The organism is Micromonospora sp. NBRC 110038 (assembly GCF_020884815.1).
In the GTDB taxonomy this organism is placed as follows: Bacteria; Actinomycetota; Actinomycetes; order Mycobacteriales; family Micromonosporaceae; genus Micromonospora; species Micromonospora haikouensis.
The window spans coordinates 1-114087 of record NZ_BBOL01000002.1 but is presented as its reverse complement, the minus strand read 5'-3'; the positions used below and the strand labels follow the sequence as shown (position 1 = coordinate 114087).

Genomic DNA, 114087 nt, shown 5'->3' with positions numbered 1-114087 from the left:
GTGCGCCGCGCCGACGACGTAGTCGAGCACGTCGCGGCCGAGCGCGGCGTCGTCGCCGGCCAGCAGGGTCGCGCCGAGCGCCGCCGCCACCTCGGCCACCGTCGGCGCCGACACGGCCGGCACCTCCGGGATCGCGTACGCGGGGACGGGCAGCTCGGGCAGCGTCATCGGCCCCGGCACCCGGTTGGCGATCACCGCCAGCACCGTCGCGCCGAGGTCCACCAGATCGTGGTACGCCCCGCGCGCCGCCGCCGCGATCGCCTCCGGTTGCTGCCCGAAGCCGTCGACGACGGGCACCACGACGCTGCCGAACTCGGTGGCCAGCCGTGCGTTGAACGCCAGCTCGCGGGGGCCCGCGCCGTCGCCGCCGTCGGCGAAGTCGCTGCCCACCACGACCACCGCGGGGCAGCGCCGTTCGACGTCGCGGTACCGCTCGACGATCCGGGAGATCAGCTCCTCCCGGCGGCCGTCGGCGACCAGCGCGCCCGCCTCGGCGTAGCTGCAGCCGTGCAGCTCGTCGACCGGAATCTCGATGCGGTAGCGCTCGCTGAGCAGGGCGAGGATCTGGTCGGGCCCCCGCCCGGGGACCAGCGGCCGGAACGCGCCGATCCGTTCGACCTGCCGGGAGAGCAGCTCGGCGAGGCCGAGCGCGATGGTCGACTTGCCCCCGCCGGAACCGACGCTGGTCAGATACACGCTCCGGGCCACGCCCCCACGCTACAAGATCGCGCCCAAGGCCGCCCGGGTCCTTGGACCCGGGCCGGCGGGGGCTGGCCGCGCGTCGCCGAGGTCAGTCGTCGTCGGGGTCGTCCAACCGGGCCAGCCAGGTGGCGAAGCGCTCGATCGGCGTCTCGAACTCGGGGTTCAGGTCCACGAAGTCGCGCAGGCGCTCGCCCAGCCACTCCACGCTCACCTGCTCCTCGCCCCGCCGCTCGACCAGTTCCTCGATGCCACGGTCGGTGAAGTACATCGTGCGTCCTCATCGGTTGTGCCGGCCCGGGGCCGGTTCGTGCGGTCAGGGATGCGAGCGGGGCAGCGCCCGTCGTGGTGACGGTCGCTGCCCCGGCGCACGGCGGTGCGGTCAGGTCACGGGCGGGGCAGGGCCGCCTCGATCAGCGCGTTCTGCTCGACCTCGTGCATCTTCGCCGAGCCGACGGCCGGCGCGGCGGCGGCGGGGCGGGAGATGCGGCGCAGCCGGACCTCGCTGAGGTGCTCCAGCAGGTTGAGCGCGACGAAGCTCCACGCGCCCTGGTTGGCCGGCTCCTCCTGCACCCAGGCGAAGTCCTCGGCGTTCGGGTACTGCGCCAGGGCGGCCCGGATCTCCTCGACGGGCAGCGGGTAGAGCTGCTCCATCCGGACGATCGCGGTGTCGGTGACGCCGCGCTCCGCCCGAGCCTGGAACAGGTCGTAGTAGACCTTGCCCGAGCAGAGCAGCACCCGCTTCACCTGCTCGGCGGGCGGGGCGGCGGTGTCGGCCAGCACCGGGGCGAAGGTGCCCGTGGTGAAGTCCTCCACGCCCGACACGCAGAGCTTGTGCCGCAGCAGCGACTTCGGCGTGAACACCACCAGCGGCTTGCGCTTCGGCGACAGGGCCTGGCGGCGCAGCAGGTGGAAGTAGTTCGCCGGGGTGGTCGGCATGGCCACCCGCATGTTGTCCTCGGCGCAGAGCTGGAGGAACCGCTCCGGGCGGCCGGACGTGTGGTCCGGGCCCTGGCCCTCGTGGCCGTGCGGCAGCAGCAGGGTGACGGCGGAGCGCTGGCCCCACTTCACCTCGCCGGAGGAGATGAACTCGTCGATCACCGACTGCGCGCCGTTGACGAAGTCGCCGAACTGGGCCTCCCAGCAGACCAGCGCGTTGACGTTCTCCACCGAGTAGCCGTACTCGAAGCCCATCGCCGCGTACTCCGACAGCAGGGAGTCGTGCACGAAGAACCGGGACCGCTCGCCGTCGGCGGTGAGCGACTTCAGTGGCAGGTAGTCGTCGCCGGTGCGGGCGTCCACCACCGAGGCGTGCCGCTGCACGAACGTGCCCCGGCGGGAGTCCTGCCCGGCGAGCCGGACGGTGACCCCGTCGTGCAGCAGCGCGCCGAACGCGATGATCTCGCCGTACCCCCAGTCGATGTTGCCCTCGACGGACATCTTCGCCCGCCGGTCGAGCAGCTGCTGGATCCGCTTGTGCGGGGTGAAGCCTTCCGGCAGGTTGGTGTGCGCCTCGCCGACGGCCTTGACGACCTCGGCCGTGGTGGCGGTCGCGACCTGCGGCTCCGGCTCCTCCTCGCGGCGCGGCCTGGCCGCCTGCTTCGGCGCGGAGGCGGCGTCGCGGGTGGCCTTGAAGACCCGCTCCAGCTGCGCCTGGTAGTCGCGCAGCAGCTCCTCCGCGTCCTCCACGGTGATGTCGCCCCGGCCGATCAGCTCCTCGGTGTAGAGCTTGCGGACCGACCGCTTCGAGTCGATGATCTTGTACATCTGCGGGTTGGACATCGACGGGTCGTCGCCCTCGTTGTGCCCGCGCCGGCGGTAGCAGACCATGTCGATCACGACGTCCTTGTTGAACGCCTGCCGGTACTCGAACGCCAGCCGGGCGACCCGGACCACGGCCTCGGGGTCGTCGCCGTTGACGTGCAGGATCGGGGCCTCGATCATCCGGGCCACGTCGGTGCTGTAGAGGCTGGACCGGGAGTGCTCGGGGGCGGTGGTGAAGCCCACCTGGTTGTTGACCACCACGTGCACCGTGCCGCCGGTGCGGTAGCCGCGCAGCTGCGACAGGTTGAGCGTCTCGGCGACCACGCCCTGGCCGGCGAAGGCGGCGTCACCGTGCACCGCCAGCGGCAGCACCGTGTAGCCCTCCAGCTTGAGGTCGATCCGGTCCTGCTTGGCCCGGACGATGCCCTCCAGCACCGGGTCGACGGCCTCCAGGTGCGACGGGTTGGCCACCACCGACACCTTGACGGAGTGCTCGCCGTCGGGGGTGGTGAACTTGCCGTTTTGGCCGAGGTGGTATTTCACGTCGCCCGAGCCCTGCGTCGAGCGCGGGTCGAGGTGCCCCTCGAACTCCGAGAAGATCTTCTCGTACGGCTTGCCGACGATGTTGGCCAGCACGTTGAGCCGGCCCCGGTGGGCCATGCCGATGACGACCTCGTCGAGCCCCGCCTCGGCGGAGGACTCCAGCACCTCGCCGAGCAGCGGGATCAGCGACTCGCCGCCCTCCAGCGAGAAGCGCTTCTGGCCCACGTACTTCGTCTGCAGGAAGGTCTCGAACGCCTCGGCGGCGTTGAGCCGGTTGAGCACGTGCTTCTGCTCGTCGGAGGTGGGCTTCTCGTACTTGCGCTCGATCCGCTCCTGGATCCAGCGCCGCTCCTCCGGGTCCTGGATGTGCATGTACTCCACGCCGACCCGGCGGCAGTAGGAGTCGCGCAGGACGCCGAGAATGTCGCGCAGCTTCATCCGCTGCTTGCCGGCGAAGCCGTTGACCGGGAAGACGCGGTCCAGGTCCCACAGGGTCAGCCCGTGCTGGAGGACGTCCAGGTCCGGGTGCTTGCGGATCTTGAACTCCAGCGGGTCGGTGTCGGCCATCAGGTGGCCGCGCACCCGGTACGCGTGGATCAGCTCGTGCACCCGCGCGGTCTTGTTGATCTGGCCCTCGGAGTTGACGGCCACGTCCTGCATCCAGCGCACCGGCTCGTACGGGATGCGCAGCGAGGTGAAGATCTGGTCGTAGAAGCCGTGCTCGCCGAGCAGCAGCTCGTGCATGACCTTGAGGAACTCGCCGGACTGCGCGCCCTGGATGATCCGGTGGTCGTACGTGCTGGTCAGCGTGATGATCTTGCTGACGGCCAGCTCGGCGAGGGTGGCCTCGCTCATCCCCTGGTAGGGCGCCGGGTACTCCATCGCGCCGACGCCGATGATGGCGCTCTGCCCCGTCATCAGGCGCGGGATCGAGTGCACCGTGCCGATGCCGCCCGGGTTGGTCAGCGAGATCGTGGTGCCCGAGTAGTCCTCCATGGTCAGCTCGTTGCGGCGGGCGCGCCGGACCACGTCCTCGTACGCCTGCCAGAACTGCCGGAAGTCCATCGTCTCGCAGCCCTTGATGGACGGCACCACCAGGTTGCGGCTGCCGTCGGGCTTGGCCAGGTCGATCGCGATGCCCAGGTTGACGTGCTCGGGGCGGACCATCGCCGGCTTGCCGTCGACCTCGGCGAAGGAGTTGTTCATCTCCGGGTGCTCGACGAGCGCCCGGACCATCGCGTACCCGATCAGGTGGGTGAAGCTGACCTTGCCGCCGCGCCCCCGGGCGAGGTGGTTGTTGATCACGATGCGGTTGTCCACCAGCAGCTTGGCCGGGACGGCGCGCACGCTCGTCGCGGTCGGCACGCTCAGCGAGGCGTCCATGTTCTGGACGATCTTCGCGGCGACGCCGCGCAGCGGGGTGGTCTGCGGGCCGGACACCGTCGGCTTCGCCGCCGCCTTCGCGGCCGGCTCGGCCTTCGCGGCCTTGGCGGGCGCCGGCTTCGTGGCGGGCTTCGCCGCCGGCTGCGCCGCGGACGCGGCCGCCTTCGGCGCGGGGGCCTTCGCGGCGGCCGGCTCGGCCGGCGTCGCCGGCTGGGCGACGGTGGCGGCGGCCTCCTGCTGCCCGGCCGGCTCCGGCGCGGCCTTGGCGGCCTTGGCCGCCTGGCCGTCCGGGCGCGCTGTGGCGGCGCCCGGCGCGGGGCGGTAGTCGGCGAAGAAGTCGTGCCAGGCCGAATCGACGCTGCTCGGGTCGGCGAGGTAACGCTGGTACATCTCCTCGACGAGCCACTCGTTAGGGCCGAAACCCGCCAGTGGGTTCTCCTGCGAAGTCTGCTGGGTCGACACGGCCGGTAATCGCCTCTTTCACGCGGGTTTGTGTGTCACGCGGTGTCCTCCGACGCCCCGATTGCGAGGGGCGGACGGGGGACGGCTCCCAGGCTACGCCGTACGAATACGCTAGGCATTTCCGGCTCGGGCGCGTGGTCGGTTTCACAGAAGATGACACAAGTTCGGTCAGCGCCGCGTGTCCCGTTGACTCCGGCCCGGAACCGCGCCGGCCCCGGGCGCGATCCGTGATCACGCTCCGGGGCCGGTCGTCGACTGCGCACGGGTCAGGAGATGTCCCGCCGCCGCATGGTGAGGGTGCCGATCACGCCGGTCACCACGGCGTACCCGATCAGCACCGCCGCGCCCGCCCAGCGCGGCGGGTTGCCCGGGATCTGGGTGCCGCTGACCATCAACGACGAGGCCAGCGAGGGCACCAGCACCTGGAGGTTGTTGATCCACTCGCCCCAACGGGCGGCCAGGATGCTGATCGCGATGGCCGCGCCGATCGAGCCGCCCAGGTAGAGCAGGATGCCGGTGACCGTCGCGCCGATCTGGCTGCGGATCAGCACGCCGATGCCGACGCCCAGCACCGACCAGAGCAGGTACGCCAGCGCGTTGAGCGCCGTCGCCGTCCAGACCGCGCCGTTGCCGAGCTGGGAGCCGAGGTCGACGCTGTTGAGCACCAGCACGCCGAGCACCAGGTTGAGCCCGGTGGTGACCAGCCAGAACAGCATCGCCAGCACGGCCGCCGCCACCAGCTTGGCCGTCATCACCGCCGTGCGGTGCGGCACGGTGAGGAACGTGGTGGTCACCGTCTGGTGGAAGAACTCGCTGGTCACCACGATGATGCCGAGCAGCATCACGATGAGCAGCCCGAAGAACTGCCCGTTGGTGTAGATGTTGGCCGCGAGGCTGTCCACGGACTGCGCGGCCGTCACCTGGTCGGCCTGGTCGGCCGGCACGTCGCCGAAGTTGCCGCTGGCCAGCGCGTCGGTCTGCAGCCAGTTGATCAGCGCGGTGAGGGCCCACAGCGGCAGCGAGATGAGGCCGAAGACCCACCACGTGTTGGTGGTGCGGATCTTGAGCAGCTCGGATCGGACGAGGTTCATCGGATGCCCGCCTTTCCGGCCGTCAGCTCCAGGAAGACCCGTTCCAGGTCGGGTCGCTCCGGGGTCAGTTCGTGCAGCTCCACACCGGCGGCCAGCGCGGCCTTGCCGATGGCCGGGGCGTCCGCCCCGGTGACCAGCAGCACGCCGTGCTCGCCGGTCTCCACCGTCGCCGACTGCGCGCGCAGCGCCGCGACCAGCTCGTCGGCCTGCGGGGTGCGCACCCGCACCCGGCCGCCGCCCTGCGCCATCGAGCCGAGCACCTGCTCGACCGGCCCCTGCCGGACCAGCTTGCCGGCCGCGATGATCACCACGTCGTCGGCGAGGAGCTGCATCTCCGACAGCAGGTGGCTGGAGACCAGCACCGTGCGGCCCTCGTGGGCCAGCCCCTTGAGGAAGCCGCGCATCCACCGGATGCCCTCGGGGTCCAGCCCGTTCGCCGGCTCGTCGAGGATCAGCACCCGGGGGTCGCCGAGCATCGCGGCGGCGATGCCGAGGCGCTGCTTCATGCCCAGCGAGTAGCCCTTGAACTTGCGCTTCGCCGCCGGGGTGAGCCCGACCAGGGCGAGCGCCTCGTCGGCGCGCGACTTCGGCAGCCCGGCCGCCGCGCAGATCACCCGCAGGTGGTTGATCCCGGTGCGGCCCTTGTGCGCGCTGGACGCCTCCAGCACCGCGCCGACGTGGCGCAGCGGGTCGGTCAGGTCCGCGTACCGCTGGCCGCCGATGGTCGCCGTGCCGCCCGTCGGGGTGACCAGGTTCAGCAGCATGCGCAGCGTGGTGGTCTTGCCGGCGCCGTTCGGGCCGAGGAAGCCGGTGACCCGCCCCGGTTCGACCGTGAACGACAGATTGTCGACCGCCCGGACGTTCTTGTACTGCTTCGTCAGGCCGGACACCACGATCTGACCGCTGCCGGTTGTGGGGCTTCGCTGCCCGTCAGACATCTTTCTCCTCCCGTGCACGGCGCGCGGAGCGCGCCGAGGTGTGCGGCGCCGTTGCGGACGCGCCGTGGCACAGCCTGGCAAGGCCGCGCAACCAGGTCAATCAGGCGCGACACCTACCTCCGCCTCCACCTCAGGCAGGAGCCGGTCCTCCCCAGGGACGAGATCGTCCCGCCCGGGCACCGCTTCCCGGCCCGCCCGGTCACGCCTCCGACAGGGCGATCCAGGCGGCCAGGGCCCGGCCCAGCAGCCGGCCGTCTGGGGCGTAGAGGCTGGTCCGGACCACCGCCTTGCGCCCCCACACGCCGTCGGCCGCGCCCGTCACCACGCACTCGTCGCCCGGCGTCGGCAGCCCGTCCAGCACGGCGGTCATCCGGCCCAGCACGTACGGCCGGCCCGGGCCGATCACCGCCCAGCCGCCAGGGCAGTCCAGCGCCGCCCATACCGTAGCCGCGCCCACCTCGGCCGGGGCGGTGAACGGCGCGGCGGTCCGCCCGTCGGGCAGGCGACCGGGGAAGATCCGCAGCCCGTCGGCCCGGCCGGGCCCGCAGACGAAGCAGCCGGGGAACGGGTGGTCCACCAGACCCGGGTACGCCGCCGAGGCGGCCCGCGCCGTGTCGAGGTCCACCGGGGGCACCGCCTCCGGCGCCTCGTCGACGCCGCGCACCTGGGCGATCAGCCGGCCGTCCGGGTCGTGCACCTCGCCGCCGTCGAGGGTCAGCGGGGTCTCCAGCGGCGGCGGCTGCCGCAGCGTCACCTCGACGGCGCCGCCGAGCCCGGACGCGCCGGCGAAGACGCCGGCGCACCAGCCGCCGTTGCCCGACCCGGGCGGCCCGTTGTATCTCGCGGGGATGATCACGCGTACCTCCTCCGCGCAGCCTCGCACGCCGCCCGCTGCGCAAGGAAGGACCCCTTGTTGACGCCTGCGGTATGGCAGGGTCCCCTTCTCACCCCGCCGGGCCGGCGGCCCGGCGCGGTGCGCGGGGCGGGCGATCCGGGGGGTGAGGAAGTCCGCCCGGTGGCGTTCACCGGATCGACACCGGTCGTCCCCGCTTGCGGCATCCGGGGCACCTACACAGAGCTCATGGCTGTTCTGCCCGTCGCTGGCGTTCCCCTGACGACCAGCGGATACACCGTGTCGATCGCCGACGACCCCCGCCAGGTCGCGGCCGCGCAGCGCCTGCGCCACGAGGTCTTCGCCACCGAGCTCGGGGCCACCCTGCGCCCCGGGCCGGTCGGCCTGGACGCCGACGACCTCGACCCCTACTGCGACCATCTGATCGTCCGCGAGGAGCGCACCGGCGCGGTGGTCGGGACGTACCGGCTGCTGCCGCCCGGACGGACCCCGCGCCGGTACGCGGAGGCCGAGTTCGACCTCGCCCCGCTCGATCCGCTGCGGGACGTCCTGGTCGAGGCCGGCCGGTCCTGCGTCCACCCGGAGCACCGCTCCGGCGCGGTGATCAACCTGATGTGGACCGGCATCACCCGCTACCTGCACCTGCGCGGGTCGCGCTGGCTGGGCGGCTGCGCCTCCGTCGGCGTCGACGACGGCGGGCTGCTCGCCGCCGGCGTCTGGGAGCACGTCCGGGCCCGGCACCTGGCCCCGCCGCCGCTGCGGGTCCGGCCGCTGCGCCCCTGGCTGGCCGAGCCGCGAGCCGCCGACCAGCGGGCCACCGCCCCGCACGCCACCGCCCCCGGCGACCCGCGCGCGGCCGGGCGGGTCGCGCTGCCGCCGCTGCTGCGTGGGTACCTGCGCCTGGGCGCCTGGGTGGCCGGCGAGCCGGCGTACGACCCGGACTTCCGGGTCGCCGACTTCTACGTGATCTTCTCGCTGGACCGGATGAGCCCCCGCTACCTGCGGCACTTCCTCGGCGACGGGGGCGAGCGGTGACCGCCCGCCGCGACCTCTGGCGACCGGTCTCCGGCTGCGACGCGGGCTGCCTGCCCGGCCCGGGGGAGACCCCCGCCGTCCCGGTCGTCCGCCGGCTCGGGCGGCTGGCCGCCGTACTCCTGATGCTGGCGGCCGGCGCGCTGCTGGCCGGGCTGCTGCCGGTGCTGCCGGCCCGGGAGCGGCGGGCCGCGCTGCGCGGCTGGGCCCGGGGCACGACCCGGGCGTTCGGCGTGCGGCTGGTGGCCCGGGGCCGGCTGCCCCGGCGGCCGTCGCTCGTGGTGGCCAACCACGCCTCGTGGCTGGACGTGCTCGCGCTGCTGGCCGTGGCGCCGGCCCGGGTCCTGGCCAAGCGCGAGGTGCGCCGCTGGCCGCTGGTCGGGCCGCTGGCCGTGGCGGGGGGCACCCTCTTCGTGGACCGGGCGCGCCCCCGGGCGCTGCCCGCCACCGTGCGCCGGGTCGCCGCCGCGCTGCGGGCCGGTCACCCGGTCGTGGTCTTTCCCGAGGGTACGACGTGGTGCGGCGCGGCCCTGGACTGCCGGCCGGGCGGCGGGTTCCGTCCTGCCGTGTTCCAGGCGGCGGTCGACGCGGGCGCGCCGGTCGTCCCGGTCCGGATCGGCTACCACCTCGCCGCCGCTCCCGCCCCCGGCCTTCCCTCCGCTCGTGCCGGCGGGCCGACGACCGTCGGCGCCTTCCTCGGCGCGGAGAGCCTCGGGCGGTCGGTCTGGCGGGTCCTCGGGGCCCGAGGGCTCACGGTGACGGTCACGGCCACCGCCGCGCTGCACCCGGGGCGGGACGCGGACCGGCGGCGGCTCGCCCGGGCGGCCGAGTCGGCGGTCCACCTCGTGCCGCCCCGGGCCGCCGCTCCGGCCGTCCCGCCCCGGGCCGCCGTCCCGGTGCTGCCGCTCGCGCCCGTGTCGCCTCGGGCCGCCGCCCCGGAGGTCGGCCTGGCTGCCTGACGTCCCTCCGACACGCGACAGTCTTGTTCAGTCGCGATGTATCGCGTTAGTCTTCCCCCGGAAGGAGCGCGCCGCCGGGGCGCGCCTGCCGGCGGGAGGATGCATGCCCAGGTGGACCGTCGACCGCCCGCAGCGGCTCAGCCTCGACGAGCCGGTCACCGCCCTGCACGTCCGGCTGGTGACCGGGCGGCTCAACGTCGTCGCCGCGGACGGCCCGGCCCGGGTGGACGTCACCCGGGTCAGCAGCCGACCCGTGATCGTCGAGCAGCGCGATGGGGTGCTGACCGTCCGGCACGAATGCCACCCGAGGACGCCCGGGCTGCGCTGGTGGCTCGGCCGGCTCGGTCGCCGCTTCCGGGCCGACGTCTCGATCGCCGTACCCGCCGACGTGCTGGCCGACCTCCGGCTGGTTGACGGCCCGCTGGTCGCCTCGGGCCTGCGCCGGGAGACGCGCGCCGACGTCACGTCGGGCCGGATCACCCTGATGGGCGTGCGGGGACGCACCACCGCGAAGATCGTCTCCGGGCCGGTGGAGGCCCTGGGGGTGGCCGGGGACCTGAGCCTGGAGACCGTCTCCGGGGAGGTGGTCCTCGCCGACAGCACCGCCGGCACGGTGCGCGCGCACACCGTCTCCGGCGAGATCACCTGTGACCTGGACAACCTGCGCGGCGGCGAGATCCAGCTGAGCACGATCTCCGGCGCGATCACCGTCCGGGTCCGCGAGGACAGCGACCTCGCCGTCCGCCTGCACACCACCGCAGGCCGGATCACCAGCGGGTTTCCCCAGGTGCGCGGCGGGGGTGGCCTCGGCGGCGTACGGGACAGCGCGGGGGTCCTCGGCACCGGCGCGGGTAGGCTCTGGGCGTCCGCGACCTCCGGCAGCATCGCGCTGCTCGCCCGCCCGGTCGACGACGACGCCGAGGAGCTGCCGTGACCACCGTGTTCAGCCACGGGCGGCTCCGGCTCTACCTGCTCAAGCTCCTCGACGACGGCCCCAAGCACGGCTACGAGCTGATCCGGCTGCTGGAGGACCGCTTCCTCGGCCTGTACGCGCCGAGCGCCGGCACGATCTACCCCCGGCTCCAGCGGCTGGAGGCCGAGGGGCGGGTGACCCACACCGCCGCCGGTGGCCGCAAGGTCTACGACATCACCGAGGCGGGTCGGGCCGAGCTGCGCCAGCGGGCCGGCGAGCTGGCCACCCTGGAGTCCGACATCAGCTCCTCGGTGGCGGACCTGTCCGCCCTGGCCGGCGAGATCCGTTCCGAGGTACGCGGGTCGGTGCGCGACCTCAAGCGGGAGCTGCGCGAGGCGACCCGGCGGACGCGGCAGTTCCGGCGTACCCCGTGGGAGGCCGCGCCGCCCCCGGGCCCGGCGCGGTCCGCCGCCCCCACCGGCTCCTCGCCGCTGCTGGCCGAGCTGGACGACCGGTTGGCCGCGTTCACCGTCGAGGTCGACGCGTTGACGCGGGCCGGTCGGCTCGACGACGTCCAGCTCCGCGCGGCGATCCGGGTCCTCGACGGCGCCCTGGACGGGCTGCGCCGGCTGCTCCGCTAGGCAGGTGACCGGCCGCTCCGAGTTCTCAGGGAGTTTCCAGCAACCGCCCAGCGCCGACGCAGCGAGGTCACGGATGATGGTCGGCATGGCCGCTACCCAGACCGAGGCGCGACTGCTCGTCGTCGAGGACGATCCCAACATCCTCGAACTGCTCTCCGCGAGCCTCCGCTTCGCCGGCTTCGACGTGGCCACCGCGACCAGCGGGAGCGCCGCGCTGCACGCCGCGAAGGACCACCGCCCCGACCTGGTGGTCCTCGACGTGATGCTCCCCGACCTCGACGGCTTCGAGGTCATCCGGATGCTCCGCGAGGGCGGCACCCGCACCCCGGTGGTCTTCCTGACGGCCCGGGACGCGACCGACGACAAGATCCGCGGGCTGACCCTGGGCGGCGACGACTACGTCACCAAGCCGTTCAGCCTGGAGGAGCTTACGGCCCGCATCCGCGCCGTGCTGCGCCGCACGGCCAGCGGCGACCAGACGCCGTCCCGCCTCACCTTCGCCGACCTGGAGCTGGACGAGGAGACCCACGAGGTGCACCGGGCCGGGCAGCGCGTGCAGCTCTCGCCCACCGAGTTCAAGCTGCTGCGCTATCTGATGCTCAACGCCAACCGGGTGCTGTCCAAGGCGCAGATCCTCGACCACGTCTGGAACTACGACTTCCGGGGCGACGACAACATCGTCGAGTCCTACATCTCCTACCTGCGGCGCAAGGTCGACAACACCCAGCCCCGGCTGATCCACACCCTGCGCGGAGTGGGATACGTGCTGCGCAAGCCGGCGGCGTGAACGCCGTCGCGCTGGCGAAGGGGCGGCTGCGGAGCGTACCGCTGCGGGTGAAGCTGGTGGCGGCGGTGCTGACGCTGGTCGCCGCGGCCCTGCTGGTGATCAGCTCGCTGACCACCTATTTCCTGCGCAACTACCTGGTCGCCCAGGTCGACGTCGAGCTGAACGCCTCGGTGGACAACATCGAGACCACCCTGATCACGGCCCAGCCCACGCGGTCGGTCGTGCCCACCGACTACCTGGTGGTGGCCACTGACCGGCGTTCCGGGGCGGTGTCGGTCACCGAGTACGACCGGGGCCGGTTCCGCATCGAGGACCTGCCGTCCTGGCCGAGCGACGCGGCCGGCTTCGCGGCCAAGGTCGGCAAGCCGCGGACGGTTCCGGCCCGTGACAGCGGGGTGCGCTGGCGGATCATCTACGCCGAGCTGCCGAACGGGCAGATGGTGGCCATCGCGCAGAACCTCACCGACGTCGACCTGGCGGTCAAGCGGCTGGTCTGGATAGACCTGCTGGTCGGCGGGGCGGTGCTGATCCTGCTCGCGTCGATCGGCGCGGCGATCGTGCGGACCAGCCTCAAGCCGCTGGTGGAGATCGAGCGCACCGCCGCCGCCATCGCCGGCGGCGACCTGACCCGGCGGGTGCCCGACCCGGAGGAGGGCGAGCCCTGCCCGACCTCGGAGCTGGGACGGCTGTCCCGGGCGCTGAACACGATGCTGGCCCAGATCGAGGCCGCCTTCACCGCCCGCGCGGCCTCGGAGATCGCCGCCCGGTCGGCCGAGGCCGGCGCGCGGGACGCGGCCGCCGCCGCGCAGGCGTCCGAGGCGCGGGCCCGCCGCTCGGAGGAGCGGATGCGGCAGTTCGTCGCGGACGCCTCGCACGAGCTGCGCACCCCGCTGACCACCATCCGGGGTTTCGCCGAGCTGTACCGGCAGGGCGCGGCGCGGGCCCCGGAGGAGACCGCCGGCCTGCTGCGCCGCATCGAGGACGAGGCCGCCCGGATGGGGCTGCTGGTGGAGGACCTGCTGCTGCTCGCCCGGCTGGACCGGGAACGGCCCCTCGCGCTCGGCCCGGTGGAGCTGCCGTTGCTGGCCGGCGACGCCGTGCAGGCCGCCCGGGTGGTGGCCCCGGACCGGCGCATCGAGCTGGAGATCGAGCCGGGCTCCGGGCCGCTGGTGGTGCTCGGCGACGACGCCCGGCTGCGGCAGGTGATCGGCAACCTGATGACGAACGCGCTCACCCACACCCCACCGGACGCCTCGGTGACCCTGCGGCTGCGTACCGAGTCGGGGAACCTGGCGGTGGTGGAGGTGGCCGACACCGGCCCGGGGCTCTCCCCGGAGCAGGCGGAGCGGGTGTTCGAGCGGTTCTACCGGGCCGACGCCGCCCGCACCCGGCGGGCCGGCGGGATGACCAGCACCGGCCTGGGGCTGGCCATCGTGGCGGCGCTGGTCGCCGCGCACCACGGCACCGTCGAGGTCGGCGAGACGCCGGGCGGGGGAGCGACCTTCCGGGTCCGGGTGCCCCTGCTTCCCGACAGCGGGGACGACCCGGGCGAGTGACTTTCAGGGAACTTCCAGGCGGGTTCCAGGCTGGTCGCAGTGGCATGGGAGAAGGTGGATACATGACCGAGTACGAGACCGACCCGCAGCGGCGACCGGCGCCCTCCGACGCCGAGCCGTCGCACCCCACCGCCGAGCTGTCCCGCATCGAGACCGGGCAGTCCGACTCCCCGGCCGTCGAGCCCGCCGCTCCGGCCGCGCCCGCCGCCCACCCCACCTACCCCGGCCCCGCCGCGCCGGCCGCCGGGCAGCACACCCCCGCCGCCCCCGTCTCCGGGCCCGTCGCCCCGGGTTCCGGCCCGCAGCCGTACGCCGGCCCGGCCACCCCGTCCGCGTCGCCGTACCCGGTGTCGGGGCAGCCGCAGCCGGCCGGGCCGTACCCGAACAGCCCCTGGCAGCCCCAGCACGCCGGGCAGCACTCCGCCGGGCAGCACTCCGGCTGGGCCGCGGGGGGCCAGCACGGTCCGGCGGCCCCCGGGTACGCCCCGCACGCCGGTGGTCCCGCGTACCCGGGCGGCCCGGTGCCGCCCCAGCACCCCGGCCAGCCGGTGCCGGCGTGGGCACAGGCCCCGAAGCCGAGCCGCGTGGCCAAGCTGGCCGGTGCCGGGGTGGCGGTGTTCGCGCTGATGCTCGGCTCCGGCGTGGCCGGCGGCGCGCTCGCGCTCGCCATCGACGGCAACTCGGGCGGGATCACCCGCACCTACTCGGCCGCGCCGGTGCTCAACAGCGCCGACCTGCCGAAGATCGCCGCGTCCGTGCAGGACAGCGTGGTCTCGATCAGCACCGGTAGCGGCGAGGGCTCCGGGGTCATCCTCTCCGAGGACGGCTACGTGCTGACCAACAACCACGTGGTCGCCTCCGCCTCGGGCAAGACCGTCAAGGTGGTCTTCGCCGACGGCAAGTCCGCCGACGCCGAGATCGTCGGCACCGACCCGAAGACCGACCTGGCCGTGGTGAAGGCCGGCGGTGTCAGCGGGCTGAAGGCCGCCACGTTCGGCGACAGCGACGCGATGCAGGTCGGCGACCAGGTGCTCGCCCTGGGCAGCCCGCTGGGCCTGCAGGGTTCGGTCACCTCGGGCATCATCAGCGCCCGGGACCGCACCATCCAGGCCGGCGAGGGCCAGCAGCAGGACCCGCGCCAGGGGGTCAGCTCGATCGCCGGGCTGCTCCAGACCGACGCCCCGATCAACCCGGGCAACTCCGGCGGCGCGCTGGTCAACACGCGGGGCGAGGTGATCGGCATCAACACCGCCATCGCCACCTCCGGGCAGAGCACCGGCAACATCGGCGTCGGCTTCGCCATCCCGAGCAACAAGGCCAAGGACGTGGCCGGCAAGCTCCAGCGCGGCGAGAAGGTCAGCCACCCCTCGCTCGGGGTGAGCGTGAGCCCGGCCGAGAACGGCGGCGCGGTGGTCGCGTCCGTCACCCCCGGCAGCGCCGCCGAGAAGTCCGGCCTCCAGCGGGGCGACGTGATCACCAAGTTCGGCGACACCGTGATCAACGACTCCGACGACCTGGTGGGCGCCGTCCAGGCCCGCAAGGTCGGCGACCGGGTCGAGGTGCAGTACCAGCGAAACGGATCGGCGGCGACGGCAACCGTGACGCTCGCCGAGACGTCGTAACGACAACAGACCTGCCTCCTCGCGAAGGGCGGTGGGTGGCGGAGCCAAGGGGGTTGGCTTCGTCACCCGCCGCCCTTCCCCCTTCCCGGCCCCCGGAGCCGTCGCGAGCGCATGCCGTTCACCCGGACCGGGTGAGCCGCGCTCACCCCCCGGGCGTCCGGCCCCGCCGGTGCCGGGCCCGTGCCGTTTGGCCCGACCGGGGCCGGGAAAGCGCCGCAGATCACGCGCACTGGGACCACCGGGGAGGACTCGTGGCCGTGAACCACCTGCCGCTCGACCGCTCGGAGGAACGGCCGCTGCGGATCGCCATGGTGGTCCCGCCGTGGCTGACCGTGCCGCCACCCGGCTACGGCGGCCTGGAACAGGTCGTCGCCGGCCTGGTGGACGCGCTGGTCGACCGGGGGCACGCGGTGACCGTCTTCGGGGCGGGCCGGCGGCACGGCACCCGGGCCGGCTACGTCGCCACCTGCGACGACCTCCAGTACGACCGGCTCGGCGAGTCCCTGCCCGAACTGGCCCACCTGGCGCACGTCGGCCACCTCGTCTCCCCGGCCGACTTCGACGTCGTGCACGACCACACCACGATCGGTCCGCTGGTCGCCGGCCGCCGGGCGGTGCCCACGGTGGCCACCGTGCACGGCAACCCGGTCGGCGAGTACGGCACCGTGCTCAGCGACACCGACCGGGGGGTCGGCCTGGTCGCCATCTCGCACACCCAGCGGCGGCTGAACCCGGGGCTGCCGTGGGTCGGCACCGTGCACAACGCGCTCGACGTCGCCGACGTGCCGCACAAGACCGCGCCGGGGAGTGGACCGGTGCTCTGGCTGGCCCGGTTCAGCCCCGACAAGGGCCCGGACGTGGCGATCGGGGCCTGCCGGGCGGCGGGCCTGCCGCTGGTCCTCGCCGGCAAGTGCAACGAGCCCGCCGAGCGTCGCTACTACGAGCAGGTGGTGGAGCCGATGCTCGACGACGACGTGACCGTGGTGTTCAACGCCGACCGGGAGGCCGCGCTGCGGATGCTCGTCGACGCCCGCTGCCTGATCATGCCGATCCAGTGGGAGGAGCCGTTCGGGATGGTCATCCTGGAGGCGATGGCGACGGGCACGCCGGTGGTGGCGCTGCGCCGGGGGGCCGTGCCGGAGCTGGTCCGCCCCGGCATCACCGGGCTGGTCTGCGACCGCCCCGACGACCTGCCCGGTGCGCTGCGGGAGGCCGACCGGCTGGACCCGGCCGACTGCGTGGCGCACGTCGCGGAGAACTTCTCCACGACCCGCATGGCGCAGGGCTACGAGGCGGTCTACCGCGACTTCCTGCACGGGCTCGCGCCCGCCCCGCCGGGCCGGCCGATTCCTGTGCCGGCCCGCTGACCCCCGCCCCGGCGGGGGCCGGTCACAGCCGGGCCGCCCCGAGCCGCTGGAACGCGGTGTCGAGCTGGCGGGCGTACGCGGGGGTGATGCTGCCCTCGCGCTGCCGTTCGGCGACCTTGTCGCGGGCCCGCTGCACCGCGGCGGCCAGGTCGCCCGCGCTGTTGGCCTCGACGGCGTGGCCGAGCAGGTTGCGGATGTCGGTGCCGACGTCGACCCGGATCCCGCCGTCGGCCACTCCCGTGTCGATGAGCTGCCGGATCTCGGTGGCCATCTCGGTCACGCTGCCGCCGGACGGGGCGGGCGGCGTGGTCGTCGCCGCGGCCGAGGGGGTGGCCCGGGGCCGGGCGGGCGGCCGGGTCGTGGTCGGCGGCGCGCTCGGCGACCGGGTCGGCGCCGCTCCCAACGACTCCCCAGCCGGCGACTCGGTCGGCAGGGCGCGGGGCGGCGGGTCGGGCTGCTCGTCGAGCCTGGGCCACAGCAGCACCCCCGCGGCCGCCACCGCGGCCCCCGCCGCCACCACGGGCACCGCCCAGCGGCGGCGGGACCGGCCCGGCGACCCGGCGGGCTGCGGGGGCGTCGCGGGGCCGGGCGTGTCCCCGGGCGGCGGGGCCGGGGCCGCGCCGGGCGCGCCCCCCGGCGGGGGAGGCGGTGCCGGGGCGGGCGGACCGGCCGGGACCGGCGGGGCGACGATCGACGGCAGGGTCATCGTCGGGGCGAGCATGGTGGCGGCCTGCGGGTCGGCCGGCAGGAGTTGGTCGCGCAGCGCGAGGGCCACCTGGTGCGCGGTGGGGCGGTCCCGTGGCTGCCGGGACAGGCAGCGCAGGCAGATCCGGACCACCTCGGAGGGCAGGCCCGGCACCTCCAGCGGCGGGGGTTCGTCGCCGCCCTCCAGCGCCGCGCCCAGCTGCTCCCAGGTGTCCGCCGGGTAGGGCACCTGCCCGGTCAGGGTCTCGTAGAGCAGCACGCCGAGCGAGTAGATGTCGGTGGCCGGCTGCGCCGGGGCCCCGTCCAGCCGCTCCGGCGCGACGTACGCGGGCGTGCCGAAGGTGCCGCCGTCCTCGTCCTCGTCCGGGGCGCCGACGTGGGTGGCGATGCCGAAGTCGAGGACCTTCGCGCCGACCGGGGTCATCATCACGTTGGCCGGTGTGATGTCCCGGTGCACGATGCCGAGCCGGTGCGCGGCGGCGAGCGCCTCCGCCACCTGGGCGCCGATCTCCACCGCCTCCGGCCAGGGCAGCGGGCCCTCGGTCAGCCGGTATTCCAGCTCCTCCCCGGCGAGCAGCTCCATCACCACGAACGAGGTGATGCTGCCGTCCGGGGCGAGCGTCTCGCCGTAGTCGTGCACCGCCGTCACGTGCGGGTGGACGAGCTGCGCGGCGGAGCGGGCCTCCTCGCGGACCATGTCGCGGAACCGGGCGTCCGCCGCGAGCGAGGGGGCGAGCACCTTCAGGGCGACCGTACGGTCGAGAACCTCGTCGCGGGCCCGCCAGATGACCGACATGCCACCTGCGCCGATCTGGTCGATGAGTCGGTACCTGCGGGCCAGCAGCCTGCCGGCGTGCAGTGTTGCCATGACGGATCGCACCTGCCTGAGGTCGGGGCGGTATCAGGTTGCGCGAATGTGTCCGGCATGTCAACGCCCGTCCGGTCTCACCCGACCGACGCCTGGACGGCCGCGCCCGGGCACCGGACGGCGGGCGTGACCACGCGTGCCAGGATGAACGGCATGGTCAGCGGTCCGGTGGCGTTCGTGCTCGGCGGCGGGGGAGTCCTCGGCGCGGTCGAGGTGGGCATGCTGCGCGCCCTGTTCCGCGCCAACGTCCGCCCCGACCTGGTGCTCGGCACCTCGATCGGCGCGGTCAACGGCGCGCTCGTCGCGGCCGACCCGACCGAGGCGGTCACCGACCGGCTGGTCCGGCTCTGGGCGTCCCCCGAGGCCAGCGAGGTGTACGGCGACTCCGTCGCCCGGCAGCTGCGCCGCTTCGCCGCCCGCACCCACCTGCACTCGCCCCGGCCGCTGCGCCGGCTGCTGGAGGCCGAGCTGGGTGAGGAGACCACCTTCGCCGACCTGCGGGTGCCGTTCCGCTGCTGCGCGGCGCACATCGAGCGGGCCGCCGAGCACTGGTTCGACGCCGGCCCGCTGGTGCCGGCGGTGCTCGCCTCCGCCTCGGTGCCGGGGCTGCTGCCGCCGACCGAGATCGACGGGCAGCACTTCATCGACGGCGGGATCGTCAACTCCATCCCGATCGGCGCGGCGGTCGAGGCCGGGGCGCGGGAGATCTTCGTACTCCAGGTGGGCCGCATCGAGCGGGAGCTGACGCCGCCCCGACGGCCCTGGGAGATCGCCCAGGTCGCGTTCGAGATCGCCCGCCGGCACCGGTTCTCCCGGGAGATGGCGGCGCTGCCCGACGGGGTGCGGGTGCACGTGCTGCCCACCGGGGGGCCGGGCCCGCGCGAGGACAGCCCGTGGGCCTACCGGGACATGGCGGCGGTGGGGCGGCGGATCAGCCGCGCGTACACGGCCTCCCGCCGCTACCTGGCGACCCACCTGGACCGCTGATGCCGCTGCCGCCCCGATGGGTCCGCCGGCTGCTGCTGGCGCCCGGTGTGGTGCTGCTCGCCGTGGCCGTGGTGACCACGCTGCCGGTCTGGGCGTTCGCCGCCCTGGCGCTGTCCCCGCTGGTCCCCGGCCGGCTGCGACCGCTGCGCCTGCTCTGGATCGGCTGCCTCTACCTGGTCTGGGACGCGGCGGCGCTGCTGGCCCTGTTCGCGCTCTGGCTGGCCTCCGGCTTCGGGGTGTGGAAGCGGACGCCGCCGTTCCAGCGGGCCCACTACGTGCTCGCCGGCCACTTTCTCCAGGTGTTCTTCTGGCAGGCCCGGTGGACGCTGCGGCTGCGCATCGACGTGGTCGGCACCGACCCCGACACGGCGCTGCCCGGCCGCCCGGAGCTGGTGCTCTGCCGGCACGCCGGGCCGGGCGACTCGTTCATCCTGATCCACGCGCTGGTCAACTGGTTCCACCGGGAGCCCCGGATCGTGCTCAAGGAGAGCCTCCAGTGGGACCCGGCGATCGACGTGCTGCTCAACCGGCTGCCCAACCGGTTCCTCGCCCCGGCGGCCGACCGTCGGGGGTCGGTGACCGAGCAGATCGGCCACCTGGCGACCGGCCTGGACGACGACGACGCCTTCGTGATCTTCCCCGAGGGGGGCAACTTCACCCCGCGTCGCCGGCTGCGCGCCATCGCCCGGCTGCGGTCGCGCGGCCTGGAGCGGATGGCGCTGCGGGCGGAACGCATGCGGCACGTGCTCGCCCCGCAGCCGGGCGGGCTGCTCGCCGCGCTGGACGCCGCCCCCGACGCCGGGGTGATCTTCGTGGCGCACACCGGCCTCGACCGGATGCTCACCGTCGCCGACGTGTGGCGGGAACTGCCGATGGACAAGCGGATCATCATGCGGTTCTGGTCGGTGCCCCCGGAGGAGATCCCCGCCGGCCGGCAGGAGCGCATCGACTGGCTGTTCGACTGGTGGTCACGCATCGACGAATGGATCGCGGCGCACCACGACGGGGGCGTCGACGGCGCGTAGGGTGCGCTGGTGGAGCAGATCAGCGTGGTGACGACCGTGGTGGACAGCCGCTCGGTCGCGGACGTGCTCGCGGCGGCCGCGGTCGCCGGTCGGCTGGCCGCCTGCGCGCAGGTGGGCGGCCAGGTGGACAGCACCTACTGGTGGCGGTCCGCGGTGGAGACGACCACCGAGTGGTCGGTGCTGTTCAAGACCGCCCCGGACCGGGTTCCGGCGCTGGTCGACCACATCCGCCTCAGCCATCCGTACGAAGTTCCGGAGGTGCTGGTGACCCGGGTCGACAGCGGCAACCCCGACTACACGGCCTGGGTGCACGAGCAGACCCGGCCCTGAGTACGCGCACTCTGGGTGGGGCTTGACCAGGGCACCATGATGGCCGGGTGGACACGAGTGGCTACCCCTGCCCGGCGTGCGGTGCCCCGGCCGACCTGAGCGTCGGCTGCCGGCGCTGCGGGCGGGCCCCCGACCCGACCGCGGCCGAGGTGATCCGGCTCGACCGGGAGATCGTCGTGCTCTCCGGGCGGGCGGAGCAGGCCCGGCGGGCGTACCTCGAACTGGTCGAGGCGGTGCGGTCGGCGCAGGTCCGCCGGGCGGACCTGGCGGCCCGGGTCCGGGCGGCGACCCCGGTCGGTGCCCCGCGCCCGGCCGGGCCGGTTCCCGCCCCGCCGCCCCTCGTCGCGCCGGCTCCCGTGCCGGCGGCCGGGCAGCAGGTGCGGCCGTCCGGCCCGGCGCTGCCGGTGCCCGGCCAACAGACGCAGCCGCCGGGTCCGGCCGTGCGGCTGCCCGGCCCGGCGCTGCCCGCGCCGGTCGGGGCGGTGCCGTCCGCGCCGTTCGGGGCGGTGCCGGCGCAGGTCGGCGGGGCGGAGACCTCCACCCGCACGGTGCAGGGGCTGCTCTTCGTGCTCGGCGGCCTGCTGCTGGGCACGGCGGCGGTGGTCTTCACGGCGGTCGCCTGGGCCACGGTGGGCGTCGCCGGCCGGGCGCTGATCCTGCTCGCGTTCACCGCGCTCGCCCTGGCCGTCCCGCCGGTCGCGGCGCGGCGCGGGCTGCGCGGCACGGCGGAGACGTTCGCCGCCGTGGGGCTGCTGCTGGTGGTGCTCGACGGGTACGCCGCCTGGTCGGTGGACCTGTTCGGGGTGGCCGGCTGGCCCGGTGCCCGCTACGCCGCGCTGGTCGGGGGGGTCAGCGCGGCGCTGGCGGCGGGCTACGGCCGGCTGACCCGGCTGACGGTGCCGTGGTTCGCGGCGTTGTTCACCGTGCAGCCGGTGCTGCCGCTGCTGGCCGGCCCGGCCCACCCGTCGGCCGCCGGCTGGACGGTGGTGTTCGTCGGCGTCGCGGCGCTGAACCTCGTCGTGGTCGCCGCCCTGCGCGACCGGGGCCCGGCCCTGGCCCCGGTCCCGCCGGGGTCGCCGGCCCCGCCGGCAGCGGCGTCGGCGTCAGCGCCGGTAGGGGGAGCGCCGCTCGGGGGAGCGCCGGCCGGGGAAGCGCCGGCCGGGGGAGCGCCGGCCGGGGGAGCGCCGGTCGGGGCGGGGGCCGCCGGGGGGTCGGCCCCCGCCGCCGGCCGGGTGCTGGCCTGGCTCGGCTACGGCGGCGCGCTCCTCGTCGCGGCCGGCTGCGCGCTGGTGCCGCTCGCCGTGGGCCGGGCCGCCGGGTCGCCGCTGCTGGCCGGCGGGCCCCTGCTCCTGGTCAGCCTGGCCCTGCTCGGCGCGGCGCTGGTCGCCGGCGGCCGGTTGTTCCGCGCCGCCGCGGCCGGGGCGCTGGTCCCGGTGCTCGGCCTCGCGCTGCTGCGCCCGGTGGCGGAGCTGCGCTCCGGACTGCTGACGCTGGCCACGGCGCTCGTCGCGCTGGCGCTGGCCGGGGCGGTCCGGGCGCTGCCCCGCCGGGTCGGCACCGGGCCGAGGGCCGGTGCCCTGGTGGTCGCCGCCGGGGCGGCGCAGGTCGGCGCGCTGCTCGCCGTGCTGCTCGGCGCGGTCGCGGTGGGTCGGGTGCTGCCGCCCTGGTCGGGTGTCGGCCCGGGTCCGCACCTGCCCTGGGGGTGGCAGGTGCCGGTGGCCGTGGCGCTGGCGGCGGTCGCCCTGGCGGCGCTGCTGCCCCGGGTGGCCTGGCCGGTGATCGGGGTGGTCGCGGTCGCGTTCGCCACCCTCGGGGTGTCGGGCGTCGGGCCGCTGCCGTGGCCGGCGGTGCCGGCCGCCGGCCTGGTCGTCGGCGCGGGGCTGCTGCTGTTCGCCGTCACCCGGGCCCGGCCCTGGTGGGGCGTGCTGGCGGCGGCGGTCGCCGGTGCGGCGCTGGTCGGGCACGCGCTCCTGGTCGGGCTGGCCTACCCGGCCGGGGAGGCGGCGCTGCTCGGCGCGGTCGTCCCGCTCGGGCTGGCCGTCGCCGCCCTGGGCCGGCGGGCCGCCGGCGTCCGGCGGGGCGTCGCGGGGGCCGCCCTGGCCGCCGCGCTGCTGGCGGTGCCGGCGACGGTCACCGTCGCGCTCTTCGCCGCCGCGGTGCCGCCCTGGTGGCAGGCACGGGCCGCCCTCGCCGCCGTCGGGCTGCCGCTGGTCGCGCTGGTCGCCGTCCGCCGCCGGTGGCCCGAGCTGACCGGGTACGCCTCCGTCGCCTTCGCCGCCGGGTCCGCGCTGGTGGCGCTGGCTCCCCTGGCCGTACGGGTCGACGAGCCGGTGGCGCTCTACGCCGCGGTGGTGGTCCTGCTGACCGTGCTCGCCGGGCCGGGCACCCGGCCGACGGGAGCGCCGCTGGTCAGCGGCCTCGGCCTGCTCGCGGTGGCGCTGTTCGCCGCCGCCGGGGTGCTCGCGCGGGTGCTCGTCGCCCCGTACGGGGAGGTGGCCGCGCCGTGGTCCGGCGCGCCCACCGGCGGCCCGGTCCCGGGGGCCACCCCGGCCGGCGTGGCCCTGCTCGTGCTGACCCTGGCCGCCGCGCTGGCGGGCCGCACGCCCGGCCCGGGGCGTTCTGCGACTCCGGTCGGCGGGGAGGACGGCTTCCCGCCCGGGGCGGGGCTGCCCACGTCGTCCGGCGGGCAGCCGCCCCGGGCGGCGGGGTGGGCCGACGCGGCGCTGTCCGCGCTGCCGTTCGCCGCGGCGGCGCTGCCGGTGCTGCTCGCCGCCGCCGGCACGCCGTGGCCGGTGGTGCCGGCGGTGCTGCTGACGACCGGGGTGGCCGCCCTGCTGGCCGCCGCCCTGGCCCGGCCCCGGCCGCTGCTCGTCGCGGTCACCGTGCCGGTGGGGCTGGTGGCCACCGTGACCGGGCTGGGCGGGCTGCTCGCCACCCGGGCCGGCACCCTCGCCGGCCTCGGGGCGCTGGTGGTGGCTGGCGTGGTGGCCGCCGTCGCGGGCCGGACGGGCGCGGCCCGGCTGGCCGCCGCCCTGACGGCGGTCGGGTCGGCGACCGGGTTCGCGGTCACCGCCGCGCTGGCGGCGAGCCTGCCGCTGCGTACGGCCTCCTTCGCCGTGCTGGCGGTGGCGGTGCTGGCCCTGGCCGCCGCCGCCCTCCCGTCCGGCGTCGACCCGATCCGGGGCCGGGTGCTCGACGTGGCCGCCCAGGCGGTGGCCCTGCTGGCGGTGCTGCTGGCCGCCGGGTCACCCCGGTACGCCGCCGCGGTCTGCGTGCTCTGGGGGGCCGCCGTGGGGCTGCGGCTGCTGCGCCGGGGCGAGCCGGTCGGGTGGCGTTGGGCGTTCGCGGGCGTCGCCGGGGGCAGCGAGCTGCTCGGCGCGTGGCTGCTGCTGATCGCGGGCGGGGTGGTGCTGCTGGAGGCGTACACCCTGCCGGCGGCGGGCCTGGCCCTGGCCGCGGGCGCGGTGGCCCTGCGCACCCGGCCGGGCCTGAACAGCTGGCTCGCGCTCGGGCCGGGGCTGGTCGCCGCGCTGCTGCCCAGCGGGGTGTCGGTGCTCTTCGCGCCCGACCCGCAGCCCTGGCGGCGGCTGCTGCTCGGGGCCGGCGCGCTGGCCGTGGTGCTGGCCGGCGCGGCCCGCCGCTGGCAGGCCCCGGTGCTGCTCGGCGGGGCCACCCTCGTCCTGCTCGCGCTGCACGAGCTGGCCCGCGGCTGGGACCTGCTGCCCCGGTGGATCTTCCTCGCGGTCGGCGGGCTGGCCCTGATCGGCCTGGCCGCGACGTACGAGCGACGCCGGCGCGACCTGGCCCGGTTCCGCGCGGCGGTGGGACGGATGAGCTGACGGTGGGGTCGGCGGGAACGAGTGAAAGGGTGGGGTCGTGGGGCTGACGGGCCGACCGGGCGGGGCTGGTGGGGCCGTTGGGTCCGCCCGGTCGGCCCGCGTCCGGGGTAGGGCAAACCCCACCTGGGAAGCTGGTGCTGCCCGGGTTACCCAGAGCTACTGTTGCCGCGAGACTCGACATCAGGGCACGCCGTCCGGCGTGGCCCGGGTGCCGAGATGCGGGGAGCTCAGATGGTGCTTGCAGCGACAGCGGACCCGCCAGCCCGACGGGGCAGCGATTTCGCACAACTTTCCCGCAGGATCAGCGGGGCGGGCCTGCTCGACCGCCGGCCCGCCGGGTACGCCGTCCGGATCGCCCTGACCCTGGCGGCCTTCGTGGCCGGCTGGGTGGCGGTGCCGCTGGTCGGCGACTCCTGGTGGCAACTGCTGGTGGCGGCCGGCCTGGCCGTGGCCACCACCCAGGTGGCGTTCCTCGGGCACGACGCCGGCCACCGGCAGATGTTCCGCCGACGCGCGGCGAGCGAGGCGGCCGGGCTGCTCGCCGGCAACCTGGCCGTCGGGCTCAGCTACGGCTGGTGGGTCGACAAGCACAACCGCCACCACGCCAACCCCAACCACCACGACGAGGACCCGGACGTCGGGGCCGGGGCGCTGGTCTGGTCGTACGAGCAGGCCGCCGCGACCCGGGGGATCGGGCGGCGGCTGGCCCGGCGGCAGGCGTGGCTGTTCTTCCCGATGCTGCTGCTGGAGGGGCTGGCCCTGCACGTGGCGAGCGTGCGGGCGCTGCTCGGGCGCACCCCCGACGGCCGGTACGCCACCCCGATGCGGCACCGGGCCGTCGAGGGGCTGCTGCTCGTACTGCACGCGGCCGGCTACCTCGGCCTGCTGTTCGCGGTGCTGTCGCCGGGGAAGGCGCTGGCCTTCATCGCCGTGCACCAGGGGCTGTGGGGGCTCTACATGGGGTGCGCGTTCGCCCCGAACCACAAGGGCATGCCGATGCCGACGGCCGACGAGGACCTCGACTTCCTGCGCAAGCAGGTGCTCACCTCACGCAACGTGCGGGGCGGCTGGTTCGTCGACGTCGCGCTGGGCGGGCTCAACTACCAGATCGAGCACCACCTGTTCCCCAACATGCCCCGGGGCAACCTGCGTCGGGCTCGGCCGATCGTGCGGGCGTACTGCGCCGAGCACGGGGTGCCGTACGTCGAGACCGGGCTGGTCGAGTCGTACCGGCAGGCGCTGGCCCACCTGCACGAGGTGGGCCGCCCGCTGCGGGGCTGAGCGGGACGCGGGCCGGGGCCGGGCCGGGACAGCACGCCCGTCCCGGCCCGGTGGGCAGGCGTCGGTCAGGTGCCGGCCCCGGTCAGCCCCGTCGGCGCCTCGACGACCTGGCTGGCCGGTGGCCGGGACACGGACACGGGCGTGCCCCAGTCGGAGTAGATGACGCTCATCGGTCCGAGCAGCGGGCTGACCACCGTGGTGTCGACCCCGAGCTTCTTCAACCGGCCCTGCTCGTCCACGGTGGCGGTGAACGGCACGGCCTTGGCCTTGTCGCTCAGGTCCGCCAGGGTCTTGCTGTTGGCCATGCTCTTCGAGTAGTCGAGGGTGCCCACGAAGGTGCCCGGACCGATGCGCCGCACCTCGACCACGGCGTCGAGCATCTTCCTGACGCCCACCGGGTCGTCGGCGGGCATCAGCCCGAGCTGCCCGCCCGAGCCGAGGTTGCGGGTGTCCAGGTGCAGCCACTTCCCGGACCCGCCGGTCGCGGCGCCGAGCTGGCCGCCCATCTTGACGTACGCGTCCCGGCCGATCATCAGGACGCGGGTCTCGCCGGCCGTGCCCAGCTCCATCGTCATGTCCATGGCCGGCACCTTCGGGTCGGACAGCCCGGTCCCGCGCAACCCCGTCGAGCTGACGTAGATCCGCATGCTCTCCTCGTTGAGCCTGCGCACGGCGGCCCGCAGCTCGTCGGCCGGATCCGCGGTGGTCGCGCCCGCCGGGGCCGCGCTCGCGGCGTCGCCGTTCGCAGCCGGGGCGTCGGTCGTGGCCGGGTTGCCGCAACCGGCCACCGCGAGGCCGAGGACGGCGACGTACGCGACCCCCGTGGTCGCCAGCCGTCGGAGTTTCGTCAACACGCGCTCCTCGCCAGGTTGAGGTGGGCCGGCCGGGCGTCACTGCCTCCCGCCGGCCCGAGTCGGCGCTCAGCCTAGCGGCCGGCACCGACCGGCGGGCGTCGATGCCGGCGCACGTCGGACCGGCCCGTCGGTCCCCTGGCGGTAGGGTCTGGCCATGGCAGACGTGCTCACCGCCGAGGCGGTGCGAGACGGGCTGGGCGGCCTGGCCGGCTGGACGGGTGATCCCACCGGGATCAGCCGCACCGCCGAGCTGGGGAGCTTCCCGGCGGCCGTCGCGGTGGTCGACCGGGTCGCCGAGGTGGCCGAGGAGCTCGACCATCACCCCGACATCGACATCCGGTGGCGGACCCTCACCTTCCGCTGCGTCACCCACTCGGCCGGCGGGGTCACCCACCGGGACCTGGAGCTGGCGCGGCGCATCGACGACATTCTCCGGAGTGCCCGATGAGATTCGAGATCAGCAAGGTGCTCGACGCCATCGAGGGGCGGGTCTGCACCGACCCGTCGCTGGCGCGGGCCGTCCTCGACCTGGCCGAGGTGATCCGCTACCAGGACCTCGACGGCGGCCGGCCGGCGAACCTGCTCCGGCTCGGCATGGTGATCGACGCGCTCGCCCGCGACCTGGAGGAGGACAGCGTCCCGGTGTACGCGATCGTGCACCGGGCCCTGCTCTCCGACGCCGACCTCACCTCCAACGAGCGGATGGTGGTGCGCCGCTGGGCCGACGACGGCCTGGTGGAGGTGCTCGACCACCCGGGCGACCGGATGCTGGAGGTCGCCGACCTGCTGGGGCTGCCGGTGCTCAGCCGGGCCCGCTTCGACGGCCTGCGCGGCCGGTTCCCCTGGACCGTCGAGCAGCCCGGCCGGGTGCTCGCCCCGGTGCCCGGCGCGGGCGGGCCGGTGTTCATCGCCCACGTCGGCGGCGGCAACGTGCCGGTCGCCGGCACCCGCTCGGCGACGGGGGAGAAGCTGCTCGCCCGGCAGTGGCGCTGCCCCGAGCCGGGCTGCGCGCTGTTCGGCGGCGGCGGGGGTGGCGGCGCGTTCGCCGACCTGGCCCGGGTCGAGCGGGCCCCGGCCGGGCAGCCGCCGCCCTCCCTGCGCGGCGGCGTGCCGACCTGCCCCCGGCACGGCGCGCGGCTCGGCGACGCCGGGCCCCGGCCCCGCACGGAGGTGCTGGCCGTACGCATCGGCGGGCTGATCCGCCGCCGGTTCGTGCTCACCGAGGAGCAGCCGGTGCTGGTCGGGCGCGCGCCGGAGCAGCAGGGCGGGATCGTGCTCGGCCAGTGGCTCAACGACGAGGCGCGCCGCTGGATCAGCCGCGGCCACGTCCGCTTCGAGCTTCGCGTCGGCGAGGTGATCGTCACCGACGTGAGCACCAACGGGTCGGGGATCCGCCCCGGCGGCTCGATGACGGAGGCGGACCGGATCGCGCTCAAGCCGCAGCAGTCGCGGGTGTTGTCCGCCGGGGACATGGTCGAGCTGTATCCGGGGGTGCAGGTCGGCCGCGCCGACGAGCTGCCCTCGGGCGCGCCGTTCACCCCGACCTCGGTGATGGCCGAGGCCCCGACGATGGCGATGCGCCTGCCCCGGCCCTGAGCCGGGTGCGTCGGCGGGCGCCGGGCCGTGGCCCGACGCCCGCCGACGTCGTACGGTCAGTCGGCCAGCACGGCGGCGAGCTGGGCGACCGCGTGGTCGATCTCCTCGGCGGTGATGACCAGCGGCGGGGCGAGCCGGATCGTGGAGCCGTGGGTGTCCTTGGCCAGCACGCCACGGGCCATCAGCCGCTCGCACGCCTGCCGGCCGGTCATCAGCGCCGGGTCGATGTCGAGGCCGGCCCAGAGCCCCCGGCCCCGCACGGCGACGAGGCCCCGGCCGACGAGGCCGCGCAGCCCGGCGTGCAGCCGCTCGCCCAGCTCCGCCGACTGGCGCTGGAACTCGCCGGTGGCCAGCAGCCGGACGACCTCGGTGGCCACCGCGCAGGCCAGCGGGTTGCCGCCGAACGTCGAGCCGTGCTGGCCGGGCTGGAGCACCCCGAGCACGTCGGCGTTCGCGGCGACCGCGGAGACGGGCACGATGCCGCCGCCCAGCGCCTTGCCCAGCAGGTACATGTCGGGCACGACGTCCTCGTGGTCGCAGGCGAACGTCGCCCCGGTGCGACCCAGGCCGGACTGGATCTCGTCGGCGACGAACAGCACGTTGCGCTCGGTGCAGACCCGCCGTACGCCCGGCAGGTAGCCGGCTGGCGGCACCACGACGCCCTGCTCGCCCTGGATCGGCTCCAGCAGCACAGCCACGGTGTCGTCGTCGATCGCCGCCTCCAGCGCCGCCAGGTCGCCGTAGGGGACCACGGTGAAGCCCGGCGTGTACGGCCCGAAGTCGGCGCGCGCGTCCTCATCCGTGGAGAAGCTCACGATGGTGGTGGTACGCCCGTGGAAGTTGCCCTCGGCCACCACGATGTTCGCCTGCCCGGCCGGGACGCCCTTGACCCGGTAGCCCCACTTGCGGGCCACCTTGATCCCGGTCTCGACGGCCTCCGCGCCGGTGTTCATCGGCAGGACCATGTCCTTGCCGCACAGCTCGGCCAGCTCCCGGCAGAAGTCGGCGAACTGGTCGTGGATGAACGCCCGGCTGGTGAGGGTCAGCCGGTCGAGCTGCGCGTGCGCGGCGGCGATCAGCCGGGGGTGCCGGTGACCGAAGTTGAGCGCCGAGTATCCGGCGAGGCAGTCCAGGTAGCGCCGCCCGTCGACGTCGGTGAGCCAGGCGCCCTCGGCGGAGCTGACCACCACCGGCAGCGGGTGGTAGTTGTGCGCGGTGTGGCGCTCGGCGTCCCGGACCGCCCCCGGCGTCCGCAGCATGTCTTCCACGATCACTTGCTCGCCTTTCCCTGACGGAGTCGCAACGTGCAGCACTTCGGTCCGCCGCCGGCCTTGCGCAGCTCGGACAGGTCCACCCCGATGGTCTCGTAGCCCCGGTCGCGCAGTTGCGCGGCCAGGCCGGTGGCCTGCTCGGGCAGCACCACGTGCCGGCCGTCGCTGACGGCGTTGAGGCCGAGCACCTCGGCGTCGGCGGCGGTGGCGTGGACGGCGTCGGGGAAGAGGCGGCGCAGCGCGGCCCGGCTGCCGGGCGAGAACGCCTCCGGCAGGTACGCCACGGTGCGCTCGTCGAGCACGGTGAGCGCGGTGTCCAGGTGGTAGAAGCGGGGGTCGACCAGCTGGAGGGTGATCACCGGGTAGCCGAAGACCTCCTGGAGCTGGGCGTGCGAGGCGTGCGCCGTGCGGAACCCGGTGCCGGCGAGCAGCACGTCCCCGGCGAGCAGGACGTCGCCCTCGCCCTCGTTGACGTGCTTCGGGTCGTGCAGCTCGAAGCCGGCGGCGGCGAACCAGGCCCGGTAGGCGGGGGCCTCGTCGGCGCGCTGCGGGTCGCGGAACTGCACGGACATCGCGTGGCCGTCGATCACGGTGCCGCCGTTGGCGGCGAAGACCATGTCGGGCAGGCCGGGGACGGGCACGATCTCCTCGACGGTGTGGCCCAGCTCGCGGTAGACCTGCCGGAGCCGCTCCCACTGCCGCACGGCCAGCCCGGCGTCGACGGGGGCGGTGGGGTCCATCCAGGGGTTGATCGCGTAGTCGACGGCGAAGTACGTCGGCCGGCACATCAGAAAGCGCTGGCTGGTGGCGTCCATCGTCACTGTCCTGCTCCCATGGGTCGGGCGCGCCCGGCCACCTTCGGCCCACGGGCTGGCGCCGTTGCCCAACGGTATGCGGGCGCAGCGACGACATCCACCGCCGGAAGTTGCGTCGCCCGACGATTCGTTGCGTCTCGGACGCCGACAGCGGCGATCCGTTGCGCCTACGCTGGTCCCGCCCTGTCGCCACCCGCCACCCCGCCACCCGCCCCGCCCCGCCCGCCGCCGCTCCGCCGCTCCGCCTCGCCTGGGCGGGGCGAGCCGCCCGAACGTGGACACTTCGCGTTCGCTCCCGACAACAGCTGTCCAAGATCGCCGCAGGGCGAGCGGGAGCGGAGCGAGCGGGGTCTAGGGGGTGGGTGGGGTCGTGCCTGCTACGCCCAGGTGCACGTGGTGGTGGCGGGGCGCGTCGATCTCGTCGAGCAGGGCGAGGGCGAGGTCCGGGTAGGTGATGCGGCTGCCGGCGTCCGCCGTGGCGAACCGGTAGCCCCCGGCGGGCTGGCCGGTGTGGTCGAAGTCCCCGGCCGGGCTGAGCACCAGCCAGTCCGGAGCGCCCTCCGCCCGGCGCAGCGCCTCGTTGCCGGCACCGTGCCCCAGGCAGAACGCCCGGTACTCCTGCGGGTAGCCGGGGGTGTCCAGCAGCAGGGCCCCGGCCTCGGTGGGCAGGACGGCGGCCAGCCCCACGACCACCAGCCGGCCCACCCCGGCCCGCCCCAGCCCGGACGCGAGCGCGCGGGCGGCGGCCGGGAAGAACACGTCGGCCGGTACGCCCAGGTCGGCGGCGGTGTGCACCGCCGCGTCGTGTCCGGCCGCCAGTTCGGCGACCCGCCCCGCGTCGGTGACGTCACCGGAGGCGACCCGGACGCCCCGCTCGGCCGCCAGGGCGGGGTGGCGGGCCGGGTCCCGCACGACGGCGGTCACCTCGTGACCACGCGCCCGTGCCTCGGCCACCACGGCCCGGCCGGCCCGGCCACCGGCCCCGAAGACGACGATCCCACTCATCGACGTACCCCCTCGCTCCGGTCGCCCCGCCGGCGACCTCGCAGCGACGCTAGCCGGGGGGCCGGTTACCGCCCGGATACCGATTACGGTGAGTGTCATGGCGACGCCACTGGACCCGGAGATGTTCGACCCGCTCTGCCCGTCGGACCTGTCGCCGTTCCGGTTCGGCGACAAGTGGGGCGGCATGGTGATCCGCTGCCTGGAGGGCGGCCCCCGACGCTTCTCCGAGCTGCGGGTGCCCCTGCGCGGGGTCAGCGCCAAGGCCCTCACCGCCTCGCTGCGCCGGCTGGAGGCCAGCGGCCTGGTGCGCCGCTCGGAGCAGCCCGGCCCGCCGCGCCGGGTCGAGTACGCCCTCACCGCGCTCGGCCGCAGCATGCTCGGCCCGATCGAGGCCGTCTGCGCGTGGAACCGCGAGCACTGGGACGAGCTTCTCGACGCCCGGGAGGGCGTCGCCCACCCGGACTGAGGCGGCGACCGGGGGCGGGGCCCGCCCTGGGGGTGCCACCCGGAACATGCTCGCCGGACATGCTTCGGGGGCGGCGAATCGCCGCCCCCGAAAAGGGTGTGCCCGGCCGGTGAACCACCGGAGAAGTCGGGCTGCCGGCGAGTCGCCGGGTCGCACAGTCCCGGTGCACCACCGGGTCCCACAGTCCCGGCGCACCGCCGGGGTCGAGCATCCCCGGTGCACCACCGGGTCGATCAGGGCCGGCGCATCGCCGGGTCGAACTGTGCCGGCGCACCGCCGGCGGGGTCCAATGTGCCCGTCAGAGGCGATCGACAAACTGTGAGTCGAGCCACTCGCGCAGCCGCTGCACCCAGTCGCCGTCCGTGGTGGGCCAGACGAACTGCCCGGTCATCGCCAGCACCCCGAGCACCACGGCGGCCACGCCGAAGGCCATGCCCAGCAGCGCGTCCGTCTTGCCCGCGATGTGCCGGCGGCGGGTGGCGAGCAGGCCGAACACCGACAGCACCGCCCCCAGCGCGCCGACCGCGATGCCGTACCCGGCGAGGGTGCCGGTCAGCACGGCGGCCAGCCCGGCGACGCCGACGACCAGGCCGAGGGTGGCGAGCAGGCTGGCCCTCGGCTTCGGCCCGGCCACCACCGGCACCGGCTCCCGCCGGGTCTCGGCGTCGGCGTCGACCCGGTCGGCCGGCAGCGGCCGTTCGGTGGTGCGGTCCGTCGCCGGTGCGGCCGTGGGAGCCGCCGGCAGGGTCCGGGTGACGCCGCGTTCCCGGTCGGCGGTCCGCTCCGGGTCCGGGGAGTCCACCGTGGGCGCGGCGGTGGTCGGGCGGCGCAGCTCGCCGTCCGGGGTGCGGGCGGTGGCCGCGCGGGCGGTGGCGGCCCGGGCCAGGGCCCCCCGCTCGGCGGCCCGTCGCTCCACGTCGGAGGCCCGCTCGCCGTCGGTGGCGGTCGCGCTGCTGCGGTACGTCGTCTGCTCCCCGCCCCGGTCGGTGACCACCGGCTGCCCGTCGGGGCGGCCGTCGGTGCCGGACGCGACAACTCCGTCGCGCTCGTCGACCCGGCCGTCGCCGTTGCTGTCGTACGTCGTCGCCGGCTCGTTCCGGCGGGACAACAGCGAAGGAATCTTCACCTCATCACCTCCTGATGAACGCGTGGAGACCTCGGAAGCGCCGGTGGCAGCCACGCGGTAACGCCACCGAGGTACCCAGCCGCCGATCCGGCGACACCCGGTTCACCCGATCGGGGCGCGCGGCCCCCGCCGAGTCCGCCGTGGCGCCAAGATCTTGGTGAGAAATGGCCCCTCTGGGGGCCGAAACTTACCAAGATCTGCTTCGGCTGCGTGTGCGTGGGTGCAGGTGGTCAGCGGCGGCCTGCCGCGCGTCCGACCGGCATGTCGGCAAGGCGGTGACCTTGGCCCGGCCTCGGGGCGGCAGCCGGCCGTATCGGCCTGCGCGGGGTTGGTGCAGGGCACTGCGGCCTCAGCCCGGCCGGCTGGACGAAGATCGACCGACGAGCGCCCCCTGTACGTGCAGCTCGCCGACCTGATCGCCAAGCGCATCGAGTCGGGGGAGTTGCAGCCGCTCAAGCCGCTGCCGAGCGAGCTCCGGCTTCAGCAGGAGTACGGCGTGGCACGAGGCACGGTCCGTGCCGCGATCGCTCTGCTGCGCGAGCGCGGGCTGGTCATGACCATGCCGCAGCGCGGGACGTACGTCACCGAGGGCCGCTGACCCCACTGCTGACTATGCTGGCGGCCGTGCCAGAGGGACATACCATCCACCGCCTCGCCGCCCGGCACGCCGAGTTGTTCGCCGGGGCCGAGGTGCGGGCCACCAGCCCGCAGGGCCGCTTCGCCGACGGCGCGGCCCTGCTCTCCGGCACCGTCCTGGAGGGCACCGAGGCGTACGGCAAGCACCTGCTGCACCACCACGCGAACGGGCTGACCCTGCACGTGCACCTCGGCCTGTACGGCAAGTTCGCCGACGGGTCGGGCGAGCCCCCGCCGCCCGTCGGTCAGGTGCGGCTGCGGCTGACCGGCGACGGTTCGCGTACGCGCTCCGGGCCGGCGGCGTCGGACGGCGGGCACTGGCTGGACCTGCGCGGCCCGAACGCCTGCGAGCTGCTCACCCCGCCCGAGGTGGCGGCGCTGCGCGACCGCCTCGGCCCCGACCCGCTGCGCGCCGACGCCGACCCGGCCCGCGCGTACGCCCGGATCTCCCGCAGCGCGACCCCGCTCGCGGCGCTGCTGCTCGACCAGTCGGTGGTGGCCGGCACCGGCCTGATCTTCGTCACGGAGGCGTTGTTCCGGGCGGGCCTGTCGCCGCTGCTGCCCGGCCGGGAGCTGACCCCGGCCCGGTGGCGGGAGCTGTGGGCGGACCTGGTGCACCTGATGACCCGGGCCGTCGAGGCGGGCCGGATCGACACCGTGCGGGACGCCCACCTGCCGGAGGCCACCGGTCGCGCGCCCCGGGTGGACCGGCACGGCGGCGAGGTCTACGTCTACCGCCGTCCCGGCCAGCCGTGTCACGTCTGCGGCGACGAGGTGCGCCGGGGCGAGCTGGCGGGCCGCAACCTCTACTGGTGCCCCACCTGCCAGCCCGGCCGGCCCTGACCCGCCGCCGCTCAGGCGAGGTCGAGCAGCCAGCGGACGATCTCGGCGTGCTCGGTGAACACGACGTCATCGGTCATGCTCCAGGCCAGCGTGTGCCCGATCGCCCAGCCCAGCACCCGCTCGCGGTCCAGGCCCAGGTCGCCGGTCAGTTTGTCCAGCCGCCGCCGCACCGCCGCCGGGGAGTGGCCCAGCTCCTGGCCCCGGACGATCGCCACCACGCCGAACTCGCGCTCCCCGGCCAGCGGCTTCGGGTCGATCACCAGCCACGGCTCGCGGGTGGCCCGCAGGATGTTGCCGGCGTGCAGGTCCTGGTTGACCAGCACCTGCTCGCCCTGCGTGTCGACCAGCTCGGCGAGCCGGCCGAGCGCGGCGTCGAGCAGCCGGCGCTCGAACGGCCGGCCGAGCCGCTCCCAGCGCACCGGCAGCTGCTCCGACCAGCCCGCCGCCTCCTCGGCCAGCGGCGTGAACGGCGCGCCGACGGGTCGCCACAGCCGGGGCAGCAGCCCGGCGACGACGTCCAGCGCCTCGTCGAGCGTCACCTGCGGCGCTCCGTCCCGACCGACGGCGTGCAGCTGCGTGCCCGGGTCGCAGCGCTCCACCAGCAGCGCCCGCCGACCCGGGTCGTGGGCCAGCAGCCGGGCCGCCCCGTCACCCGCCCAGCATGCCAGGGCCGTGGCCTCGTGCACGCTGTCGGCGTCGGGAAGCTGGAGCTTGAGCACCGCCCGGGTGCCGTCGGGCAGCTCGACCGGCCGCGCCAGGGAGGCGAACGCGTACGGAAACGGCGGGCCGGTGAGCCGCAGCCCCCACTGCTCGACGCAGTCGGCGAGCCGGCCCGGCAGCGCCGCCAGCCAGGCCCGGCCGAAAGGCGTCCGCCGCAACCAGCTCAGCCGCTCGGGGATCTCCAGCTCCGTCTCCATCGGACCATCCTGCCCCACCGCCGCTGCGCGCCGGGGACCGCTCAGCGCAGCCGGTGGATGTCGCCGTACGCCCGGTAGAAGCCGCCCCGGCCCGCCTCGCGGACCTCGGTGACCAGGTAGCGCGCGCCCGGCTCGCGGATGCCCTTGGGAAACTGCACCGACCAGTCCCGTCGGTAGCCGTCGGAGAGCACGTGGACGCGCAGCCGGCCGCCGTCGTCGACGCACTGCACCACCACGCCGCCCCGGTCGTCGGTGACCACCTCCACGGTGGTCCACGCCGCCGGCTCGGGCTGCCGGGCGGGGGCCTTGACGTCCACCACCTCCGGCACGGTGCCCGCCTCGGCGGCCCGGATCGCCGGCTCGCTGGCGTCGACGCAGGCCAGATAGCCGCTGGTGGTGACCACGTAGAGCCGGTCATCGTGGAATTGCATCGAGTAGGCCGAGCCGCAGCCGGTGCCGAGCTTCCACAGCCGGTTGCCGGCCGCGTCGAAGCAGTAGATCGACGACTGGTTGTCGCCGGCGAAGACGTACCGGCCGTCCTCGGCGGTGGCGCACGAGAAGACCGGGGCGTCGCAGCGGTACGTCTGCTCGGCCCGCCCGTCCTTGCGCAGCCGCACCACCTCGCGGGTGCCGGTGCCGGCGAACACGGCGTCGCGCTCCTGCCAGCCGAACAGCACCGACCCGGTGCGGGTGTGCCACAGCTCCCGGCCGGTGCGCCAGTCGTAGCCGGTGACCCCCTGCGAGTGGCCGTGGTAGAGCGCGTCGGCGTCGCAGCGCACCATCCACGCCGCCCGGCCGCGCCCCGGTCGCCGCCACAGGAACTCGTCCTCGTGGTCGATCGCGGCGATGCCGCCGTCGGCGTCGGCGACGCCCAGCACCCCGTCGTGGATGTCCAGCCAGTAGATGTCGATGTCGGGGGCGATCGCGTACGCCACCCGGGGCACCTTGCCCGACAGGTCGTAGACGTTGCCGTCGTCGCAGCCCGCGTAGAGCCAGGCGTCGTCGGCGACGATGCACTTCACCCCGTCGGGCAGGCGGACCTGGTCGAGCACCCGGGCGTCGTGGTCGAGGGTGGTGATCACCCCGTGCTCGTTGCCGACCATGCAGTGCTGCCCGTCGACGAAGATGCCGAACGCGGGCGCGCCCGAGGCGTACCGCCACAGCACGGGGGCGGTGCGGGCCGTCGAGCGGGTGCTGACGATCTGCCGCCGCGACACGGGCCGCTTCTGGCGGACGCCGGGCACCGCCGGGGCGTACCCCTTGCGGACCTTCTCGCCGATCTTCTTCGCGGCGGCGGCGCGGGCGCGCGCGTTGTCCGGGTAGGTCGTGGTCTTCACCTGACCCTGGTCGCCGATCCGGCCGTAGCGCAGCGTCAGCGCGGTGTCGTCCACCACCACCTCGTAGAACTTGTGCGCCGCACCGTCCGCTTCGGACAGTTCGAGGTAGGTCGTCTCCTGCGACATGGTGATGCCTTTCGAGGGGGTGGGGCGCCGGACCCGGCACCACGGCTGCGCCAACACGCTAACCGCGCCCCCCGACACTTACACCTGGTGCAGGGCGTCGACCGCCTTGCGGGCCGCGATCAGCACCGGGTCCCACACCGGCGCGTACGGCGGGGCGTAGCCGAGGTCGAGGGCGGTCATCTCGTCCACCGTCATCTCGTTCCACAGCGCCACGGCCAGCGTGTCGATCCGCTTCGCCGCCTCGGACCAGCCGACGATCTGCGCCCCGAGCAGCCGCCCGCTGGACCGCTCGGCGATCAGCTTCACCGTCATCGTCCGCGCCCCCGGGTAGTAGCCGGCCCGGTTCGTCGACTCGGCCCGCACCGACACGAACTCGAACCCGCTGGCCGCGGCGTCCCGCTCGCGCAGGCCGGTGCGCCCCACCTCCAGCTCGCAGACCTTCGTCACGGCCGTGCCGATGACGCCGGGGAAGGTGGCGTACCCGCCGCCGAGGTTGATCCCCGCGACCCGGCCCTGCTTGTTGGCGTGGGTGCCCAGCGGCACGTGCACGGGCAGCCCGCTGACCCGGTGCAGGGTCTCGACGCAGTCGCCCGCCGCCCACACCCCCGGCACCCCGGGCACCCGCATCCGCCGGTCCACCCGGATCCCCCCGGAGAGGCCGATGGGCAGGCCGGCGGCCTCGGCGAGGGCGGTGTCGGGGCGTACCCCCAGGCCCAGGACCACGACGTCGGCCGGCAGCGGCCCGTCCGCGGTGACCACCGCGGACACCCGCCCGTCACGCTCGTCGAGCCCGGTCACCTCGACTCCGGTACGGATGTCGATGCCGATGCCGCGCATCGCGTCGGCGACCAGCGCCGCCATGTCGGGGTCGACGGTCGCCATCGGCTGGTCGGCCTGCTCGACGAGGGTGACCGACAGCCCGCGCTGGATCAGCGCCTCGGCCATCTCCACCCCGATGTAGCCGCCGCCCACCACCACCGCGCGGCGCGGCGCGGGCTCGGCGTCCAGCCACGCGCGCAGCGCCGAGGCGTCGTCGAGGGTCTGCACGCCGAAGACGCCCCGCACGCCCGCGTCGGCCCAGTCGGGCCGCTTCGGCACCGCCCCGGTGGCGTACACCAGCTCGTCGAAGGGCTCGCGGACCTCGCCGCCGCCGTCGAGGTCGCGGGCGACGACCTCCCGGCGGGCCAGGTCGATCGCGGTGACCTCGTGCCGCAGCCGGACGTCGATGTCGAAGTCGGCGCGGAAGGTCGCCGGGTCGCGGGCGATGAGCTGGTCCCGCTCCGGGACCACCCCGCTGATCCAGTACGGGATGCCGCACGCCGAGTACGACGTGAAGTGCCCCCGCTCGAACGCCACGATCTCCAGGTCGGACCGGTCGCGGCGGCGGCGCGCCTGGGAGGCCGCCGCCATGCCGGCGGCGTCCCCGCCGACGACGATCAGCCGTTGCGCCACGACGACCATCCTGTCACGCCGCGCCCCGCCCCGGGCCGGTCCCGGCGGCGCGGGCGTTCGTCCCGGCCCGGTGCGGGAGCCCGGCCGCCACGCTCAGCCACGGGTCTGCCGGGCCACGTCCCGCACCACGTCGACCAGGCTCCCGGTGCGCGCGAAGACGGCCCGCTGCCGCGCCGCCCCGGTGCCGTGCCGGCGCAGCCCGCCCAGCAGGTCGGTCACCTCGGCCAGGTCGCCGTGCCGGTCCAGCGCGGGGGCGAGCCGCTCGACGAGGGAGTCCAGCAGCTCCCACGCGGGGCGCAGCTCGCCGTCGGTCAGGTCGACGCCCCGGCCCTCCAGGCCGTCGTGGGCGGCCCGCCAGTGCGCGGCCACCAGCAGGTGGTGGTCGGTGCGGATGGGCGGTCGGCCCTCGGCGATGTCGGTCATCGCGGTCGCCACCAGGGCCCGGACCAGGGCGGCGACCAGCACCGCGTCGTCCACCGAGGGGCAGACGTCGCCGATGCGCAGCTCCACCGTCGGATACTTCGCCGACAGCCGGGCATACCAGTAGAGCATCCCCTCGTCGAGCATCACCCCGCTGGCGATGAGCTGCCGGATCAGCCGCTCGTAGTGCTCGTGCGACTCCAGGTACGGCGTCGGCGCCACCGACGGCCAGCGTTCCCACTCCACCGAACGCCAGCTCGCGTAGCCGGTGTCCACCCCGCCGGAGAACGGCGAGTTCGCGGTGGCCGCGTGCAGGATCGGCAGCCAGGGCCGGACGTGGTTGAGCACCTGCACCCCGGTCTCCGCGTCCGGCACCCCGACGTGCACGTGCATGCCGTTGTTGCCGGGCCCCGGCACCAGCAGCCGGAACCGCTCGATCATCCGGTCGAAGCGGGGCTTGTCGACCACCGGCGGGACGGGACCCTCGACCGGGCCCGTGCCGATCGCCAGCACCCGTACGCCGGCGCGCTCGGCGGCGTCGGCCAGCGCCCGGCGCAGCACCCCGAGGGAGTGCCGGATCGACGACAGCTCCAGCCCCGGCGGGCTGCCGATCTCGATCTGGCTGGTCTGGAACTCCCGCTCCACCTGCCCGCGCAGCTCCGCCGGCACCTGCTCCATGACCAGGTCGACGGCCGGCACGGCGGTGCCGGTGTGCGGGTCGACGAGCAGGAACTCCTCCTCCACGCCGACGGTGAGCAGGTCGGTCCCGCCCTGGGCGGCGTCCCGTTCCCGCTCGGCCACTGACCCGCTCATCGCACTCACCGTCCGTTCCGTGCCGGTCGCGGTACCGCGCCGCGACGTCGACGGCGCATTACCCACCGTGTCGGCGCGGGGAAACGCCCCACCCGCGTGTCGGGTCGGGCGTTTCCTTCGCCGGGGGACGGTGGACGGCGTCTCCTACCCTGGCCGGCGTGACGGGGCTGCTGCTGGCGGTGACGGGGACGTGGGCGTACGCGCTCACCCACCTGACCCTGCTCGCGGACCGCCCCGCCGAGCTGCTCGCCGGGGCGGCCGTCGCCGCCGTCGTGCTGCTCACCGTGCTGCTCGCCGGGCGGCCCTCCGCGGCGGCCGGCCCGCCGGGGCGGGGCGTCGGCCGGGGCGTGGGCCTGCGCGAACGCGCCCGCCGCCGGGGCGTGCCCCGGCAGGTCGACCCGGACGCCGCCGGTCGTCCCCGCCCCCGCGCACCAAGCCCGGCCCTCTCGGCCGGGTAGCGCCCCCGGACGGCGTCTGCCCCCGCCCCGCCCGCCGGCTGGGCCACCGGGCGGCAGCCCGTCGTCGCCGTGCGCCACCCGGCCGGTTCCGTCGTCGTCCGTCCCGCCGCGCCCGTTCCCGGGCCGGCCGGACACCACCGGAAACCGGACCGAGGGGTCACCCCATGCTCGCCTTCGCACCACTGCACGCCGCCGTCGGCGTCGCCGCCGACACCGTCACCTGGCTCGCCGGCACGCTGCACCCGCTGACCGGCGGGGCCGCCACGGCCGCCGCCATCGTCCTGTTCACGATCGCCGTCCGCCTGCTGGTCTCACCGCTCACCCTGGCCCAGGTCCGTGGGGAGCGGCGCCGCGCGGCCCTCGCCCCGCAGGTCCGCGACCTGCAACGCCGGTACGCCGACGACCCCGCCCGCCTGCAGAGCGAGCTGTTCGGGTTGTACCGGTCGGCCGGGGCGAGCCCCGTCGCGGGCTGCCTGCCGGCGTTGCTCCAGGCCCCGTTCTTTTTGGTGATGTACCGGCTGTTCAGCACCGGCGAGGGCAGCACGGGCGGCGGGACCGGCGACGCCGGTGGCGGGCTGTTGGCCGAGCGGCTGGCCGGGGTGCCGCTGGGCTGGCACCTCTCCGACGGGCTGGCCGGTGCGGCGGGCCCGCTGTTCGGGGCGCTGCTGGCGGCGCTGGTGGCGCTGGCCTGGTGGTCGTCGCGGCGGGCCCGGCGCGCGGCGGCGGCCGGCACCACCATGACCGGGGGCACGGGCACGGCCGGCGGCGGCACCCCGGCCGACGGGGCGGTGCCGGCCGTGCTCGGCCGGGTGCTGCCGCTGCTGCCGTACCTGACCGTGGTGGCGGCGCTGGTGGTGCCGCTGGCGGCGGTGCTCTACCTGGTCACCACGACGGCGTGGACGGCCCTCGAACAGGCGGTGCTGCGTCGCCCGCAGGTTTCCGCCGGCCAGCCCCTGGACAGAAACAGTTAACAGTCCTAATAATAAGCGCCAACGTTGACGGATATGAATTCCGTCCGGGCGTGGAGGGCTGCATGAGGCGTACCCGAACACTGATTCTGACCCTGGTTACCGCGTGCGCGGCGACCGTCGGGGCGGCCTGGGTGGCCCTGCCGGCGTTCGCCGCCGGGGCCACCGCGACCTTCGTCAAGACCGCCGACTGGGGCACCGGCTGGGAGGGCAAGTACACGATCACCAACGGCGGGGCCAGCACCCTCTCCGGCTGGGCGGTCACCTTCGACCTGCCGGCGGGCACCACCCTCGGCAGCTACTGGGACGCCCTGCTGACCTCCTCCGGCCAGCGGCACACCTTCACCAACCGGTCCTGGAACGGCACCCTCGCCCCCGGGGCGAGCACCTCGTTCGGCTTCCTCGCCACCGGTTCCGGCAGCCCGGCCAACTGCCAGCTCGACGGCGCCCCCTGCGGCGGCGGCCCCACCCCGACCCCGACCGGCACCACCCCGCCGGCCACCACCGCGCCCCCGACGACCCCGCCGGCCACCACCCCGCCGGCCACGACACCCCCGCCCACCACCGCCCCGCCCACCACCGCCCCGCCCACCGGTGACCTGCCGAAGCACCTGCTCACCGGCTACTGGCACAACTTCGACAACCCGGCCGTCGAGCTGCGGCTGCGCGACGTACCCGCCGAGTACGACCTCGTCGCGGTCGCCTTCGCCGAGGCCACCGCCACCCCCGGGGCGGTCACCTTCGCCGTCGACCCCGGCCTGTCCGCCGCCCTCGGCGGCTACTCCGACGCCGAGTTCACCGCCGACGTGCAGGCGCTGCGCTCGCGCGGCAGGAAGGTGATCCTCTCCGTCGGCGGCGAGACCGGTCGGGTCGCCGTGAACGACGCCGCCTCGGCCACCGCGTTCGCCGACAGCACGTACGCGCTGCTGCGGCGGTACGGCTTCGACGGCGTCGACATCGACCTGGAGAACGGGCTCAACCCGACGTACATGGGCCAGGCGCTGCGCGCCCTGCGGGCCAAGGCCGGCCCGTCCCTGATCATCGCCATGGCGCCGCAGACCATCGACATGCAGTCGCCGGCCGCCGGCTACTTCAAGCTGGCCCTCGACATCCGGGACATCCTCACCGTCGTCAACACCCAGTTCTACAACTCGGGGGCGATGCTCGGCTGCGACCAGAACGCCGCCTACCCCCAGGGCAGCGTGAACTTCATCGTCGCGCTCGCCTGCATCCAGCTGGAGGCCGGGCTGCGCCCCGACCAGGTCGGCCTCGGCCTGCCCGCCGGGCCCGGCGCGGCCGGCGGCGGCATCGTCGCCCCGAGCGTCGTCAACGCCGCCCTCGACTGCCTGGCCAGGGGCACCAACTGCGGCAGCTTCCGCCCGCCGCGCACCTACCCGGGCATCCGGGGCGCGATGACCTGGTCGATCAACTGGGACGTCAGCAACGGCAACGGCTTCGCCCGCACCGTCAAGCCGCACCTGTCCACCCTGCCCTGACCTGCTGCCCCACCCCCACCCCACCCCCGGTCCCTGGAGGCCACCGTGAAACTGCGCGCCCCGACACTGCGTACCCCCCGCGCGGCGACGTTCGCCGCCGCGCTCGCCGCCGCCGTCGTCGCGGCCACCCTCGCGGCCCCGCCGGCCGCGTCGGCGGCCACCGCCGCGTTCGTCCGCACCGCGAGCTGGAGCAGCGGGTACGAGGCGAAGTTCACCGTCACCAACGACACCTCGGCGAGCATCGGCTCCTGGAACGTCCAGTTCGACCTGCCCGCCGGCACCACCCTCGGCTCCTTCTGGGACGCCACGATGACCACCTCCGGCCAGCACGTCACCGCCGTCAACGCGTCCTGGAACGGCACCCTCGCCCCGGGGGCGAGCACCTCGTTCGGCTTCGTCGTCGCCGGCACCGGCGACCCGACCAACTGCACCGTCAACGGCGGCTCCTGCACCGGTGGCGGCACCCCGTCCGGCCCGGCCACCCCGGGCGGGCTGCGGGTCACCGGCACCACCGCCTCGTCGGTGTCGCTGGCCTGGAACGCCGTCTCCGGCGTGACCGGCTACCGGGTGTACGAGGGCAGCGCCGTGCGGGCCACCGTCACCGGTACCTCGGCGACGGTCTCCGGGCTGGCCACCTGCTCCGCGCACAGCTACACCGTCGCGGCGTACAACTCCTCGGGCGAGTCGGCGAAGTCGGCGGCCGCGTCCGCCACCACCTCCGGCTGCACGGGCGGGAACGGGCCGATGGCCGCCGCGCCGTACCTCTACCCGGGCTGGGGCGACCCGCCCGCACCGGCGACGGTCATGGGCGCGACCGGCGTCAAGTGGTTCACCATCGCGTTCGTCCTCTCCGGCGGCGGCTGCACCCCGGCGTGGGACGGCACGGGCCCGCTGACCGGCGGCGCGCACGCCGCCACCATCGCCGCGATCCGGGCGGCCGGCGGCGACGTCATCCCGTCCTTCGGCGGCTGGAGCGGCAACAAGCTGGGCCCGAACTGCTCCTCGGCCAGCGCGCTCGCCGGGGCGTACCAGCAGGTCATTAACGCGTACGGGCTCAAGGCCATCGACATCGACATCGAGAACAGCGACGAGTTCGAGAACGAGGCGGTGCAGGACCGCATCCTCGGCGCGCTGAAGATCGTCAAGCAGAACAACCCGGGGATCAAGACGATCGTCACGTTCGGCACCTCGACCACCGGCCCGTCGTACTACGGCACCCGGCTGATCAACCAGGCCGCCGCGCTCGGGGCGAACATCGACACGTTCACGATCATGCCGTTCGACTTCGGCGGCGGCGCGAACATGTACCAGAACACCGTCAACGCGTCCGAGGGGCTGAAGACCGCGCTGAAGAACGCGTTCGGCTGGTCCGACGCGACCGCGTATGCGCACATGGGCATCTCCGGCATGAACGGACTGTCCGACCAGCAGGAGCTGACCTCCCCGGCCACCTGGACGCAGATCCGCGACTGGGCGAAGGCCCGCGGCCTGTCCCGCTTCACCTTCTGGTCGGTCAACCGCGACCGGCCGTGCCCCGGCGGGGGAGTGGTCGCCAACTGCTCCGGCATCGCCCAGGACACCTGGGAGTTCACGAACATCACGGCCCGGTACTGAGCCGGGACGGCAACCGCGGACCCGCGCGCGGTCAGCGGCCGGCGGTCACCGACTGCCGGTCGCGCCGCGCGCGGCGGCGGCGCACCTTCTTCGCCGCCCAGCTCACGACCATCACCCCGAAGACGGCGAAGATCGCGTAGTTGAACCAGCTGCTGTAGCGGTCCACCTCTTCCCAGCGGGACCCGAGCGCGAAGCCGGCCCCCACGATCAGCGCGTTCCACACCCCGCTGCCCAGCGTGGTCAGCAGCACGAACTCGCCCAGCGGCATCCGGTTGGCCCCGGCCGGGACCGACACCAGGCTGCGGACCACCGGGACCACCCGCCCGATCAGCACCGCCCACCGGCCGTGCCGTTCGAACCAACGGTCGGCCTTCTCCAGGTCGTCGCGGTCGACCAGCGGGATGTGGTCCAGCCACCGCTTCAACCGCTCCTCGCCCAGGGCCGCGCCGAGCCAGTAGAGCACCAGCGCCCCGAGCAGCGAGCCGACCGTCGCGGCGACGACGATCAGCACCACGTTGAACTGCCCCTGCGAGGCGAGGTAGCCGGCCATGGCCAGCACGATCTCGCTCGGGATCGGCGGGATGATGCTCTCCAGGGCCACCAGCAGGGCCACCCCGACCGCGCCGAGCGCCCCGATGACGTCGGCCACCCACCCGGTCAGCCCGGTGAACTGCGACGGTTCGACGTCCTGGGCGAGGGCCATGGGTGTCCTTCCGTGGAGCCGCGGGGAGCGGACCTGGGTGGGCCGCCGGGGGGATCGGGAGGTGTTACCCAGTCTGCGGGCGATCACACCCCCCGGTGACCGGGCCCACCCGAGGGGCTCAGTGCAGGGCGGCGTCCGCCGGGCCCCGCCGCCAGCCGGTGAACGTCACGGCCAGTCCGCCCCGCGTCGGCGAGCAGCAGAACGGCCCGGCGGACGCCTCGGCGTCCGGCGCGAGCGGGGCCACCCGGACCAGCCGCCACGGCTCGTCGCCCGCGCGGGCCCGCACGGTCAGCGCGTCGCCGGCCCGGCTCACCCGCACGCTCACCGTCCGTCCCGACCACTGCGGCACCGGGGCCACCGACCAGTCGGAGACCTCCCGGGTGACCACCGCGCCGACCTGCTCCTCGCCGTCGCTGACCTCCACCCCGGCCTTGACCCAGGTGCGCTCGTCCACCCGGACCAGCACGCCCGCCTGGTCGAACTGCTCGGTGAAGTCGAGCCGGAAGTCGACCTCCACGGCGCTGCCGGCGGGCAGCGGGGCGAGCAGGGCCGGGCCGTCGTCGTGCACGAAGCCGTAGCTGGTGTGCCGCCAGAAGTCGCTGCCCGCGCCCGGCTCGACGACCAGCCCGCCGTCGGGCGTCGGCTCGGCCCGCACCGGCCGGTGCAGCCACTCGCCCTGCGCCCAGTCGACGTCGCGCAACCCCGTACCCGATCCGCTGCTCATGCCGGAAACGCTACCGCCCCTCCGACGCGGGCGGCGTTCGCGTTTGCCGGCGGGCCGAATCGGAGAAGGTACGCCGGCATGGGTGACAGGTGGTACTCCGAGGCCGTCGTCTACTGCCTCGACATCGACACGTACGCGGACTCCGACGGCGACGGGGTCGGCGACATCCGGGGCCTCATCGGCCGGCTGGACTACCTGGCCCGGCTCGGGGTGACCTGCCTGTGGCTGCACCCGATCCACCCGTCGCCCAACCGGGACGACGGCTACGACGTCACCGACTTCTACAACGTGGACCCGCGCTTCGGCACCCTCGGCGACTTCGCGGAGCTGCTGCACCAGGCGCAGAACCGGGGCATCCGCGTCATCATCGACCTGGTGGTCAACCACACCTCCGACCAGCACCCGTGGTTTCAGTCCGCCCGGTCCTCGCCCGACTCGCCCTACCGCGACTGGTACGTCTGGGCCGACCACGAGCCCGCCGACCGGCACCAGGGCATGGTCTTCCCGGGCGAGCAGAACGAGACATGGACGTACGACCGGACGGCGAAGGCGTGGTACTACCACCGGTTCTACAAGTACCAACCGGACCTCAACTTCGCGAACCTGCAGGTGCGCGCCGAGGTCAAGAAGATCGTCTCGTTCTGGCTCCAGCTCGGCGTCTCCGGCTTCCGGATGGACGCCGTCCCGTTCATCATCGAGCTGACCGAGCCGGGCAACCCCGACTCCCCGAAGGATTTCGAGTTCCTCACCGAGCTGCGCCAGCACGTCCAGTGGCGGCGCGGCGACGCCGTCCTGCTCGCCGAGGCCAACGTGGAGCCCGACGAGCTGCCCACGTTCTTCGGCGACGGCAGCGGCTCCGGCAACCGGATCCACATGCTGTTCGACTTCATGCTCAACGGCCGGCTCATGCTCGCCCTGGCCCGGCGGGACCCGGAGCCGGTCATCGAGGCGCTGCGCGACACCCCGACGCTGCCCACCGGCGGTCAGTGGGCCACCTTCCTGCGCAACCACGACGAGATCGACCTGTCGCGGCTCACCGCCGCGCAGCGCGACCAGGTGTACGCCGAGTTCGGCCCCGAGGAGCACATGCGCATCTACGACCGGGGCATCCGCCGCCGGCTCGCCCCGATGCTCGGCAACGACCGCCGCCGCGTCGAGCTGGCGTACGCGCTCCAGTTCTCGCTGCGCGGCACGCCGGTGCTGCGCTACGGCGAGGAGATCGGCATGGGCGAGGACCTGTCGCTGCCGGGGCGGGAGGCGATCCGTACCCCGATGCAGTGGTCGTTCAAGCCGAACGCCGGCTTCTCCACGGCGGATCCGGAGAAGCTGGTCCGCCCCGTGATCGACTCGGGCGACTACTCGTACGAGAAGGTCAACGTGACCGCCCAGCGCGGTGACCCGCGCTCGCTGCTGTCGTGGTTCGAGCGGATGATCCGGACGCTGCGCGAGGCCCCGGAGATCGGCTCCGGGTCGACCACCCACATCGACGTGCCGATGCCGGCCGGGGTGCTGGCGCACCGGGCCGACGGTCCGACCGGGACGATGGTCTTCCTGCACAACCTCGGCACCGACGACGTGGAGGTCGACCTGGGCATGCTCGCCGCCGAGGCGGACCTGCCGCTGGACGTGCTCACCGACCGCAACTACGGCGAGGTGGGCAAGCTCGACTCGCTGAAGCTCGCCGGCTACGGCTACCGCTGGATCCGGCTCTGCCGCGGCGACACGTTCTGACCTCCGGCCGGTGGGTTACGCTCCCCGGGTCGCCATAGGTTACCGGGAGGTAGGCATGTCGGAGGAGCAGCGGGTCGCCATCGTGACCGGGGCCGCGCGGGGGATCGGGGCGGCCACCGCCCGCCGGCTGGCCGCCGACGGCCTGGCCGTCGCCGTGGTCGACATCGACGAGGCGGCCACCGCCGACACCGTCGACGCGATCGTGGCGGCCGGCGGCCGGGCGATCGGCGTCGGCGCGGACGTCGCCGACCGGCCGCAGGTCACCGCCGCCGTCGAGCGGGTCGCCGCCGAGCTGGGCGCACCCACCGTGCTGGTCAACAACGCCGGCGTGCTCCGCGACAACCTGCTGTTCAAGATGACCGACGCCGACTGGGACACCGTCATGGGCGTGCACCTGCGCGGCGCGTTCCTGTTCAGTCAGGCCGCCCAGCAGCACATGGTCGAGCGGCGCTGGGGCCGGATCGTCAACCTCTCCAGCACCTCCGCGCTGGGCAACCGGGGCCAGGCCAACTACGCGGCGGCGAAGGCTGGCCTGCAGGGCTTCACGAAGACCCTCGCCATCGAGCTGGGCCCGTTCGGGGTGACCGTCAACGCGGTCGCGCCCGGGTTCATCGTCACCGACATGACCGCCGCCACCGCCGCCCGGATGAAGGTGGACTTCGAGGCGCTCCAGAAGCACGCCGAGTCGGAGATCCCGGTGCGCCGCGTCGGCCGCCCGGAGGACGTGGCGCACACCATCTCGTTCCTGGTCAGCGAGGGCGCGTCCTTCGTCTCCGGCCAGGTCGTCTACGTAGCCGGCGGCCCGAAGGACTGAGGGCGGGGCGTCAGCGGGTGCGGGTGCGCCAGAGCCAGAGCAGGCCGAGCACCGGCAGCACCAGCGGCACGTAGCCGTACCCGCTGCCGAACCCGGACCAGACCGTCTCGTCGGGGAACAGCTCCGGGTCGGCGAGGCTGAGCAGGCCCACGCCGACCACCCCGACCAGCTCCACCGAGCAGCAGGCCAGCGCGACCCGTCGGCCCGCGTGCCCGGCGCGGGCCAGCCCCACGGCGGCGACGATGTAGACCAGCGCGGCCAGTGCCGACAGCAGGTACGCCACCGGCGCCTCGGCGAACCGCGTGGCGATCTGCAGGCCCGCCCGGGAGGTCGCGGCGATGGCGAACAGCAGGTACACGGCGATCAGCAGCCGGCCCGGCCCGGTGTTGGTGGCGGGCCTGGGTGCCTCGGTCTCAACCACCGACGACCTCCCAGGTCTGCTGGAGCCGGACCACCACGACCGGCGTGACCACGCAGATCGCGCAGACGATCGCCGAGCCCCACCGGGTCGGCTCCATCCGGGCCAGCACCCAGGCCAGCGGCGGCAGGCAGACCAGCGTCACCAGGTAGCCGAAGAACGCGCCCGGCTCGCCCGGCCGCTCGCCGCCGCCGAGGGCGACCAGCGCCACCACGGCCAGCGCGAGCAGCGCCAGCTCCAGCACGGCCAGGCCGGCGAGCTGCACCCGGTCCGGCGGCCGGTTGCGCACCGCCGCCACCAGCGCCCACCCGGCGAGTACGAGCGACAGCACGATCGTCGCCGTCGCCAGCACCCCGTCCACCGGCGAGCCGGCCGCCGCGCTGGTCATCGACGCCAACGGCGTCGCAGTCTCGGTCACCGGGACAGCCTACTAACCGGCGTAGTACACGCCCCCGGCCCGGTCCGCCCGCAGCCCCGCCCCACGCCTGTCCGCCTCCCGGGCCGGGGTCCGCGTTCCCGTGCCCGACGCGTCGGCTGCGCCAAGGCGGGGCGGGCGGCTAGCGTGGATCACGGCTCCGGGCTCGCCGGCGCCGACGACGGACACCGGGGGTGGACCGTGCTGCGGTTCGGCTTGTTCGGCACCGGCCACTGGGCGGCCGAGACGCACGCGGCGGGCATCGGCGCGCACCCCCGCGCAGAGTTGGCCGGCGTCTGGGGCCGCAACCCCGACCGCGCCGCCGAGCTGGCCGCCCGGCACGGGGTGCCCGCGTTCACCGAGGTCGACGCGCTGCTCGACGCCTGCGACGCGGTCGCCGTGGCGCTGCCGCCGGACGTCCAGGCCGACGTCGCCGTCCGGGCCGCCACGGCCGGCCGGCACCTGCTGCTGGACAAGCCGCTGGCGCTGACCGTCGCCGACGCCGACCGGGTGGTCGCTGCCGCCGCGCAGTCCGGCGTCGCTTCCGTGGTCTTCTTCACCAGCCGCTTCCAGCCGAACATCGCCGGGTTCCTCGCCTCCACCGCCGCCGCGGGCGGCTGGCACACCGCCAGGGCGGTCCGGTTCGCCTCGATCTTCCAGCCCGGCAGCCCGTACGGCGGCTCGCAGTGGCGTCGCGACCGGGGCGCGCTGTGGGACATCGGCCCGCACGCCCTGTCGATCATCCTGCCGGTGCTCGGCCCGGTGACCCGGGTCGCCGCGATGGACGGCCCGCGCGGCCTGGTCCACCTGCTGCTCACCCACTCCGGCGGCGCGACGAGCACGGTTTCGCTGACTCTCGACGCCCCGCCCGAGGCCGTCGCGGCCGAGTTCGCCTTCTACGGCGACAGCGGCGTCGAGCCGGTCCCGCCCGGCGACGGCAGCTCGCTGACCGCGTTCGGGGTGGCGATCGACCAGCTTTTGGAGGAGATCGACGCCGGCACCCGGGACCACCGGTGCGACGTGCGGTTCGGCCGCGACGTGGTGGCCGTCCTCGCCGCCGCCGAGGCCGCCCGCGCCGAGGGCCGCACCGTCACCGTGCCCGACTGAGACCGCACCGCCGGGTGTGCGACAGCCCGGTGCGTCACAGGACGTCGTAGACGTCGCTCCGGTGGCCGAGGTGGACCACGAGCACGATCAGCTCATCGTCGCGGACGGTGTAGACGATCCGGTAACTACCCGAGCGGATGCGCAGCAGGCCGGGGTGTCCGGTCAACGCCTTGACCCCGGCGGGCCGGGGCTGGATGGCGAGTCCGGCGATGGCGGCAAGAAGACGGGCCTGCACCGGGCGGTCGAGTTTGCGCAGCAGCTTGGCGGCTACCCGGTCGACCTGGACGGTGTAGACCTGCGGCGGGGTCGGTGCGCTCACAGCCCGAGTTCGCTCCGCAGCTCGGCCAGCGCGATCGGCGTGTCGCCGGCGTCGATGCGGTCCAGCGCCTCGCGCGCGGCTGCCACGTCGGCGGCGTCCTCGGCCCGCTCGATCGCCTCGGCCAACTCGACCGGCACGATCGCCGCCAGTCGTTGGCCACGTCGCGTGATGTAGGTGATGCGCCCGGCGTAATGGGCGCGGGACACCACATCCGCGAGGCTTTCGCGGGCTTCGGAGATCGGCAGCTCCGCTGCGGATTCGCTCATGCCCCCAGCGTACGACTTGTACAACTCGTACGACAGAGTTGTGCCTGGGTGGCCGGCAAATCGGTCGCGTGAGCGGGGTCGCCCGGCCTACTCTGCCCGCATGTTCACGCACGCCCTGATCGACGTGGCCGCTTCGCCGGCCGCGTGGGCCCCGCTGCTGGTGGCCCGCCCGCGAGTCCGGCGTCCGGCCCCGGCCGGCCGGGACGCCACCCGCGCCTGATCGCCGCCGGGCGGTGAACGCCGCCCGCGTCCCCCGCGCCGAGGGCCGTCCGAGTCCCCATCCGACCGGACAGGCCCACCCGCCGGCTGCCCGCCGGCCGCCTGTCCGTGCCCGTCGCCGCCGGCGACAGACAGGACGACGACCCATGGCGCCCCGCCGTACCCGTGCCACCGAACGCGACCGGTCCCGTCGCGTACTGTCCCAGAACTTCCTCGCCGACCCGGCCGCCGTCGCGCGGATCGTCGCGGCGGCCCGCCCCGGCCCCGGCGACCTGCTGCTGGAGGTGGGTGCCGGCCGGGGCCGGCTGACCCGCGCGCTGGCCGCCCGGTGCGGGCGGCTCGTCGCGTACGAGATTGACCCGGTCGCCGCCGCGGACCTTGCCGTGACCTGCGCCGACCTGCCCGGCGTGACCCTGCGCCGGGCCGACTTCCTGGCGGCGGACCCGCCCGCCGAGCCGTTCGCGGTCGTCGGCAACATCCCCTGGTCGCTCACGGCGGCCGTGGTCCGCTGGTGCCTGGCCGCCGACCGGCTGCGCTCGGCGACCCTGCTCACCCAACTGGAGTACGCCCGCAAGCGCACCGGTCACGCCGGCCGGTGGAGCCGGCTGACGGTGCTGACCTGGCCCGGGTACGCGTGGCGGCTCGCCGGCACCGTGCCCCGCACCGCGTTCCGCCCGGTGCCCCGCGTCGACGCCGGCATCCTGCGCCTCGACCGGCGGGCCGAGCCGCTGCTGCCGCCCGGCGAGTGGCCCGCGTACCGCCGGTTGGTGGAGGTCGGGTTCGGCGGGGTCGGCGGCGGCGTCGCGGCCTCGCTGAGCCGGCACCGCCCCCGCGCCCGGGTCGACGCGGCGCTGCGCGCGGTGCGCCTCGACCGGGACGCCCTGCCCGGCGAGGTCTGGCCGGAGCAGTGGCTCGCCCTGCACCGCCTGCTCCGCTGAGGTCACACCCCCGCCGGGTACGTCTCCATCTCGCCGAACGAGGTGAGCGCCGGCAGCGGGCGCACGCCGCGGGTCTCGTCGCACCAGACGAACGCGTCGTAGCGCTCGCCCAGCCGGGTCGGCACGTAGTTGCCCCACGACTCGAAGCTCGGGTCGTACACGACGCCGACCGCCCGGTGGTCGTGCTCCTCGGTGACCCAGCCGGGCTGGTCGGGGCCGCCGAAGACCAGCACCGCCCGCTCCGGCAGCAGCTCGTGCAGCCGCCGCTCGACCGAGCCGGGGCGGGCGGGCGGCACCACCATCTCCTCGGCCGGCGAGCCCCAGCGCGGCGCGGCGACGACCGTGCCCCGGTAGCTGCCGAAGCCGACGAGCACCACGGCGTCCGCGCCGTGCCGTTCGCGGGCGAGCTGGCCGATGTTGACCATCCCGTCGGCGGCCATGTCGGTGGCCCGGGCGTCGCCGACGTGGGTGTTGTGCGCCCACACGATCCCCCGCGAGCCGGGGCCGTGGAAGTCCAGCAGCCGGTCCAGGGTGTCCGCCATGTGGATGTCCCGGACGTTCCACGAGTGCGGCCCGCCGCCCATCATCGCCCGGTAGTAGCGCTCCGCACCGGCCACCACCTCCGCGTTCTGCCAGGCCGAGAAGCGGTCCGGGCCGTCCGCGGCGGCCTGTTCCCGGGTACGCGCCAACAGCCGCACCACCTCCTCCTCGCAGCGGGCCGAGACGAACCGGCTGGCCGCGCCGTACTCCTCGATCCGCCGTCCGTACGGCTCGAAGCACCGGTACGCCTCCTGCGCGGCCTCCAGCGAGGCGGGCTCCTCCTCGCCCAGGTAGTCGAAGATCGCCTGCATGGACTCCCAGAGGCTGTAGACGTCCAGCCCGTGGAAGCCGGCGCGCTGCTGCGGGGGGCGCTCCTGGTTCCAGGCGCGCAGCCAGCGGCAGAAGCGCGCCACCTCGGCGTTGGACCACATCCAGGTCGGCCAGCGGGTGAAGCGCTCCAGCGCGGCCTGCGGGTCGGCGAGCCCGCCGGGGGCGGCGGTGACCGACCGGTGTACGCGCTCGCAGTCCGGCCAGTCCCCCTCGACGGCGACGAAGCGGAAGCCCTGCTCGGCGATGAGCCGCCGGGTGAGCTGCTCGCGGAGGCGGTAGTAGTCGTGGGTGCCGTGCGTCGCCTCGCCGATCATGACGATCCGGGCGCCCCGGATCCGGTCCAGCAGGGGATCGAAGTCGCTCGGCGCGCCGAGCCGCTGTACCAGCATGTCCGCGGCTACCCGGCCCCCGCCGGGACAAACCGCCCGCCGCTCGCGCCCGGCCGGGGGCGCGCGGGGGCATGGAGACGGGCCGAACGGGTAGCCGGCCGGCATGACCGTCAGTGGAGTGGAGTTGCAGGAGTACCTGGCCGGGCTCGACTACCCGGTCTCCCGGGAGGACCTGGTCCGCTGGGGGCAGGAGAACGGGGCCAGCACCGAGGTGTTGCAGATGCTGCACGCGCTGCCGGCGGAGGAGTTCTCCTCCCCGGCGGAGCTGACCGAGGCGCTCACCACGCTCGCCTGAGCGCGTGCGCGGGCGGCGGCACGCAGGTGTCTGCAGGGGCCCCCTGTACGACAGAATGCGTCAACAGGGGACCCCTCCTTGCACCGCTCAGACCCCGGCCGGTTCCTTGTCGGCCAGGTGGGCGCGCAGGCCCTCGCCCTCGACGTCCACGTTGGGCAGGATCCTGTCCAGCCAGCGCGGGATCCACCACGCCGCCGTGTTGAGCAGCGACATCACCGCCGGCACGATGGTCATCCGCACCACGAAGGCGTCGATCGCGACCCCAGCGGCGAGCGCGAAGCCCATCGACTTGATCACCGGGTCGTCGAGGAACACGAACCCGCCGAAGACCGAGATCATGATCAGCGCGGCGGCGGTGACGACGCGCGCGCCGTGGCCCATGCCGTTGATCGTGGCTTGGCGTGCGGTGTCGCCGTGCACGTAGTCCTCCCGCATCCGGGAGACCAGGAAGACCTCGTAGTCCATGGCCAGGCCGAACAGGATGCCGATGAGCAGGATCGGCAGGAAGCTGACCAGCGGCCCGGGGGTGTCGAGGCCGACGAGCCCGGCCAGCGTCCCCTCCTGGAACACCGCCACCGTGATGCCGAACGTCGCGGCGACCGTGAGCAGGAAGCCCAGCGCCGCCTTGACCGGCACCAGGATCGACCGGAACACCAGCATCAGCAGCAGGATCGACAGGCCGACGACCAGCAGCAGGTAGACCGGCAGCGCGTCCGAGAGCTTCTCCGACACGTCGATGCCGATCGCGGTCGCGCCGGTCAGCAGCACGTCCGCCCCGTCGACGCCGGCGACCTGGCGGCGGATGTCGTGCACCAGCTCCTCGGTGGCCTCGTCGGTCGGGCCGCTGCGGGGGATCACCCCGAGCAGCGCGGTCCGCCCGGTCGGGTCGGTCTGCGGCGGGGCCACCGCGAGCACCCCGTCCGTGGCCTGGACCAGCTTGGCGACCTGCGGGGCCGCGGCGGCGGTGGCCTGCGGGGAGTCGGACGTGACGACCACCGCGAGGCGGCCGGTGAAGCCGGGGCCGAAGCCCTCCCGGACCAGGTCGTTGTTCAGCCGGGCCGGCGAGCCCGCGGCGGCGGTGCTGGCGTCCGGCAGGGCCAGCCGCATGTCGGGGGCGGGCACCGCGAGCAGGCCCAGGCCGAGCAGGGCCACCAGGATCACCGGTACGCGCAGCCGGGTGACCAGGTGCGCCCAGCGGAAGCCGAAGCCGGACCGGTCCTCGGCGGTTCCCGAACCTGTCTGCTCCTCGGCCGGTGCCGTCCCGTTCGCCGGCGCGGTGCCTGCGCTGTTGCCGGCCCGGCGCAGCCGGCGGGGGAGGACCCGGTGACCGGCGAAGCCGAGCAGCGCGGGGGCGAGGGTGATGGCGACCAGCACGGCGACGGTCACCGTGCCGGCGGCGGCCAGGCCCATGACGGTGAGGAACGGGATGTCCACCACGGCGAGACCGGCCAGCGCGATGACCACGGTGGCCCCGGCGAACACCACGGCGGAGCCGGCGGTGCCGACGGCGCGGCCGACCGCCTCCTCCGGGGAGAGCCCCTCGATCAGGTGCTGGCGGTGGCGGGAGGTGATGAACAGCGAGTAGTCGATGCCGACCGCGAGGCCGAGCATCAGCGCCAGGATCGGCGCGGTGCTGGTCAGCTCGATGGTGCCGGAGAGCGCGTACAGGCCGGCCATGCCGACGCCGACGCCGATCAGCGCGTTGAGCATGGTCATCCCGGCCGCGACCAGCGACCCGAACGTGATGACCAGGACGATCGCCGCCACGAGGACGCCCAGCGCCTCGGTGGAGCCGACCTCCGGCTCGCCGCCGAGCACCTCGCCGCCCGGGGCGATCTGCCAGCCCTGCGCCTCGGCCTGCTCGCCCACCTTCTCGTACGCGTCGCGCTGGGCGTCGGTGACGTCGTCGGCGCGGCCGGCGAACTGCACCTGGATCAGCGCGTACCGGCCGTTGGGGGAGATCGCCTGGGACTGGTACGGGTCCACCGCGCCGACCACCCCGGGCAGGGTGGCCGCCTCCTGGGTCACCTGCTTGACCAGGGCCTGCCCCTCGGGCGTGGCGAGCTGGCCGTCCGCCGGTGCCTTGACGGCGATGGTGCCGGTGGCCCCGCTGGCCGCCGGGAACCGCTCGGCGAGCAGGTCGATCGCGCGCTGGGACTCGGTGCCGGGCATGGTGAAGTTGCTCGCCGTCGGGCCGCGCAGCGTCGCCGCGGCGATGCCGAGGCCGACGAGCACGACGAGCCAGACGACGGCGACGAGCCGCCGGTGGCGTAGTGAGGCCCGGCCGAGCCGGTACAACAGGGTCGCCATCAGATCCTTGTCCTCGATCGTGGGTGGAGTCGTCGTGGGGTCAAACCGTGGTGGTGGAGCCGTCGTGGGTGGAGCCGCCGGGCGGCGGGCCGGGCCGGCCGGGCGGCGGCGGGTCGGCCGGGGGCACCAGCGCGCGCCGGACGAGGCCGAGCAGCGCGTCGCGCAGCTCGTCGTCGTCGAGGTCGTCGAACTCGCCGCAGGTCTCGGCGATCCCCGCGAGCACGACCAGGGCCGCGACCCGGGCGGCCGGGCGCGGCGAGTGGCCGGCGAACGCCGCGACCAGCCGTTCGGAGATCTGCTGCACGTGCGCGAAGGCCGGCTGCTGGAGCAGCACGGGGAACTCGCCGCGCAGCAGCGCGATCTGCCGGCGGAAGCGCACCGCGAGGTCGACGAAGCCCTCGGCGGCCACCCGCTGGGCCCGGTCGCCGCCGAGCCCCGCTATCCGCTCGTCGAGCTCGACCACCGCCGCCAGCTCCGGGGCCATCAGCTCGCTGAGCAGGGCCTCCTTGTTGGCGAAGTGGTAGAGCACGGTGGCCTTCGAGACGCCGACCTCGCGGGCGATGTCCTGCAGCGAGGTGCCCTTGTAGCCGGTGACGGCGAACCGCCGCCCCGCCGCCGCGAGGATCTCCGCGTGTGTCTCCGGTACCGCCCGTGCCATGCCGGCCACCTCCCGCCCACCAGCATGCCTGACCGATCGGTCAGACCCTGACCGATCGGTCAGAGGAATCGGGTGGCGTTGGCCACAGCGCTGCCCGCCTTCGCGACAGGACCAGGAGCCGGCCGGGGCCGGACCAGGAACCGACCGGGAGCGACGCCGGACACGGCCCGCTCGAAGAACCGGTACCGCCCCCCGGGTGCCATGATGCGGGGATGACCGAGAACCCATCGACCTCCGTCGAGCACGCGGACGCGCTGCGCGCCCTGCACAAGTCCGGCGACCCGCTGGTGCTGCCCAACGCCTGGGACGCCGGCTCCGCCCGGGCGGTCGTCGCGGCCGGCTTCGCGGCCGTCGCCACCAGCAGCGCCGCCGTCGCCGAGTCCCTCGGGTACGCCGACGGCGAGGACACCCCGGTCGAGGAGATGTTCGCCGCCGTCGCCCGGATGGTGCGCGCGGTGCCCGTCCCGGTCACCGCCGACCTGGAGCGGGGGTACGGCCTGAGCCCCGCCGAGCTGGTCGAGCGGATGCTCGCCGCCGGGGTCGTCGGGTGCAACCTGGAGGACTCCGACCCGCGCACCGGCGCGCTGTACGACGCCGAGGAGCAGGCCGAACTGCTGGCCGCCGTGCGGGCGGCGGCCGACGCGGCCGGGGTGCCGCTGGTGCTCAACGCCCGCATCGACCTCTACCTGCGCGGGGCCGGCGACCCGGACGGCCGCACCGCCGAGGCGATCCGCCGGGGGCGGCTCTACCGGGCTGCGGGGGCGGACTGCGTCTACCCGATCTTCCTCGCCGAGCCGGAGCGGATCGCGGAACTCGTGTCAGCCGTGGACGCCCCGGTGAACGTCGGCTTCAAGCCGGGCGGGCCGAGCCTGGCCGAGCTGGCCGGGCTGGGCGTGGCCCGGGTCAGCTTCGGCCCCGGCCCGTACCGGGTCAGTCAGGCGCGGATCGCCGGCCTGCTCGACGCCGTCCGCTCCGGCGCCAACCCGTACGCGTGAGGAAGGGCCCCTGGTTAAGGCTTCCGGTACAGGAAGGGCCCCTTCCTAACCAGCCGGCCCAGCCAGCCGACCCGGTGGGCCCGTTCCGGTTGCCCGCCGGCGGGCGGGGCGCGAGGGTGGGGTGATGAGCAGCGCGGAGCAGACCCGCGACGGGGTGTCGCTGACCAACCTCGACCAGCCCCTCGCCCCCGACGCCGGGGCGAGCAAGCGGGACCTGGTCAACTACCTCGACGCCGTCCACGGACGGCTGCTGCCCTGGCTGCGGGGTCGGCCGCTGTCGGTGGTCCGGGTGCTGCGCGGGCAGGCGCCGTTCATGCAGAAGAACCTGCCGAAGTACACCCCCGACTGGGTACGCCGAACGTCGGTCTGGGCCGAAGCGTCCCACCGCGACGTGTCGTACGCCCTCTGCGACGACCGGCGGACGCTGCTGTGGTTCGCCAACCAGCGCGCGGTGGAATACCACCCGACCCTGTCCACGGTCGACCGCCCGGGGCACCCGACCGACCTGGTGCTCGACCTGGATCCGCCGGAGGGGGCGGACTTCGGGGTGGCCGTGGCCGCCGCCCGGCTGGTGCGGCAGGCGCTCGCCGACGTCGGGCTCGCCGGGGCGGTCAAGACCAGCGGGGCCAAGGGGCTGCACGTCCTCGTCCCGGTCGACGGGGCGACGAGCGCCGAGGAGGCCGCCGCTGCCACCCGCGCCCTCGCCGTACGGGCCGAGCGGCTCGACCCGGCGCTGGCCACCACCGCCTTCATCCGCGAGGACCGGGGCGGGCGGGTGTTCGTCGACTCGACCCGGGCGGGCGGGGCGAGCCTGGTGGCCGCCTTCAGCCCCCGGCTGCGCCCGGGGCTGCCCGTGTCGTACCCCGTGGGGTGGGACGACCTCGACGCGGTCGTCCCCGCCGACTTCACCGTGCGGACCGTCCCCGCGCTGGTCGCCGACCGCGACCCGTGGGCGGGGCTGCTGCCGCCGCCGCAGCCTCTCCCCGCCGACCTGGTCGAGCAGGGGCGGGGCATCCCGGTCGCCCGCGTGCAGGCGATGCACGAGGGCCGCCGGCGGGCGCGGGCCCGCCGCGCCGCGCAGTCGCCGTAGCGGCCGGGCGACCGCTTCGCCGCGTACACCGATCGCCGCCGGAGCCCCGGCGTGCGCGGAGCAGCCGTCAGCGGGCCTCGGCGTACGCGGCGAAGCGGTCGACGAGGCCGTGCGGTGCGTCGTCGCGGAAGCAGATCTCCAGGTTCGCGGCGGCCTCCCGGGCGGCTGTCTCGGCGCGCGGGAACAGCGCCCGCTCGTACGCGGCCAGCGCGGTCTCGACGTCGTCGGGGTGGGCGGCGAGGGCCCGGCCGAGTTCGGCTCCGTCGAGCATGGCGAGGTTGGCGCCCTCCCCGGCGAAGGGCGACATGAGGTGGGCGGCGTCGCCGAGCAGGGTGACGCCGGGCACCCGGTCCCAGCGGTGCCCGACCGGCAGCGCGTGGATGGCGCGCGGGACCAGGGGGCCGTCGGCGTCGGCGATCAGTGCCCGCAGCTCGGGCGCCCAGCCGGCGAACTGGTCGAGCAGGAAGGACCGGGCGGGGTCGTCGCCCGGCCGCTCGTGCCCCGGGACCGCGCAGGCTGGGTCGACGCCGGCGAGCCGGTCCTCGGGCAGCCGCAGGGCGACGTAGACGTGCAGGCTGCCGTCGGTCTCCCGGTGGGCCAGGAAGCCCTTGCCGGGGCCGAGGGCGAACAGCATGCCGGACCCGACGAGCGCGGCCTGCGCGGGGTGCCGGCGGTCGGCGTCGAGCAGGGTGGCCTCGACGAACGACAACCCGCAGTAGGCGGGCGCGGCGGCGGAGACCAGCGGTCGGATCCGGGACCAGGCGCCGTCGGCGCCCACGAGCAGGTCGGTGGTGGCGGTGCCGCCGCCGGCGAGGGTCAGCTCGTGCCGCCCGTCGCCGAGGGCGCGGGCGGCCGTGATCCCGCCGCCCCAGCGGACGGTGCCCTCGGGCAGGGAGTCCAACAGCAGCCGGCGCAGGTGGCCCCGGTTGACCTCGGGGCGGTCGCCGTCGCCCTCGTCGGCCTCGTCCAGGTGCGCGGTGCCGTGCCGGTCGAGCACCCGCACGGCCTGCCCGCCGGGGTGGACGAGGCGCAGGAACTGCTCGTGCAGGCCGGCGGCCCGCAGGGCGACCTGGCCGTTGTGCTGGTGGATGTCGAGCATGCCGCCCTGGGTGCGGGCGTCCGGTGCGGCGTCCCGCTCGTAGACGGTGGCGGGGATGCCGTGGACGTGCAGGACGCGGGCGAGCGTGAGGCCGCCCAGTCCGCCGCCGACGATGCCGATCGCTGGTGTGCGCACAGGTCTCCTTCGGGTGTGGGTGTTGCTGGTTCCGGGTGACGAACAGGTTCTTGACGAACGCGTTCGACGCGGCATGGAAAGCCGCCGTGCGGCCGGGGAGGGTCAGTCGCCGCCCCGGCCGGCGGCGAGGCCGTCGAGCAGGGTGCTGAACGCCCATCGCGCCCGCTGTTCGCCGGTGCCGGAGAACAGCTCGTCGCGGGCGCGGTGCAGGTGGGGGTGGTCGCCCGGATCGGCGTCGCGCACGGCCGACACCTGCTGGCGTACCTCGCCGTCGGCGTCGGCCGACCCGTCCCGGGTGCCCTGTTCGGCGGCCGTGGCCGTGGCGTGCTGCAGCAGCAGGTCGACGCCCCACGCCGCCTGCCGCACGGGGATGCCGCCCGCGTGCAGCAGGCCCAGCACCGCATCGACCAGCCGCAGGTAGTGCGGCCCGGAGGGGCGCAGCACCAGCGCCGACCGGGCCAGGCCCGGATGACCCATCAAGATCCGGGTGTACGCGTCGAGCAGGCCGATCACGTCCTCGCGCCAGCATCCGGCGTCGTCGCCGGACGGCAGCGGAAGGTCCGCGATCAGCGCGTCGAGCAGGGCGGCGTGCATCTCGGCCAAGTTGTCGACGTAGACGTACAGGGACGCCGGGCCGGTGTCGAGCTCCGCCGCCAGCCGGCGCATGGTGACCCGCTCCAGGCCCTCCTCGCGCATGACACGCAGGGCGACGCTCATCACGCCGTCCCTGCTCAGCGGCGGCTTGGCGGGGCGGTCGCGGCGACTCACGGGAACGCGCCGAGGGCTCATGAACGCGATCGTAACGAACATGTTCGTCAACTGGCAAGGGCCCCCGCGACGGGTTGTCCATGCCGGTCCGCGACGGCGCGGGCGTGCGGGCCGGGAGCCTTGCTTTCATTGATGGGCTTTGGCATCCTCCATGTGGAAAGCGCTTTCCAAGCTGGTGTCTCCGGGCGACGCCGGCACCGGCCACGCCTGCGCCCCGGCCGCGCGCTGTCGATCGACGGCGCGCCGGCCGTGCGCCCGGCCGGCCGATTACGGGCATCCCGTCCCGCGACCAGTTCGATCCCCTGGAGACCCCCATGCGCGTCAGCTCCATGATCGCCGCGACCGGCCTGCTGGCCGGCGCGCTCGTCGTGCTACCCCAGGCGGCGCAGGCCGCCCCCGTCCGGTACGAGGCCGAGACCTCCCCGGCGGTGTGCACCGGCACCGTCGACGCGGACTGGGCCGGCTACTCCGGCAGCGGCTTCTGCAACGCCACCAACGCCGTCGGCGCGTACGCCCAGTTCACGGTGACCGCCGCCGCTGCCGGCGCGGCGACGGTGCAGATCCGGTTCGCCAACGGCGCCACGACGGTCCGGTCGGCGGACCTGGTCGTCAACGGCTCGACCGTGCAGAACCTCGCGTTCGAGGGCACCGGCGCCTGGAGCACGTGGGTGACCAGGACGGTGTCGGTGAACCTGACCGCCGGCAGCAACACCGTCCGGCTCACCCCGACCGTCTCGGTAGGCCTGCCCAACGTGGACTACCTCGACGTCGACGCGGGCACCACCACGCCGCCCCCGGCGACGAACGCGCTCTACGTGGCCACCAACGGCGACGACGGCAACCCGGGCACCCTGGCCGCCCCGCTGCGCAGCATCCAGCGCGCGGTCGACCTCGCCCAACCCGGCCACACCATCTACCTGCGCGGCGGCACGTACGCCCCGAGCACCAACCTCCAGCTGCTCAAGAACGGCACGTCGAGCCAGCCGATCACCATGCGCAACTACGGCACCGAGCGGGTGGTCATCGACGGCGAGAACATGCCGCACACCCCCGCGCCGGTGGGCGGCAGCATCCCCCGCGCCGAGCGGGGCGCGATCCACATCGAGGGCGACTGGTGGCGCCTCGTCGGGCTGGAGATCGTCCACGGCCCGTACGCGGTGTTCGCGCTCGACGTCAACAACACCATCTTCGACCGTTTGGTGACCCGGGACAACTACGAGTCGGGCATCCAGATCCAGGGCGCGTCGAGCAACAACCAGGTCGTCAACCTCGACTCGTACGGCAACCGCGACCCCCGCAAGAACGGGGAGAGCGCCGACGGCCTGGCCATCAAGGAGGGCTCCGGCACCGGCAACGTGGTGCGGGGCGCCCGGCTGTGGAACAACTCCGACGACGGGCTGGACTTCTGGATGTTCGAGTCGCCCATCCTGCTGGAGAACAGCCTGGCCTGGGGCAACGGCTTCAACCGCTGGAACCTGCCGGACTACACCGGCGACGGCAACGGCTTCAAGCTGGGCGGCAACGGCGTGGCGGCCAACCACACCGTGCGCAACAGCATGGCGTGGGGCAACGCGGTCGGCGGCTTCATCGACAACAACAACCCCGGCCGGCACACCATCGACCACTGCACCGCGTGGGACAACCCGGGGACCGGCTTCAAGTTCGACCGGTCCACCAGCACGCTGACGAAGAACCTCGCCGTGGCCAACGGCACCGCCGCGTCGCTGGGCTCGACCTCCACCGGCAGCGGCAACTCGTGGAACATCGGCGGCACCTGGTCGCTGGCCAGCACCGATCCGGGCACGATCACCGGGCCGCGCACTGCCGACGGCTCGATCCCGTCGTCGACCTTCCTGCGCCCGTCCAACGGCGCCGACGTGGGCGCCCGCTTCTAGCCGATAGGCCGGAGACACGACGAAGGCCGCTGACCTGATCGATCCTGGTCAGCGGCCTTTCGTGTTGCTCATCCGAGGTGCCCCCGGCAGGATTCGAACCTGCGCCCCCGCCTCCGGAGGGCGGTGCTCTATCCCCTGAGCTACGGGGGCTCAGCGACGGGAGAAGACTAGCAAACGTCCCCACCGAACGCCGAATCGGTATCCGGCCCGGCGGGTCAGGCCGCGATCGCCCGTCCGCAGCTCGGCAGCGGGTGCAGGACGATCCGCCGGGGCAGCCGGCGCGGCCACTCGTTCTTCGGCCAGGAGCCGTCGACGATGACGTGCACCGGGTTCTCCTCGGCCCCGCTGAGCCGCAGCACGAAGTCGCGGGGCAGCGGCGGGTCGACCGACGGGGTGGTGATCATGAAGCGGACCCGGCCCCGGGACGACACGGCGGAGACCACGTCGGCCGCCGGCATCGTGCCGCGCAGCCGCACCCGGCCGAGCCAGTAGACCTCGGCGAGGTGCTCCTGGGCGGCCCGGGTGATCGCCGGGTACTCCAGGCGTACCCAGCGCTCGACCGCGCCGACGCAGAGCCCGCAGGCGCGCTCGCGCGGCTCGCGCGGACCCAACCCCCAGGCCCGCAGGTACGCCCCGACGGCGCCCGCGTCGGCCCGGGGATCGAAGCGGCGCTGGACGAGCGTGGTGAGGCTCTGCCGCGTCCACAGTTCCTCGTCCAGGCCGAACTCGTCGGGGTGGACGCCGCGCAGGACGTCGATCAGCTCCAGTTCCTGTTCGCGGCTGAGGGCTCCCGGCTCGCCCTGCCGCTGTCCGCGACGGACGGCTGCCACCGTCCCGTCACCACCGATGGTGTGGCGTCGGCACCAGCTGGTGACCGACCGCCGTGCGTCTCTGAGTGCAACCCCCACGTCCTGCGCAACGAGCCCGAATCGCAACTGGTCACGATATGTGGGTAGAAAACTCTCTCAAGCTGGCCAAAGGGTCGGATAGCTTCTAAACGGACATGGCCCGCCGGCGGAACGGGAGCGGACACGGAAAAGGCCCGCGCCGTCGCCGGGGTCGGCGGGGCGCGGGCCTTTTCGTGCTGAGGCCCGGCGGGTCAGCCCTTCGCGAGCCGGTCGCGCGCGGCCGTGAGGTTGGTGAGGTCGGTCTGCTGCGTGTTCTTCATCGTCTGGGCCACCCGCACGACCTCGGGGTCGTCGCTGGCGTCCAGGATGCCGTCGATCATGTGGACGCCGCCCAGGTGGTGCTGGATCATCATCTCCAGGAAGAGGACGTCCTTCTCCCGGCCCCGGGGGGTGTCCCGCAGCTTCGCCATCTGCTCCGGGGTGGCCATTCCCGGCATCAGGCCGTTCTTCATCGACGCCGCGCCGTCGGGCATCCACGCCATCCGCGGCTGCGACCCGGTCGGGTCGAGGCCCCAGGAGCGCAGCCACGTCTGCATGGTGCCGATCTCGCCCTGCTGGCCGGTGGCGATGTCGCCGCCGATGCTGACCACCTCGGCGTCGGTGCCCTGCTGGAACGCGATCAGCCCCATCTCCACCGCCTGGGCGTGGTGGGTGGTCATGTCCCGGGCGAAGCCCGCCTCGGCCGAGGCGTCACCTGGGCGGGTGAGCTTCGGCGTGAGCAGGCCGCCCGCGTACCCCAGGAGGAGGCCGACCACGACGGCGGCGACCACCGCCAGCGTGCCGAAACGGCGCGCGCCCGTCGCCCCACCGTCGTCGCCGGTCTCCGGGGCCTCGACCGTGCCGGGCTCCGTCGTCGTGGGTGCGGTCATCGGCGTCCTCGTCCTCGGTGGTCTCGGTCCCGGGTCACTGGGTGGGCATCGCGGCGCCGTCACGCGGCGTGGTGCCGGTGGCGGTGATGCCCGGCTCGCCGCAGTTGGCGGTGGGGCCCTCGATCGAGGCGTTCACCCGCAGCGTCTTGATGAACTCGTCGATCCGGCTGTCGTCGGCGTTGTCGACCTTGAGCTGGTAGCCCCAGGCCTGGAGGGAGATCGGCTTGTCCTGCCCCTCGAACGGGCTGAGCATCAGCTTCTCCTGGCCCTCGACCTTGCTCTTGAGCTTGGCCACCTGGTCGGCCGGCAGATCCGGGCGGTAGGTGATCCACACCGCGCCGTGCTCCAGGCTGTGCACCGCGTGCTCGTTGGCGATCGGGGCGTCGTAGACGTTGCCCATGCAGTTCTGCCAGGTCGCGTTGTGCGGACCGGCCACCGGCGGGGACTGCGCGTACTTGATCGAGCCCTGCTGGTGGTTGCTGCCCTTGACCAGCTCCGGGTCCGACTTGCGGAAGTTGACGATGCCGCTGATGTCGGCGGCCCGGTCCTCCCACGGCTTGGAGCCCTGGAACGTCGCCCAGGCGCCGAAGCCGATGATGCCGACGGCGAGCACACCGACTGCGGTGAACAGCGCGATCGGGCCCCACGAGCGGCCCTGGCTCACCTTCACCGGTGCGATCGGCTTGCGGGGGCCCTTGCCCTTGCCGCCCGCCGAGGGGCGTGGGGCGTCGCCCGTCGACTTGCCGGCCCCGGCCTTGGCGCCGGCCGCCGGCCGGCCCGCCGCCGGCTTCTTGCCGGTGGTGACCACGGTCGGACGGCGCTCCGGGCCGCCCGGGGTGCTGATGCTCATCGTGCCTCGTCAGGTCGGTCGGTCAGAGTGGGTGGCGGACGGTGTTCACGCGCAGGGTGGCCGCCGAGTGACCGAGTCTACCCCCGATAACATGGTTCGGTGACTCCCGCAGAACTGGCCGAGGTCGTCCTCTCCGCAGCCCACGCAGTCTTCGCCGACCGGGGCCTGGACAGCTCCGCGCTCCCGGGGCGCACCGCCGTCGAGCGACCGCGCAACCCGGAGCACGGCGACTACGCCTCGACGCTCGCCCTCCAGCTGAGCAAGAAGGTGGGCGTGCCGCCGCGCGAGCTGGCCACGGCGCTGGCCGAGCAGCTCGGCCGGGCCCCCGGGGTCAAGTCGGTGGAGATCGCGGGGCCGGGCTTCCTCAACATCCGGCTCGACGCCGCCGCCGCCGGCCAGCTCGCCCGGTCGATCGTCGAGGCCGGCCCGGCGTACGGCACCGGCACGGCCCTCGCCGGCCAGAAGATCAACCTGGAGTTCGTCTCGGCCAACCCGACCGGCCCGGTGCACATCGGCGGGGTCCGCTGGGCCGCCGTCGGCGACGCGCTGAGCCGGCTGCTGCGCGCGACCGGCGCCGACGTGGGCACGGAATACTACTTCAACGACGCCGGCTCCCAGATCGACCGGTTCGCCCGGTCCCTGCTGGCCGCCGCGAAGGGCGAGCCCGCCCCGGAGGACGGCTACGGCGGCGCGTACATCGCGGAGATCGCCACCGAGGTCCGCAGCCGCCGGCCCGACGTGCTGGAGCTGGGCGACGCCGCCGCCCAGGAGGTGTTCCGGGTCGAGGGCGTCGAGCTGATGTTCGAGGAGATCAGGTCCTCGCTGCGCGACTTCGGGGTGGAGTTCGACACCTACTTCAACGAGAAGGACCTGCACGACCGGGGCGAGCTGGACCACGCCCTGGCCCGGCTGCGCGAGCAGGGCCACCTCTACGAGGCCGACGGGGCCACCTGGCTGCGCACCACCGACTTCGGCGACGACAAGGACCGGGTGCTGCGCAAGTCCAACGGCGAGTGGACGTACTTCGCCGCCGACTGCGCGTACTACCTCGACAAGCGCGAGCGCGGCTTCGACCGCGTGGTGATCATGCTGGGCGCCGACCACCACGGCTACATCGGCCGGATGAAGGCGATGTCCGCCTGCTTCGGTGACGACCCCGCCGTCAACCTGGAGATCCTGATCGGCCAGCTCGTCAACCTGGTCCGTGACGGGCAGCCGGTGCGGATGAGCAAGCGGGCCGGCACCGTGGTCACCCTGGAGGACCTGGTCGACGCGATCGGCGTGGACGCCTCCCGGTACGCGCTGGCCCGCTACTCCAGCGACTCCCCGATCGACATCGACGTGGAGCTGTGGACCCGGGCCACCCGCGACAACCCGGTCTACTACGTGCAGTACGTGGCGGCGCGCACCGCCAGCGTGGGCCGCAACGCGGCCGAGGTGGGGCTGACCCGGGGCGACGGCGAGGCGTTCCGCCCCGAGCTGCTCTCCCACGACAAGGAGAACGACCTGCTCAAGGCGCTCGCCGAGTTCCCGGCCGTGGTCGCCACCGCCGCCGAGCTGCGGGAGCCGCACCGGGTGGCCCGCTACCTGGAGGAGCTGGCCGGGGCGTACCACCGGTTCTACGACAACTGCCGGATCCTGCCGCGCGGCGAGGAGGAGGTCACCGACCTGCACCGGGCCCGGCTCTGGCTCAACGACGCCACCCGCACGGTGATCGCCAACGGGCTGCGCCTGCTCGGCGTGTCCGCCCCGGAGAGGATGTGATCGCGTGCGAGCGCGAGGAGTGAGCCTGCGAGCCCCGCAGTCGCGAAGCGGAGACCGCTGATGCGGGCTCACGAGGCCGGCGCGCTGCACGGCGACATCGGCAGCCGGGGGCCGGCGTGGCTGCGTACCCCGGTCGACGTCAACGCCTTGGTGCCGCCGCTCTGGCCGCGCACGGTGACCCGGGCCGCCGACGGCGCGCTCGCCGTCGGCGGGCTCGGCGTGCGCGAGATCGCGGCCGAGTTCGGCACCCCGGTGTACGTGCTCGACGAGGACGACCTGCGCTCGCGCTGCCGCGACTTCCGGGCGGCCTTCCCCGACGCCGACGTCTACTACGCGGGCAAGGCGTTCCTGTGCCGGGCCGTGGTGCGGATGATCGCCGAGGAGGGGCTCTTCCTCGACGTGTGCACCGGCGGCGAGCTGGCCACCGCGCTGTCGGCCGGGATGCCGGCGGAGCGGATCGGCTTCCACGGCAACAACAAGTCGGTGGCGGAGCTGACCCGGGCGCTGGACGCGGGGGTGGGGCGGATCGTCCTCGACTCGTTCACCGAGATCGACCGGCTCACCGCGCTGGCCCGCGAGCGCGGGGTCCGCCCCGGCGTGCTGATCCGGGTCACCGTCGGCGTGGAGGCGCACACCCACGAGTTCATCGCCACCGCGCACGAGGACCAGAAGTTCGGCTTCTCGCTGGCCGGCGGGGCGGCTGCCGCCGCCGCGTTCAAGGTCATCGACGAGGGCGTGCTGGACCTGCGCGGCCTGCACTCGCACATCGGCTCGCAGATCTTCGACGCCAGCGGGTTCGAGGTCTCCGCCCGCCGGGTGCTCGCCCTGCAGGCGCAGATCCGCGACGCCCGGGGCGTCGAGCTGCCCGAGCTGGACCTGGGTGGCGGCTTCGGCATCGCGTACACGACCCAGGACGACCCGGCGACCCCGCAGGAGCTGGCCAAGCGGCTGCGCAAGATCGTCGACGGGGAGTGCGCCGCCGAGCGGCTGGCCGTGCCGCGCCTGTCCATCGAACCCGGCCGGGCCATCGTCGGCCCGGCGGTGTTCACGCTCTACGAGGTCGGCACGGTCAAGAACGTCGACGGCATCCGCACCTACGTGAGCGTGGACGGGGGGATGAGCGACAACATCCGCACCGCCCTCTACGACGCGTCGTACTCGGCGACGCTGGCCTCCCGGGCCTCGACCGCCGAGCCGCTGCTCGCCCGCGTGGTGGGAAAGCACTGTGAGTCCGGGGACATCGTGGTGAAGGATGAATTCCTGCCCGCTGACGTGCAGGCCGGAGATCTTGTCGCGGTGCCCGGGACGGGTGCCTACTGCCGGAGCATGGCCAGCAACTACAACCACGTGCCCCGCCCCGCGGTGGTGGCGGTGCGCGCCGGCCGGGCGCGACTGATCGTCCGGCGGGAGACGGAAGAGGACCTGCTCGCATTGGATGTCGGATGACCTCACCTGTGCGCTTGGCGCTGCTCGGCTGCGGAACGGTCGGCAGCGAGGTGGTGCGGCTGCTGCACGAGCAGTCGGCCGACCTCGCGGCCCGCATCGGCGCGCCCCTGGAGATCGCCGGCATCGCCGTGCGCCGGCTCGGCCGGGACCGGGGCGACCTGCCGGTCGACGAGGCGCTGTTCACCACCGACCCGCTCGGCCTGATCAAGCGGGACGACGTCGACGTGGTGATCGAGGTCGTCGGCGGCATCGAGCCGGCCCGGGGCTGGCTCGTCGAGGCGCTGCGGGCGGGCAAGAGCGTGGTCACCGCCAACAAGGCGCTGCTCGCCGAGGACGGCCCGGCCCTGCACGACGCGGCGGCCGAGGGCGGTGCCGACCTCTACTACGAGGCGTCGGTCGCCGGGGCCATCCCGCTGCTGCGCCCGCTGCGCGACTCGCTGCACGGCGACCGGGTCAACCGGGTCACCGGCATCGTCAACGGCACCACCAACTTCATCCTCTCCGCGATGGACGCCACCGGCGCAGGCTTCGCCGAGGCCCTGGAGGAGGCCACCGAGCTGGGCTACGCGGAGGCCGACCCGACCGCCGACGTGGAGGGCTTCGACGCGGCGGCCAAGGCGGCGATCCTCGCCTCGCTGGCGTTCCACACCCGGGTCACCGCCGCCGACGTGCACCGCGAGGGGATCACCGAGGTCACCGCCGCCGACGTGGCCAGCGCCAAGGCGATGGGCTGCACGATCAAGCTGCTCTGCATCGCCGCCCGGGGCCGCGACGCCGCCGGCCGGGAGACGGTCAGCGTGCGGGTGCACCCGGCGATGATCCCCCTGACCCACCCGCTGGCCAGCGTCGGCGATGCGTTCAACGCGGTCTTCGTCGAGGCCGAGGCGGCCGGGCAGCTCATGTTCTACGGCCGGGGCGCGGGCGGTGCGCCGACCGCCAGCGCCGTGCTCGGCGACGTGGTGGCGGTGGCCCGCAACCGCCTCGCCGGGGTGCGCGCGCCCAGCGAGTCGGCGTACGCGGATCTCGCGGTGCGGCCGATGGGGGAGGCCCTGACGCGCTACCACATCAGCCTCGACGTGGCCGACCGTCCGGGCGTGCTCGCGGCGGTGGCCGGGGTGTTCGCCCGGCACGACGTGTCCATCGCCACGGTCCGGCAGGGCTCGGCGGACGGCCCGGCCGGCTCCGGCGACGCGGAGCTGGTCATCGTCACCCACGTCGCGCCGGACGCCGCGCTCGCCGCCACCGTGGAGGAGCTGCGCGGGCTGGACATCGTGCGGTCGGTGGCGAGCGTGCTGCGGGTCGAGGGCGGGGCCTGACGCGGCTGGTCCGCCGGCCCCCGTCGGCCCCCGCCGCGGCGGCGCACCCGCCACGGCGCGCGCGTCCGCGTCTCGCCTGGTGGTTACGCTCAGGTGCGGCGTGCGCCGGTCGGCGAGGCTGGTCCACGCTGGGTGTGCCCGGCCTGTCGGCGGGGCGGTAGAGGTGAGGAGAGCGACATGTGGCGGGGTCTGATCGAGACGTACCGGGACCGGCTGCCCGTCACCGACGCCACCCCGGTCGTCACCCTGCACGAGGGGAACACCCCGCTGCTGCCCGCGCCGGTGCTCTCCGCCCGGCTCGGCTGTGACGTCTACCTCAAGGTCGAGGGGGCCAACCCGACCGGCTCGTTCAAGGACCGGGGCATGACGCTCGCGGTCTCCAAGGCCGTCGAGCACGGCGACAAGGCGATCATCTGCGCCTCGACCGGCAACACGAGCGCCTCCGCCGCCGCGTACGCGGCCCGCGCCGGGATCACCTGCGCGGTGCTGGTGCCGCAGGGCAAGATCGCGCTGGGCAAGCTGGCCCAGGCGCTGGTGCACGGCGCGCGGCTGCTCCAGGTCACCGGCAACTTCGACGACTGCCTGGCGCTGGCCGCCAAGCTCGCCCAGGACTACCCGGTCGCGTTGGTCAACTCGGTCAACCCCGACCGCCTGCACGGGCAGAAGACGGCCGCGTTCGAGATCGTCGAGGCGCTCGGCGACGCGCCCGACATCCACTGCCTGCCGGTCGGCAACGCAGGCAACATCTCCGCCTACTGGATGGGCTACTCGGAGGACCTGCGCGACGGCAACGCCACGAAGGCCCCGAAGATGTACGGCTTCCAGGCCGCCGGCGCCGCCCCGATCGTCACCGGCCAGGTGGTGCACGAGCCGTCGACCATCGCCACCGCGATCCGGATCGGCAACCCGGCGAGCTGGACGAAGGCCGTCGACGCCCGGGACGCCTCCGGCGGCCTGATCGCCGCCGTCAGCGACCGGGAGATCCTGGCCGCCTACCGGCTGCTGGCCCGCGAGGTCGGCGCGTTCGTCGAGCTGGGCAGCGCGGCCAGCGTCGCCGGGCTGCTCCAGCAGGCCGCCGCCGGCAAGGTGCCGGCCGGCTCGACGGTCGTCTGCACGGTCACCGGGCATGGCCTGAAGGACCCGGAGTGGGCCATCTCCACGGCTCCCGCCCCGATCACCATCGGCAACGACGCCCTCGCCGCCGCCCGCTCCCTCGACCTGGCCTGAGCCCGCGCCGGGCGCGGCCCGCGCACGTGCGGCGACGGGCGTGACACGCCGCCGGGGCGGGGCGGCGCGACCCCGGCCCGGCCGGGATGATTGCGTCGGGCACACTCTTTGTTACCGAGCTGTCCCGCCCTTCTCTTCCCAGGAGTGAGCCACGCCGATGTCGCTGCTCGCCAGATTCAGCCTCGCCAACCGAGGGCTGGTCGCCCTCATCGCCGTGGTCACGACGCTGTTCGGTCTGTTCGCCGTGCCGTCGTTGAAGCAGCAACTCCTGCCGTCGCTGGAGTTCCCGGGCGCGTTCGTCGTGGCGGTCTACCCCGGCGCCGCGCCCGAGATCGTCGAGTCGCAGGTCACCGAGCCGATCGAGAACAGCATCCAGGGCATCCCCGGGCTGGAGAAGGTCACCTCCACCTCCCGCGAGGGCTCGGCCACCGTCCAGGTGGAGTTCACGTTCGGCACCGACCTGGACAACGTGGTCAACAAGATGGAGACCGCGCTGAACCGGATCGACAGCCAGCTCCCCGAGGGCGTCGACCCGCAGGTCCTCACCGGCACCACCGACGACCTCCCGGCCGTGGTGATCGCCGCGTCCGGCGGCGGCGACGAGCGGGCGCTGGCCGACCGGCTGCGCGACAACGTGGTGCCGGAGCTGGAGGGGATCGACGGGGTCCGCACCGTCGCCGTGACCGGCACCCGGGAGCAGGTCGTCACCGTCACCCCGGACCCGGCGAAGCTGGCCGCCGCGAAGCTCGCGCCGACCGCGATCGGCACGGCCCTGAAGACCAACGGCGTCGCCGTGCCGGCCGGCGCGGTCAGCGACGGGTCGCGGGCCCTCACCGTCCAGGTGGGTACGCCGATCCGCTCCGTCGACGACCTCAAGGGCATCGTGCTCACCTCGACCGCGCCGAAGGCGGCCCCGGTGAAGCTCGGCGACGTGGCGGCCGTGGAGCAGCAGCTCGCCCCGGCCACCTCGTTCACCCGCACCAACGGCCGGGACAGCCTCGGCATCGCCGTCACGGCCGCACCGGACGGCAACGCCGTCGAGATCTCCCACGAGATCCGCGACCGCCTCGCCGACCTGCGTTCGGCCTCCGGCGCGGACCTGACCGTCGTGTTCGACCAGGCCCCGTTCGTGGAGAAGTCCATCGAGAGCCTCACCACCGAGGGCCTGCTGGGCCTGGTCATGGCGGTCGTGGTGATCCTGGTCTTCCTGCTGTCGGTGCGCTCCACCGTGGTCACCGCCGTCTCGATCCCGCTGTCGGTGCTGGTGGCGCTCATCGCGCTCTGGATCGGCGACTACTCGCTCAACCTGCTCACCCTCGGCGCGTTGACCATCGCGGTCGGCCGGGTGGTCGACGACTCGATCGTCGTGCTGGAGAACATCAAACGCCACCTGGAATACGGCGAGCCGAAGCGGCAGGCGATCCTCACGGCGGTCCGCGAGGTGGCCGGCGCGGTGACCGCGTCGACGCTGACCACGGTGGCCGTGTTCGCCCCGATCGCGCTGGTCGGCGGCTTCGTCGGGCAGCTCTTCGCGCCGTTCGCGATCACCGTGACGGTGGCCCTGCTCGCCTCGCTGCTGGTCTCGCTCACGGTGATCCCGGTGCTGGCCTACTGGTTCCTCAAGCCCGGGCGGGTCGCCGACGAGGCCGCCCGCCGGGCCGCCGAGGAGAAGGAGCTGCGCAGCCCGCTCCAGCGGGGCTACCTGCCGGTGATCGGGTTCGCCACCCGCAGCCGGGGAACCCGCTGGATCACCGTCGGGCTGGGGCTGGTGGTGCTGCTCGGCACCTTCGTCCTGTCCGGCGCGCTCAAGACCAACTTCCTGGACGACTCCGGCCAGGACACCCTGACCATCACCCAGCAGCTCCCGGCGGGCAGCGGGCTGGCCGCCACCGACCAGGCGGCCCGCCAGGTCGAGTCGGTGCTCGACCGGGCCGAAGGCGTCGAGACGTACCAGGTGAGCGCCGGGGGCAGCGACCAGCCGTGGGCGGGCGGCGGCGGCAACAACGCCGCCACCTTCTCCGTGACGCTCGACGGCGAGACCGACGTGGCCGAGGTGAAGCGGGCGCTGCGCCGCGAGTTCGACTCCCTCGGCGCCTCCGTCGGCGAGCTGAGCTTCGGCGGCGCCGAGGCCGGCGGGTCGACCAACCAGCTCGAGGTCGTCGTGCAGGCGGCCGACACCGAGGTGCTGGCCCGGGCGGCCGAGCAGGCGCGGGCCGCCATGGCCGGCACGGCCGACGTCGAGGACGTCTCGACCAGCCTGGCCGAGCGGGTGCCGCGGGTGGACGTGACCGTGGACCGGCTGGCCGCGGCGCGGGCGGGGCTCACCGAGGCCGCCGTCGGGCAGCTCGTCGCCCAGGTCTACCGGGGCACCCCGCTGGGGCAGGTCACCTTCGACGGCGGCCAGCAGGACGTGGTGCTGCGCTCCGGCGGGCAGCCGCCGCTGACGGTGGAGGAGCTGCGGGCACTGCGGGTCGGCCCGGTCAAGCTGGACGACATCGCCGACATCACCCAGGCCGAGGGGCCGCAGCAGGTGACCCGCATCGACGGGGAGCGCAGCGTCACGGTCACCGGCACGGCGACCGGCGCCAACCTCGGCGCGACCACCGAGGAGCTCCAGCAGAAGCTGGACGACATCGACGTACCCGGCGCGACCATCAGCATCGGCGGCGTCAGCGCCGACCAGGCGGACGCGTTCGCCGACCTGGGGCTGGCCGTGCTCGCGGCCATCGCGATCGTGTTCCTGATCATGGTGGCGACGTTCCGCAGCCTGACCCAGGCGCTGATCCTGCTGATCTCCGTGCCGTTCGCGGCGACCGGCGCGATCGGCCTGCTGCTGGTCACCGGCACCCCGCTGGGCGTGCCGGCGCTGATCGGCGTGCTCATGCTGGTCGGCATCGTGGTGACCAACGCCATCGTGCTGCTGGATCTGATCAACCAGTACCGGGCGCAGGGCATGGGCGTCGGCGAGGCGGTGGTCGAGGGCGGCCGGCGTCGGTTGCGCCCGATCCTGATGACCGCCGTTGCGACGATCTTCGCACTGCTGCCGATGGCGTTCGGCCTGACCGGGGAGGGCGGCTTCATCTCCAAGCCGCTGGCGATCGTGGTGATCGGTGGCCTGCTCAGCTCCACCCTGCTCACCCTGATCCTGGTCCCGACCCTGTACACGATGGTGGAGAACACCAAGGAGTCGCTGCGGGCCCGTCGGCAGCGTCGCCGGGGCGTACCGCCGGCGGAGTCCACGGGCGACGGCCCGGCGCCGGCCGACGAGCCCGTGCCCGCCGCCGCGCCGGCCGCTCCCGCCCGGCCCGCGCCGTCGGCGGCCCTGGTGGACGGCACCGACCAGTTCGAGGTGCTGCGCCTGCCGAAGAGCCGGCAGTCGCCGTTGCCGCCGCCGGCCGAGTAGCCGACGCGACCGCCCACGCCCCCGCCGGGTCCCACTCCGGCGGGGGCGTTCGCGTGTCCGGCCGCGTCGCGCATCCGACCGGGTACGGTGAGTCAGAGGTCGCATACTGACGGTATCGGGTCGCGCCGGGTGACCTGCTGTTGCGCGGGAGCGGGCCATGGCGGACGGCGCTGGCCGGTGGGGGCGGCGGACGGTGCTGCGCCGTGCCGGGCTGCTCGCCGGGGGCGCGCTCGTCGGGGCCGGCGCCACGGTGCAGACCACCTGGATCGCCGACCGGCGGCTGCCCCTGGCCGGCGGCCCGGCCAGCGCCACCGTCGGCGGCGACCTGCAGGAGGTCGGCGACGGCGCGGTGTCGGTCGTCTGGGGGGCCCGCACCGGCCAGCGGCTGGTGGCGCTCACCTTCGACGACGGCCCCCGCCCACAGTGGACCCCGATGGTGCTCGACACCCTGGAGCGGTATGCCGTGCCGGCCACGTTCTTCCTGGTCGGGCAGCACGTCCGGCAGCACGCGGACCTGCTGCGCGGCCGGCTCGGCCGGCACGAGGTGGGCAACCACAGCTGGGCGCACCACGACCTGGCCCGGCACGACGCCGCCGAGGTCCACGACGACCTGAGCCGGGCGCACGACGCGATCGCCGAGGGCGTCGGGGTCGCCCCCCGGCTGCTGCGCCCCCCGTACGGGCACCTCGGCGGGGCGGTGCTGCACGCCGCCGCCCGGCTCGACTACCGGCTCGTGCTCTGGTCGTTCCAGATGGCCGAGGCACGCTTCCCCGACGACCCGGCCGGGCACGCCCGGCGGATCGTGGCCGGGGTGCGGCCGGGCACGATCCTGCTCGCCCACGACGTCGGGGACGCCCGCCGGCTGGTCGCCCTGCGCGGCCTGCCCGACATGATCACCGGGCTGCGGGGCCGGGGGTTCACCTTCGTCACCGTCTCCGAGCTGCTGCGGCAGGCGGGCGCGCCGCAGCCCGGCGGGTAGGCTTCCCCTACGTGTCTCCCACCCTCTCGGTCCTGGTCCGCAACCGCAGCTTCCGCAACCTCTTCCTCGCCGAGCTGGTGGTCTTCGGCGCGGACTGGTTCGTCATGGTGCCGCTGCTCGTCCTGCTGCCGAAGCTGACCGGCAGCGGGGTGTGGGGGGCCCTCGTGCTGGCCCTCGACACCGGCGTGGTGGCGCTGCTGCTGCCGTACACGGGGACGATCGCGGACCGGTTCGACCGCAAGAAGATCATGATGGCGGCCAACGTCGCCGCGCTGCTCGGCGTGCTGCTGCTGCTCGGCGTCCGGGGCGCGGGCACGGCCTGGCTGGCGATGGTGGCGATCGCCGTGGTGGCGGTGGCGAAGGCGTTCTACTCGCCGGCCGCCCAGGCCGCCCTGCCCAACGTCCTCGACCCCGAGGACCTGGCCGCCGGCAACGCGATCGCCGGCTCGGCCTGGGGCACCATGACCGTCGTCGGCGCGTCGCTGGGCGGCGTGCTCAGCGCCGCCGCCGGGCCGTACGCCTGCTTCTGGGTCGCCGCCGGCGGCCTGACGCTGGCGGCGGGCCTGGCCGGGCTGATCCGCCGCCCCCTGCAGGCCCCGCGCGATGCGGCCGTGCCGGCGCAGCGCACCTGGGCGGCGATCCGGGAGGCCCTCGGCTACATCGGGCACCGGCCCCGGGTGCTCGGCCTGGTCACGGTGAAGTCGGCGGTCGGCCTGGGCAACGGGGTGCTGACCGTCTTCCCGCTGCTCGCCGGCGTGTACGGGGTGGGCGCGATCGGCGCCGGCCTGCTCTTCGCGGTGCGCGGCGCGGGCGCGCTGGTCGGACCGATCCTGATGCGACGGGTGCTGACCAACCGCGCCTGGCTGCTGCCCGGCCTCGCGCTGTCGATGTCGCTGTACGGCCTGGCCTACCTCGGCACGTCGGTGGTGAACTGGTTCCCGCTGGTGCTGGCGCTGGTGTTCGTGGCGCACTTCGCGGGCGGCAGCAACTGGGTGATGTCGAACTACGCCCTGCAGGGCGAGGTGCCGGACCGGCTGCGCGGGCGCGTCTTCGCCACCGACATGATGCTGGCCACCCTCGCGATCTCGGTGAGCCAGCTGGTGGTGGCCGGGGTGGTGGACCTGGTCGACGAGCGGGTGGTGCTGGCCGGCTGCGGCCTGGTCACCCTGGTCTACGCGCTGGGCTGGCGGGTCGCCACCCGGCGGCTGTCGCTGACCGACCCGGTCGCCGAGCCCACCCCGGCGGGGGCGTGAGGGGCGCGCCCGGTCAGCGCCCCGGCGATCACCAGGCCCAGCCCGGCGGGGTGCAGCAGGGAGAAGAGCAGGCCGACCGCCGCGCTGTAGCGGGCCACCGTGCCGGCGGGCAGCGACGACCACGCCGAGGAGTAGAGCCGGGGCAGGGCGACCAGCCAGGCGATGTTGAGCAGCGCGGTGACCAGCAGGATCCCGACGCCGGCCAGCAGCAGGGCCCGGGAGGGGCCGCGGAGGCGGTGGCGGCTCACGGCGGCCAGGACCAGGCCGGTCACCAGCACCAGCACGGTGGGCAGCTGCGTGGCCGTCTGCACGGCCGCGTACCCCAGGAATTCCACGCCGTCCCCCTCCCTGCGGACCCGTCGGCCGTCAGGCTAGCGAAGGGGGTCACGTCCCACGGGCCGGGCGGGACGCCGCAGGGCCCGTCCGGCGGCCTAGCATGAGCGTCGTGCCGACGACATTCGTGGCCGGGCCGGTGAAGGTCCGGGTCCCCGCCACCAGCGCCAACCTCGGGCCGGGGTTCGACGCGCTGGGGCTGGCGCTCGGCCTGCACGACGACGTGGCCGCCGAGGTGGTGCCCGACGGCGTCCGGGTCACGGTGTCCGGGCAGGGCGCGGGCGAGCTGCCCGGCGACGAGACGCACCTGGTCGTCCAGGCCATGCAGGCCACCTTCGACGCGCTGGGCGGGCAGCCGCCGGGCCTCGCGGTGGAGTGCGTCAACCGGATCCCGCAGGCCCGTGGGCTGGGCTCCTCGTCGGCCGCCATCGTGGCCGGCGTGCAGCTGGCCCGGGCCCTGGTCGTCGACGGCGCAACCCGGTTGGACGACGCGGGCGCGCTGCGGCTGGCGGCCGAGATCGAGGGGCACCCCGACAACGTCGCGCCCTGCCTGCTCGGCGGCTTCACGATCGCCTGGACGGAGCCGACCGGCGCCCGGGCGGTCTCGCTGGCCGTGGCCGAGGAGGTGCGGCCGATCGTCTTCGTGCCCGCCGAGCGCGGGCTGACCGCCGTGGCCCGCGCCGCGTTGCCGGCGGCGGTCCCGCACGGCGACGCCGCGCTCAACGCCGGCCGGGCGGCGCTGCTGGTGCACGCCCTGACCGCCGAGCCCTCGCTGCTGCTGCCCGCCACGGTCGACCGGCTGCACCAGGACTACCGTGCCGCCGGCATGCCGGACTCGTCGGCGCTGGTGGAAGCGCTGCGTGCGGCCGGTGTGGCCGCCGTGATCAGTGGGGCCGGGCCCACCGTGCTGGCGCTGACCGAGCCCTCGGAACATTTCGCGCCCGGGGCCGGTTGGCAGGTGTGGTCGTTGGGTATAGACAGCCGCGGAGCGCGTGTCGCACGGGGTACACTTGAACACGCCGAGCGGGACCCTGTTGCCGCAGGTCGGAAGAGTTGATTACGCTCTAGACTTAGCACAGCCGCGAAGCATGCGATCCTCCTGCGGGTCGGCGCACCCCCGAAGCTGTCGGCGGTCAGCCCGTCACCCCTGCCTAAGGCCCACGCCGCACCGCAGTTTCCGCAGGTCGCCGCAGACGGCGAGACCTGCTCACCGAGGTTGGTGAGTCGGGGAAACCGACCGGCTGCTGTGTCACAGTCTCCCGCGACGCGTCATGCGAGGCGGGTGCACCGAGGCCGCCCGGCCACCTGCTTGTCGACTCCGGGCAGTCCCGGCCTATCGAGGGAAGGAATCCATTGAGCGACACCACCGACGTGACGTCGGATGTTTCCAACGTCGCTGGCGATGCCACCGCCGCTGCCCCCACCCGTCGTCGGCGTAGCGGCACCGGGCTGTCGGCGATGCTGCTGCCGGAGCTCCAGAGCCTGGCCGCGTCGCTCGGCATCTCCGGCACGGCTCGCATGCGCAAGGGCGAGCTGATCAGCGCGATCTCCGAGCGGCAGGGCGGCGCCGCCGCCGGGACCCCTCGTCCACGGGCCGAGGCCACGGCCGCCGCCGCTCCCGCCCGCGAGGAGGTGCGCGCCGAGGTCACCCAGGCCCCGTCGGGCACCGACCAGAACCGGGCCCCGGCCGAGCCGGCCGCCGCCCCGGCCGAGGGCCGGACCCGGACCCGGCGCAGCAGGGCCGTCGCGGCGGCCGAGTCCCGGCCCGCCGAGGCCGAGACCCGGCCGGCGGAGACCCGGGCCGAGGAGCCGCCGGCCGCCGCCACTCCCGCCACCGGTGCCGCCGAGCCCGCCGAGCGGGTCGAGGGGCGCCGGGAGCGGGGCGGCCGGGAGCAGGCCGACCGTGCCGAGCGCGGTGACCGTGCCGAGCGGGCCGAGCGCGGTGAGCGTGCCGAGCGGGCCGACCGCGGCGAGCGGGCCGAGCGCACCGACCGTTCCGAGCGGGTCGACCGCGGCGGTGACCGCAACGAGCGGGGCGAGCGGGCCGACCGTGCCGAGCGGGGCGAGCGCGACCGCAACGACCGCAACGACCGTGGCGAGCGGGCCGAGCGCGAGCGGGGCGACCGCAACGAGCGGGCCGACCGTGGCGACCGCAACGACCGCAACGACCGGGGTCAGCGCGCCGAGCGGGACAACGGCGGCGACGATGACGACGAGGGCGGCGGCCGGCGGGGCCGGCGCAGCCGCTTCCGCGACCGCCGCCGGGGCCGGGGCGAGCGCGGTGAGGGCGACGGCGCCACCGGTGGTGGCGGCGGCGGCCGCGAACCGCAGGTGAGCGAGGACGACGTGCTCGTCCCGGTCGCCGGCATCATCGACGTGCTCGACAACTATGCCTTCGTCCGGACCACCGGCTACCTGGCCGGCCCGAACGACGTCTACGTGTCGATGTCCCAGATCAAGAAGTACGGCCTGCGCCGGGGTGACGCGATCACCGGCGCGGTGCGGGCGGCCCGGGACGGCGAGCAGCGGCGGGACAAGTACAACCCGCTGGTGCGGCTCGACACGATCAACGGGATGGAGCCGGAGGAGGCCCGGCGGCGGCCGGAGTTCTACAAGCTCACCCCGCTCTACCCGCAGGAGCGGCTGCGGCTGGAGACCGAGCCGCACATCCTGACGACGCGGGTGATCGACCTGGTCATGCCGATCGGCAAGGGCCAGCGGGCGCTGATCGTCTCGCCCCCGAAGGCGGGCAAGACGATGGTGCTCCAGGCGATCGCGAACGCCATCACGCACAACAACCCGGAGTGCCACCTGATGGTGGTGCTGGTGGACGAGCGGCCCGAAGAGGTCACCGACATGCAGCGGTCGGTGAAGGGCGAGGTCATCGCGGCCACGTTCGACCGCCCGCCGCAGGACCACACGACGGTGGCGGAGCTGGCGATCGAGCGGGCGAAGCGGCTGGTCGAGCTGGGGCACGACGTGGTCGTGCTGCTCGACTCGGTGACCCGGCTCGGTCGGTCGTACAACCTGGCGGCGCCGGCCTCCGGCCGGATCATGTCGGGTGGTATCGACTCCACCGCGCTCTACCCGCCGAAGCGCTTCCTGGGTGCGGCCCGCAACATCGAGAACGGCGGCTCGCTGACCATCCTCGCCACCGCGCTGGTGGAGACCGGTTCCATGGCGGACACGGTCATCTTCGAGGAGTTCAAGGGCACCGGCAACGCGGAGCTGAAGCTCGACCGGAAGATCGCTGACAAGCGCACCTTCCCGGCCGTGGACGTCAGCGCGTCCGGCACGCGCAAGGAGGAGATCCTGCTCGCGCCGGAGGAGCTGGCCATCATCCACAAGCTCCGCAAGGTGCTGCACTCGCTGGACTCGCAGGCGGCGCTCGACCTCCTGCTGGACCGGCTCAAGCAGTCCCGCACCAACATCGAGTTCCTGATGCAGATCGCGAAGTCCACACCGGGCGAGTGATCCGGTAGGCAGTACGCGCGGAAGGGCACGGCCGTGAGCGGCCGTGCCCTTCCGCGCGGTGTGCGCCCCGCGCGCCCCGTGCCCCCTCCGCGCCCCCGCGCCCCTGACCGGGTGGTGAGAGGGGGACCCTTCTCTACCGGATGCGTTGACAAGGTGCCCTTCCTTGCACCCGGGGAATGCGGGAGGGGACCGGCACGTTGACGAAGCCGGACCTGCTGTGCGGCCCGCCCGAAGGGCCGGCTCACGCCCATGGCACACTGGTCAATCGGCCACCGGTTCCGGTTCACGCCCGATCCCGACACGCGACGCGTCGGGGCCGCACGGGCGACCCGGCGACCACCAAGCGAGAGGACCGAGGCGACATGAAGCCCAACATCCACCCGGAGTACACGACCACCGAGGTCACCTGCTCCTGCGGCAGCACCTTCACGACCCGCAGCACCGCCAAGGGCGGTTCCATCCACGTCGAGACCTGCAGCGCCTGCCACCCGTTCTACACCGGTAAGCAGCGCGTTCTCGACACGGCCGGCCGGGTCGCCAAGTTCCAGCAGAAGTACGCCAAGGTTCAGGCCAAGAAGGCCAAGTAGCTCCACGATCGGCGCCCGCGTCCGGCTTCCCGCCGGGCGCGGGCGCTGTCCGTATTGCCCCCTTCCGTCCGGATGTCGCCGGCCGGTAGTCGTCGTCGAAGGAGCACCCGAGCATGAGCAGCGAGCGGCTGGCGGCCCTCCTCGACGAGTACGCCGAGCTGGAGAAGCGCCTCGCGGACCCGGCGATCCACGCGGACCAGAGCGTCGCCCGCCGGGTCGGCCGCCGCTACGCCGAGCTGTCGCCCCTGCACAAGGCGGCCGGCGAGCTGGAGCAGGCCCGCGCCGACCTGGCCGCGGCCCGGGAGCTGGCCGCCGAGGACCCGTCCTTCGCCGGCGAGGCGGAGTCGATCGCCGCCGGGCTGCCCGCCCTGGAGGAGCGCCTCGCCGAGCTGCTGATCCCGCGCGACCCGCACGACGCCAAGGACGTCATCGTCGAGATCAAGGCCGGCGAGGGCGGCGAGGAGTCCGCCCTGTTCGCCGGGGACCTGCTGCGGATGTACACCCGGTACGCCGAGCGCCGCGGCTGGCTCACCGAGGTCATCGACGCGCAGGACTCCGACCTGGGCGGGGTCAAGGACGTCTCGCTGGCGATCAAGACCAAGGGCGTCCCGGAGGGCGGCAACGGGGTGTGGTCGCGGCTCAAGTGGGAGGGCGGGGTGCACCGGGTGCAGCGCGTACCCGTCACCGAGTCGCAGGGGCGCATCCACACCAGCGCCGCCGGCGTGCTGGTGCTGCCCGAGGCCGAGGACGTCGACGTCACCATCGACCCCAACGACCTGCGGATCGACGTGTTTCGCTCGTCGGGCCCGGGCGGCCAGTCGGTGAACACCACCGACTCGGCGGTGCGGATCACCCACGTGCCGACCGGGATCGTCGTCTCCTGCCAGAACGAGAAGTCGCAGCTGCAGAACCGGGAGCAGGCGATGCGCATCCTGCGGGCGCGGCTGCTGGCCGCCGCCCAGGAGCAGGCCGACGCCGCCGCCTCGGACGCCCGCAAGGCCCAGGTGCGCACCGTGGACCGCTCGGAGCGCATCCGCACGTACAACTTCCCGCAGAACCGGATCACCGACCACCGGATCGGCTACACGGCGTACAACCTCGACCTGGCCCTCGCCGGCGAGCTGGACGGCGTGCTCGACGCCCTGGCCGACGCGGACCGCGCGGCGCGGCTGGCCGGCGACCCGGAGCTGACCCGCCGCTGAGGCGGGCCGGCGGGGCTGTCGCCGCTGCGCCGCCCCCGGGCCGTGCCGTCGGCGCGGGGCGGCCCGGACAGGGGCTCAGCCGGCGCGGAGGCGGCTCTTCGCGGCGAGCATCTCCCGGTCGGCGGTCTCGAACGCCGCGCCGATCGCGCCGCGCAGCCCGGGGCCGTTGGCCTCGACCTCGGCGAAGCCGATGGTCACCCCGACCGGGGTGCCGGGCACCAGCGCCTCCCAGTCCTCCGTGCGCACCGCCGCCTCGATCCGGCGGGCCACGTCGGCCGCCTCGGCCATGCCCGCGCCGGACAGCACCACCACGAACTCGTCGCCGCCGTAGCGGGCCACGAAGTCGCCCCGGCGCATGACCCGGTTGATCACCCCGGCGATGCGCTGGAGGACCAGGTCGCCGGAGTGGTGGCCGTGGCGGGTGTTGACCGCCTTGAAGCCGTCGAGGTCGCACACCCCGATCACCACCCGCTCCCCGCCGGCCACGACGGCCGCGATGTAGCGCTCCAGCCGGCGGCGGTTGGGCAGGCCGGTCAGCGGGTCGGTGAGCGCCTCGCCCTCGAACCGGGCCGCCTCCCGCCGCATCTCCTCGTGGTCGATCCGGGCGGCGATGCCGTCGATGTAGACGTCCCGCAGCCGGTCGTTGCGCTGCGCGGCGAGGCGGAACGCGTGCCGGTCGGCCCGGTGGGCCGCTGCGTGGTCGCCCGCCCGGGCGTACGCGATGCTGCGCAGCCGGGCCGGCTCCGCCGCGCCGAGGGTCTCGTTGGAGACCCGGGCGGTGTCGAGCCGGGTGATCGCCTCGATCGGGTTGCCCGCCGCGATCGCCAGGCAGACCTGGCCGAGTTGGCGCATGTCCCGGGCGCGGGCGCTGTCCGCGCCGTGGCCGAGCAGCCGGTTCGGGTCGGCGTCGGGGGCGGCCTCCACCCGGTCGCCGAGGGCGGCCCGGCGGGCGGCGGCGTAGCCGTACGCGGCCAGGCTGCTCGGGCGCAGCTCCTCGGCGCGCCCCCCGCGCAGGAACCGCCCCAGGTCGGCGGCGACGTCCCGCAGCACCCGCAGGCAGCCGTCGCTGTCGCCGTTGTGGTCGAGGGCGACCGCGTTGCGCAGCCGGATGCCGGGTGCGGCGAACGTCTCCTCGGGGATGCCGGCGGCCAGCCCGAGCTGGCGGGCGCGCTCGATCGCGCCGAGCGCGTACCCGTGGAAGCTGAGGTAGGAGTAGGCCATCGCCAGGTCGTGCCAGCCCCAGGCGGTGTCCCGGTCCGGGTCCTCGACCGCGCCCAGCGCCCGGGCCGCCTTCACCAGGTGGGTGACGCACCGGTCGAGCGCCCCCTGGTGGTGGGCGGCGAGCGCGGCCAGCGCGTTGAGGTGCCCGTGCAGGTAGGGCTCGGCGAGGTCCCGTACGGCGGCGGACGCCTCCTCGATGGCCCGCGTGTATTCGGCGGTGCGCCCGAGATTGATCAACGCGGAGAGGCGCTGCACGAGGGCGTCGGCCCGGGCGTACGGGTCGTCGGTGCTGCGGATCACGCCGTCGAGCAGGAGACACGACTCGGCGGAGCGACTCACCTCCTGCAGGGCGCGCGCCCGTGTCAGGACGTCAACCTGGTCGTTGACCCGGTTGAGCCACCCCACGCGCGACCTCCCTGTCGGTGTGTGCACACGGAGGCACCAACTCGTGGCGCGGGCCCGCGACGCTTCATGATTATGTCGTGACCTCCCTTCCGCAACACCCGTCCGAAGGGTCAGAACGCCTCAGGCCCACGGTGGCGGTGGCCCGCGCCGCCCGCGTCCTCGCCGCGGCGGGGATCGATGCCCCGCGCGTCGAGGCCGAGCTGCTCGCCGCGCACGTGCTGGGCGTACCCCGGGGGCGGCTGGCGCTGGCCGACGGCCTCACCACCGACCAGCTCGACCGCTACGACGCCCTGGTCGCCCGGCGGGCCGCCCGGGAGCCGTTGCAGCACCTCACCGGCTCGGCCGCCTTCCGGCACCTGGAGCTGGCGGTCGGCCCGGGTGTCTTCGTGCCCCGCCCGGAGACGGAGCTGCTTGCCGGCTGGGGCGTCGACCAGGCCCGGCTGCGGACCGTCGGCGGGCAGCCGGTCACGGGCGGAACCCCGGCTCCGGGCGGGGCGCCGGCCACGGGCGGGCTTCCGGCCGCCGGTCCCGTGCCGGCGGGCGTGCCCACGGCCGTCGGCGGGCCGCTGGTCGTCGACCTGTGCAGCGGCTCGGGGGCGATCGCCCTCGCGGTGGCCCAGGAGGCGCCCGCCGCCCGGGTGGTGGCCGTGGAGCGGTCCCCGGCGGCGCTGGCGTGGCTGCGGCGCAACGCCGCCGACCGGGCCGCCGCCGGGGACCGGCCGGTGGAGGTGGTCGCCGCCGACGTCACCGACCCTGGCCTGCTGGGCGACCTGGAAGGGCGGGTGGACGTGCTGCTGTGCAACCCGCCGTACGTGCCCAGGGCCGTCGAGGTGCCCCCGGAGGTGGCGGCGCACGACCCGGACGAGGCGGTCTTCGGCGGGGCGGACGGGCTGGACGTGATCCGCCCGGTGCTCGCCCGGGCTGCGCGGCTGCTCCGCCCCGGCGGGGTGCTCGGCGTCGAACACGACGACACGCACGGCGCGGCGGTGCCCGAGCTGCTGGCCGCCGACGGCCGGTACGAGGCGGTCGAGGAGCACCGGGACCTGGCCGGGCGGCCCCGGTTCGCCACCGCCCGCCGCCGCTGACCGCCCGCCCGTCGGTGACCGTCCGCCCGCCGCGCCCCGCCGGAGGCGGCCGCATCCGGACCTGTGGGACCCGCTCACGCCGAGGACGCCGACCGGGCCGGGGCGTGGCAGACTGACTTCTCGTGATGCTCTACGACTGTCGGTCGCTCGCCGACCGGGACCGCGGCATCGCCGCTGCCATCGAGGCCGTCAAGAACGGCGAGCTGGTCGTCCTGCCGACGGACACGGTCTACGGGATCGGCGCGGACGCGTTCACCCCGTACGCGGTGAAGGCGCTCTCGGACGCCAAGGGTGGCACCCGGCAGGCGCCCCCGGTGCTGATCGGGTCCCGGCACACCCTCGACGGCCTGGTCTTCACGCTGCCCCGGTCGGCCCGCGACCTGGTCGAGGCGTTCTGGCCGGGCGCGCTCACGATCATCGTGGAGCACTCGCCGAGCCTGTCGTGGGACCTCGGCGACGAGACCGGCAGCGGCGTGGTCGCGGTGCGGATGCCGCTGCACCCGGTCGCCCTGGAGGTGCTGCGCGAGACCGGCCCGATGGCGGTGGCGTCGGCCAACAAGGTGGGCCAGCCGGCTGCGGTGACCGCCGAGGCGGCCCGGGAGCAGCTCGGCTACACGGTGCGGGCCTACCTGGAGGCGGGGGAGTGCCCCGACCCGGTGCCGAGCACCATCGTCGACCTCACCGGCGAGGCGCCGACGCTGGTGCGCGCCGGGGCGATCCCGGTGGAGCAGCTGCGCGACGTCGTGCCGGACCTCGTCGAGAGCCGGGTGGGCTGAGTGCCGCCGTTCACCGTCCTGCACGTCTGCATGGGAAACATCTGCCGCTCGCCGATGGCGGAGCGGCTGCTGGCGCTGGCCGTCCGCGAGCGGCTGACGCGGCGCGGCGGCGACCCGGCCGACGCCGACGCGCTGCTGCACAGCCACAGCGCCGGCACCGGCGGCTGGCACGCGGGGGAGGAGATGAACCCGCCCGCCGCCCGCCAGGTGACCGCCCGGGGCGGCGACGTGGCCGGCTTCGCTGCCCGCAAGCTGCGTTCCGACCTCATCGACGCGGCCGACCTGGTGCTCACCGCCACCGCCGACCAGCAGGAGTACGTGGTGGCGCTGCGCCCCGACGCCGCGTCCCGCACGTTCGTGCTCGGCGAGTTCGGCCGGCTGCTGGCGGCCGTGGACGCCGCCGGGCTGCCCCCGGCCGACGCCACCGGCGACGCCGTGTACGCCCGGGGCGTGGCTTTGGTCGCCGCCGTGCACGCCGCCCGGGAGGGCGCGACCCCGCTGCACACCGACGACCTCGACGACCCGTGGGGGCGCGGCGACCAGTGCTTCAGCCGGGTCGCCGACGAGATCGAGGAGACGGTCCACCCGCTGGCCGCCACGCTGCTGCCCTGAGGCGGCTGCGGGGCCTGCGGCCCTGAGGCGGCGCGGCCGTCGTCGGCCAGCGGCCGGCGACGGCCGCGTCGCGTCGCGTGTCTTTCTCGCGAAATTCGTACCCCTTTGGGGAAAAGCGGCGGGGTTCGCCGCCGTCCGGGTCATTCTGAACGGGTCCGCACCTGACCGGCTCCTGCGGGGAGAGCTGATGATCCGGGCCCGTCGTCTCCACAAGCTCATGACCATCGTGCTCGCCGGCGTGCTCGCCGGGCTGGCGCTCGCCGTGGCGGCGCTGCCGGCCGCCCTGGTCTTCGGGATCGGCGTCCGGGGGATCACCGAGCCGTGGTCGGAGCTGCCGGCGTCGCTGCTCACGCCGCCCACGGCGCAACGGTCCACCCTCTACGCCAACGACGGCCGCACCCTGATCACGTCCTTCTACACCGAGGACCGGGTCGACGTGCCGCTGGCCCAGGTGGCAGCGACCATGCGCCAGGCCGTCGTCGCCGCCGAGGACGTCCGCTTCTACGAGCACAAGGGCGTGGACCCGCGCGGCGTCATCCGGGCGTTCACCGCCAACCGGCGCGACGGCGCGCCCCGGCAGGGCGCGTCGACCCTGACCATGCAGTACGTGCGCAACGTGCTCGCCGGCGACCCCAACCTCACCGAGGAGCAGCGGGCCAAGGCCACCGAGGTCACCCTCACCCGCAAGATCAAGGAAATGCGGTACGCCCTGGCGGTCGAGCGCGAGCTGAGCAAGGACCAGATCCTCGCCGGCTACCTCAACATCGCCTACTTCGGTGCCGGCGCGTACGGGGTGGGCGCCGCCAGCAAGCGCTACTTCTCGAAGTCGCCGGCGAAGCTCACCCTGGCCGAGTCGGCCCTGCTGGCCGGGCTGGTCCGCTCGCCGGACACCGACGACCCGATCAACGGCGACGCCGACGCGGCGCTGGCCCGCCGGGCGTACGTGCTGGACCGGATGGTCGAGACCGGCCAGGTCACGCCCGAGGCGGCCGAGGCGGCGAAGGCCGAGCCGCTCACGCTGAAGCCCAGCGCCACGCCGAACGACTGCACGGCGGTCCCGCAGGACCACAACGACTGGGGCTTCTTCTGCGACTGGTTCACCCGCTGGTGGAGCGAGCAGCCGGCGTTCGGCGCCACCGCAGACGAGCGGCAGCGCACCCTGCGCCGGGGCGGTTTCCGGATCGTCACCTCGCTCGACCCGGCCGTGCAGCGGACCGCCACCGAGCAGGTGCTCGACGTCTACGACGTCGACGACCCCCGTGCCGCGCCGACCGCCGTGGTGCAGCCCGGCACGGGCCGCGTGCTCGCCCTCGCGGTGAACCGCAACTACAGCGTCGAGGAGAACCCGCAGGGGTGGCGCAACCGGCCGAACACCGTCAACCAGCTCGTCGCCGGGGGCGGGGCCATCACCGGGTACCAGGCCGGGTCGACGTTCAAGATCTTCGCGGTGCTCGCCGCGCTGGAGGCGGGCCTGCCCCTGGACACCCTCTTCGACGCCCCGCCCCGCATCGTCACCCGCTTCCCCGTGACCGGCGGCCCCGCCGACTGCCGGGGCCGCTGGTGCCCGGTCAACGCCGACCCGGTCGGGATGGACGGCTACCGGACCATGTGGGACGCGTTCGGCCGGTCGGTGAACACCTACTTCGCCTGGCTGACCGAGCGGGTCGGCGCGGACCGGGTGGTGGAGATGGCCGAGCGGCTCGGCATCCGGCTGCGCGCCGAGTCCGACGCCAAGATGGCCCGCTACGGCGCGCGGGACTGGGGCCCGTTCACGCTGGGCGTCGCCGCCACCACCCCGCTCGACCTCGCCGGGGCGTACGCGGCGGTGGCCGCCGAGGGAATCTGGTGCGCGCCCACGCCGGTGGTGCGGATCCTCGACGCCGCCGGGCGGGAGGTCGCCGCCGGGCGCCCGGACTGCCGGCAGGTGCTCGACACGGACGTGGCCCGGGGCGCGGCCGACGCGGCCCGGTGCCCGGTCGGCGACCAGTCGATGTACGGCGGCTGCGCCGGCGGCACCGCCCAGGACCTGCGCGGTCGGCTGGGTCGACCGGTGGCCGGCAAGACCGGCAGCTCGGAGGGGAACGGCACGGAGACCGTCGTCGCGTTCACCCCGCAGCTCGCCGTCGCCTCGATCGCCGCCAACCCGGACGATCCCCGCGACGCGGTGGGCCGGGAGGTCCAGGCCCGACTGGTCGACCTGGTGGGCCGCACCCTCTACGACACCCTCCAGGGCCAGCCGGTGCGCGACTTCGTCCCGCCGAGCGAGTCGGTGGCCCGGCACGCCACGGCCCCCCGCGCCGGCAACTGACCCGGTCACCCGTCGCCGCCCGCCGTCCGCCCCGCCCGCCCGCGCGGCACCGGAACTCGCCAGGACTTGGACGCTTACTGTCCACAGTGAACGGTAACTGTCCAAGATCCTGGCCCGGTCTCACCGGCCGGTCAGTCCGATGGTGGCGGCGAGGCGGGTGACGTCAGCGGGGGTGGGGCCGGTGCGGAGGACGACGGCCAGCGCGGCCCGTGCGGCGGGGCGGGTGCGGGTCTCGGCGGGGGCGATCTGGTCTGCGGTGATCAGGGCTCGGCGCCTTCCTTGATCCTGCGCCTGAGTTCGGCGGCGAAGCTCTCGGCGGTGTGCTTCTTTGGGCCGCTCGCGTCGTTCATCCGATTCTCCAACTGTCGCCTGACAGCAGGCTACTTCCAGGACGCTTGCCCTATCCGGCCAACCCGGCCCCCATGATTGTCCCGAATCTTATCGATTGTCTTCGGACAAAGCGAATGTGCAACCGAAAGTGATTGCCTCAAGGCTTTGCGTTGGCGATGCCTGCCTGGCTCATGAACTGCGGAAATGGGAGATCTTGGAAACAAGGGGCCCCTCAAGGGGCCGAAATCTTCCAAGATCTGCCCGACCTCTGCGCCCGGCTCCCGGGCGCGGCGACGCGACGACGCGCGGGGGCGATGTCGTATTCGACTCAGCTGCGTAGGGCGCGCGAGGGGGCGGTGGCTGCCGACGGGAGGGCTTCCGCGCCGCGGGCGATGTTCCTCGCCATGCCACCGAAGACGATCGCGTGGAAGGGCAACACCGCGCCCCAGTAGGCGTGCCCGGGCAGGCCCCTCGGCAGGAAGACCGCGCGTTGGACGTACCGGCTGGTGCCGTCGCCGGTCGGCTCGGCGCGCATCTCCAGCCAGGCCCGGCCGGGCAGCCGCATCTCGGCGCGCAGCCGCAGCAGTTCGCCCGGGACGATCTCCTCGACCCGCCAGAAGTCCAGCGCCTCGCCGACGCGCAGCCGGTGCGGGTCGCGCCGGCCCCGGCGCAGCCCCACCCCGCCGGCCAGCCGGTCCAGCCAGCCGCGCACCGCCCAGGCCAGCGGGAACGAGTACCAGCCGTTCTCGCCGCCGACGCCCTCGATCACCCGCCACAGCGCGTCGGCCGGGGCGCGCACGGCCCGCTCCCGCACGTCCGTGTAGGCGGTGCCGCCGGACCACTTCGGGTCGCTGGGCAGCGGCTCGGCCGGGGCGTCCGGCCCGCTCGCGGTGGACCAGCGGGTCTCCACCTGCGCGTCGCGGACCCGCGCGAGCGCCAGCTCGACCGCCCGGTCGAAGCCGGTCAGCCCGCCGGGCGGGTCCGGCACGTACGCCGCGATGTCGTGCTCACCGGCGACCGCCTCGTGGACCAGGCTCTCCACCAGCGGCCGGGCGATCGCGTTGGGCACCGGGGTGATCAGGCCGACCCAGTGCGACGACAGCGACGGGGTCAGCGGCCGGACCGGCAGGATGAGCCGCCGGCGCAGCCCGGCCACCCGGGCGTAGCGCTGCATCATGTCGCCGAAGGTGAGCACGTCGGGGCCGCCGATGTCGAACGCCCGGTTGACCTGCGGCGGCAGCGCGGCGCAGCCGACCAGGTAGTGCAGCACGTCCCGCACGGCGATCGGCTGGATCCGGTTGCGCACCCAGCGCGGGGTGACCATGGCGGGCAGCCGCTCGGTGAGGTGGCGCAGCATCTCGAACGACGCCGAGCCGGACCCGATGATGATCGCCGCGCGGAGCACCGCCGTGGGCACCCCGCTGTCGAGCAGGATCCGGCCGACCTCGGCCCGGGACCGCAGGTGCGCCGACGGGAGGCCGTCGTCGGCCTTCGGCTCGGGGCCGCCGAGGTAGACGATCCGGCGTACGCCCGCGGCGCGCGCCGCGTCGGCGAAGGCGACCGCCGCCTCCCGGTCGGCGGCCTCGAAGCCGGCCTGCCCGAGCGAGTGCACCAGGTAGTAGGCGACGTCCACGTCCGCGAACGCGGCCGGCAGGGTCTCCGGCTTGCGCAGGTCGCCCTCGGCGATCTCGGCCCGCGCCGCCCACGGCACGTCGCGCAGCCGGCCGGCGTGCCGGGCCAGGCAGCGCACCTGGTGCCCCTCGGCGAGCAGCAGGGGCGCGAGCCGTCCGCCGATGTATCCGGTCGCGCCGGTGACGAGGCATCTCACGGCCTCCAGTGTGCGGCTCCGTAGACTCGTTCGCTGTGGAGAACGCGAGGAGCACCTTCTGGGGGCCGGACTTCGAGCAGCTCAGCGCCACCGATCCGGAGATCGCCGGGGTGGTGCTCGGCGAGCTGGACCGGCTGCGCGGCGGCCTGCAACTGATCGCCAGCGAGAACCTGACCTCCCCGGCGGTGCTGGCGGCGCTCGGCTCGACGCTGACCAACAAGTACGCCGAGGGGTATCCGGGCCGGCGCTACTACGGCGGCTGCGCCGAGGTGGACCGGGCCGAGGAGATCGGCGTCGCCCGGGCGAAGGAGCTGTTCGACGCCGAGCACGCCAACCTCCAGCCGCACTCGGGGGCGAGCGCCAACCTGGCCGCGTACGCCGCGCTGGTGCAGCCGGGGGACACGGTGCTGGCGATGGACCTGCCGCACGGCGGTCACCTGACCCACGGCAGCCGGGTGAACTTCTCCGGCAAGTGGTTCCACACGGTCGGCTACCGCGTGCGCAAGGACACCGAGCTGATCGACTACGACGAGGTGCGGGACCTCGCCCGCGCCCACCGGCCCAAGATGATCATCTGCGGGGCGACGGCGTACCCCCGTCTGATCGACTTCGCCCGGTTCCGGGAGATCGCCGACGAGGTGGGCGCGTACCTGATGGTGGACGCCGCGCACTTCATCGGCCTGGTCGCCGGCCGGGCCGTGCCCTCGCCGGTGCCCCACGCCGACGTCGTCTGCGCCACCACCCACAAGGTGCTGCGCGGCCCGCGCGGCGGCATGATCCTGTGCCGGGAGTCGCTGGCCCAGCGCATCGACAAGGCCGTCTTCCCGTTCACCCAGGGCGGGCCGCTGATGCACGCCGTCGCGGCCAAGGCGGTGGCCCTGCGCGAGGCCGCCCAGCCCGAGTTCCGGGCGTACGCCGCGCAGGTGGTCGCCAACGCCCGCGCGCTCGCCGCCGGGCTCGCGGCCGAGGGGATGCGGCCGGTCTCCGGCGGCACCGACACCCACCTCGCGCTGCTCGACCTGCGCGCCGCCGGGGTGAGCGGGGCCGAGGCCGAGGCGCGCTGCGACGCCGCCGCCATCACCCTGAACAAGAACGCCATCCCGTACGACCCGCAGCCGCCGATGGTCGCGTCGGGCATCCGGGTGGGCACGCCCAGCGTCACCACGCAGGGCATGGGCGAGGAGGAGATGCGCCGGGTCGCGGCGCTGATCGCCCGCGCGGTGCGCACCGATCCGGGCGAGCCCGGGGGCGCCGACGCCCTCACCCGCGTCGCCGCCGACGTGGCCGAGCTGGTCGCCGCCTTCCCGGCGTACCCCCGTGGCTGAGCCCGGGGTGGCCGCGGAGCCGGCGGCGGACGACCGGAGCTGGCGGCTGCGCCACCTGCCGGTGCTGGTGGCCGTCTCCGCCGTGGTGGCGGCGCTGGGCGCGGCGGCCGGCGGGGTCCTCGGCGGGGCCGACGCGGCGCTCGGCGTGGCGGCCGGTGTCGCCGTCACCGTAGCCAGCTACGTCCTCACCACCGTGGTCCTGGCCTGGGCGGACGCGCGCAACCCGCAGCTCGTGCTGCCGTTCGGGGTGGGTCTGTACGTCGCGAAGTTCACCCTCCTGGGCGGCGTGATGGTGGCGGTCGCCTCGACGGGCTGGGCAGGGGTCGTCCCGCTCTGCCTCGGCATCGCCGTCGGCGTGGTCGTCTGGACCGGCGCGCACATCTGGTGGCTCAGCACGGTGCACGCGCGCCGGACCAGGGGCTGAAGCTCCAGCGTCCCACGTTTCGGTACGACGCGCGATTGTGTCCGACACCGGTCATTCATTCGGTGGCGCAAGGGGAGTAGCGTGCCCACAGACGACGCGCCCGCCCGACGCCCACACAACCACGGTTGTGCGGGGGGTGAGGCACAGCCTCGTTTCTCCGACTGATATCGTTCGCCCCGTCATGGCTGGTGACCAAACCCCCCGACCCAGCGGCGGCCCGGACGACAATCCGACCGGTGCCGGCCAGGGTTGGACCGCGCTCTCGTACCTCATCGGGGGCATGCTCGTCTGGGGTTTCATCGGCTGGCTGGTCGACCAGTGGCTCGACACCGGCGGCATCGCCACCGGGATCGGCGTCGTGCTCGGCATGGCCGGGGGGATCATCCTGGTCGTCCGCCGACTCGGCACGCCTACTTAGGAAGGGACGCGGTGTTCGGACAGGCGAACGTCCTGGCAGCGGGCCAGGCGGCATTCCCACCCAGCGTGGAGGACTTCTACCTGCCCAGCATCCTGCCCTGGGGTGCGCACGACTCCTACTGGTTCACCAAGATCACGGCCATGGTCTGGATCGCCGTCGGCGTCCTGATCATCTTCTTCCTGGCGACCTACCGGAAGCCGCAGCTCGTGCCGACGAAGAAGCAGTGGCTCGCCGAGTCCATCTACGGCTTCGTGCGCAACAACATCGCCGTCGAGATGATCGGGCACGCGGGGGTGCGGTTCGCGCCGTACTTCACGACGCTGTTCTGCTTCATCCTGCTGACGAACTTCTTCGCGATCGTGCCGCTGTTCCAGATCTCGCCGAACTCGCACATCGCCTTCCCGGCCTTCCTCGCCGTGATCAGCTACGTGATGTTCATCTGGGTGGGCATCCGGCACCACGGTTTCGGCAAGTTCTTCAAGAACTCCCTGATCCCGCCGGCGCCGTGGTACATCCTGCCGCTGCTGATCCCGATCGAGTTCTTCTCGACCTTCCTGGTCCGGCCGTTCTCGCTGGCCGTCCGTCTCTTCGCGAACATGTTCGCCGGCCACATGCTCCTGCTGGTCTTCACGCTCGGCGGGTTCGCGATGCTCAGCGCCAACGCCTGGCTGGCCCCGGTCTCGGTGCTGTCCTGGGTGATGACCATCGCGCTCACCTTCCTCGAGTTCCTGGTCATCTGCCTGCAGGCATACGTCTTCACGGTGCTCACCGCCAGCTACGTCCAGGGCGCGCTCGCCGACGAGCACTGATCCACCTCGCACCACCCGTTGTCGTCCCGCGTGAGAGTCACGCGTGATAACCAGGAGGAACCCACTAATGGACATCTACGCCGCGGTAGAGGGCAGCACCGCCGCCATCGGCTACGGTCTCGCGGCCATCGGCCCGGGCATCGGTGTCGGCCTGGTCTTCGCCGCCTACATCCAGTCGACGGCCCGCCAGCCGGAGTCGTCCCGGATGACCCTGCCGTACGTCTGGATCGGCTTCGCCGTCATCGAGGCGCTCGCGCTGCTCGGCATCGCGTTCGGCTTCATCTGGCAGGGCCAGCTCTAATCCCGCCCCCCTTCGACCGGGAGGTCTCCCATGTACCTGCTCGCCGCAGAGGGTGGTGAGTCGACCCACAACCCGATCATCCCGATCTGGCAGGAGATCGTGGTCGGTGGCATCGCCTTCATCCTGCTCTGCATCGTGCTGATGAAGTTCGTCTTCCCGCGCATGGAGCAGACGTTCCAGGCCCGGGTCGACGCGATCGAGGGTGGCATCAAGCGCGCCGAGGCCGCCCAGGCCGAGGCCAACCAGCTCCTTGAGCAGTACCGCGCGCAGCTCGCCGAGGCGCGCACCGACGCCGCGAAGATCCGGGACGACGCCCGGGCCGACGCGGAGGGCATCCGGCAGGACATCCTCGCCAAGGCGCGGGAGGAGTCCGACCGCATCATCGCGGCCGGCAAGGAGCAGCTCGCCGCCGAGCGGGCCACCATCGTGCGCGAGCTGCGTACCGAGGTCGGCACGATCGCGGTCGACCTGGCCAGCAAGATCGTCGGTGAGTCGCTGGCCGACGAGGCCCGCCGCAAGGGCACCGTCGACCGCTTCCTGAGCGACCTCGAGAGCGCGGGGGCCCGCTGATGCAGGCCGCCAGCCGGGAGTCGTACCAGGCCGCGACCGAGCGCCTGGCGGCGTACGCGCGGGGTGCGGAGCCGTCGGCGGTGGCCGCCACCGCCGACGACCTGCTCGCCGTCGCCGGCCTGCTGCGGCGCGAGCCGCGGCTGCGCCGGGCGCTGTCCGACCCGGCCCGTCCGGGCGCTGACCGCGCCGGGCTGCTCGGGGACATGCTCCGGGGCAAGGTCGGCGCGGACGCGCTCGACCTGCTCACCGGGCTGGTCTCCGGCCGGTGGTCGGCGCCGTCCGAGCTGCTCGACGGCACCGAGCGCCTCGGCGTGGAGGCGCTGTTGGCCAGCGCCGACGCCGCCGGTGACCTGGGCGAGGTCGAGGACGAGCTGTTCCGCTTCGGTCAGGTGGTCGCCGGCCAGCCCGCGCTGTCGGCGGCGCTGTCCGACCCGGTCGGCCCGGCCGAGCGGCGGGCCGAGCTGGCCCGCGAGCTGCTCGCCGGTAAGGCCCGCCCGGTCACCGTCCGCCTCGTCGAGGTGGCGCTGAACGGGTTCGGCGGGCGCTCCTTCACCGGCTCGCTGACCCGGCTGGTCGAGCTGACCGCCGACCGGCGGGACCGGCAGGTCGCGTACGTGACCGTGGCGGCTCCGTTGAGCGACGAGGACGAGCGCCGGCTCGGTGCCCGCCTCTCCGCGATGTACGGTCGGGAGGTCTCCGTCAAGCAGACGGTGGACCCCTCGGTCCTCGGCGGCGTCAGCGTCCGGGTCGGGTCCGACCTGTACGACGGCACCGTCCTGCGCCGCCTCAACGAGACCCGCAACGCGCTCGTGCAGCGCTGACCGGCATCCCGCTGGCGCACCGCGAAAACGCCTGGATTGACAGACGCCATTCGGACCGGTCGGTACTAGGTATCCCGGGCCCCTGATACTTAAGGAAGCAGAGGATGGCCGAGCTGACCATCTCGACGGAGGAGATCCGCGGCGCCCTGGAGCGCTACGTCTCCTCCTACTCGCCCGACGTCTCCCGCGAGGAGGTCGGCACCGTCGCCGACACCGGCGACGGCATCGCCCACGTCGAGGGCCTGCCCTCGACCATGACCAACGAGCTCCTGGAGTTCGAGGACGGCACGCTCGGCCTGGCGCTGAACCTCGACGTCCGGGAGATCGGCGTCGTCGTTCTCGGTGACTCCGCCAAGCTCGAAGAGGGCCAGCGCGTCAAGCGCACCGGCCGGGTGCTCTCGGTGCCGGTCGGCGACGCCTTCCTCGGCCGCGTGGTCAACCCGCTCGGCCAGCCGATCGACGGCCTCGGCGACATCGCCAACGAGGGCTTCCGCGAGCTGGAGCTCCAGGCCCCGAACGTGATGTCCCGGCAGTCCGTCGACGAGCCGCTGCAGACCGGCATCAAGGCGATCGACGCCATGACCCCGGTCGGCCGGGGCCAGCGGCAGCTGATCATCGGTGACCGCAAGACCGGCAAGACCACGGTCGCCCTGGACACCATCCTCAACCAGCGGGACAACTGGCGCTCCGGCGACCCGAAGAAGCAGGTCCGCTGCATCTACGTCGCCATCGGCCAGAAGGCCTCCACGATCGCCTCGATCAAGGGCATCCTGGAGGAGGCGGGCGCGATGGAGTACACCACCATCGTGGCCTCCCCGGCGTCCGACCCGGCCGGCTTCAAGTACCTGGCGCCCTACACCGGCTCCTCCATCGGCCAGCACTGGATGTACGGCGGCAAGCACGTCCTGATCGTCTTCGACGACCTGAGCAAGCAGGCCGAGGCGTACCGGGCCGTGTCGCTGCTGCTGCGCCGCCCGCCGGGCCGTGAGGCGTACCCGGGCGACGTCTTCTACCTGCACTCCCGGCTGCTGGAGCGCTGCGCGAAGCTCTCCGACGAGCTGGGCGGCGGCTCGATGACCGGCCTGCCGATCATCGAGACGAAGGCCAACGACATCTCGGCCTTCATCCCGACCAACGTCATCTCCATCACCGACGGCCAGATCTTCCTGGAGACGGACCTGTTCAACCAGGGCGTCCGGCCGGCCATCAACGTCGGCACCTCGGTCTCCCGGGTCGGCGGCGCCGCCCAGGTGAAGCCGATGAAGAAGGTCTCCGGCTCGCTGCGGCTCAACCTCGCCCAGTTCCGCGAGCTGGAGGCGTTCGCCGCCTTCGCCTCCGACCTGGACAAGGCCTCCCGCGCCCAGCTGGAGCGCGGCTCCCGCCTGGTCGAGCTGCTCAAGCAGCCGAACTACTCGCCGTACCCGGTGCAGGAGCAGGTCGTCTCCGTCTGGGCCGGCACCGAGGGCAAGCTCGACGACATCCCCGTCGGCGAGATCCGCCGGTTCGAGGCGGAGTTCCTCCAGTACCTGCGGCACAAGCACGAGGGCACCCTCGCGGCGATCGCCGACAACAAGTGGGACGACGAGGTGATCTCCTCCCTCGACCAGGCCATCGCGAGCTTCAAGCAGACGTTCCTCGGCAAGGAGGACGAGCCCCGGATCAACGAGGCCCCCGCCGCGCCGCTGGAGGGCGACGAGAACCGCGAGACGGTGACCCGCTACCGCGACAACGCCGAGAAGCAGTAGGGCTGACTCATGGCGGCCCAGGTACGCGTTCTTCGTCAACGGATCCGCTCGGCGAAGGGGATGAAGAAGATCACCAAGGCGATGGAGCTCGTGGCGACGAGCCGGATCGCCAAGGCCCAGGCCCGGGTGCAGGCGTCCCTGCCGTACGCCCAGGCCATCACCGGCGTGCTCACGGCGCTGGCGTCCAACGCCCGGATCGACCACCCGCTGCTCACCCCGCGCGAGCAGGTGCGGCGGGCGGGTGTCCTGCTGGTGACCGCCGACCGGGGCCTGGCCGGCGGTTACAGCTCCAACGCGATCAAGACCGCGCAGTCGCTGATCGCCCGGCTGCGCGCCGAGGGCAAGGAGCCCGTGCTCTACGTCATCGGCCGCAAGGGCGTCGGGTTCTACCGGTTCCGGGACTGGCCGATCGAGGCGAACTGGACGGGCTTCTCGGAGCAGCCGACGTTCGCCGACGCCCGCGAGGTCGGTGAGACGCTGATCAAGGCGTTCACCGCCGGCGCGGACGACACCGACGGCTCCGCCGGGGCGGACGGGGTGCTCGGGATCGACGAGCTGCACATCGTCTACACCGAGTTCCACTCCCTGATGACCCAGACCCCGGTCGCCAAGGTCATCGGCCCGATGCAGGTCGAGGACCGACCCAAGTCCGAGGGCCTGCTCCCGGCGTACGAGTTCGAGCCGGAGGCGGAGGCGCTGCTCGACGCGCTCCTGCCGAAGTACATCAACACGCGGATCTACGCGGCGTTGCTGGAGTCGGCGGCGAGCGAGTCGGCGTCGCGTCGGCGGGCGATGAAGAGCGCCACCGACAACGCCGAAGAGATGATCGAGAAGTACACGCGTGAGATGAACTCGGCCCGCCAGGCCGGGATCACCCAGGAGATCAGCGAGATCGTCGGCGGCGCGAACGCGCTCGCCGCGTCGGGAAGTGAAGTGTGATGACTGCCCCAGTACAGACCAAGACGGCCACCGGTCGCGTGGTCCGGGTCATCGGCCCGGTCGTCGATGCCGAGTTCCCGCGCGACGCCATGCCGGCCCTGTTCAACGCCCTGAACGTGGACGTGAGCCTCTCCGGTGGCGAGAAGACGCTGACCCTGGAGGTCGCCCAGCACCTGGGCGACAACCTGATCCGCGCCATCTCGATGCAGCCGACCGACGGCCTGGTGCGCGGCGCCGAGGTGCGCGACACCGGCTCGCCGATCACCGTGCCGGTGGGCGACACCGTCAAGGGCCACGTCTTCAACGCCATCGGCGAGTGCCTCAACCTCACCGAGGGCGAGACGCTGAGCCCCGACGACCACTGGGGCATCCACCGCAAGGCCCCGGCCTTCGCGGACCTGGAGCCGAAGACCGAGATGCTGGAGACCGGCATCAAGGTCATCGACCTGCTCGCCCCGTACGTCAAGGGCGGCAAGATCGGCCTGTTCGGCGGCGCGGGCGTGGGCAAGACGGTGCTCATCCAGGAGATGATCACCCGGGTGGCCCGGAACTTCGGTGGTACGTCGGTGTTCGCCGGCGTGGGTGAGCGCACCCGTGAGGGCAACGACCTCATCGCCGAGATGACCGAGTCCGGCGTCATCGACAAGACCGCGCTGGTCTACGGCCAGATGGACGAGCCGCCGGGCACCCGGCTGCGCGTCGCCCTGTCCGCGCTGACCATGGCGGAGTACTTCCGCGACGTGAAGAAGCAGGAGGTGCTGCTCTTCATCGACAACATCTTCCGCTTCACCCAGGCCGGTTCCGAGGTGTCCACCCTGCTCGGCCGGATGCCGAGCGCCGTGGGTTACCAGCCGACCCTGGCCGACGAGATGGGCGAGCTCCAGGAGCGGATCACCTCCGTCCGGGGCCAGGCCATCACCTCGCTCCAGGCGATCTACGTGCCGGCGGACGACTACACCGACCCCGCCCCGGCCACCACGTTCGCCCACCTCGACGCGACCACCAACCTGGAGCGGTCGATCTCCGACAAGGGCATCTACCCGGCCGTGGACCCGCTGGCGTCCTCGTCCCGGATCCTCGCCCCGGAGTTCGTCGGCGAGGAGCACTTCGCGGTGGCCACCGAGGTCAAGCGGATCCTGCAGAAGTACAAGGACCTGCAGGACATCATCGCCATCCTCGGCATCGAGGAGCTCTCCGAGGAAGACAAGATCACCGTGCAGCGCGCGCGGCGCATCGAGCGCTTCCTGTCGCAGAACACCTACGCCGCCGAGCAGTTCACCGGCGTGCCGGGCTCGACGGTCCCGATCGCCGAGACCATCGAGGCGTTCAAGAAGATCAGCGAGGGTGAGTACGACCACTTCCCCGAGCAGGCCTTCTTCATGTGCGGTGGCCTGGAGGACCTGGAGCGCAAGGCCGCGGAGCTGATGAAGAGCTAGACGCACGTCACACTGTCGAGGGCCGTCCCGGAAACATCCGGGGCGGCCCTTGTTCATCTACAGGCCCTATGATCTCCGCTGTCCGGTTGCTGATCGGCGGCTCCGTCGAACGCGAGGTACCGTCGACTCACGCCGTCCCCCGGACGAGTGAACATCGTTGCAACTTTTCGGCTGCGTACGCCCGTCTCCAAGTCGTGGGCGTGACGAACGGAGATGCTCGTGGGTAAGGCCGGCAAGGGCGGCAGGAAGAAACCGTCGGCGTGGTCGAGGGTGCCCCGCTGGGCCCGGGTGTGCACGGTCTTCGGATCCGTGCTCATGCTGCTCAGCGGCGCGGTGCTGGTCGGCTACGAGGCGCTGATGGCCCGCTACGAGGGCGCGGTGGGCAAGGGCGACCTGTTCGGCGACCAGGCCGCCGGCGCCCAGGAGCGCAAGAGCGACATCAAGGGCCCGCTCAACATCCTGCTGGTCGGCATCGACCCGCGCGACGTGAAGACCCCGCCGCTGGCCGACTCGATCATGGTGCTGCACATCCCGGCCGAGCTGGACCGGGCGTACCTCTTCTCCCTGCCCCGGGATCTGCGGGTCGAGATCCCGAGGTTCAGCAAGGCGGACTTCAACGGCGGCACCGACAAGCTCAACGCCGCCATGTCGTACGGCAGCCGGGTGCCGGGGCAGAACCCCGACGCGGCCCGGGGCTTCGAGCTGCTGGCCAAGACCGTGCAGCAGGTCACCGGGATCGACCGCTTCGACGCGGGCGCGATCATCAACTTCACCGGCTTCCAGAAGATCGTCGACGCGATGGGCGGCGTCGACATGTACATCGAGCGCGAGGTGCGCTCCGAGCACCGCGAGCCGAGCGGGGTGCACCGCAAGGGCAACCCGTACGGCGAGGGCTACATCGGCCCCCAGGCGGTCTACAAGAAGGGCAACCAGCACCTCAGCGGCTGGCAGGCGCTGGACTACGTCCGGCAGCGGTACCCGAAGAACGGCGTCCCGGACGCCGACTACGGCCGGCAGCGGCACCAGCAGCAGTTCATCAAGGCGATGGTCGACCAGGCGTTCAGCGCCGACGTGGTGACCAACCCGATCAAGCTGGACAAGGTGATCCGGGCCGCCGGGCAGTCGCTGATCTTCAACGGCCGGGGCAACAGCGTGGTCGACTTCGCGATCGCCCTCAAGGGGATCCGCTCGAACAACGTCGAGCTGATCAAGTTGCCGGGGGAGAACATCGGCACCGGGTCGGCGTACCGGGGGGAGCGGCTGCGGCCCGAGGCCGAGGACTTCTTCACCGCCCTGAAGAAGGAACAGCTCGACGCCTTCCTGCTGGAGCATCCGGACTTCCGGAACAAGACGAAGTAGCGTTTCCCCGGCGGGTGGCGCAGCTTACGCCACCCGCGTTGGGGGCCCGCGACGGGCGCGACTAGACTTTCGGCAATCCGCCGCCGCAGCAAGGAGACAGCGTGGCACAGCAGCTTCACGTCGAGCTCGTAGCCGTCGAGGAGAAGGTCTGGTCCGGCGAGGCCGAGATGGTCGTCGCCCGCACGACCGAGGGTGAGCTGGGTGTGCTGCCGGGGCACGCGCCCCTGCTGGGGCAGCTCGCCGAGCCCGGCCAGGTCCGCATCAAGCTGCCCGGCGGCGAGCAGGTCTCGTACGAGGTGGCCGGTGGCTTCCTCTCGGTGAGCCGCGAGGGCGTCACCGTACTGGCCGAGAGCGCCACCCCGGTCACCGCCGCGCAGAGCCGCTGAGCCGCCCCGCCGATGGAGATCGTGGAAGGGATCGGAATCGGCGTCGCCGCGGTGCTCGTGGCCCTGTTCGTCCTCTTCCTCCGGCGCGCGCTGGTCACCCGCAGCGGCGGGATCATCCGGCTCAGCGTCCGGGTGACCACCGTGCTCGACGGGCGGGGCTGGTCGCCCGGTTTCGGCCGGTTCGCCGGTGACGAACTCCGGTGGTACCGGATGTTCAGCTTCGCCCTGCGCCCCAAGCGGGTGCTCTCCCGCAAGACTCTGGTCGTGGAACGCCGCCGGCTGCCCGAGGGCCAGGAGCGCCTCTCCATGCCCGCCGACTGGGTGATCCTGCGCTGTGCCAGTCGCCACGTGCCGGTGGAGATCGCCATGGCCCGCTCCACCGTCACGGGCTTCCTGTCCTGGCTAGAGGCCGCCCCGCCCGGGGCGGCCTCGCCGCGTCTGGCCCCCCAGGACTGGCCCGCCGCCTGACGCCGTCCCGATCTCCGGGGCTTTCGGGGGAGCCCTCCGAGTGCGTCAGCGCACCGGGCGGCGGCAGTGGTAGACCAGCGCCGGCGGCACGTTGCGCCAGACCGTCCGACCCACCACCACCTCCTCGAACCGGCCCTCCAACAGCCGACGGAACCGCCGTGCCGGCGGGGTGGGCAGCGTGTGCCGGTAGGCGAACGTGGTGAACACCCCCGCCGGGCCCAGCCCGGCGAGCACGCCGTCCAGCACGGCCCGCTGCCGTTCGGCCGCGAACGCCGCCCATGGCAGGCCGCTGACCACCACGTCGGCGTACGGGTGTCCCCGGTCCGCCAGCAGGCTGCCGAGCGTTGCGGCGTCGCCGCGTACCACCTCCACCTCCGGGTGTCGCCGGGCGAGCCGGTCGGCGAACTCCAGGTTCAGCTCGATCGCCAGGTGGTGGCCCCGTCCGTCCAGCCGCCGCTGCACCGCCCGGGTGAACGCCCCGGTGCCGGGCCCCAGTTCGGCCACCACCGGGTGCCCCGTCCGGGGCACCGGCGCGGTGACGTCCCGGGCCAGGGACGGCCCGCTGGGGAGTATCGCCCCCACGAGGCGTGGGTGCCGGACGAACTGGCTCAAGAAGGTGGGCGTGTCGGTCATGACGCCCGAGGCTAGGGCGGGACCCCGTCGGCGACGTCCTGCCTGCGGTCGCCGCGACGGCCGGGCGGAGGAGCGGGGCCGGCCAATGCGCCGGCCACCCGGAGGAGGCCGGCGGCCACCGGGAGGAGCTGCGGTGCGGTTCGGCTCCGTATGGTGGCCGAGTGGAGGACCAACGCGGCTGGTGGCCGGAGCTGCTGCTCGGTCTGGCCGTGGCCGGGATGGGGCTGGCGGGCACGTGGTTCAACTCGCAGGGCGTGGCGCACGGGGGGTGGACCGTCCTGATCGCCGTCCTGGCCGGGCTGGGCCTGATCGGCGTGCGCCGCCTGCCGTGGCTGGCCCTGCTCGGCGAGTGCGCTCTGATGGTCGCGTCCGACGCGGTCACCGCCAACGGCTCCGGCATCGCGCAGCTGGCGGCGGCGATCGCGCTCGGTTTCGTCGCCTACCAGGCCGGTTGGGCGGCCACCGCCGCCGCGTTCACGCTCCTCCTCGCGGCCACCGTGGCCGACGTCCGTGACCTCGGTGGCTCCGCGGCGCTCGCCGGCGGTCTGGGCGTGCTGCGGCTGGCCATGCTGGCCGGTGCGGTCGCCGCGCCGGTCGCCTTCGGCCGGTACCTGCGTGGCGTGCGGGGCGCGGCCCGGATCGCCGAGGAGCGTGCCCGGGACGCCGAGGCGCGGCAGGACATCCAGACCCGGGCGGCCCGGCTGGCCGAGCGGGCCAGCATCGCGCGCGACCTGCACGACATCGTCGCCCACCACGTCGCCGCCATCGCGCTGCGCGCGGGGTCGGCCCGCTACGCCGTGCAGCAGACCGGCGGCACGGACGAGGCGGTGCTTGCCCTCGGCGAGCTGCGGGACACCGCCGGGCAGGTGCTGGCCGAGCTGCGGGAGCTGCTGGAGGTGTTGCGTGACCCGGAGGCCGTCGACGTCGAGCCGGGTGGCGCACAGGTGGAGCCCGAGCAGATGATCCGCGATGCCGAGCGGCGGGTGCGGGAGGCCGGGATCGCGGTCCGGGTGACCGTCTCGGCCGCGCTCGCCGCCGCGCCGCTGGTGGTCCGCACGACGGCCGCCCGGGTCGTGCGGGAGTCGCTGACCAACACGCTCAAGCACGCCGGGTCGGGCGCGATCGCCTCGGTCGACGTCCGCGCCAGCGACGGAGCCCTGCTCATCGTGGTACGGGACAGCGGACCCGTCCGGCCCCGGCCTGCCCTGCCCCCTTCCGGCTACGGGCTGAGCGGCATGCGGGAACGGGTCGGCCTGCTCGGAGGCACGCTCACCGCGGCGGCCACGGCGGGCGGAGGATGGCAGGTTCGGGTCGCGTTGCCGATCAGGGAGAACGGATGATCAGAGTGCTCGTCGTGGACGACCAGGCGTTGGTGCGGGCCGGGGTCGGCCTGCTGCTGCGTACGGCGGAGGGCTTCGAGGTGGTCGGCGAGGCGGGCGACGGCCTGGAGGCGGTCCGGCTCGCCGAGCGGCTTCGCCCGGACGTGGTGCTGATGGACCTGCGGATGCCGCGCGTCGACGGCATCGAAGCGACCCGCCGGATCGTGGACCGGCAACCGGGCGTGCGGGTGCTGGCGCTCACCACCTTCGCAGACGACGCGAACGTCTACGGCGTGCTGGGTGCCGGCGCGATCGGCTACCTGGTCAAGGACGGCGAGCCGGAGGAGCTGATCGACGCGGTGCGGCGGGCCGTGCGGGGCGAGCCGCTGCTCGCCCCGCCGGTGCTGGCGCGGATCGTCCGGCGGGCGATTGCCGCCCACGACCAGGAGCGTCGTCCTGCGGTCCGCTCGCCGGGACCGGCGCTGCGGCTGCTCAGTCACCGGGAGCGCGAGGTTCTCGCGCTCGTCGGGGCCGGGCTGTCGAACGCCGAGATCGCGACCCGGCTGCACCTGGGGATCACCACGGTCAAGACCCATGTCTCGGCCGCGATGGAGAAGCTCGACCTGCGCAACCGGGTGCAGGCCGCGGTGGTCGCCCACCGCCTCGGCCTGGTCGACGACGACTTCAACCCCGTCGCGGACCCCGAAGTCCGCTGAGCCGGCCTTCTCCCGAGCCAGCCCGCGGGGCGGCCCGCCACGGGGCGTTGTGGTTGGCCGGCGGCGCGCGGCGACCGGTGTCCGGATCGGGGCGGTCCCTAGGGGGCGGACCGACCAGCAGGAGGATCGGGAACGGCCGCTGGTAGGACGACCGGTCGGCGTCGTCGGGCGACAGTGGCTCCGTGGACATCTCCGACGTGCTGCGCGACCGTATCGCCGAGTTGCCGCCCGGGCAGGTGCTGGCGGTCGCGGCCGTCGTGCTCGCCGCCGAGGTGGGGCTGCTCGTGGGGGTGGTCCTGCCTGCGGCCACCACCATGCTCACCGTGGGGCTGCTGGCCCGGATGGGGCGGTTGGACCTGGGCACCACGCTTGCGGTGACGACGCTGGCCGCGTTCGTCGGCGACCAGCTGGGCTACCTGGAGGGGCGGCTGCTCGGCCGGCGGATCCGCGACGGCGTGATCGGGCGGCGCATCGGGGCGGACCGGTGGCGGCGGGCCGAGGCACTGGTCGTAGCCCGGGGCGGTCCGGCCGTCCTGGTCGGGCGGTGGACCGCGTTCGCCCGGACCCTGGTGCCCCGGGTCGCCGGGGCGGCCGGCCTGCCGTACCGGCGGTTCGTGCTCTTCGAGGGGCTGGCCGTGTTGGTCTGGGTGCCGGGGACGGTGCTGGTCGGGTACACCGCCGGGGCTGCCTCGGCCGGCATGCTGACGACCATCGCGGGCGGGCTGGTCGTGGCGGTCGCCGTGGGGGTGCTGCTGCGCCGGCTCCGGGTACGCCGTTCCGCCGCCCGCCGTCGCCCCTGCGCCGGCTCGACCCGCGCCCGCCGTGCCCCCGCTGCCCGGCGGAGGTTGACCGGTCAGGCTCCGAACCCGCGCCGCCCGGGCCCCGGCCTGACCGCCCCCGCCACCCGCAACACCCCCCACCCCCACCCCTGCCCCCGCTGACCCTCCCGCGCTCCCCGCCCCCGCGATCTTGCACTTTCGGCCCGGCCATAACGGGACGAGAGGTGCTTTCCCGGGGCCCGAACTGCAAGATCGCGGGGGAGCACGGGGGCCGGCGCCGCCGCGACCAGCCGGTCCACGTCGGCTGGCCGGCCCGCGTGGAATCCCAGGTGGTGCAGGCCGGGGGCGAGCCGGTCGTGGTTTCGCCCGGTCATTGCCGGGGACTCCTCCAGCACGAGGTACGTCGGGCCGAGCCGCCAGGACCGGCCGGCGGACCAGTCCTGGAACGGCTGCCAGCCCAGCTCGTTGAGCAGCCAGCCCCAGCAACGGACGGCCTCGGCGAGCTCCGGCACCCAGACCTCGACGTGGTGCAGGGTGCCGACGGGGACGCTCAGCGCTGGCCGCCCGGGACCCATAGCACGTCGCCCGCCGGATTCGCCGTTCTTGACAGGATGAAGAGCAGATCGGAGAGCCGGTTGAGATACTTTGCCGGGAGGGTGCTGGTCCGGTCGGGGTCGTGCGCGACCAGCGTCCACGCCGCCCGCTCGGCCCGCCGGGCGATCGTCCGTGCCACGTGCAGCAGCGCCGCTCCCGCGGTGCCGCCGGGGAGGATGAAGGAGTCGAGCTTGCCCAGGCGTGCGTTGAACTCGTCGCACCATCCTTCGAGGCGCTCCACGTACTCCTCGGTGACCCGCAGCGGCGGATACTTCGGGTCCGGCTCCACCGGCGTGGACAGGTCGGCGCCCACGTCGAACATGTCGTTCTGGATCGACCCGAGCACCGCCCGCAGCTCGTCGTCGAGCTGGCCGAGGGCGAGCGCGACGCCGATCGCGGCGTTGCACTCGTCCACGTCCGCGTACGCGGCGATCCGCGGATCGGTCTTCGGCACCTGCTCGTTGTTGCTCAGCCTGGTCATGCCGGCGTCGCCGGCCTTGGTGTAGATGCGCGTGAGGTGGACGGCCATGACGCACAGCCTACGGATACCGGACCTGACGATCCCCGCCCGACCGGCCCCGGCGCGCCCCGCCGGGCTCGGCCCCGGTGACGCCGGCGACCCGGCGGTCAACGACGTCGACGTCATCCGCGTCGCCGGCGACGCCCGCCTCGCCGGAACGGTGCACGTGGTCGGGGCGAAGAACTCGGCCCTCAAGCTGATGGCCGCCGCGCTGCTCGCCCCCGGCCGCAGCGTGATCACCAACGTCCCGCGCATCACCGACATCGCCATCATGGGCGAGGTGCTGCGCCGGCTGGGCTGCGGCGTCCGCTTCGACGCCGACGAACCGGTCGACCCGATGGTGGCCCGGGGCGGCGTGGCGCGGTCCCGGTCGGTCACCATCGACGTGCCCGAGCGGCCCGGCGCGGAGGCCGACTACGACCTGGTCCGCCGGCTGCGCGCGTCCATCTGCGTGCTGGGCCCGCTGCTGGCCCGCCGGGGGTACGTCCGGGTGGCCCACCCTGGCGGGGACGCCATCGGCTCCCGGGGGCTGGACATGCACATCGCCGGGTTGACCCGGATGGGCGCGGACATCTCCGGCGAGCACGGCTTCGTCATCGCCGCCGCCCCGGACGGCCTGCACGGTGCGGACATCGTCCTCGACTTCCCCAGCGTCGGGGCCACCGAGAACCTGGTGATGGCCGCCGTGCTGGCCCAGGGCACGACGGTGATCGACAACGCGGCCCGGGAGCCGGAGATCGTCGACATCTGCTCGATGTTGATCCGGATGGGCGCGCGCATCGAGGGGGAGGGCACCTCCACCCTGCACATCGACGGGGTGCCCGAGCTGCGGCCGGTGCGGCATGCCACGGTGGGGGACCGGATCGTCGCCGGGACCTGGGCGTTCGCCGCCGCGATGACCCGGGGGGACGTCACCGTCACCGGCATCGACCCGGGCTTCCTGGAGGTCGCGCTGGACAAGCTGGTCTGCGCGGGCGGCCTGGTGGAGACCCGGGGCGACGCCTTCCGGGTACGGATGGCCGACCGGCCCACGTCCGTCGACGTGGTCACCCTGCCCTACCCGGGCTTCGCCACGGACCTGCTGCCGATGGCGATCGGCCTCGCGGCGGTGAGCGACGGCGCGTCCCTGATCACCGAGAACATCTTCGACGGCCGGTTCATGTTCGCCAACGAGATGATGCGGCTCGGCGCGGACATCAAGACCGACGGGCACCACGCCGTCGTGCGGGGCCGGGACCGGCTCTCCGGCGCACCCGTGCGGGCCACGGACATCCGGGCCGGCGCGGGGCTGATCATCGCCGGGCTCTGCGCGGACGGGGTCACCGAGGTCTCCCACGTGCACCACGTCGACCGCGGCTACCCGGACTTCGTCGCCGACCTGCGGGCGCTCGGCGTGGAGGTCGAGCGGGGCAGCGTACCGGAGGAACCGGCCCTGGAGATCTGAGCGCGCGGGCGGGCCCGGCGCGCACCGCGCGGCCTGTGCCCCGGCGGATCGGGTGGCCCTCGTCCCAGCCTGTGCACCGCGCAGCCCTGGGCTTAGTCTTCGTTCAGTCTCGCCGCTAGGGTGCTGACAGACACTCAATCAGGCGAGGGAGAAGCAGATGGCGGGTCGACTCGCGGTCGTCGGGGCCGGGCTGATGGGCTCGGGCATCGCCCAGGTGGCGGCGCAGGCGGGATGGCAGGTGACGCTGCGGGACCTGGACGACGCGGCCACCGGGCGCGGACTGGCCGGCATCCGGAAGTCGCTGGAGAAGTTCGCCGAGAAGGGCAAGATCGAGCCGGGCGAGGTGGACGCCGCGCTGGGCCGGATCACCCCGACGACGGACCTGGAGGCGGTGGCCGACGCGGACATCGTCGTCGAGGCGGTCTTCGAGCGGCTGGAGATCAAGCAGGAGGTCTTCCGGGCCCTGGACAAGCTCTGCAGGGCCGACGCGGTGCTCGCCACCAACACCTCGGCCATCCCGGTCACCCAGATCGCCGCCGTCACCGAGCGCCCCGAGTCGGTCGTCGGCACGCACTTCTTCTCGCCGGTGCCGATGATGAAGCTGTGCGAGCTGGTCCGGGGCTACAAGACCAGCGACGAGACCCTGGCCACCGCGAGGGCGTTCGCCGAGGAGATCGGCAAGACCGTCGTCGTGGTGAACCGGGACATCGCCGGCTTCGTCACCACCCGGCTGATCGCCGCGCTGGTCGTCGAGGCCGTCAAGCTGGTCGAGTCCGGCGTGGTGTCGGCCGAGGACCTGGACACTGCCTGCAAGCTCGGCTTCGGCCACGCGATGGGGCCGCTGGCGACCACCGACCTGACCGGCGTCGACGTGCTCATGCACGCCTCGAAGAACATCTACACCGACACGGCCGACGAGAAGTTCTTCCCGCCGGAGCTGCTGCAGCGGATGGTCACCGCCGGCGACCTGGGCCGCAAGACGGGCAAGGGCTTCTACACGTACTGACGGGCGTGCCGCGGCCCGCAGGTGCGCTCGCCTGCGGGCCGCGCCGCCGTGATCCAGGCGGCGTCAGGGCCCGGCGAGGGCGGCGCCGAGCAGGGCGAAGGCGTCCGGGACGACGCGCCCCCAGTAGGTGAAGTCGTGCCGGCCGTCGGCGTACTCGGCCCGGACCGGGTCAGCCGTCGCGCCTCGTCGTCCAGCGGAAGGTGGTCAGGCACAGGACCAGGCCGATCACGCACCACAGGCCCAGCACGAGGGCGACCCGGCCCAGCTCGAACGAGCCGCCCGGCTCCTGCGCGCCGAAGCCGTCCGGCAGGAAGACCGAGCGCAGGCCCTGGCACATCCACTTCAGCGGGAACAGCGCCGCCACCTGCTGCATCCAGGTCGGCAGGTTGGTGAAGACGAAGAAGACGCCGGAGATGAACTGGAGGACGAGGGCGACCGGGGTGACCACGGCCGAGCCGCTGCGCGCCGTGCGGGCCAGCGACGAGATCGCGATGCCGCACAGGGTGCACGCGGTCACCCCGAGGACGGAGACCCAGCCGAAGGTGAGCCACCTGCCGGCCGTGCCGGGCAGCTCCAGGTCGAACAGGGCGACCGAGACGGCGAGCAGCAGGGCGGTCTCGGCGACGCCGACCGCCACCACCATGATCACCTTGCCGGCGAACCACACCCACTTCGGCATCGGCGTGCCCCGGTACCGCTTGAGCACCCCCCGGTCCCGCTCGATCGGGATCCAGATGCCCAGGTTCTGGAAGCTGACCGTCATCAGGCCGGTCGCGATCATGCCGGTGATGAAGTACTGCGTGTAGCTCACCCCGGGGGCGATCTCGTCGCTGAAGATCGCCGCGAAGATCAGGATCATGATGATCGGGAAGCCCATCGTGAACACGACGGACTCCCGGCTGCGCAGGAACTGGGTGATCTCCAGCCGGCCCTGGCGCAGGGCGAGCGCGCCCGCGCCCGGCCGGCGGGCGGGCGCGGCGGCGGTGGCCGGGGCCGCCGGCTTCGTCGTGGTCGTCATCGGTGTCCGATCATGGTCAGGTAGACGTCTTCCAGGGTCGGCCGGGTCACCGTGAGGCCGGGGACCTCGCCGCCGTAGCGCGCGGCCAGCTCGGCGACCAGGGCCGTCGGCGTCGCGCTCTGCTCGCTCTCCAGCACCCCCTCGGGGGTACGCCAGGAGACCGTCGCCAGGGACTCCTGGCGGTTGCCCAGCAGCTTCGGCGGGGCCACCTCGATCACCCGCCCGGCGGCGATCACCCCGACCCGGTCGGCGAGCGCCTCGGCCTCGTCGAGGTAGTGGGTGGTCAGCACGATGGTGGTGCCGGCGGCGGCCAGGTCCCGGATCAGCTCCCAGAACTCGCGCCGCGCCTCCGGGTCGAAGCCGGTGGTCGGCTCGTCGAGGAAGAGCAGCTCGGGGCGGCCGATGATGCCCAACGCCACGTCGAGGCGGCGCTTCTGCCCGCCGGAGAGGGTGTGCGTGCGGGCCTTCGCCTTCGCGCCGAGGCCGACCCGCTCGACCACCTTCGCCGGGTCGTCGGCGTCGGGATAGAAGCCCGAGAAGTGCCGGACCACCTCGCCGACGGTCAGCTCGTCGAACTCGCCGGTGCCCTGGAGCACGATGCCGACCCGGGAGCGCCAGTCCGGGGTGGGGTCGGCGGGGTCGCTGCCCAGCACCCGGACCTCGCCGGAGTCGCGCCGCCGGTAGCCCTCCAGGATCTCCACCGTGGTGGTCTTGCCCGCCCCGTTCGGGCCGAGCAGCGCGAACACCTCGCCCCGCCGGACGTCGAGGTCCACGCCCGCCACCGCGACGTTGTCGCCGTACGCCTTGCGCAGCCCCCGGACGGAGATCGCCAGCTCGTCATCCATGCGGTCAAGTGTGCGACCTGGGCGGGGCCGATGTGGAGGCGGGGCTGTGTGGTTTGGCACAGCCCGTTTTACTGAACGGCAACTTAAACTCCGGAAATGGACGAGAAGGCCCCCGCCGGCCGGCTGCCCGAGCGCGACCGCCCCTGGGTGATGCGCACCTACGCCGGCCACTCCTCGGCCGCCGCGAGCAACGCCCTGTTCCGCCGCAACCTGGCCAAGGGGCAGACCGGCCTGTCGGTCGCCTTCGACCTGCCCACCCAGACCGGGTACGACCCCGACCACGAGCTGGCGGCCGGCGAGGTCGGCCGGGTCGGGGTGCCCGTGGCCCACCTCGGCGACATGCGGGCCCTCTTCGACGGCATCCCGCTGGCCGACATGAACACGTCCATGACGATCAACGCGCCGGCCATGTGGCTGCTCGCCCTCTACGGCACGGTCGCCGCCGAGCAGGGGGCGGAGCTGGCCCGCTGCGCCGGCACCACGCAGAACGACATCATCAAGGAGTACCTGTCCCGGGGGACGTACATCTTCCCGCCGGCGGCGTCGCTGCGGCTCACCGCCGACCTCGTCGCGTACACGCTGCTCCGGATGCCCCGGTGGAACCCGGTGAACGTCTGCTCGTACCACCTCCAGGAGGCCGGGGCGACGCCCGTGCAGGAGGTCGGCTTCGCCCTCGCCACCGCCGTCGCCGTCCTCGACGCGGTGCGCGACTGCGGCCAGGTGCCGCCCGGGCGGATGGGCGACGTCGTCGCCCGGATCTCGTTCTTCGTCAACGCCGGGGTGCGGTTCGTCGAGGAGGCCGCCAAGATGCGCGCGTTCGGCGTGCTCTGGGACGAGATCGCCCGCGACCGGTACGGCGTGACCGACCCCAGGCAGCGCCGCTTCCGGTACGGGGTGCAGGTCAACTCGCTCGGGCTGACCGAGGCCCAACCGGAGAACAACATCCAGCGCATCGTGCTGGAGATGCTCGGCGTCACCCTGTCCCGGGACGCCCGCGCCCGCGCCGTGCAGCTCCCGGCCTGGAACGAGGCGCTGGGCCTGCCCCGCCCCTTCGACCAGCAGTGGTCGCTGCGGATGCAGCAGGTCCTCGCGTACGAGTCGGACCTGCTGGAATATCCCGACCTGTTCGCCGGCTCGCACGTGATGACCGCGCTGGTCGACGGGATCGTCACCGGGGCGCGGGCCGAACTGGAGAAGGTGCTGGAGATGGGCGGCGTGGTGGCCGCCGTCGAGTCCGGGTACCTCAAGAGCGCGCTGGTCGCCTCGCTGGCCGAGCGCCGCCGCCGGCTGGAGTCCGGCGCGGACACGGTGGTGGGCGTCAACCGGTTCACCGAGACCGAGCCGTCGCCGCTGACCACGGCCGGCGCCGCGTCGATCGAGCAGGTCGACCCGGCGGTGGAGGCGGCGGCCGTGGCCGCCGTACGCGAATGGCGGGCCGGCCGCGACGGCGCGGCGGTCGACGCGGCACTGGAGCGGCTGCGCGCGGACGCCGCGACCACCACGAACCTGATGCCGGCGACCCTGGAGTGCGTGCGGGCCGGGGTGACCACCGGCGAGTGGGCCGGCGCGTTGCGGCGGGTCTTCGGCGAGTACCGGGCGCCGACCGGCCTGGCCGGTGGCACCGGGGCGGGCGGCGACGCGACCCTGGCCGCCGTGCGGGAGCACGTCGCCGCGACCGCCCGGGAGCTGGGCAGTGGCCGGCTGCGGCTGCTGGTCGGCAAGCCCGGCCTCGACGGGCACTCCAACGGGGCCGAGCAGATTGCCGTGCGCGCCCGTGACGCCGGCTTCGAGGTGATCTACCAGGGGATCCGGCTGACCGCCGGCCAGATCGTCGCCGCCGCCGTGGAGGAGGACGTCGACCTCGTCGGCCTGTCGGTGCTCTCCGGTTCGCACCTGGCCGTCGTGCCGGCTGTGCTGGACGGCCTGCGCGCCGCCGGCCGGGGTGACCTGCCGGTGGTGGTCGGCGGCATCATCCCGGCCGGCGACGCCGACGCGCTGCGGGCGGCGGGCGTCGCCCGGGTCTTCACGCCGAAGGACTTCGCCCTCACCGGCATCGTCGACGACCTGGTGACGGTGGTCCGCCACGCCAACGGCCTGTAGGAAAGGCCCCCTGTCAACGCATTCCGTTGTACAGGGGGCCCTGTCAACGCCTGCCGACGGTGGTCAGCGGCTGGCGTAGGTCATGCAGTCGGCCATGTCGTTGTCCGGCCCGACGCGGATCGCCGGGGCGTGACACTCCAGGTCGGCGTTGTGCCGGCAGTCCGAGCGCTGACAGGCGCCGACCTGGGCGATCATCGTGTCGATGCCGCCCCGGACGGGCATCTCGACGAACGTGTGGCAGTGCGCGTGATCGGTGCTGCCGATCGTGATGGCGAACGCGTGGCAGTCGCCGGTGTGGTTGTAGGCGCAGGCCGCGACCACGCATTCCTGGACGCGGGGCATCTCCATCGCCGTAGTCATGACGACCTCCTCTGGGTTCTCGAATCTCCTCCCATATTAGGTTTTTGTCGGTTTTGTCGTCGGCGATCGGCCATCCCCGGTCAGTCGGCATCCCGGCTTGGCCGGCATCAGCCGGCATCCCCGGTCGGTCGGCGTCCCCGCTTGGTTGGCATCCCGGTCGGTCGGCGTCCCCGGCCGGCAGGGATCGGGCCGCCGGTCGTGATCGGGCACCGGGTCACCCGACCGGTCTCGCCCCCAGCACCTCGGAGAGCGGGGCCGGCCGCAGGCCCAGCTCGGCGAGTCCGGCCAGGATGCGCGGCAGCGCCTCGTCGGTCATCGGGGCGTTCGCCTCGGTGACGTGCAGGACGACGACCGAGCCGGGGCGTACCCGGGACAGCACCGCGTCGACGACCGGCCGCCAGGACTTCGCGAACGGGTCGCCGCTGATGACGTCCCCGTCCACCACGGTCACGCCCAGCGGGGCGAGCTCGGTCAGCGCGGCTCGGTCGTGGCACAGCCCGGGGAAGCGGAAGTAGCGGGTCTGCCTGCCGCCGTACGGGGCGATCACGTCGAACGTCCGGGCCACGTCGGCGGCCATCCGCTGCCGGGGGATCGTCGGCAGCTGATAGCAGTCGGCGGTGAAGGCGAGATGGCCGTACGTGTGGTTGGCCAGCTCGAAGCGGGGATTGCCGGCCAGGCGGCGGGTCACCCCGGGATACTCCTCGACCCACTTGCCGGTAAGGAAGAAGGTGGCCGGCACCCGCTCCCGTTCCAGCAGGTCGATGATCGTTAGGTTCGCGTACGACCGCACCGCCCCGCTGCGCAGTTGATACCGCATGGCGTCCGTCATGTCCGCGTCGAAGGTCAGCGCCACCAGGTCACCGGTGCGTGGTCCGTGGTCGACCACCGGGGGTCGCCGGTCGGTGCGGCTCGCGCCGGGGAGGGCCGTGGTCGGGGGCCCCGCGCTGGGCTCGTCGGTCGGTCCGCCCTGGCCGGGCCGTGACGGTGCCCCGGGTCGCCCGGATGCGGATGCCGGCGGGGTCGGGCGGTTCGTTCCCTGCGGTGTCCCGTCCCTTCCGCTGGCGGGCGGCGTCACGGCCGTGGGCACCCGTCCGATTGCGGCGCGGCCGGGCGCGTCCGACGGCGCGGGCGCGACGAGGAGGGCGGCGACGCCCGCCAGGGCGGCGACCGTCGCGATCAGGGGTACGCGAGAGTTCTTTGCGGGCACCGGGAGATGATCTCTCGGCGGGTGTCCGCCCGGCTGCCCCGCCCCACGCGGGATCTCCCGGCGGGGTGTCGGGAAGATGGCGGTATCCCGCGCTACTGATACCCCCACCTGCCCGACGTCCCGTCACCTGTCCGCCCGGGCCTGGGGGTGTGGGCGGGTTTGGCGTGGGCGGCCCGGGGATCATCGGCGGGCCCCGGGCCCGGAATGGCGGCCGGGTCGGTCCGAGGTGGGTGGGCCGGCCTGGGGTCGGGCTGGATCGGGGTGGGCCGGCTGGATCGGGGTGGGCCGGGCTGGGCTGGGGCGGGGCGGGGCGGGCCGAGGCGGGCGCGGGGTGGGCCGGGGCTGGGCGGGGC

At 74.2% G+C, this 114087-nt stretch carries 102 protein-coding genes, 1 tRNA gene and 2 pseudogenes (1 of these 105 only partly in view); 64 read left to right on the top strand and 41 right to left on the bottom strand.

Features of this window, described 5'->3' with window-relative positions:
• From pta to LPU61_RS08090, 6 genes are all read right to left on the bottom strand, one after another.
• A protein-coding gene (gene pta, locus LPU61_RS08115; RefSeq protein WP_229404629.1) for a phosphate acetyltransferase crosses the window boundary here: on the bottom strand, window positions 1-708 show its start. Its footprint begins 1362 nt before the window's first position; 708 of the gene's 2070 nt are visible here — the first part of the coding sequence; it begins with the start codon at window positions 706-708; its stop codon lies off the left edge, out of view.
• An 82-nt stretch (window positions 709-790) separates the two neighbouring features.
• Window positions 791-970: a DUF6104 family protein gene (locus tag LPU61_RS08110; RefSeq protein WP_007072780.1), complete on the bottom strand. Its 180-nt coding sequence runs from the start codon at window positions 968-970 to the stop codon at window positions 791-793.
• A gap of 116 nt (window positions 971-1086) precedes the next feature.
• Entirely contained in the window at window positions 1087-4851 is a 3765-nt protein-coding gene (locus tag LPU61_RS08105; RefSeq protein WP_229404628.1) for a multifunctional oxoglutarate decarboxylase/oxoglutarate dehydrogenase thiamine pyrophosphate-binding subunit/dihydrolipoyllysine-residue succinyltransferase subunit, read from the bottom strand.
• A gap of 266 nt (window positions 4852-5117) precedes the next feature.
• Entirely contained in the window at window positions 5118-5942 is an 825-nt protein-coding gene (locus LPU61_RS08100; RefSeq protein ID WP_043965932.1) for an ABC transporter permease, read from the bottom strand.
• Window positions 5939-6880 (bottom strand): ATP-binding cassette domain-containing protein, encoded by a 942-nt coding sequence (locus LPU61_RS08095; protein ID WP_043965934.1) that lies wholly within the window; start codon window positions 6878-6880, stop codon window positions 5939-5941. Before LPU61_RS08095 ends, LPU61_RS08100 begins: the two co-directional genes overlap by 4 nt.
• A 199-nt stretch (window positions 6881-7079) precedes the next feature.
• Window positions 7080-7736, bottom strand: a complete 657-nt coding sequence (locus LPU61_RS08090; RefSeq protein ID WP_043965936.1) for a hypothetical protein — start codon at window positions 7734-7736, stop codon at window positions 7080-7082.
• Window positions 7737-7961: 225 nt separating this feature from the next.
• Between LPU61_RS08090 and LPU61_RS08085 the strand changes: the two genes are divergently transcribed.
• The 8 genes from LPU61_RS08085 to LPU61_RS08050 all read left to right on the top strand — a co-directional run bounded on the left by LPU61_RS08085 (window position 7962) and on the right by LPU61_RS08050 (window position 16610).
• Window positions 7962-8768, top strand: a complete 807-nt coding sequence (locus LPU61_RS08085) for a GNAT family N-acetyltransferase (RefSeq protein ID WP_043966581.1) — start codon at window positions 7962-7964, stop codon at window positions 8766-8768.
• On the top strand, window positions 8765-9724 hold the full coding sequence (locus LPU61_RS08080) for a 1-acyl-sn-glycerol-3-phosphate acyltransferase (RefSeq protein WP_229404627.1): 960 nt from the start codon (window positions 8765-8767) through the stop codon (window positions 9722-9724). The genes LPU61_RS08085 and LPU61_RS08080 overlap by 4 nt, the downstream gene beginning before the upstream one ends.
• A 103-nt stretch (window positions 9725-9827) precedes the next feature.
• Entirely contained in the window at window positions 9828-10658 is an 831-nt protein-coding gene (locus LPU61_RS08075) for a DUF4097 family beta strand repeat-containing protein (protein WP_229404626.1), read from the top strand.
• Complete coding sequence (locus LPU61_RS08070; RefSeq protein WP_229404625.1) at window positions 10655-11278, top strand: PadR family transcriptional regulator; 624 nt, start codon at window positions 10655-10657, stop codon at window positions 11276-11278. The genes LPU61_RS08075 and LPU61_RS08070 overlap by 4 nt, the downstream gene beginning before the upstream one ends.
• A gap of 85 nt (window positions 11279-11363) precedes the next feature.
• Complete coding sequence (locus LPU61_RS08065) at window positions 11364-12065, top strand: response regulator transcription factor (RefSeq protein ID WP_043966583.1); 702 nt, start codon at window positions 11364-11366, stop codon at window positions 12063-12065.
• The gene (locus tag LPU61_RS08060; RefSeq protein ID WP_043965941.1) at window positions 12062-13621 is read left to right on the top strand and encodes a HAMP domain-containing sensor histidine kinase; all 1560 of its coding nucleotides are present in this window, start codon (window positions 12062-12064) and stop codon (window positions 13619-13621) included. The genes LPU61_RS08065 and LPU61_RS08060 overlap by 4 nt, the downstream gene beginning before the upstream one ends.
• Window positions 13622-13683: 62 nt before the next feature.
• A complete protein-coding gene (locus LPU61_RS08055) occupies window positions 13684-15243 on the top strand; it encodes a trypsin-like peptidase domain-containing protein (protein WP_229404624.1) in 1560 nt (519 codons plus the stop codon).
• Window positions 15244-15551: 308 nt separating this feature from the next.
• Window positions 15552-16610: a glycosyltransferase family 4 protein gene (locus LPU61_RS08050; protein ID WP_229404904.1), complete on the top strand. Its 1059-nt coding sequence runs from the start codon at window positions 15552-15554 to the stop codon at window positions 16608-16610.
• 22 nt (window positions 16611-16632) lie between these two features.
• On the opposite strand, the gene LPU61_RS08045 is transcribed toward LPU61_RS08050, so the two are convergent.
• Window positions 16633-18183: a serine/threonine-protein kinase gene (locus LPU61_RS08045; RefSeq protein ID WP_043965944.1), complete on the bottom strand. Its 1551-nt coding sequence runs from the start codon at window positions 18181-18183 to the stop codon at window positions 16633-16635.
• A gap of 153 nt (window positions 18184-18336) precedes the next feature.
• Here LPU61_RS08045 and LPU61_RS08040 point away from each other — a divergent pair, with 153 nt between their 5' ends.
• From LPU61_RS08040 to LPU61_RS08020, 5 genes are all read left to right on the top strand, one after another.
• Complete coding sequence (locus tag LPU61_RS08040; protein ID WP_229404623.1) at window positions 18337-19170, top strand: patatin-like phospholipase family protein; 834 nt, start codon at window positions 18337-18339, stop codon at window positions 19168-19170.
• Window positions 19170-20195: a 1-acyl-sn-glycerol-3-phosphate acyltransferase gene (locus LPU61_RS08035; RefSeq protein WP_043965948.1), complete on the top strand. Its 1026-nt coding sequence runs from the start codon at window positions 19170-19172 to the stop codon at window positions 20193-20195. Before LPU61_RS08040 ends, LPU61_RS08035 begins: the two co-directional genes overlap by 1 nt.
• Before the next feature lie 9 nt (window positions 20196-20204).
• A complete protein-coding gene (gene cutA, locus LPU61_RS08030) occupies window positions 20205-20525 on the top strand; it encodes a divalent-cation tolerance protein CutA (RefSeq protein ID WP_074472721.1) in 321 nt (106 codons plus the stop codon).
• Between the two features lie 47 nt (window positions 20526-20572).
• Entirely contained in the window at window positions 20573-24364 is a 3792-nt protein-coding gene (locus LPU61_RS08025; RefSeq protein ID WP_229404622.1) for an SCO7613 C-terminal domain-containing membrane protein, read from the top strand.
• A 231-nt stretch (window positions 24365-24595) separates the two neighbouring features.
• Entirely contained in the window at window positions 24596-25645 is a 1050-nt protein-coding gene (locus LPU61_RS08020; RefSeq protein WP_229404621.1) for an acyl-CoA desaturase, read from the top strand.
• Window positions 25646-25710: 65 nt separating this feature from the next.
• Here the strand turns inward: LPU61_RS08020 and LPU61_RS08015 are convergent, their stop codons facing one another.
• Window positions 25711-26496: a hypothetical protein gene (locus LPU61_RS08015; protein WP_229404620.1), complete on the bottom strand. Its 786-nt coding sequence runs from the start codon at window positions 26494-26496 to the stop codon at window positions 25711-25713.
• A gap of 157 nt (window positions 26497-26653) precedes the next feature.
• On the opposite strand from LPU61_RS08015, the gene LPU61_RS08010 reads away from it, so the two are divergent.
• Together LPU61_RS08010 and LPU61_RS08005 are read left to right on the top strand one after the other, a co-directional pair.
• On the top strand, window positions 26654-26947 hold the full coding sequence (locus LPU61_RS08010) for a 4a-hydroxytetrahydrobiopterin dehydratase (RefSeq protein ID WP_043965956.1): 294 nt from the start codon (window positions 26654-26656) through the stop codon (window positions 26945-26947).
• Window positions 26944-28095, top strand: coding sequence for an FHA domain-containing protein (locus LPU61_RS08005; protein WP_043965959.1), 1152 nt, complete (start codon window positions 26944-26946; stop codon window positions 28093-28095). The genes LPU61_RS08010 and LPU61_RS08005 overlap by 4 nt, the downstream gene beginning before the upstream one ends.
• A 56-nt stretch (window positions 28096-28151) precedes the next feature.
• On the opposite strand, the gene rocD is transcribed toward LPU61_RS08005, so the two are convergent.
• From rocD to LPU61_RS07990, 3 genes are all read right to left on the bottom strand, one after another.
• A complete protein-coding gene (gene rocD / locus LPU61_RS08000; RefSeq protein ID WP_199486115.1) occupies window positions 28152-29366 on the bottom strand; it encodes an ornithine--oxo-acid transaminase in 1215 nt (404 codons plus the stop codon).
• Entirely contained in the window at window positions 29366-30181 is an 816-nt protein-coding gene (ddaH, locus tag LPU61_RS07995; RefSeq protein WP_199486104.1) for a dimethylargininase, read from the bottom strand. Before ddaH ends, rocD begins: the two co-directional genes overlap by 1 nt.
• Window positions 30182-30532: 351 nt before the next feature.
• Window positions 30533-31186: an NAD(P)-dependent oxidoreductase gene (locus tag LPU61_RS07990; protein WP_229404619.1), complete on the bottom strand. Its 654-nt coding sequence runs from the start codon at window positions 31184-31186 to the stop codon at window positions 30533-30535.
• A gap of 97 nt (window positions 31187-31283) precedes the next feature.
• Between LPU61_RS07990 and LPU61_RS07985 the strand changes: the two genes are divergently transcribed.
• On the top strand, window positions 31284-31652 hold the full coding sequence (locus LPU61_RS07985; RefSeq protein ID WP_043965966.1) for a helix-turn-helix domain-containing protein: 369 nt from the start codon (window positions 31284-31286) through the stop codon (window positions 31650-31652).
• Between the two features lie 298 nt (window positions 31653-31950).
• On the opposite strand, the gene LPU61_RS07980 is transcribed toward LPU61_RS07985, so the two are convergent.
• On the bottom strand, window positions 31951-32778 hold the full coding sequence (locus LPU61_RS07980) for a DUF4383 domain-containing protein (RefSeq protein WP_229404618.1): 828 nt from the start codon (window positions 32776-32778) through the stop codon (window positions 31951-31953).
• A gap of 397 nt (window positions 32779-33175) precedes the next feature.
• On the opposite strand from LPU61_RS07980, the gene LPU61_RS07975 reads away from it, so the two are divergent.
• Entirely contained in the window at window positions 33176-33376 is a 201-nt protein-coding gene (locus LPU61_RS07975) for a winged helix-turn-helix domain-containing protein (protein WP_229404617.1), read from the top strand.
• A 26-nt stretch (window positions 33377-33402) separates the two neighbouring features.
• Window positions 33403-34257 (top strand): Fpg/Nei family DNA glycosylase, encoded by an 855-nt coding sequence (locus tag LPU61_RS07970; RefSeq protein ID WP_229404616.1) that lies wholly within the window; start codon window positions 33403-33405, stop codon window positions 34255-34257.
• An 11-nt stretch (window positions 34258-34268) separates the two neighbouring features.
• On the opposite strand, the gene LPU61_RS07965 is transcribed toward LPU61_RS07970, so the two are convergent.
• The 4 genes from LPU61_RS07965 to LPU61_RS07950 form a co-directional block, all read right to left on the bottom strand.
• A complete protein-coding gene (locus tag LPU61_RS07965; protein WP_043965968.1) occupies window positions 34269-35174 on the bottom strand; it encodes an aminoglycoside phosphotransferase family protein in 906 nt (301 codons plus the stop codon).
• Between the two features lie 41 nt (window positions 35175-35215).
• Window positions 35216-36637 carry a WGR domain-containing protein gene (locus LPU61_RS07960; RefSeq protein ID WP_229404615.1) on the bottom strand — a complete coding sequence of 474 codons (1422 nt, stop codon included), beginning with the start codon at window positions 36635-36637 and terminating at the stop codon, window positions 35216-35218.
• A gap of 78 nt (window positions 36638-36715) precedes the next feature.
• The gene (locus LPU61_RS07955) at window positions 36716-38089 is read right to left on the bottom strand and encodes an FAD-dependent oxidoreductase (RefSeq protein ID WP_229404614.1); all 1374 of its coding nucleotides are present in this window, start codon (window positions 38087-38089) and stop codon (window positions 36716-36718) included.
• A 93-nt stretch (window positions 38090-38182) separates the two neighbouring features.
• Window positions 38183-39331: a glutamate--cysteine ligase gene (locus tag LPU61_RS07950; protein ID WP_229404613.1), complete on the bottom strand. Its 1149-nt coding sequence runs from the start codon at window positions 39329-39331 to the stop codon at window positions 38183-38185.
• A 149-nt stretch (window positions 39332-39480) separates the two neighbouring features.
• Between LPU61_RS07950 and LPU61_RS07945 the strand changes: the two genes are divergently transcribed.
• The 4 genes from LPU61_RS07945 to LPU61_RS07930 all read left to right on the top strand — a co-directional run bounded on the left by LPU61_RS07945 (window position 39481) and on the right by LPU61_RS07930 (window position 43858).
• Window positions 39481-39780: a DUF6412 domain-containing protein gene (locus LPU61_RS07945; RefSeq protein ID WP_229404612.1), complete on the top strand. Its 300-nt coding sequence runs from the start codon at window positions 39481-39483 to the stop codon at window positions 39778-39780.
• 164 nt (window positions 39781-39944) lie between these two features.
• On the top strand, window positions 39945-40751 hold the full coding sequence (locus tag LPU61_RS07940) for a membrane protein insertase YidC (protein WP_229404611.1): 807 nt from the start codon (window positions 39945-39947) through the stop codon (window positions 40749-40751).
• A 62-nt stretch (window positions 40752-40813) separates the two neighbouring features.
• Window positions 40814-42244, top strand: coding sequence for a chitinase (locus LPU61_RS07935; protein WP_229404610.1), 1431 nt, complete (start codon window positions 40814-40816; stop codon window positions 42242-42244).
• A 45-nt stretch (window positions 42245-42289) separates the two neighbouring features.
• Window positions 42290-43858, top strand: a complete 1569-nt coding sequence (locus tag LPU61_RS07930; RefSeq protein WP_229404609.1) for a cellulose binding domain-containing protein — start codon at window positions 42290-42292, stop codon at window positions 43856-43858.
• 31 nt (window positions 43859-43889) lie between these two features.
• On the opposite strand, the gene LPU61_RS07925 is transcribed toward LPU61_RS07930, so the two are convergent.
• Window positions 43890-44561 (bottom strand): DedA family protein, encoded by a 672-nt coding sequence (locus LPU61_RS07925; protein WP_043965979.1) that lies wholly within the window; start codon window positions 44559-44561, stop codon window positions 43890-43892.
• A 118-nt stretch (window positions 44562-44679) separates the two neighbouring features.
• Window positions 44680-45285 (bottom strand): DUF1349 domain-containing protein, encoded by a 606-nt coding sequence (locus LPU61_RS07920; protein ID WP_043965981.1) that lies wholly within the window; start codon window positions 45283-45285, stop codon window positions 44680-44682.
• A 78-nt stretch (window positions 45286-45363) separates the two neighbouring features.
• On the opposite strand from LPU61_RS07920, the gene LPU61_RS07915 reads away from it, so the two are divergent.
• Both LPU61_RS07915 and fabG read left to right on the top strand, forming a co-directional pair.
• Window positions 45364-47016, top strand: coding sequence for an alpha-amylase family protein (locus LPU61_RS07915; protein WP_043965983.1), 1653 nt, complete (start codon window positions 45364-45366; stop codon window positions 47014-47016).
• A 55-nt stretch (window positions 47017-47071) separates the two neighbouring features.
• Window positions 47072-47830: a 3-oxoacyl-ACP reductase FabG gene (fabG, locus tag LPU61_RS07910; protein WP_043965984.1), complete on the top strand. Its 759-nt coding sequence runs from the start codon at window positions 47072-47074 to the stop codon at window positions 47828-47830.
• Here the strand turns inward: fabG and LPU61_RS07905 are convergent.
• Window positions 47803-48251 (bottom strand): annotated as a pseudogene (locus tag LPU61_RS07905) (hypothetical protein). The gene fabG and the pseudogene LPU61_RS07905 overlap by 28 nt on opposite strands.
• Window positions 48244-48636, bottom strand: a complete 393-nt coding sequence (locus LPU61_RS07900; protein ID WP_043965988.1) for a hypothetical protein — start codon at window positions 48634-48636, stop codon at window positions 48244-48246. Before LPU61_RS07900 ends, LPU61_RS07905 begins: the two are co-directional and overlap by 8 nt.
• Before the next feature lie 228 nt (window positions 48637-48864).
• On the opposite strand from LPU61_RS07900, the gene LPU61_RS07895 reads away from it, so the two are divergent.
• Window positions 48865-49770, top strand: coding sequence for a Gfo/Idh/MocA family protein (locus LPU61_RS07895; protein WP_229404903.1), 906 nt, complete (start codon window positions 48865-48867; stop codon window positions 49768-49770).
• Window positions 49771-49804: 34 nt separating this feature from the next.
• Here the strand turns inward: LPU61_RS07895 and LPU61_RS07890 are convergent, their stop codons facing one another.
• Together LPU61_RS07890 and LPU61_RS07885 are read right to left on the bottom strand one after the other, a co-directional pair.
• Window positions 49805-50089 carry a type II toxin-antitoxin system RelE/ParE family toxin gene (locus LPU61_RS07890; RefSeq protein WP_229404608.1) on the bottom strand — a complete coding sequence of 95 codons (285 nt, stop codon included), beginning with the start codon at window positions 50087-50089 and terminating at the stop codon, window positions 49805-49807.
• Entirely contained in the window at window positions 50086-50355 is a 270-nt protein-coding gene (locus tag LPU61_RS07885; protein WP_229404607.1) for a type II toxin-antitoxin system prevent-host-death family antitoxin, read from the bottom strand. Before LPU61_RS07885 ends, LPU61_RS07890 begins: the two co-directional genes overlap by 4 nt.
• A gap of 365 nt (window positions 50356-50720) precedes the next feature.
• Between LPU61_RS07885 and erm the strand changes: the two genes are divergently transcribed.
• Window positions 50721-51512, top strand: coding sequence for an ErmE/ErmH/ErmO/ErmR family 23S rRNA (adenine(2058)-N(6))-methyltransferase (gene erm, locus LPU61_RS07880; RefSeq protein WP_229404606.1), 792 nt, complete (start codon window positions 50721-50723; stop codon window positions 51510-51512).
• A gap of 2 nt (window positions 51513-51514) precedes the next feature.
• Here erm and LPU61_RS07875 read toward each other — a convergent pair whose 3' ends face one another.
• A complete protein-coding gene (locus LPU61_RS07875) occupies window positions 51515-52771 on the bottom strand; it encodes an erythromycin esterase family protein (protein ID WP_229404605.1) in 1257 nt (418 codons plus the stop codon).
• 103 nt (window positions 52772-52874) lie between these two features.
• Here LPU61_RS07875 and LPU61_RS07870 point away from each other — a divergent pair, with 103 nt between their 5' ends.
• The gene (locus tag LPU61_RS07870; RefSeq protein ID WP_043965996.1) at window positions 52875-53066 is read left to right on the top strand and encodes a DUF2795 domain-containing protein; all 192 of its coding nucleotides are present in this window, start codon (window positions 52875-52877) and stop codon (window positions 53064-53066) included.
• Between the two features lie 87 nt (window positions 53067-53153).
• Here the strand turns inward: LPU61_RS07870 and LPU61_RS07865 are convergent, their stop codons facing one another.
• Together LPU61_RS07865 and LPU61_RS07860 are read right to left on the bottom strand one after the other, a co-directional pair.
• Window positions 53154-55376, bottom strand: a complete 2223-nt coding sequence (locus tag LPU61_RS07865) for an MMPL family transporter (RefSeq protein ID WP_229404604.1) — start codon at window positions 55374-55376, stop codon at window positions 53154-53156.
• Window positions 55377-55497: 121 nt separating this feature from the next.
• Window positions 55498-56034: pseudogene (locus tag LPU61_RS07860) on the bottom strand (TetR/AcrR family transcriptional regulator); the annotation flags it as partial.
• A 212-nt stretch (window positions 56035-56246) separates the two neighbouring features.
• Between LPU61_RS07860 and LPU61_RS07855 the strand changes: the two are divergent.
• Window positions 56247-57029: an isocitrate lyase/phosphoenolpyruvate mutase family protein gene (locus LPU61_RS07855; protein WP_229404603.1), complete on the top strand. Its 783-nt coding sequence runs from the start codon at window positions 56247-56249 to the stop codon at window positions 57027-57029.
• Between the two features lie 124 nt (window positions 57030-57153).
• On the top strand, window positions 57154-58119 hold the full coding sequence (gene ligD / locus LPU61_RS07850; protein ID WP_229404602.1) for a non-homologous end-joining DNA ligase: 966 nt from the start codon (window positions 57154-57156) through the stop codon (window positions 58117-58119).
• Window positions 58120-58186: 67 nt separating this feature from the next.
• Here the strand turns inward: ligD and LPU61_RS07845 are convergent, their stop codons facing one another.
• A complete protein-coding gene (locus LPU61_RS07845) occupies window positions 58187-59353 on the bottom strand; it encodes an NAD(P)/FAD-dependent oxidoreductase (protein ID WP_229404601.1) in 1167 nt (388 codons plus the stop codon).
• A gap of 102 nt (window positions 59354-59455) precedes the next feature.
• Entirely contained in the window at window positions 59456-60142 is a 687-nt protein-coding gene (locus LPU61_RS07840) for a TetR/AcrR family transcriptional regulator (RefSeq protein ID WP_052503878.1), read from the bottom strand.
• Window positions 60143-60435: 293 nt separating this feature from the next.
• Here LPU61_RS07840 and LPU61_RS07835 point away from each other — a divergent pair, with 293 nt between their 5' ends.
• Window positions 60436-62016, top strand: a complete 1581-nt coding sequence (locus LPU61_RS07835; protein ID WP_229404600.1) for a carbohydrate-binding protein — start codon at window positions 60436-60438, stop codon at window positions 62014-62016.
• A gap of 78 nt (window positions 62017-62094) precedes the next feature.
• Here LPU61_RS07835 and LPU61_RS07830 read toward each other — a convergent pair.
• From LPU61_RS07830 to LPU61_RS07815, 4 genes are all read right to left on the bottom strand, one after another.
• A tRNA-Arg gene (locus LPU61_RS07830) sits at window positions 62095-62166 on the bottom strand.
• A 65-nt stretch (window positions 62167-62231) separates the two neighbouring features.
• Window positions 62232-62924: a winged helix-turn-helix domain-containing protein gene (locus LPU61_RS07825; protein WP_043966008.1), complete on the bottom strand. Its 693-nt coding sequence runs from the start codon at window positions 62922-62924 to the stop codon at window positions 62232-62234.
• Between the two features lie 191 nt (window positions 62925-63115).
• Entirely contained in the window at window positions 63116-63793 is a 678-nt protein-coding gene (locus LPU61_RS07820) for a DUF305 domain-containing protein (protein WP_229404599.1), read from the bottom strand.
• Between the two features lie 34 nt (window positions 63794-63827).
• The gene (locus tag LPU61_RS07815) at window positions 63828-64643 is read right to left on the bottom strand and encodes a DUF3105 domain-containing protein (RefSeq protein WP_229404598.1); all 816 of its coding nucleotides are present in this window, start codon (window positions 64641-64643) and stop codon (window positions 63828-63830) included.
• A 99-nt stretch (window positions 64644-64742) separates the two neighbouring features.
• On the opposite strand from LPU61_RS07815, the gene argS reads away from it, so the two are divergent.
• The 7 genes from argS to LPU61_RS07780 all read left to right on the top strand — a co-directional run bounded on the left by argS (window position 64743) and on the right by LPU61_RS07780 (window position 76031).
• The gene (argS, locus tag LPU61_RS07810) at window positions 64743-66407 is read left to right on the top strand and encodes an arginine--tRNA ligase (RefSeq protein ID WP_043966011.1); all 1665 of its coding nucleotides are present in this window, start codon (window positions 64743-64745) and stop codon (window positions 66405-66407) included.
• 60 nt (window positions 66408-66467) lie between these two features.
• Complete coding sequence (gene lysA / locus LPU61_RS07805; protein WP_043966013.1) at window positions 66468-67853, top strand: diaminopimelate decarboxylase; 1386 nt, start codon at window positions 66468-66470, stop codon at window positions 67851-67853.
• 8 nt (window positions 67854-67861) lie between these two features.
• Window positions 67862-69169: a homoserine dehydrogenase gene (locus LPU61_RS07800; protein ID WP_043966014.1), complete on the top strand. Its 1308-nt coding sequence runs from the start codon at window positions 67862-67864 to the stop codon at window positions 69167-69169.
• A gap of 177 nt (window positions 69170-69346) precedes the next feature.
• The gene (thrC, locus tag LPU61_RS07795; protein ID WP_043966016.1) at window positions 69347-70396 is read left to right on the top strand and encodes a threonine synthase; all 1050 of its coding nucleotides are present in this window, start codon (window positions 69347-69349) and stop codon (window positions 70394-70396) included.
• Between the two features lie 157 nt (window positions 70397-70553).
• The gene (locus LPU61_RS07790) at window positions 70554-73799 is read left to right on the top strand and encodes an efflux RND transporter permease subunit (protein WP_229404597.1); all 3246 of its coding nucleotides are present in this window, start codon (window positions 70554-70556) and stop codon (window positions 73797-73799) included.
• A 157-nt stretch (window positions 73800-73956) separates the two neighbouring features.
• Window positions 73957-74778: a polysaccharide deacetylase family protein gene (locus LPU61_RS07785; protein WP_043966020.1), complete on the top strand. Its 822-nt coding sequence runs from the start codon at window positions 73957-73959 to the stop codon at window positions 74776-74778.
• Window positions 74779-74789: 11 nt separating this feature from the next.
• Window positions 74790-76031, top strand: a complete 1242-nt coding sequence (locus tag LPU61_RS07780) for an MFS transporter (protein WP_043966021.1) — start codon at window positions 74790-74792, stop codon at window positions 76029-76031.
• On the opposite strand, the gene LPU61_RS07775 is transcribed toward LPU61_RS07780, so the two are convergent.
• Entirely contained in the window at window positions 75950-76366 is a 417-nt protein-coding gene (locus LPU61_RS07775) for a hypothetical protein (protein WP_077938526.1), read from the bottom strand. The genes LPU61_RS07780 and LPU61_RS07775 overlap by 82 nt on opposite strands.
• 101 nt (window positions 76367-76467) lie before the next feature.
• Here LPU61_RS07775 and thrB point away from each other — a divergent pair, with 101 nt between their 5' ends.
• The 4 genes from thrB (at window position 76468) to prfA (ending at window position 81627) form a co-directional block, all read left to right on the top strand.
• Window positions 76468-77421, top strand: a complete 954-nt coding sequence (gene thrB / locus LPU61_RS07770; protein ID WP_374199628.1) for a homoserine kinase — start codon at window positions 76468-76470, stop codon at window positions 77419-77421.
• A 296-nt stretch (window positions 77422-77717) separates the two neighbouring features.
• Complete coding sequence (rho, locus tag LPU61_RS07765; protein ID WP_229404596.1) at window positions 77718-79838, top strand: transcription termination factor Rho; 2121 nt, start codon at window positions 77718-77720, stop codon at window positions 79836-79838.
• Between the two features lie 362 nt (window positions 79839-80200).
• Window positions 80201-80425, top strand: a complete 225-nt coding sequence (rpmE, locus tag LPU61_RS07760; protein ID WP_043966028.1) for a 50S ribosomal protein L31 — start codon at window positions 80201-80203, stop codon at window positions 80423-80425.
• Between the two features lie 113 nt (window positions 80426-80538).
• Window positions 80539-81627, top strand: coding sequence for a peptide chain release factor 1 (gene prfA / locus LPU61_RS07755; protein ID WP_043966030.1), 1089 nt, complete (start codon window positions 80539-80541; stop codon window positions 81625-81627).
• 75 nt (window positions 81628-81702) lie between these two features.
• Here prfA and LPU61_RS07750 read toward each other — a convergent pair whose 3' ends face one another.
• Complete coding sequence (locus LPU61_RS07750) at window positions 81703-83253, bottom strand: diguanylate cyclase (protein WP_229404595.1); 1551 nt, start codon at window positions 83251-83253, stop codon at window positions 81703-81705.
• 77 nt (window positions 83254-83330) lie between these two features.
• Between LPU61_RS07750 and LPU61_RS07745 the strand changes: the two genes are divergently transcribed.
• From LPU61_RS07745 to LPU61_RS07730, 4 genes are all read left to right on the top strand, one after another.
• Entirely contained in the window at window positions 83331-84338 is a 1008-nt protein-coding gene (locus LPU61_RS07745) for a HemK/PrmC family methyltransferase (protein ID WP_043966034.1), read from the top strand.
• A gap of 125 nt (window positions 84339-84463) precedes the next feature.
• Window positions 84464-85114, top strand: coding sequence for an L-threonylcarbamoyladenylate synthase (locus tag LPU61_RS07740; RefSeq protein WP_043966036.1), 651 nt, complete (start codon window positions 84464-84466; stop codon window positions 85112-85114).
• Complete coding sequence (locus LPU61_RS07735) at window positions 85115-85726, top strand: phosphotyrosine protein phosphatase (RefSeq protein WP_043966038.1); 612 nt, start codon at window positions 85115-85117, stop codon at window positions 85724-85726. It abuts the gene before it with no gap.
• 187 nt (window positions 85727-85913) lie between these two features.
• The gene (locus LPU61_RS07730; protein ID WP_043966040.1) at window positions 85914-88034 is read left to right on the top strand and encodes a transglycosylase domain-containing protein; all 2121 of its coding nucleotides are present in this window, start codon (window positions 85914-85916) and stop codon (window positions 88032-88034) included.
• 658 nt (window positions 88035-88692) lie between these two features.
• Here the strand turns inward: LPU61_RS07730 and LPU61_RS07725 are convergent.
• Window positions 88693-90192 (bottom strand): SDR family oxidoreductase, encoded by a 1500-nt coding sequence (locus tag LPU61_RS07725; protein ID WP_043966042.1) that lies wholly within the window; start codon window positions 90190-90192, stop codon window positions 88693-88695.
• A gap of 35 nt (window positions 90193-90227) precedes the next feature.
• On the opposite strand from LPU61_RS07725, the gene glyA reads away from it, so the two are divergent.
• The 13 genes from glyA (at window position 90228) to LPU61_RS07660 (ending at window position 101193) form a co-directional block, all read left to right on the top strand.
• Window positions 90228-91517 (top strand): serine hydroxymethyltransferase, encoded by a 1290-nt coding sequence (gene glyA, locus LPU61_RS07720; protein WP_199486105.1) that lies wholly within the window; start codon window positions 90228-90230, stop codon window positions 91515-91517.
• Window positions 91510-91941 carry a hypothetical protein gene (locus LPU61_RS07715; protein ID WP_043966046.1) on the top strand — a complete coding sequence of 144 codons (432 nt, stop codon included), beginning with the start codon at window positions 91510-91512 and terminating at the stop codon, window positions 91939-91941. Before glyA ends, LPU61_RS07715 begins: the two co-directional genes overlap by 8 nt.
• Before the next feature lie 181 nt (window positions 91942-92122).
• On the top strand, window positions 92123-92359 hold the full coding sequence (locus LPU61_RS07710; protein WP_043966604.1) for an AtpZ/AtpI family protein: 237 nt from the start codon (window positions 92123-92125) through the stop codon (window positions 92357-92359).
• 11 nt (window positions 92360-92370) lie between these two features.
• Window positions 92371-93168, top strand: a complete 798-nt coding sequence (gene atpB / locus LPU61_RS07705; protein ID WP_043966048.1) for a F0F1 ATP synthase subunit A — start codon at window positions 92371-92373, stop codon at window positions 93166-93168.
• 67 nt (window positions 93169-93235) lie between these two features.
• Window positions 93236-93469 (top strand): ATP synthase F0 subunit C, encoded by a 234-nt coding sequence (locus LPU61_RS07700; RefSeq protein WP_043966050.1) that lies wholly within the window; start codon window positions 93236-93238, stop codon window positions 93467-93469.
• Window positions 93470-93499: 30 nt separating this feature from the next.
• Window positions 93500-94039 (top strand): F0F1 ATP synthase subunit B, encoded by a 540-nt coding sequence (locus LPU61_RS07695; protein ID WP_043966052.1) that lies wholly within the window; start codon window positions 93500-93502, stop codon window positions 94037-94039.
• Window positions 94039-94860, top strand: a complete 822-nt coding sequence (locus tag LPU61_RS07690; protein ID WP_043966053.1) for a F0F1 ATP synthase subunit delta — start codon at window positions 94039-94041, stop codon at window positions 94858-94860. Before LPU61_RS07695 ends, LPU61_RS07690 begins: the two co-directional genes overlap by 1 nt.
• Window positions 94861-94964: 104 nt before the next feature.
• Window positions 94965-96605 carry a F0F1 ATP synthase subunit alpha gene (atpA, locus tag LPU61_RS07685; protein ID WP_043966054.1) on the top strand — a complete coding sequence of 547 codons (1641 nt, stop codon included), beginning with the start codon at window positions 94965-94967 and terminating at the stop codon, window positions 96603-96605.
• A 9-nt stretch (window positions 96606-96614) separates the two neighbouring features.
• The gene (locus LPU61_RS07680) at window positions 96615-97544 is read left to right on the top strand and encodes a F0F1 ATP synthase subunit gamma (protein ID WP_043966055.1); all 930 of its coding nucleotides are present in this window, start codon (window positions 96615-96617) and stop codon (window positions 97542-97544) included.
• On the top strand, window positions 97544-98980 hold the full coding sequence (atpD, locus tag LPU61_RS07675; protein ID WP_043966057.1) for a F0F1 ATP synthase subunit beta: 1437 nt from the start codon (window positions 97544-97546) through the stop codon (window positions 98978-98980). Before LPU61_RS07680 ends, atpD begins: the two co-directional genes overlap by 1 nt.
• Before the next feature lie 213 nt (window positions 98981-99193).
• Complete coding sequence (locus LPU61_RS07670; RefSeq protein WP_043966058.1) at window positions 99194-100339, top strand: LCP family protein; 1146 nt, start codon at window positions 99194-99196, stop codon at window positions 100337-100339.
• 101 nt (window positions 100340-100440) lie between these two features.
• Window positions 100441-100725, top strand: a complete 285-nt coding sequence (locus LPU61_RS07665; protein WP_043966060.1) for a F0F1 ATP synthase subunit epsilon — start codon at window positions 100441-100443, stop codon at window positions 100723-100725.
• Window positions 100726-100737: 12 nt separating this feature from the next.
• The gene (locus tag LPU61_RS07660) at window positions 100738-101193 is read left to right on the top strand and encodes a DUF2550 domain-containing protein (protein ID WP_043966062.1); all 456 of its coding nucleotides are present in this window, start codon (window positions 100738-100740) and stop codon (window positions 101191-101193) included.
• Between the two features lie 45 nt (window positions 101194-101238).
• Here the strand turns inward: LPU61_RS07660 and LPU61_RS07655 are convergent, their stop codons facing one another.
• On the bottom strand, window positions 101239-101826 hold the full coding sequence (locus LPU61_RS07655) for a class I SAM-dependent methyltransferase (protein WP_229404594.1): 588 nt from the start codon (window positions 101824-101826) through the stop codon (window positions 101239-101241).
• Window positions 101827-101987: 161 nt separating this feature from the next.
• Here LPU61_RS07655 and LPU61_RS07650 point away from each other — a divergent pair, with 161 nt between their 5' ends.
• The 3 genes from LPU61_RS07650 to LPU61_RS07640 all read left to right on the top strand — a co-directional run bounded on the left by LPU61_RS07650 (window position 101988) and on the right by LPU61_RS07640 (window position 104802).
• On the top strand, window positions 101988-103166 hold the full coding sequence (locus tag LPU61_RS07650; protein WP_229404593.1) for a sensor histidine kinase: 1179 nt from the start codon (window positions 101988-101990) through the stop codon (window positions 103164-103166).
• The gene (locus tag LPU61_RS07645) at window positions 103163-103861 is read left to right on the top strand and encodes a response regulator transcription factor (RefSeq protein ID WP_229404592.1); all 699 of its coding nucleotides are present in this window, start codon (window positions 103163-103165) and stop codon (window positions 103859-103861) included. The genes LPU61_RS07650 and LPU61_RS07645 overlap by 4 nt, the downstream gene beginning before the upstream one ends.
• A gap of 182 nt (window positions 103862-104043) precedes the next feature.
• Entirely contained in the window at window positions 104044-104802 is a 759-nt protein-coding gene (locus tag LPU61_RS07640; protein ID WP_229404591.1) for a DedA family protein, read from the top strand.
• On the opposite strand, the gene LPU61_RS31825 is transcribed toward LPU61_RS07640, so the two are convergent.
• Both LPU61_RS31825 and LPU61_RS07630 read right to left on the bottom strand, forming a co-directional pair.
• A complete protein-coding gene (locus LPU61_RS31825) occupies window positions 104715-105215 on the bottom strand; it encodes a VOC family protein (protein WP_374199627.1) in 501 nt (166 codons plus the stop codon). The genes LPU61_RS07640 and LPU61_RS31825 overlap by 88 nt on opposite strands.
• On the bottom strand, window positions 105191-105763 hold the full coding sequence (locus tag LPU61_RS07630) for a cob(I)yrinic acid a,c-diamide adenosyltransferase (RefSeq protein WP_043966066.1): 573 nt from the start codon (window positions 105761-105763) through the stop codon (window positions 105191-105193). The genes LPU61_RS31825 and LPU61_RS07630 overlap by 25 nt, the downstream gene beginning before the upstream one ends.
• Between LPU61_RS07630 and murA the strand changes: the two genes are divergently transcribed.
• Together murA and LPU61_RS07620 are read left to right on the top strand one after the other, a co-directional pair.
• Entirely contained in the window at window positions 105762-107198 is a 1437-nt protein-coding gene (murA, locus tag LPU61_RS07625) for a UDP-N-acetylglucosamine 1-carboxyvinyltransferase (protein ID WP_043966067.1), read from the top strand. The two genes, LPU61_RS07630 and murA, sit on opposite strands and share 2 nt — an antisense overlap.
• 157 nt (window positions 107199-107355) lie before the next feature.
• Entirely contained in the window at window positions 107356-108204 is an 849-nt protein-coding gene (locus LPU61_RS07620; RefSeq protein WP_043966069.1) for a 3-hydroxyacyl-CoA dehydrogenase family protein, read from the top strand.
• Between the two features lie 169 nt (window positions 108205-108373).
• On the opposite strand, the gene LPU61_RS07615 is transcribed toward LPU61_RS07620, so the two are convergent.
• Both LPU61_RS07615 and LPU61_RS07610 read right to left on the bottom strand, forming a co-directional pair.
• On the bottom strand, window positions 108374-109222 hold the full coding sequence (locus LPU61_RS07615) for an ABC transporter permease (RefSeq protein WP_229404590.1): 849 nt from the start codon (window positions 109220-109222) through the stop codon (window positions 108374-108376).
• Window positions 109219-110067, bottom strand: coding sequence for an ABC transporter ATP-binding protein (locus tag LPU61_RS07610; RefSeq protein WP_229404589.1), 849 nt, complete (start codon window positions 110065-110067; stop codon window positions 109219-109221). Before LPU61_RS07610 ends, LPU61_RS07615 begins: the two co-directional genes overlap by 4 nt.
• A gap of 96 nt (window positions 110068-110163) precedes the next feature.
• Between LPU61_RS07610 and LPU61_RS07605 the strand changes: the two genes are divergently transcribed.
• Window positions 110164-112167, top strand: a complete 2004-nt coding sequence (locus LPU61_RS07605; protein ID WP_229404588.1) for a protein meaA — start codon at window positions 110164-110166, stop codon at window positions 112165-112167.
• A 63-nt stretch (window positions 112168-112230) separates the two neighbouring features.
• Here LPU61_RS07605 and LPU61_RS07600 read toward each other — a convergent pair whose 3' ends face one another.
• Together LPU61_RS07600 and LPU61_RS07595 are read right to left on the bottom strand one after the other, a co-directional pair.
• A complete protein-coding gene (locus tag LPU61_RS07600; RefSeq protein ID WP_043966077.1) occupies window positions 112231-112527 on the bottom strand; it encodes a DUF1540 domain-containing protein in 297 nt (98 codons plus the stop codon).
• 214 nt (window positions 112528-112741) lie between these two features.
• Entirely contained in the window at window positions 112742-113413 is a 672-nt protein-coding gene (locus LPU61_RS07595) for a polysaccharide deacetylase family protein (RefSeq protein ID WP_229404587.1), read from the bottom strand.
• Window positions 113414-114087 lie beyond the last annotated feature (674 nt).

Bases quoted from the DNA above. Each gene is read 5' to 3' on its own strand.
- LPU61_RS08110 (WP_007072780.1), bottom strand. From the start codon at position 970: ATGTACTTCACCGACCGTGGCATCGAGGAACTGGTCGAGCGGCGGGGC.
- LPU61_RS08100 (WP_043965932.1), bottom strand. From the start codon at position 5,942: ATGAACCTCGTCCGATCCGAGCTGCTCAAGATCCGCACCACCAACACG.
- LPU61_RS08095 (WP_043965934.1), bottom strand. From the start codon at position 6,880: ATGTCTGACGGGCAGCGAAGCCCCACAACCGGCAGCGGTCAGATCGTG.
- LPU61_RS08085 (WP_043966581.1), top strand. From the start codon at position 7,962: ATGGCTGTTCTGCCCGTCGCTGGCGTTCCCCTGACGACCAGCGGATAC.
- LPU61_RS08075 (WP_229404626.1), top strand. From the start codon at position 9,828: ATGCCCAGGTGGACCGTCGACCGCCCGCAGCGGCTCAGCCTCGACGAG.
- LPU61_RS08065 (WP_043966583.1), top strand. From the start codon at position 11,364: ATGGCCGCTACCCAGACCGAGGCGCGACTGCTCGTCGTCGAGGACGAT.
- LPU61_RS08055 (WP_229404624.1), top strand. From the start codon at position 13,684: ATGACCGAGTACGAGACCGACCCGCAGCGGCGACCGGCGCCCTCCGAC.
- LPU61_RS08050 (WP_229404904.1), top strand. From the start codon at position 15,552: ATGGTGGTCCCGCCGTGGCTGACCGTGCCGCCACCCGGCTACGGCGGC.
- LPU61_RS08045 (WP_043965944.1), bottom strand. From the start codon at position 18,183: ATGGCAACACTGCACGCCGGCAGGCTGCTGGCCCGCAGGTACCGACTC.
- LPU61_RS08040 (WP_229404623.1), top strand. From the start codon at position 18,337: ATGGTCAGCGGTCCGGTGGCGTTCGTGCTCGGCGGCGGGGGAGTCCTC.
- LPU61_RS08035 (WP_043965948.1), top strand. From the start codon at position 19,170: ATGCCGCTGCCGCCCCGATGGGTCCGCCGGCTGCTGCTGGCGCCCGGT.
- LPU61_RS08020 (WP_229404621.1), top strand. From the start codon at position 24,596: ATGGTGCTTGCAGCGACAGCGGACCCGCCAGCCCGACGGGGCAGCGAT.
- LPU61_RS08010 (WP_043965956.1), top strand. From the start codon at position 26,654: ATGGCAGACGTGCTCACCGCCGAGGCGGTGCGAGACGGGCTGGGCGGC.
- LPU61_RS08005 (WP_043965959.1), top strand. From the start codon at position 26,944: ATGAGATTCGAGATCAGCAAGGTGCTCGACGCCATCGAGGGGCGGGTC.
- ddaH (WP_199486104.1), bottom strand. From the start codon at position 30,181: ATGGACGCCACCAGCCAGCGCTTTCTGATGTGCCGGCCGACGTACTTC.
- LPU61_RS07990 (WP_229404619.1), bottom strand. From the start codon at position 31,186: ATGAGTGGGATCGTCGTCTTCGGGGCCGGTGGCCGGGCCGGCCGGGCC.
- LPU61_RS07985 (WP_043965966.1), top strand. From the start codon at position 31,284: ATGGCGACGCCACTGGACCCGGAGATGTTCGACCCGCTCTGCCCGTCG.
- LPU61_RS07965 (WP_043965968.1), bottom strand. From the start codon at position 35,174: ATGGAGACGGAGCTGGAGATCCCCGAGCGGCTGAGCTGGTTGCGGCGG.
- LPU61_RS07960 (WP_229404615.1), bottom strand. From the start codon at position 36,637: ATGTCGCAGGAGACGACCTACCTCGAACTGTCCGAAGCGGACGGTGCG.
- LPU61_RS07940 (WP_229404611.1), top strand. From the start codon at position 39,945: ATGCTCGCCTTCGCACCACTGCACGCCGCCGTCGGCGTCGCCGCCGAC.
- LPU61_RS07935 (WP_229404610.1), top strand. From the start codon at position 40,814: ATGAGGCGTACCCGAACACTGATTCTGACCCTGGTTACCGCGTGCGCG.
- LPU61_RS07925 (WP_043965979.1), bottom strand. From the start codon at position 44,561: ATGGCCCTCGCCCAGGACGTCGAACCGTCGCAGTTCACCGGGCTGACC.
- LPU61_RS07920 (WP_043965981.1), bottom strand. From the start codon at position 45,285: ATGAGCAGCGGATCGGGTACGGGGTTGCGCGACGTCGACTGGGCGCAG.
- LPU61_RS07915 (WP_043965983.1), top strand. From the start codon at position 45,364: ATGGGTGACAGGTGGTACTCCGAGGCCGTCGTCTACTGCCTCGACATC.
- fabG (WP_043965984.1), top strand. From the start codon at position 47,072: ATGTCGGAGGAGCAGCGGGTCGCCATCGTGACCGGGGCCGCGCGGGGG.
- LPU61_RS07900 (WP_043965988.1), bottom strand. From the start codon at position 48,636: ATGACCAGCGCGGCGGCCGGCTCGCCGGTGGACGGGGTGCTGGCGACG.
- LPU61_RS07885 (WP_229404607.1), bottom strand. From the start codon at position 50,355: ATGAGCGAATCCGCAGCGGAGCTGCCGATCTCCGAAGCCCGCGAAAGC.
- erm (WP_229404606.1), top strand. From the start codon at position 50,721: ATGGCGCCCCGCCGTACCCGTGCCACCGAACGCGACCGGTCCCGTCGC.
- LPU61_RS07875 (WP_229404605.1), bottom strand. From the start codon at position 52,771: ATGCTGGTACAGCGGCTCGGCGCGCCGAGCGACTTCGATCCCCTGCTG.
- LPU61_RS07870 (WP_043965996.1), top strand. From the start codon at position 52,875: ATGACCGTCAGTGGAGTGGAGTTGCAGGAGTACCTGGCCGGGCTCGAC.
- LPU61_RS07865 (WP_229404604.1), bottom strand. From the start codon at position 55,376: ATGGCGACCCTGTTGTACCGGCTCGGCCGGGCCTCACTACGCCACCGG.
- LPU61_RS07855 (WP_229404603.1), top strand. From the start codon at position 56,247: ATGACCGAGAACCCATCGACCTCCGTCGAGCACGCGGACGCGCTGCGC.
- ligD (WP_229404602.1), top strand. From the start codon at position 57,154: ATGAGCAGCGCGGAGCAGACCCGCGACGGGGTGTCGCTGACCAACCTC.
- LPU61_RS07840 (WP_052503878.1), bottom strand. From the start codon at position 60,142: ATGAGCCCTCGGCGCGTTCCCGTGAGTCGCCGCGACCGCCCCGCCAAG.
- LPU61_RS07835 (WP_229404600.1), top strand. From the start codon at position 60,436: ATGCGCGTCAGCTCCATGATCGCCGCGACCGGCCTGCTGGCCGGCGCG.
- LPU61_RS07820 (WP_229404599.1), bottom strand. From the start codon at position 63,793: ATGACCGCACCCACGACGACGGAGCCCGGCACGGTCGAGGCCCCGGAG.
- LPU61_RS07815 (WP_229404598.1), bottom strand. From the start codon at position 64,643: ATGAGCATCAGCACCCCGGGCGGCCCGGAGCGCCGTCCGACCGTGGTC.
- lysA (WP_043966013.1), top strand. From the start codon at position 66,468: ATGCGGGCTCACGAGGCCGGCGCGCTGCACGGCGACATCGGCAGCCGG.
- thrC (WP_043966016.1), top strand. From the start codon at position 69,347: ATGTGGCGGGGTCTGATCGAGACGTACCGGGACCGGCTGCCCGTCACC.
- LPU61_RS07790 (WP_229404597.1), top strand. From the start codon at position 70,554: ATGTCGCTGCTCGCCAGATTCAGCCTCGCCAACCGAGGGCTGGTCGCC.
- LPU61_RS07785 (WP_043966020.1), top strand. From the start codon at position 73,957: ATGGCGGACGGCGCTGGCCGGTGGGGGCGGCGGACGGTGCTGCGCCGT.
- thrB (WP_374199628.1), top strand. From the start codon at position 76,468: ATGAGCGTCGTGCCGACGACATTCGTGGCCGGGCCGGTGAAGGTCCGG.
- rpmE (WP_043966028.1), top strand. From the start codon at position 80,201: ATGAAGCCCAACATCCACCCGGAGTACACGACCACCGAGGTCACCTGC.
- prfA (WP_043966030.1), top strand. From the start codon at position 80,539: ATGAGCAGCGAGCGGCTGGCGGCCCTCCTCGACGAGTACGCCGAGCTG.
- LPU61_RS07740 (WP_043966036.1), top strand. From the start codon at position 84,464: ATGCTCTACGACTGTCGGTCGCTCGCCGACCGGGACCGCGGCATCGCC.
- LPU61_RS07730 (WP_043966040.1), top strand. From the start codon at position 85,914: ATGATCCGGGCCCGTCGTCTCCACAAGCTCATGACCATCGTGCTCGCC.
- LPU61_RS07710 (WP_043966604.1), top strand. From the start codon at position 92,123: ATGGCTGGTGACCAAACCCCCCGACCCAGCGGCGGCCCGGACGACAAT.
- LPU61_RS07700 (WP_043966050.1), top strand. From the start codon at position 93,236: ATGGACATCTACGCCGCGGTAGAGGGCAGCACCGCCGCCATCGGCTAC.
- LPU61_RS07695 (WP_043966052.1), top strand. From the start codon at position 93,500: ATGTACCTGCTCGCCGCAGAGGGTGGTGAGTCGACCCACAACCCGATC.
- LPU61_RS07690 (WP_043966053.1), top strand. From the start codon at position 94,039: ATGCAGGCCGCCAGCCGGGAGTCGTACCAGGCCGCGACCGAGCGCCTG.
- atpA (WP_043966054.1), top strand. From the start codon at position 94,965: ATGGCCGAGCTGACCATCTCGACGGAGGAGATCCGCGGCGCCCTGGAG.
- LPU61_RS07680 (WP_043966055.1), top strand. From the start codon at position 96,615: ATGGCGGCCCAGGTACGCGTTCTTCGTCAACGGATCCGCTCGGCGAAG.
- atpD (WP_043966057.1), top strand. From the start codon at position 97,544: ATGACTGCCCCAGTACAGACCAAGACGGCCACCGGTCGCGTGGTCCGG.
- LPU61_RS07670 (WP_043966058.1), top strand. From the start codon at position 99,194: ATGCTCGTGGGTAAGGCCGGCAAGGGCGGCAGGAAGAAACCGTCGGCG.
- LPU61_RS07660 (WP_043966062.1), top strand. From the start codon at position 100,738: ATGGAGATCGTGGAAGGGATCGGAATCGGCGTCGCCGCGGTGCTCGTG.
- LPU61_RS07655 (WP_229404594.1), bottom strand. From the start codon at position 101,826: ATGACCGACACGCCCACCTTCTTGAGCCAGTTCGTCCGGCACCCACGC.
- LPU61_RS07645 (WP_229404592.1), top strand. From the start codon at position 103,163: ATGATCAGAGTGCTCGTCGTGGACGACCAGGCGTTGGTGCGGGCCGGG.
- LPU61_RS31825 (WP_374199627.1), bottom strand. From the start codon at position 105,215: ATGGGTCCCGGGCGGCCAGCGCTGAGCGTCCCCGTCGGCACCCTGCAC.
- murA (WP_043966067.1), top strand. From the start codon at position 105,762: ATGACGCACAGCCTACGGATACCGGACCTGACGATCCCCGCCCGACCG.
- LPU61_RS07630 (WP_043966066.1), bottom strand. From the start codon at position 105,763: ATGGCCGTCCACCTCACGCGCATCTACACCAAGGCCGGCGACGCCGGC.
- LPU61_RS07620 (WP_043966069.1), top strand. From the start codon at position 107,356: ATGGCGGGTCGACTCGCGGTCGTCGGGGCCGGGCTGATGGGCTCGGGC.
- LPU61_RS07615 (WP_229404590.1), bottom strand. From the start codon at position 109,222: ATGACGACCACGACGAAGCCGGCGGCCCCGGCCACCGCCGCCGCGCCC.
- LPU61_RS07610 (WP_229404589.1), bottom strand. From the start codon at position 110,067: ATGGATGACGAGCTGGCGATCTCCGTCCGGGGGCTGCGCAAGGCGTAC.
- LPU61_RS07605 (WP_229404588.1), top strand. From the start codon at position 110,164: ATGGACGAGAAGGCCCCCGCCGGCCGGCTGCCCGAGCGCGACCGCCCC.
- LPU61_RS07600 (WP_043966077.1), bottom strand. From the start codon at position 112,527: ATGACTACGGCGATGGAGATGCCCCGCGTCCAGGAATGCGTGGTCGCG.